79 protein-coding genes, 1 other RNA gene and 2 pseudogenes are annotated in these 85,820 nt (G+C 71.6%); 40 read left to right on the top strand and 42 right to left on the bottom strand.

Annotation, left to right across the window (positions count from 1 at the left end; translation table 11 throughout):
• Positions 1–103: 103 nt before the first annotated feature.
• A complete protein-coding gene (locus ABZY12_RS23520) occupies positions 104–1,546 on the top strand; it encodes an RNB domain-containing ribonuclease (RefSeq protein WP_356893392.1) in 1,443 nt (480 codons plus the stop codon).
• Here ABZY12_RS23520 and ABZY12_RS23515 read toward each other — a convergent pair.
• Positions 1,491–2,363, bottom strand: a complete 873-nt coding sequence (locus ABZY12_RS23515) for a hypothetical protein (RefSeq protein ID WP_356893390.1) — start codon at positions 2,361–2,363, stop codon at positions 1,491–1,493. The genes ABZY12_RS23520 and ABZY12_RS23515 overlap by 56 nt on opposite strands.
• Complete coding sequence (locus ABZY12_RS23510; RefSeq protein ID WP_356893388.1) at positions 2,360–3,124, bottom strand: MerR family transcriptional regulator; 765 nt, start codon at positions 3,122–3,124, stop codon at positions 2,360–2,362. The genes ABZY12_RS23515 and ABZY12_RS23510 overlap by 4 nt, the downstream gene beginning before the upstream one ends.
• An 88-nt stretch (positions 3,125–3,212) precedes the next feature.
• Here ABZY12_RS23510 and rnpB point away from each other — a divergent pair.
• An RNA gene (gene rnpB, locus ABZY12_RS23505) (RNase P RNA component class A) lies at positions 3,213–3,616 on the top strand.
• Positions 3,617–3,752: 136 nt separating this feature from the next.
• Here rnpB and ABZY12_RS23500 read toward each other — a convergent pair.
• The 10 genes from ABZY12_RS23500 to ABZY12_RS23455 all read right to left on the bottom strand — a co-directional run bounded on the left by ABZY12_RS23500 (position 3,753) and on the right by ABZY12_RS23455 (position 14,631).
• Positions 3,753–4,868 carry a transposase gene (locus ABZY12_RS23500; RefSeq protein ID WP_356893386.1) on the bottom strand — a complete coding sequence of 372 codons (1,116 nt, stop codon included), beginning with the start codon at positions 4,866–4,868 and terminating at the stop codon, positions 3,753–3,755.
• Positions 4,869–5,217: 349 nt separating this feature from the next.
• The gene (aroC, locus tag ABZY12_RS23495) at positions 5,218–6,402 is read right to left on the bottom strand and encodes a chorismate synthase (RefSeq protein WP_356893384.1); all 1,185 of its coding nucleotides are present in this window, start codon (positions 6,400–6,402) and stop codon (positions 5,218–5,220) included.
• Complete coding sequence (locus tag ABZY12_RS23490; protein WP_356893382.1) at positions 6,399–7,601, bottom strand: 3-hydroxybenzoate 6-monooxygenase; 1,203 nt, start codon at positions 7,599–7,601, stop codon at positions 6,399–6,401. The genes aroC and ABZY12_RS23490 overlap by 4 nt, the downstream gene beginning before the upstream one ends.
• A 44-nt stretch (positions 7,602–7,645) precedes the next feature.
• Entirely contained in the window at positions 7,646–8,941 is a 1,296-nt protein-coding gene (gene aroA / locus ABZY12_RS23485) for a 3-phosphoshikimate 1-carboxyvinyltransferase (RefSeq protein ID WP_356893380.1), read from the bottom strand.
• A 52-nt stretch (positions 8,942–8,993) separates the two neighbouring features.
• Positions 8,994–9,506: a shikimate kinase gene (locus ABZY12_RS23480; RefSeq protein ID WP_356893378.1), complete on the bottom strand. Its 513-nt coding sequence runs from the start codon at positions 9,504–9,506 to the stop codon at positions 8,994–8,996.
• A gap of 205 nt (positions 9,507–9,711) precedes the next feature.
• Positions 9,712–10,053, bottom strand: a complete 342-nt coding sequence (locus ABZY12_RS23475; protein ID WP_356893376.1) for a hypothetical protein — start codon at positions 10,051–10,053, stop codon at positions 9,712–9,714.
• The gene (locus ABZY12_RS23470) at positions 10,041–11,933 is read right to left on the bottom strand and encodes an anthranilate synthase family protein (RefSeq protein ID WP_356893375.1); all 1,893 of its coding nucleotides are present in this window, start codon (positions 11,931–11,933) and stop codon (positions 10,041–10,043) included. The genes ABZY12_RS23475 and ABZY12_RS23470 overlap by 13 nt, the downstream gene beginning before the upstream one ends.
• Before the next feature lie 25 nt (positions 11,934–11,958).
• On the bottom strand, positions 11,959–12,618 hold the full coding sequence (locus ABZY12_RS23465) for an isochorismatase family protein (RefSeq protein WP_356893373.1): 660 nt from the start codon (positions 12,616–12,618) through the stop codon (positions 11,959–11,961).
• A gap of 19 nt (positions 12,619–12,637) precedes the next feature.
• Positions 12,638–13,408 (bottom strand): 2,3-dihydro-2,3-dihydroxybenzoate dehydrogenase, encoded by a 771-nt coding sequence (locus ABZY12_RS23460; protein WP_356893371.1) that lies wholly within the window; start codon positions 13,406–13,408, stop codon positions 12,638–12,640.
• Between the two features lie 47 nt (positions 13,409–13,455).
• Positions 13,456–14,631 (bottom strand): 3-deoxy-7-phosphoheptulonate synthase, encoded by a 1,176-nt coding sequence (locus tag ABZY12_RS23455; RefSeq protein WP_356893369.1) that lies wholly within the window; start codon positions 14,629–14,631, stop codon positions 13,456–13,458.
• A gap of 418 nt (positions 14,632–15,049) precedes the next feature.
• Here ABZY12_RS23455 and wrbA point away from each other — a divergent pair, with 418 nt between their 5' ends.
• From wrbA to ABZY12_RS23420, 7 genes are all read left to right on the top strand, one after another.
• A complete protein-coding gene (gene wrbA / locus ABZY12_RS23450; RefSeq protein WP_356893367.1) occupies positions 15,050–15,664 on the top strand; it encodes an NAD(P)H:quinone oxidoreductase in 615 nt (204 codons plus the stop codon).
• Positions 15,665–15,952: 288 nt separating this feature from the next.
• The gene (locus ABZY12_RS23445) at positions 15,953–16,678 is read left to right on the top strand and encodes a DsbA family protein (protein WP_356893365.1); all 726 of its coding nucleotides are present in this window, start codon (positions 15,953–15,955) and stop codon (positions 16,676–16,678) included.
• Positions 16,679–16,731: 53 nt separating this feature from the next.
• The gene (locus tag ABZY12_RS23440) at positions 16,732–17,829 is read left to right on the top strand and encodes a phenazine antibiotic biosynthesis protein (RefSeq protein ID WP_356893363.1); all 1,098 of its coding nucleotides are present in this window, start codon (positions 16,732–16,734) and stop codon (positions 17,827–17,829) included.
• On the top strand, positions 17,829–19,226 hold the full coding sequence (locus ABZY12_RS23435; protein ID WP_356893361.1) for an aldehyde dehydrogenase family protein: 1,398 nt from the start codon (positions 17,829–17,831) through the stop codon (positions 19,224–19,226). Before ABZY12_RS23440 ends, ABZY12_RS23435 begins: the two co-directional genes overlap by 1 nt.
• A 51-nt stretch (positions 19,227–19,277) precedes the next feature.
• Entirely contained in the window at positions 19,278–20,240 is a 963-nt protein-coding gene (locus ABZY12_RS23430) for an oxidoreductase (protein WP_356893359.1), read from the top strand.
• Entirely contained in the window at positions 20,237–20,737 is a 501-nt protein-coding gene (locus tag ABZY12_RS23425; RefSeq protein WP_356893357.1) for a cupin domain-containing protein, read from the top strand. Before ABZY12_RS23430 ends, ABZY12_RS23425 begins: the two co-directional genes overlap by 4 nt.
• A 66-nt stretch (positions 20,738–20,803) precedes the next feature.
• Positions 20,804–22,477, top strand: a complete 1,674-nt coding sequence (locus ABZY12_RS23420) for an FAD-binding protein (protein WP_356893355.1) — start codon at positions 20,804–20,806, stop codon at positions 22,475–22,477.
• 60 nt (positions 22,478–22,537) lie between these two features.
• On the opposite strand, the gene ABZY12_RS23415 is transcribed toward ABZY12_RS23420, so the two are convergent.
• Entirely contained in the window at positions 22,538–22,852 is a 315-nt protein-coding gene (locus ABZY12_RS23415) for a helix-turn-helix domain-containing protein (RefSeq protein ID WP_356893353.1), read from the bottom strand.
• Positions 22,853–23,069: 217 nt separating this feature from the next.
• On the opposite strand from ABZY12_RS23415, the gene ABZY12_RS23410 reads away from it, so the two are divergent.
• Positions 23,070–24,596, top strand: a complete 1,527-nt coding sequence (locus tag ABZY12_RS23410) for an FAD-dependent monooxygenase (RefSeq protein ID WP_356893351.1) — start codon at positions 23,070–23,072, stop codon at positions 24,594–24,596.
• A gap of 91 nt (positions 24,597–24,687) precedes the next feature.
• Here ABZY12_RS23410 and ABZY12_RS23405 read toward each other — a convergent pair whose 3' ends face one another.
• A complete protein-coding gene (locus ABZY12_RS23405) occupies positions 24,688–25,293 on the bottom strand; it encodes a TetR/AcrR family transcriptional regulator (protein ID WP_356893349.1) in 606 nt (201 codons plus the stop codon).
• 93 nt (positions 25,294–25,386) lie between these two features.
• On the opposite strand from ABZY12_RS23405, the gene ABZY12_RS23400 reads away from it, so the two are divergent.
• A complete protein-coding gene (locus tag ABZY12_RS23400; RefSeq protein WP_356893347.1) occupies positions 25,387–26,589 on the top strand; it encodes an MFS transporter in 1,203 nt (400 codons plus the stop codon).
• 139 nt (positions 26,590–26,728) lie between these two features.
• On the opposite strand, the gene ABZY12_RS23395 is transcribed toward ABZY12_RS23400, so the two are convergent.
• Together ABZY12_RS23395 and ABZY12_RS23390 are read right to left on the bottom strand one after the other, a co-directional pair.
• On the bottom strand, positions 26,729–27,460 hold the full coding sequence (locus tag ABZY12_RS23395; RefSeq protein WP_356893345.1) for an HAD family hydrolase: 732 nt from the start codon (positions 27,458–27,460) through the stop codon (positions 26,729–26,731).
• A 197-nt stretch (positions 27,461–27,657) separates the two neighbouring features.
• Entirely contained in the window at positions 27,658–28,656 is a 999-nt protein-coding gene (locus tag ABZY12_RS23390; RefSeq protein ID WP_356893343.1) for a ScbA/BarX family gamma-butyrolactone biosynthesis protein, read from the bottom strand.
• Positions 28,657–28,777: 121 nt separating this feature from the next.
• Between ABZY12_RS23390 and ABZY12_RS23385 the strand changes: the two genes are divergently transcribed.
• Together ABZY12_RS23385 and ABZY12_RS23380 are read left to right on the top strand one after the other, a co-directional pair.
• Complete coding sequence (locus ABZY12_RS23385) at positions 28,778–29,407, top strand: ScbR family autoregulator-binding transcription factor (RefSeq protein ID WP_356893400.1); 630 nt, start codon at positions 28,778–28,780, stop codon at positions 29,405–29,407.
• A gap of 82 nt (positions 29,408–29,489) precedes the next feature.
• Entirely contained in the window at positions 29,490–30,278 is a 789-nt protein-coding gene (locus ABZY12_RS23380; protein WP_356893341.1) for a glucose 1-dehydrogenase, read from the top strand.
• A 66-nt stretch (positions 30,279–30,344) separates the two neighbouring features.
• Here the strand turns inward: ABZY12_RS23380 and ABZY12_RS23375 are convergent, their stop codons facing one another.
• Both ABZY12_RS23375 and ABZY12_RS23370 read right to left on the bottom strand, forming a co-directional pair.
• Positions 30,345–30,989 carry a TetR family transcriptional regulator gene (locus ABZY12_RS23375; RefSeq protein ID WP_356893339.1) on the bottom strand — a complete coding sequence of 215 codons (645 nt, stop codon included), beginning with the start codon at positions 30,987–30,989 and terminating at the stop codon, positions 30,345–30,347.
• 248 nt (positions 30,990–31,237) lie between these two features.
• Positions 31,238–31,552 (bottom strand): MazG-like family protein, encoded by a 315-nt coding sequence (locus ABZY12_RS23370; RefSeq protein ID WP_356893337.1) that lies wholly within the window; start codon positions 31,550–31,552, stop codon positions 31,238–31,240.
• A 236-nt stretch (positions 31,553–31,788) separates the two neighbouring features.
• Between ABZY12_RS23370 and ABZY12_RS23365 the strand changes: the two genes are divergently transcribed.
• Complete coding sequence (locus ABZY12_RS23365; protein ID WP_356893335.1) at positions 31,789–32,112, top strand: nuclear transport factor 2 family protein; 324 nt, start codon at positions 31,789–31,791, stop codon at positions 32,110–32,112.
• A 203-nt stretch (positions 32,113–32,315) separates the two neighbouring features.
• On the opposite strand, the gene ABZY12_RS23360 is transcribed toward ABZY12_RS23365, so the two are convergent.
• Positions 32,316–33,059: an SDR family oxidoreductase gene (locus ABZY12_RS23360; RefSeq protein ID WP_356893333.1), complete on the bottom strand. Its 744-nt coding sequence runs from the start codon at positions 33,057–33,059 to the stop codon at positions 32,316–32,318.
• A 135-nt stretch (positions 33,060–33,194) separates the two neighbouring features.
• Here ABZY12_RS23360 and ABZY12_RS23355 point away from each other — a divergent pair, with 135 nt between their 5' ends.
• Positions 33,195–34,826 carry an alkaline phosphatase D family protein gene (locus ABZY12_RS23355; RefSeq protein ID WP_356893331.1) on the top strand — a complete coding sequence of 544 codons (1,632 nt, stop codon included), beginning with the start codon at positions 33,195–33,197 and terminating at the stop codon, positions 34,824–34,826.
• Here ABZY12_RS23355 and ABZY12_RS23350 read toward each other — a convergent pair.
• Positions 34,813–35,829, bottom strand: coding sequence for a Gfo/Idh/MocA family oxidoreductase (locus ABZY12_RS23350; RefSeq protein WP_356893329.1), 1,017 nt, complete (start codon positions 35,827–35,829; stop codon positions 34,813–34,815). The genes ABZY12_RS23355 and ABZY12_RS23350 overlap by 14 nt on opposite strands.
• 79 nt (positions 35,830–35,908) lie before the next feature.
• On the opposite strand from ABZY12_RS23350, the gene ABZY12_RS23345 reads away from it, so the two are divergent.
• Complete coding sequence (locus ABZY12_RS23345; protein ID WP_356893327.1) at positions 35,909–37,174, top strand: Bcr/CflA family multidrug efflux MFS transporter; 1,266 nt, start codon at positions 35,909–35,911, stop codon at positions 37,172–37,174.
• 9 nt (positions 37,175–37,183) lie between these two features.
• Positions 37,184–38,158: a small ribosomal subunit Rsm22 family protein gene (locus ABZY12_RS23340; protein WP_356893325.1), complete on the top strand. Its 975-nt coding sequence runs from the start codon at positions 37,184–37,186 to the stop codon at positions 38,156–38,158.
• 24 nt (positions 38,159–38,182) lie between these two features.
• Here ABZY12_RS23340 and ddaH read toward each other — a convergent pair whose 3' ends face one another.
• Positions 38,183–39,007: a dimethylargininase gene (gene ddaH / locus ABZY12_RS23335; RefSeq protein ID WP_356893323.1), complete on the bottom strand. Its 825-nt coding sequence runs from the start codon at positions 39,005–39,007 to the stop codon at positions 38,183–38,185.
• 149 nt (positions 39,008–39,156) lie between these two features.
• Here ddaH and ABZY12_RS23330 point away from each other — a divergent pair, with 149 nt between their 5' ends.
• Positions 39,157–39,777 carry a TetR/AcrR family transcriptional regulator gene (locus ABZY12_RS23330; protein ID WP_356893321.1) on the top strand — a complete coding sequence of 207 codons (621 nt, stop codon included), beginning with the start codon at positions 39,157–39,159 and terminating at the stop codon, positions 39,775–39,777.
• A 113-nt stretch (positions 39,778–39,890) separates the two neighbouring features.
• The gene (locus ABZY12_RS23325) at positions 39,891–40,667 is read left to right on the top strand and encodes a bifunctional DNA primase/polymerase (RefSeq protein WP_356893319.1); all 777 of its coding nucleotides are present in this window, start codon (positions 39,891–39,893) and stop codon (positions 40,665–40,667) included.
• Between the two features lie 109 nt (positions 40,668–40,776).
• Here ABZY12_RS23325 and ABZY12_RS23320 read toward each other — a convergent pair whose 3' ends face one another.
• Positions 40,777–41,784, bottom strand: coding sequence for a hypothetical protein (locus tag ABZY12_RS23320; RefSeq protein ID WP_356893317.1), 1,008 nt, complete (start codon positions 41,782–41,784; stop codon positions 40,777–40,779).
• Positions 41,785–41,955: 171 nt separating this feature from the next.
• Here ABZY12_RS23320 and ABZY12_RS23315 point away from each other — a divergent pair, with 171 nt between their 5' ends.
• Positions 41,956–42,648 (top strand): PhzF family phenazine biosynthesis protein, encoded by a 693-nt coding sequence (locus ABZY12_RS23315; RefSeq protein WP_356893315.1) that lies wholly within the window; start codon positions 41,956–41,958, stop codon positions 42,646–42,648.
• An 18-nt stretch (positions 42,649–42,666) separates the two neighbouring features.
• Here ABZY12_RS23315 and ABZY12_RS23310 read toward each other — a convergent pair whose 3' ends face one another.
• Both ABZY12_RS23310 and map read right to left on the bottom strand, forming a co-directional pair.
• Complete coding sequence (locus ABZY12_RS23310; protein WP_356893313.1) at positions 42,667–43,317, bottom strand: biliverdin-producing heme oxygenase; 651 nt, start codon at positions 43,315–43,317, stop codon at positions 42,667–42,669.
• Positions 43,318–43,439: 122 nt separating this feature from the next.
• A complete protein-coding gene (gene map, locus ABZY12_RS23305; RefSeq protein ID WP_356893311.1) occupies positions 43,440–44,297 on the bottom strand; it encodes a type I methionyl aminopeptidase in 858 nt (285 codons plus the stop codon).
• 58 nt (positions 44,298–44,355) lie between these two features.
• On the opposite strand from map, the gene ABZY12_RS23300 reads away from it, so the two are divergent.
• Positions 44,356–44,586 carry a hypothetical protein gene (locus ABZY12_RS23300; protein WP_356893309.1) on the top strand — a complete coding sequence of 77 codons (231 nt, stop codon included), beginning with the start codon at positions 44,356–44,358 and terminating at the stop codon, positions 44,584–44,586.
• Between the two features lie 43 nt (positions 44,587–44,629).
• On the opposite strand, the gene ABZY12_RS23295 is transcribed toward ABZY12_RS23300, so the two are convergent.
• Positions 44,630–45,976 (bottom strand): MFS transporter, encoded by a 1,347-nt coding sequence (locus ABZY12_RS23295; protein ID WP_356893307.1) that lies wholly within the window; start codon positions 45,974–45,976, stop codon positions 44,630–44,632.
• Between the two features lie 66 nt (positions 45,977–46,042).
• The gene (locus tag ABZY12_RS23290) at positions 46,043–46,645 is read right to left on the bottom strand and encodes a hypothetical protein (RefSeq protein ID WP_356893305.1); all 603 of its coding nucleotides are present in this window, start codon (positions 46,643–46,645) and stop codon (positions 46,043–46,045) included.
• Positions 46,646–46,811: 166 nt separating this feature from the next.
• Here ABZY12_RS23290 and npdG point away from each other — a divergent pair, with 166 nt between their 5' ends.
• Positions 46,812–47,528: an NADPH-dependent F420 reductase gene (npdG, locus tag ABZY12_RS23285; protein WP_356893303.1), complete on the top strand. Its 717-nt coding sequence runs from the start codon at positions 46,812–46,814 to the stop codon at positions 47,526–47,528.
• A 29-nt stretch (positions 47,529–47,557) separates the two neighbouring features.
• A complete protein-coding gene (locus ABZY12_RS23280; RefSeq protein ID WP_356893301.1) occupies positions 47,558–47,782 on the top strand; it encodes a hypothetical protein in 225 nt (74 codons plus the stop codon).
• On the opposite strand, the gene ABZY12_RS23275 is transcribed toward ABZY12_RS23280, so the two are convergent.
• The gene (locus ABZY12_RS23275) at positions 47,779–48,573 is read right to left on the bottom strand and encodes a site-2 protease family protein (RefSeq protein ID WP_356893299.1); all 795 of its coding nucleotides are present in this window, start codon (positions 48,571–48,573) and stop codon (positions 47,779–47,781) included. The genes ABZY12_RS23280 and ABZY12_RS23275 overlap by 4 nt on opposite strands.
• 98 nt (positions 48,574–48,671) lie before the next feature.
• Between ABZY12_RS23275 and ABZY12_RS23270 the strand changes: the two are divergent.
• Together ABZY12_RS23270 and ABZY12_RS23265 are read left to right on the top strand one after the other, a co-directional pair.
• A pseudogene (locus ABZY12_RS23270) lies at positions 48,672–49,069 on the top strand (BTAD domain-containing putative transcriptional regulator); the annotation flags it as partial.
• Positions 49,057–49,494 (top strand): hypothetical protein, encoded by a 438-nt coding sequence (locus ABZY12_RS23265; protein ID WP_356893297.1) that lies wholly within the window; start codon positions 49,057–49,059, stop codon positions 49,492–49,494. The pseudogene ABZY12_RS23270 and the gene ABZY12_RS23265, both read left to right, overlap by 13 nt.
• Before the next feature lie 18 nt (positions 49,495–49,512).
• Here the strand turns inward: ABZY12_RS23265 and ABZY12_RS23260 are convergent, their stop codons facing one another.
• From ABZY12_RS23260 to panB, 3 genes are all read right to left on the bottom strand, one after another.
• Entirely contained in the window at positions 49,513–50,373 is an 861-nt protein-coding gene (locus tag ABZY12_RS23260) for an ABC transporter permease (RefSeq protein WP_356893295.1), read from the bottom strand.
• Entirely contained in the window at positions 50,370–51,362 is a 993-nt protein-coding gene (locus ABZY12_RS23255) for an ATP-binding cassette domain-containing protein (protein ID WP_356893293.1), read from the bottom strand. The genes ABZY12_RS23260 and ABZY12_RS23255 overlap by 4 nt, the downstream gene beginning before the upstream one ends.
• Before the next feature lie 304 nt (positions 51,363–51,666).
• Positions 51,667–52,530: a 3-methyl-2-oxobutanoate hydroxymethyltransferase gene (gene panB, locus ABZY12_RS23250; RefSeq protein WP_356893291.1), complete on the bottom strand. Its 864-nt coding sequence runs from the start codon at positions 52,528–52,530 to the stop codon at positions 51,667–51,669.
• A 312-nt stretch (positions 52,531–52,842) separates the two neighbouring features.
• On the opposite strand from panB, the gene ABZY12_RS23245 reads away from it, so the two are divergent.
• Positions 52,843–53,865 (top strand): endonuclease/exonuclease/phosphatase family protein, encoded by a 1,023-nt coding sequence (locus ABZY12_RS23245; protein ID WP_356893289.1) that lies wholly within the window; start codon positions 52,843–52,845, stop codon positions 53,863–53,865.
• A 166-nt stretch (positions 53,866–54,031) separates the two neighbouring features.
• Positions 54,032–55,264, top strand: a complete 1,233-nt coding sequence (locus ABZY12_RS23240) for an MFS transporter (RefSeq protein WP_356893287.1) — start codon at positions 54,032–54,034, stop codon at positions 55,262–55,264.
• On the opposite strand, the gene ABZY12_RS23235 is transcribed toward ABZY12_RS23240, so the two are convergent.
• Complete coding sequence (locus tag ABZY12_RS23235; RefSeq protein WP_356893285.1) at positions 55,230–56,990, bottom strand: NAD+ synthase; 1,761 nt, start codon at positions 56,988–56,990, stop codon at positions 55,230–55,232. The genes ABZY12_RS23240 and ABZY12_RS23235 overlap by 35 nt on opposite strands.
• Before the next feature lie 111 nt (positions 56,991–57,101).
• Positions 57,102–57,953 (bottom strand): DUF4190 domain-containing protein, encoded by an 852-nt coding sequence (locus tag ABZY12_RS23230; protein ID WP_356893283.1) that lies wholly within the window; start codon positions 57,951–57,953, stop codon positions 57,102–57,104.
• Between the two features lie 280 nt (positions 57,954–58,233).
• Here ABZY12_RS23230 and ABZY12_RS23225 point away from each other — a divergent pair, with 280 nt between their 5' ends.
• Positions 58,234–59,094, top strand: coding sequence for an alpha/beta hydrolase (locus tag ABZY12_RS23225; RefSeq protein WP_356893281.1), 861 nt, complete (start codon positions 58,234–58,236; stop codon positions 59,092–59,094).
• On the opposite strand, the gene ABZY12_RS23220 is transcribed toward ABZY12_RS23225, so the two are convergent.
• The 4 genes from ABZY12_RS23220 to ABZY12_RS23205 form a co-directional block, all read right to left on the bottom strand.
• A complete protein-coding gene (locus ABZY12_RS23220) occupies positions 59,079–59,498 on the bottom strand; it encodes a CBS domain-containing protein (protein WP_356893279.1) in 420 nt (139 codons plus the stop codon). The two genes, ABZY12_RS23225 and ABZY12_RS23220, sit on opposite strands and share 16 nt — an antisense overlap.
• Positions 59,499–59,621: 123 nt before the next feature.
• Positions 59,622–60,212: a DUF305 domain-containing protein gene (locus ABZY12_RS23215; protein ID WP_356893398.1), complete on the bottom strand. Its 591-nt coding sequence runs from the start codon at positions 60,210–60,212 to the stop codon at positions 59,622–59,624.
• A 56-nt stretch (positions 60,213–60,268) separates the two neighbouring features.
• Positions 60,269–60,916: a DUF3105 domain-containing protein gene (locus ABZY12_RS23210; protein WP_356893277.1), complete on the bottom strand. Its 648-nt coding sequence runs from the start codon at positions 60,914–60,916 to the stop codon at positions 60,269–60,271.
• Positions 60,917–60,995: 79 nt separating this feature from the next.
• Positions 60,996–61,334, bottom strand: coding sequence for a hypothetical protein (locus ABZY12_RS23205; RefSeq protein ID WP_356893275.1), 339 nt, complete (start codon positions 61,332–61,334; stop codon positions 60,996–60,998).
• A gap of 308 nt (positions 61,335–61,642) precedes the next feature.
• Between ABZY12_RS23205 and ABZY12_RS23200 the strand changes: the two genes are divergently transcribed.
• From ABZY12_RS23200 to ABZY12_RS23180, 5 genes and pseudogenes are all read left to right on the top strand, one after another.
• Entirely contained in the window at positions 61,643–63,004 is a 1,362-nt protein-coding gene (locus ABZY12_RS23200) for a glutamine synthetase family protein (protein WP_352188302.1), read from the top strand.
• 411 nt (positions 63,005–63,415) lie between these two features.
• Entirely contained in the window at positions 63,416–64,774 is a 1,359-nt protein-coding gene (locus ABZY12_RS23195) for a PQQ-binding-like beta-propeller repeat protein (protein WP_356893273.1), read from the top strand.
• Positions 64,775–64,879: 105 nt separating this feature from the next.
• Positions 64,880–65,839 (top strand): annotated as a pseudogene (locus tag ABZY12_RS23190) (IS5 family transposase).
• Between the two features lie 231 nt (positions 65,840–66,070).
• Positions 66,071–67,225, top strand: a complete 1,155-nt coding sequence (locus ABZY12_RS23185; protein WP_356893396.1) for an MFS transporter — start codon at positions 66,071–66,073, stop codon at positions 67,223–67,225.
• A 650-nt stretch (positions 67,226–67,875) separates the two neighbouring features.
• Positions 67,876–68,394: a GNAT family N-acetyltransferase gene (locus ABZY12_RS23180; protein WP_356893271.1), complete on the top strand. Its 519-nt coding sequence runs from the start codon at positions 67,876–67,878 to the stop codon at positions 68,392–68,394.
• A gap of 207 nt (positions 68,395–68,601) precedes the next feature.
• Here ABZY12_RS23180 and ABZY12_RS23175 read toward each other — a convergent pair whose 3' ends face one another.
• Positions 68,602–69,033, bottom strand: a complete 432-nt coding sequence (locus ABZY12_RS23175; protein WP_356893269.1) for a VOC family protein — start codon at positions 69,031–69,033, stop codon at positions 68,602–68,604.
• Between the two features lie 11 nt (positions 69,034–69,044).
• On the bottom strand, positions 69,045–69,557 hold the full coding sequence (locus tag ABZY12_RS23170) for a pyridoxamine 5'-phosphate oxidase family protein (RefSeq protein WP_356893267.1): 513 nt from the start codon (positions 69,555–69,557) through the stop codon (positions 69,045–69,047).
• 139 nt (positions 69,558–69,696) lie between these two features.
• Between ABZY12_RS23170 and ABZY12_RS23165 the strand changes: the two genes are divergently transcribed.
• On the top strand, positions 69,697–72,693 hold the full coding sequence (locus tag ABZY12_RS23165; protein WP_356893265.1) for a bifunctional [glutamine synthetase] adenylyltransferase/[glutamine synthetase]-adenylyl-L-tyrosine phosphorylase: 2,997 nt from the start codon (positions 69,697–69,699) through the stop codon (positions 72,691–72,693).
• A 120-nt stretch (positions 72,694–72,813) separates the two neighbouring features.
• On the opposite strand, the gene ABZY12_RS23160 is transcribed toward ABZY12_RS23165, so the two are convergent.
• Entirely contained in the window at positions 72,814–73,416 is a 603-nt protein-coding gene (locus ABZY12_RS23160; protein ID WP_356893263.1) for a TetR/AcrR family transcriptional regulator C-terminal domain-containing protein, read from the bottom strand.
• Between the two features lie 126 nt (positions 73,417–73,542).
• Here ABZY12_RS23160 and ABZY12_RS23155 point away from each other — a divergent pair, with 126 nt between their 5' ends.
• Positions 73,543–75,111, top strand: a complete 1,569-nt coding sequence (locus ABZY12_RS23155) for an APC family permease (protein WP_356893261.1) — start codon at positions 73,543–73,545, stop codon at positions 75,109–75,111.
• Positions 75,021–76,589 carry an amidohydrolase gene (locus ABZY12_RS23150; RefSeq protein ID WP_356893259.1) on the top strand — a complete coding sequence of 523 codons (1,569 nt, stop codon included), beginning with the start codon at positions 75,021–75,023 and terminating at the stop codon, positions 76,587–76,589. Before ABZY12_RS23155 ends, ABZY12_RS23150 begins: the two co-directional genes overlap by 91 nt.
• Here the strand turns inward: ABZY12_RS23150 and ABZY12_RS23145 are convergent.
• The 3 genes from ABZY12_RS23145 to ABZY12_RS23135 all read right to left on the bottom strand — a co-directional run bounded on the left by ABZY12_RS23145 (position 76,573) and on the right by ABZY12_RS23135 (position 80,467).
• The gene (locus ABZY12_RS23145) at positions 76,573–77,550 is read right to left on the bottom strand and encodes a phosphatase PAP2 family protein (protein ID WP_356893257.1); all 978 of its coding nucleotides are present in this window, start codon (positions 77,548–77,550) and stop codon (positions 76,573–76,575) included. The genes ABZY12_RS23150 and ABZY12_RS23145 overlap by 17 nt on opposite strands.
• Before the next feature lie 102 nt (positions 77,551–77,652).
• Entirely contained in the window at positions 77,653–78,681 is a 1,029-nt protein-coding gene (locus tag ABZY12_RS23140) for a LacI family DNA-binding transcriptional regulator (protein ID WP_356893255.1), read from the bottom strand.
• 25 nt (positions 78,682–78,706) lie between these two features.
• The gene (locus ABZY12_RS23135) at positions 78,707–80,467 is read right to left on the bottom strand and encodes an alpha-amylase family glycosyl hydrolase (RefSeq protein ID WP_356893253.1); all 1,761 of its coding nucleotides are present in this window, start codon (positions 80,465–80,467) and stop codon (positions 78,707–78,709) included.
• Positions 80,468–80,813: 346 nt separating this feature from the next.
• Between ABZY12_RS23135 and ABZY12_RS23130 the strand changes: the two genes are divergently transcribed.
• The 4 genes from ABZY12_RS23130 (at position 80,814) to ABZY12_RS23115 (ending at position 85,715) form a co-directional block, all read left to right on the top strand.
• Positions 80,814–82,088, top strand: a complete 1,275-nt coding sequence (locus ABZY12_RS23130; RefSeq protein ID WP_356893251.1) for an extracellular solute-binding protein — start codon at positions 80,814–80,816, stop codon at positions 82,086–82,088.
• Between the two features lie 20 nt (positions 82,089–82,108).
• Positions 82,109–83,122 carry a sugar ABC transporter permease gene (locus ABZY12_RS23125; RefSeq protein WP_356893249.1) on the top strand — a complete coding sequence of 338 codons (1,014 nt, stop codon included), beginning with the start codon at positions 82,109–82,111 and terminating at the stop codon, positions 83,120–83,122.
• Positions 83,116–83,985 carry a carbohydrate ABC transporter permease gene (locus tag ABZY12_RS23120; RefSeq protein WP_356893394.1) on the top strand — a complete coding sequence of 290 codons (870 nt, stop codon included), beginning with the start codon at positions 83,116–83,118 and terminating at the stop codon, positions 83,983–83,985. The genes ABZY12_RS23125 and ABZY12_RS23120 overlap by 7 nt, the downstream gene beginning before the upstream one ends.
• A 62-nt stretch (positions 83,986–84,047) precedes the next feature.
• Positions 84,048–85,715: a glycoside hydrolase family 13 protein gene (locus ABZY12_RS23115; RefSeq protein WP_356893247.1), complete on the top strand. Its 1,668-nt coding sequence runs from the start codon at positions 84,048–84,050 to the stop codon at positions 85,713–85,715.
• The last annotated feature ends 105 nt before the right edge of the window (positions 85,716–85,820 follow it).

Here is an 85,820-nt window from a genome sequence, read left to right as displayed (position 1 = left end):
GTCGACGCTCCGCGTGGACTCCCTCCTCCGCCTTGCGATCGCACGCACCAGACACCGCTCGCTGATCCGTCCTGATCGACGAGACACCCCCTAGGCTCGGTCCATGCCCCGCCGCCACATTCACGTGACCGGCGCAGCCGAGGCTCCGCTGCGGGCCGCCCTGCGCGCACTGCGTACCGAGCTCACGATCCCGCAAGCCTTCCCACCCGCCGTCCTCGCCGAGGCCGAGGCCGCGGCGAAGGCGCCGACACTTCCCGGCCACGACGCCACCGACATCCCCTTCTTCACCATCGACCCGCCCACCTCCACCGACCTCGACCAGGCCATGCACCTGGCCCGCCGGGCCGACGGCGGCTACCGCGTCCACTACGCCATCGCCGACGTCGCCGCCTTCGTCGCGCCCGGGTCCGCCCTCGACGCCGAGGCCCACCGCCGGGTCCTCACCCTCTACTTCCCCGACGGCAAGGTGCCCCTCCACCCCGCCGTCCTCTCCGAGGGCGCCGCCAGCCTGCTGCCCGGCGAGACCCGCCCCGCTCTGCTGTGGCGGATCGACCTCGACGCGGAGGGCCGCCGCGTCGCCACCGACGTACGCCGGGCCCTCGTCCGCAGCCGCGCCAAGCTGGACTACGCCGGCGTGCAGGAGCGGATCGACTCGGGAACGGCCAAGGAACCCCTCGCCCTGCTGCGCGAGATCGGGATGCTCCGTGAGGCCCTGGAGACCGAGCGCGGCGGGATCTCCCTCAACGTCCCCGAGCAGGAGATCGTCGACTGGGACCACTCGTACTCCCTCGCCTACCGCGCCCCGCTCCCCGCCGACGGCTGGAACGCCCAGATCTCCCTCCTGACCGGCATGGCCGCCGCCGACCTCATGACGGCCGCCGGCACCGGGATCCTCCGTACGCTGCCCACCGCCCCCGACGGGGCGGTGGCCCGGCTGCGCCGCTCCGCGCACGCCCTCGGGGTCGACTGGCCGCACCACGTCTCGTACGCGGACGTCGTCCGCTCCGTCGACCCCACCGACCCCCGCCACGCCGCCTTCCTCCAGGAGTGCACCACCCTGCTGCGCGGCGCGGGCTACACCGTCTTCACCGACGGCAGCGTCCCCTCGCCCGCCGTCCACGCCGCCGTCGCCGACGAGTACACGCACTGCACCGCCCCGCTGCGGCGGCTCGTCGACCGGTACGCGGGAGAGCTGTGCGTCGCGGCCGTGGCGGGGCAGGAGCCCCCGGAGTGGGTACGGGCGGCGCTCGACGCCCTCCCCCGGGAGATGGCGGAGGGCTCGCGGCGGGCGAACGGCGTCGAGCGCGAGACCGTGGACATCGTGGAGGCCGCCCTGATGAGCGGGCGGATCGGCGAGGTCTTCGACGCGTACGTGATCGATGTGAAGGAGCGCGATCCGGCCGTCGGCACCGTTCACCTGGAGGACCCCGCGGTCGTCGCCCGGATCGAGGGCGGCGAGACGCGGCTGCCGCTGGGCGAATGGCTGCGGGTCAGACTGACGCAGGCGGACCCTGGGCGGGCGAAGGTGCTGTTCGCGCCCGCGTGAGGGCCGGTACGAGCGCCTGGACGAGGGCCCGGGCGTCGTCCGCGTGACAGCGCACGGTGTGGACGGACCGGGTCCCGCCGAGGAGCCGGGCCACGTCGACCGGTTCGGTGAGTTCGATGGTGACGGAGGTCTGGGAGCCGACGGCGAGGTTCAGCACGCCCTCGGCCTTCTCGTGGGTGAAGAGCAGCTCGTGCCGGACGGCGGCGATCCCGCTCAACGGGACCGTCAGATCGACGTGAGCGGCCTGCCGCAGCCGGAGCGCGCCGGAGGCGAGGACGTGCGGGCGGGTGACGGAGGCGGCGTGCAGACCGAGCACGAACAGCACCGTGTACACGTCCAGGACGAGGACGACCGCGTGGACCGCCGGCAGGTCGGCGAGCAGATACGACATCCCGACGGTCTCGACGAGGCAGACGAACGCGAAGCCGTACATCAGGGCCGCCTGGTCGCGGGCGTGCGAGAACGCCCGCTCCCCGGCGCGCACCCCGTGCCGGCGCCGGGCCACCCACAGGCCCAGGCTCGCCATCAGCCGCAGTTCGTGCCCGACGAGCCGGCGGACGGGCTCCGGCACCAGCTCCGCGAGGACCTCGCGCCGGGAGAGCCCGCGCCGTCGCAGGCGCACGTACGCGGCCGTTTCGGCGACGAGGAGCAGGAGGACGGCGATCTCGGCGCAGACGAGCACGGGCCTAGGGATGCGCAGTCCGGCGACGAGACAGGTCAGGAGGACGATCTCGGCGGGAAGGAGGGCGTACGCGGTGGCGCGCAGCACCCGGGACCCGGCGGCGGGCGGGGCGGCGGGGGTGGAGGGGCCGGTCACCGGGCACGCTCCTGGACCAGCCGCAGGGCGCGGCGGACGGCGGCGGCCTGGGCGGGGGAGAGGTCGGCGAGGAACGCGTCCGTGAACCCGCCCTCCGGCAGCTCCCCGGCCTCCAGCGACGCGACGGCCTCGTCCGGCACACAGTCGGCGAGGGCCTCGGCCGCCGCCGCGACGCGGGGGTCGTCCGGCTCGGCCTCGGCGAGCGCGTCGAGCCGTGCGTACACGTCGCGGGCGCGCTCGAGCGCCTCCGGGGTCTCGGTCATGCTCCGCATGGCCTCCATCAGCCGCCCCCGCTCCTCCTTTGGGGCGACCGTGTCGAGCAGGGCGAGCAGCTCCCGGTCCTTGGCGGCCATGGGGGAGGCGGAGACCTCGCCGAGGCCCGCGAGCAGACCGGCCAGCTCGGCGGAGACGGGTCCCTCGGCGGTGATCCGGCCGGCCCGTGCCTCCCCGAGCAGCTCGGCGAGGCGCGTCCGGCGCTCCCGGATCACGGCCTCCTGCCGCCCGAGATCGGCGTCCAGCTCCTCCAGGACCTCGACCAGCTCCCGGCCCTCGTCGTCGGCCAGGACGTCCCGGACCTCGTCGAGCCCGAGGCCCAGCTCGGCCAGCCGCCGGACCCGCGCGAGCAGCACGGCGTCGCGGAGGCCGTACTCCCGGTATCCGTTGGCCCGCCGCACAGGCTCGGGCAGCAGCCCCAGACGGTGATAGTGCCGCACGGCCCGCGGGGTGACCCCGACGAGCGCGGCGATCTCGCCGATTCGCATGGGCCCAGTACAAACCCTGACGCTACGACAAGGTCAAGTGCGGCCGTTCTCCCTCCTTCGCGCCAGGTAGCATGGTCGACACGGCAGACGAGCCGGGCGGGCGGCCGCGTGGGGATCCTGGATCCTCCCGAGGAACGTCCGGGCTCCACAGGGCAGGGTGGTGGCTAACGGCCACCCGGGGTGACCCGCGGGACAGTGCCACAGAAAACAGACCGCCGGGGACCTCGGTCCTCGGTAAGGGTGAAACGGTGGTGTAAGAGACCACCAGCGCCTGAGGTGACTCAGGCGGCTAGGTAAACCCCACCCGGAGCAAGGTCAAGAGGGGCCGCTTGGCAACAGGCGGCTCTGCGCGAACGCTCGAGGGCTGCCCGCCCGAGTTCGCGGGTAGACCGCACGAGACCGGTGGCGACACCGGTCCTAGATGGATGGCCGTCACCCCGACGACCGCGAGGTCCCGGGGCACAGAACCCGGCGTACAGCCCGACTCGTCTGCCGCTCTTCGTTCGCTCTCGCGTACCGTCCGCCGCCTACGACCCGCCGAGGGACAGGCGGGTCGTATCGGGCGCCCTGTAGGTGTCTCGACGCCGCCTGGGAGCGGGTCTCCGGCTGAGCCGGCTCTTTGGGGGCCTCACTCGGCGGCTCCCAGGGCGATCGCCGTGTGCGCCACGGAGGCCAGCGTCATGTGGCGGTGCCAGCCTCGGAAGGAGCGCCCCACGAAGTCCCGGAGCCCGGCCCGGTCGCCGATGCGCGCGAAGTCCTCCTCCACCCGGCCGTTCAGCTTGGCGATCCGCAGCAGCGACCCGACCGGCAGATGCGTCATGCCGGTGACCCACAGCTGGGAGGGAGGCTGCGCCGGGTTGGTCCACTCGCCCAGCAGGAGCAGACGGCGGGGTCTGGCCCCGGCCGTGCCCGGCAGCGCGATGGGCACGGTCGCGGCCAGGGTCGTGCGCAGGGTGTTCCCGTGCGCCGCGTCCCGCCAGGCGATGGGGACCCGCATGCCCTTGACCAGTTCGAGTATCCGCGGGGCGGGCAGCGAACCGGTCCGGTAGCCGGGCAGCGACGGGTCGGCGACGGCCATCCGGCACAAGGGGCTGATCCGGGCGACGAAGGGCACGCCGCTCGCGGCCAGCCGGTCGGTCGCGGCGGAGATCCCGCCGCACCGCAGGTCGAGCAGGACCGGCCGCCGCGGAATGCTCCACCGCTGGACCATCCGCACGACGGCGGACACGGCGCACTCCTCCGTGCTCTCCGCCCCGAGCCCTTCGGGTACTTCGGCCTGCTCACGCCGCTCCGGGTCGTTGATCCACGGTTCCGGAAGGACCATCCGCCAGTTGACGGGCGCGCTCAGCTCGGTAGAGGCGAGCCAGACGCCGAGCGCCTGCTGGCCGCGGAAGACCTGACCCAGGTGAGGCGCGAAGTGCTGGTCCACGCCCACCGAGTGCTTGCCCGCCTTGGGTATGTGGATCGGCCGTATCACCCACGCCTGTGGTGCCGCGGTGTGCTCGAGGTATTCGGCCAGGGCGATGCGCAGCGGCCGCCAGTCCCAGGCGGAGCTGGAGATGAAGTGGTGCAGGCTCTGCTCCACGGACGCTCCGCCCAGATGGGCCGCGATGTTGCGGATGGACTTGCGGCCCGGCGTGGACAGCAGACCGCGCAGATACTGCTCCGCGCGCAGCCGGTGGTTTCTTCGGCTCAGAAGGGAGAACAGGACGGTGCACAGCTCGGCGACGATGTCGTCGGACACATCGGCACCGGAGGGAACGCCGCCCTGATGGGGCACTGCCGGCGTGTCGGCAGGGTCGTCTGTCCCGAGGATGAATGTGTTCACGATGCTCCAGCCGTGTGGGGGGCGGCCCTGTCGGGGTTGCCTGTTCACCATGGCTGGCACGGCCCTGATCTCACGAGGTGATCCGGACACCTGATTTCACGGCTCGATGCGCCGACGGTCACCTGCCGTCGGCGTACGTGAACCGCGTGTTTCCGTGTCTCCGCACGAACCTGTACGGCGTACCGCGCCGCCGGGACGGGTGGTGCCGGGACAACCGCGGATCAGGGGCCGGAGTGGGGCACGGCCACCCCGGCCCGCCGCGATCTCACCGGATCCGCAGGCCGCCGAGGTAGGACCGCACGTTACGGCGGGTCTCGGCCACGCTGTCGCCGCCGAACTTCTCCGCGACGGCGTCCGCGAGGACGAGCGCGACCATGGCCTCGGCGACGATCCCGGCTGCCGGGACCGCGCACACGTCGGAGCGCTGGTGGTGCGCCTCGGTCGGCTCGCCGGTGGCGACGTCGACGGTGGCCAGGGCGCGCGGGACGGTCGCGATCGGCTTCATCGCCGCCCGTACGCGGAGCAGTTCGCCGGTGGTCAGACCGCCCTCGGTGCCACCGGAGCGGCCGGTGGTGCGCTTGATGCCGTCCTCGGTCCTCATGATCTCGTCGTGCGCCTGCGAGCCGGGAACGCGGGCCAGCTCGAAGCCGTCGCCGACCTCGACGCCCTTGATGGCCTGGATGCCCATCAGCGCGGCGGCGAGGCGGGCGTCGAGGCGCCGGTCCCAGTGCACGTGCGAGCCGAGCCCGACGGGTACGCCGTAGGCGAGGACCTCGACGACACCGCCGAGGGTGTCACCGTCCTTGTGGGCCTGATCGATCTCCGCGACCATCGCCTTCGACGCGTCCGCGTCCAGACAGCGCACCGGATCGGCGTCCAGCTTCGCCACATCGGCGGGGGTCGGGTACACGCCGTAAGGGGCCTTCGCGGCGGCGAGTTCGACGACGTGCGAAACGATCTCGATGCCCGCGGTCTCCTTCAGGTACGACCGGGCCACCGCGCCCAGGGCCACCCTCGCCGCCGTCTCCCGGGCGCTGGCGCGCTCCAGAACCGGCCGGGCCTCGTCGAAGCCGTACTTCTGCATGCCCGCCAGGTCCGCGTGTCCGGGCCGCGGCCGGGTCAGCGGCGCGTTGCGGGCCAGCCCCGCCAGCACCTCCGGATCCACGGGATCGGCCGCCATCACCCGCTCCCACTTCGGCCACTCGGTGTTGCCCACCATGACCGCCACCGGGGAACCCAGGGTCAGCCCGTGCCGCACCCCGCCGAGGAACGTGACCTCGTCCCGCTCGAACTTCATCCGCGCACCGCGGCCATAGCCGAGGCGCCGCCGCGCGAGATGGTCCGCCACCACCTCCGTGGTGATCGGCACGCCGGCGGGAAGGCCCTCCAGCGTCGCGACGAGTGCGGGACCGTGGGACTCCCCCGCGGTCAGCCACCGCAGCCTGCTCAACGGGTCCCCCCGAGGCCGCTGTCGGTGAAGTCACGGTCACCGTGCAGCCAGGTCACCTTGTCGTACATCTCGCCCTGCGACAGCGCGGAGAGCATGGCGTTGCGCGCCTCGGCCTCCTCACCCGCCGGGTGGTACAGCTCGCTGCCCATGCGCCGGGCGATCAGCTGGGTGCGTCCCGCGCGTTCGCGGCGCACGGCGTTGAACTTCTCGAGGCGCTGCACGACGTCGTCCGCGCCCATGCCGTCGAGCAGGTCGCCGAGGACGACGGCGTCCTCCAGCGCCTGGCAGGCGCCCTGGGCCGCGTACTGGAGCATCGGGTGGGCGGCGTCACCGACCAGGACGGCCCGGCCGTCGGTCCACCGGTCGACGGGGTCACGGTCGCACAGCACCCACTCGCGCCATCCCTCGCCGAGTTCGAGCAGGCGGCGGGCGGTGGCGCCGATGCCGGGGAACTGGGCGAGGACATGGGCGCGTGCGGTCTCCCGCCCGGCCACGGGCACGGTCGCGCCGTCGTCGCGGGTGACCGCGAGGTTGAGGTACTTGCCGCCGCCGATGATGTAGTGCACGAAGTGCCACTTGGGGCCGGCCCACAGCGTGACGGTGTTCCAGCGCAGCTCCTCGGGCACCTTCTCGATCGGGATCACCGAGCGGTAGATCGTGTGACCCGACACACGGGGTTCACCGTCGCCCAGCATCGCCGCGCGCACGGTGGAGCGGATGCCGTCCGCGCCGATCAGCGCCGCACCGCGGAACGTCCGCCCGTCGACGGTCCGCACGGTGACGCCCCCGGCGTCCTGCTCGTAGCTCCGGACCGCGGCGTCGGCGACGAGTTCGACGCTGTCCAGCTCCTGGCAGGCGGTGAGCAGGGGCTGGTACAGGTCCCCGCGGTGCACCACCGCGTACGGGTTGCCGAACCGCTCGCGGTAGGCGCCGGTCAGTTCCATGGCGGCGACCTTCTCGTCGGTGGTGCCGTCCATGAAACGCAACTCATCGATGAACACGGCACGTTCGCGCACGCTCTCACCGGCGCCGAGGCGGTCGAGGGCGTGGAAGGCGTTGGGGCCGAGCTGGATACCGGCCCCGATCTCGGCGAAGGTGTCGCTGCGCTCCAGCACCGTCGCGCTGTGTCCCGTCCGGGCCAGCGACAGCGCCGTGGCGAGCCCGCCGATGCCGCCCCCGGCGATCACTATGTGTGCCATGGTCCGTCAAATCCCTTCAGAATCAGATGAATGGTGATCGTGAGTCAGTGCTGCGCACGCGCAGTGGAGGGCGGCAGCGGGTGCTGCGGGAAGAGCCGGTGCAGCTCCTCGTGGAAGCCGGGGAACGTCTTGGCGACGCAGCCGGGATCGTCGAGGGTGAGGTTCCCGGTGCGCAGGTTCAGTACGGAGAACGCCATGGCGATCCGGTGGTCGCCGTGGCAGGCGATGCGCGCGGGTGACGTGCTGCCCGGGTGCACGGTGATCCAGTCCGGGCCGGTCTCGACGCGCACGCCCGACGCCCGAAGATTCCGCGCGACCGCCTCGATCCGGTCCGACTCCTTCAGCCGCGCATGGGCGATGCCGCGCACGGTGATCGGGGCGTCGGCCAGGGGCGCGATCGCCGCCAGCGTCATGAAGGTGTCGGAGATCTCTCCCATGTCGACCGTGAAGCCGCCCCTGAACACGCCGGTCCCGGTGACCGTGGTCGCCCCCAGTCCGCGGCGCACCCGGGCCCCGGTGCGTTCGAGTACGTCGACGAAGCGCACGTCGCCCTGCAGGCTCTCCCGGCCGAGGCCGTCCACCGTCACAGCGCAACCGGTGACGGCCGCCGCGGCGAAGAAGTACGACGCGGTGGAGGCATCCGGCTCGATGCGCAGATCGGCGGCGCGGTAGCCGGTGGGACGGACGGTGAACTCATCCGGGGCGTCCTCGGTCACCTCGGCACCGAAGTGCCGCATCAGCGCGAGTGTCATGTCGATGTAGGGGCGGCTGACCAGCTCGCGCACCCGGACCAGCAGGGGGGTGCCGAGCAGGGGGCCCGCCATGAGCATCCCGCTGAGGAACTGGCTGCTGAGCCTGCCGTCCACGTCCAGTCCGCCGCCGTCGAGCCCTCGCGCCGCCACCCGCAGGGGCAGCGTCCCGCCGGGAGCGGTGGTGACCTCGGCACCCAGCCGGCGCAGTGCGTCGGCGAGCGGGGCCACGGGGCGGGCGGTGAGCTGGGCGCTGCCCTCGAACACGAAATCGCCGTGGCCCGTGGCCGCCAGCGGCGGCAGGAAGCGCGCGGCCGTGCCCGCGTCCGCGCACCAGATCCGGCCGGCGCCGACCGGGCCGCCGCCCAGGCCGGTGACCCGCCAGGCGTCGCCGTCGGCCGACGGCTCGACACGGGCGCCCAGTCGGGTCAGCGCGTCGCGGAAGGCCAGGGTGTCGTCGCTGACCAGCGGAGCGGTGAGAACGCTGGTCGCGTCGGCCGCGGCGGCGAGCAGCAGGGCTCGGTTGGTGAGTGACTTCGAGCCGGGGATACGGGCGTCGAACGCCCGGGGTGGCGCGATGGCGGTGATCATTGCTGTCCTTCGTCGAGGGGTGGCCGCCACGTGTGTCACGGGAAGCCGGGCGTCAGGTGGCCGTGGCGAGCGCCGCGGCGATCTCCTCCGCGATCTCGCGTGGCGCACGGTGTTCGGCGCATACCGACACCGCCGCCAGCTGCCGGTACAGGGGCAGCCGGGTCCGCGTCAGCCGCGCGAGCCGGTGCCTGGGGTCGCCCTCCAGCAGGGGGCGGCTGTCGTCGTCGCCGATCCGCTGGGCGAGCGTGTCGAGGCCGGCCCACAGGTGCACCACGCGGCACCCGGCCAGCCGTACGCGCGTGTCCGCGTGGAGCACGGCGCCGCCGCCCAGCGAGAGGACACCGGTGTGTCCGGCCAGTGCGGCGACGACCGCCTGATGCTCCAGCAGCCGGAAGGCCGCCTCGCCCCGCTCCCTCAGCACATCCGGCGTGGGCCGCCCGGCCAGGCGTGCCACATCGTCGTCGGTGTCGCGGAAGGGGACGCCGAGCAGATCGGCCAGCGCCAGGCCGACGGTGGTCTTGCCTGCTCCGGGCATGCCGATGAGGACGGCCGCGGGTCCGGTCATGCGTCTGCCTTTCGCGTCGGGAGAAGGCGCGTGCGGGGTCCGGGTACCGCCGCGCCAGTGCCGAGCCGGGCCGCCCGAGTGCGCTGACATCGCGCATCCGGTGCCGTACGCCGGCCGACCGGGGGAACCGATCGGCGGACCGGAGGGAATCCGATCGGCGTACAGCGATGAGGCGTCCGGCCGGCCGCATGGCGTGGCGGTGGGTTCAGGAACCGGCCGGTTCCAGCGCCAGGCCGCGCCCGGCGAGCGCGGCCAGGGCGAACTCGCCCTCCACGGTGGCCTCCACGTCGAAGGCGTGGCGTTCGGTCGGCGCGTAGCCGATCAGCGGGGCGGCCAGATTGGGCAGAACGACCTGCGCCGCCTGCCGCGACTCCCACAGCAGTACCGCTCCCCACCGGTCGGTGGCCGCGTCGGAGATCCAGAACTTCAGCCGCAGGCCGGGCACGTGGGAGAAGCGCTCCACCGCCTCGTCGCGGAGAAAACCGCGCAGAGACTCGATGGTCTGCCGCGAGTCCGCCAGATCCCACCAGACGATCACCGCGTGCACGTGCCGGACACCTCCTGGAGCAGCGAGCCGATGATGCTCGGCCCGTCCACGGTCAGCACGGACTCGGCGTGGAACTGCATCGACGCGAACCCCGCCGCCCGCAGCGCGTGCACCTCACCCGTCGCCGGGTTCCGGCTCACCTCGACCCTGCCGTGCACCGGGTGCTCGAAGGAGTCCGCGTCCCACTGGGCGGCGAAGGTGTTGTAGAAGCCCACCCGCGCCGTCCTGCCGAACAGGTCGATCTCGTGCTGCGCGCCCTGGTTGGGCACCGGGCGGCGTACCAGGTCCAGGCCGAGCAGCGTGCTCAGTACCTGATGGCTCAGGCAGACGGCGAGGAACGGCCTGCGCTCCTCCAGGAGCTGGGACACCGCCGAGCGCAGATGAGCGATCTTCGGGTGGGACGTCTCCCGCGGGTCGCCCGGCCCCGGGCCCATGACCACCAGGTCGTGCGCGCCGAAGTCGTACGACTCGTCGAAGCGGCGCACGTTCACCTCGCAGCCCAGCGAGCGGATCTGGTGGGCGATCATCTCGGTGAACGTGTCCTCGGCGTCGACCACCAGAACCCTGCGTCCCGCCAGCGGGCCGGTGGGCCGGGCGGGAACGGCGGTGTCCCGCAACCAGAACCGGGCGATGTCGTCGTTGCGCGAGTCGAGCGCCTCGCGCACCGCCGGATGCGATCCGAACCGGGTGGGTTCGGCCCCGCCGAGCGCCGCCAGCAGCCCCGCGGCCTTGGCGCGGGTCTCCTGCACCTCCGAGGCCGGGTCGGAGTGGCGCACCAGCGTGGCACCCACGCCGATCCGCATCACTCCGGTGGTGTCGATGTCGGCGGTGCGGATCAGGATCGAGGAGTCCAGGGTGCGCCCGCCCGCGGCGTCACGTCCGATGAGGGCGGCCACACCGCTGTAGTAGCCGCGCCCCGCCGGCTCGTAGCGGCTGATGACGCGTGCGGCGCTCTCCAGCGGGGAGCCCGTCACCGTCGGCGCGAACAGCGTCTCGCGCAGGATGTCGCGCACATCGCGGTCGGTCCGGCCCTCGATGAAGTACTCGGTGTGCGCGAGGCGCGCCATCTCCTTCAGGTACGGCCCCACCACGCGGCCGCCCCCGGGGCAGATCCGGCCCATCATCTTCAGTTCCTCGTCGACGACCATGTACAGCTCGTCGGCTTCCTTCGTGTCGGCGAGGAAGGCGAGAACTCCGTCCAGGTCGGGGCCGGTCGCGGGGTAGCGGTAGGTGCCGCTGATGGGGTTCATCACCGCCCGGCCGTCCCGGACGCTGATGTGCCGCTCGGGGGTGGCTCCGACGAAGGTCCGCTCGCCGGTGTGGATGAGGAACGTCCAGTACGCGCCCGCCTCCCGTTCGACGAGGCGGCGGAAGAACGACAACGCGGCCGGCACGCCGAAGTCCGGCAGCTGAGCGGTGAAGGACCGCTTCATCACGAAGTTGGCGCCCTCACCCGTACCGATCTCGTCGGCGACGACGCGGCGTACCGTCTCGGCGTACGAGTCGTCGTCGATGTCGAAGTGACCCCCGGTCACCTTCACCGGATCGTTGGGCAGCAGTCCCAGGTTCTCGCGCAGCGAGAGGGATGCCTGTTCGCGCACCCGCATCGCCAGCAGCGGACTGCCGTCGTCCGGGGCCGCGAAGCCGCGTTCGGCCAGCTGCCGATAGGGGATGAGCACCAGCAGTTCCTGGCCGGCGCCGGCGTCCTGCGTCTCGTCGAATTCGAGGTCGGCGAGCGTGCCGACCCGCGCCATCTCACCGGTCAGCACCTCGAGGGTGTCGTCTCCCGCCGCCTCCGGGCGATGCAGCAGGGCGAACGCCTCCGTCGAGCCGTCCAGGATGCGCGACAGCAGCGCCAGCGCGCCGTCCTGCCTTGTCATGGGGATCCTTTCGCCGGGGGCACGCTCAGTGCGCTGCCACGGTCGCCGCGTCGAGCTCGGTCAGTGCCGCTTCGGCCGTCACGACCTTCGCGGCACGCTCGGCGGCATAGGTGAGTGCCAGCCGGTGGTAGTCGGCGGAGAAGTCGGCCACCGCGTCGGCCACCAGGAACGGCTGGATGTCGTTCGTGTACGCCTCCACCGCGGTCATCAGTACGCCCACGTGCGCGTACACCCCGCAGATGATCAGCTGGTCGCGGCCCCGCGCGCGCATCCGGGCCAGCAGGTCGGTCTTGAAGAAGGCGCTGTACCGCCACTTGGTGAACGTCCAGTCGCCGTCTTCCGGCTCCAGCGGGGAGACCACCTTGCGGTGTTCGGGCGTGGCCCGCATGCCCGGACCCCAGAAGTCCTTGAGGAGCCCGCGCTGTTCCGGCGTCATGCTGCCGGGCTGGGCGGTGTAGGCGACGGGAATGTCCAGTGCCCTGGCCTGCGCGCGCAGCCGCGCCGTGTTGTCCACCAGGGCCCGGCCGAGGTCGGTGGTGCGCGGGAACGGCCTGAGGAAGTACTCCTGCATGTCGTGCAGGAGCAGCACCGCGCGCCGGGGGGAGAGCTGCCAGTCGACCGTGTTCTCGGGGAGTTGCTCCGCGGTGGGCAGGGGGTAGGACTCCACCGGGGGGATGCCGGGCATGGGGCGTTTCCTTTCGTTCTCAGACACCGAGGGTGGCTCCGCCGTCCACGGTCAGTTCGTGCATCGTGATGTGCCCGGCGTCCTCCGACAGCAGGAAGGCGACGGTCCGGGCGACGTCCTCGGGACGGGCGACCTTGCCCAGCGGAATGCCGACTCGGTACTGCTCCGGTTTGCCGGCGATCGACGCCTTGGCGGCGGTGTCGGCGGTGTGCATGCCGCGCAGCATCGGGGTGTCGGTGGAGCCGGGGGCCACCACGTTGCAGCGGATGCCGGTGTGCGCCACTTCGAGGCCCAGGCACTTGGTGAACGCGGTCGCGGCGGCCTTGGACGCCGCATAGGCCGCCATCTCCGCGCGCGCGGTGCCCGCGGCGTTCGACGCGACGGTGACGATCCCGCCGGCGCCACGGGGGATCATGCGGTTGACCACGGCCCGCGACACATGGAACACGCCGGTGGCGTTCACCGCGAACGTGGCGTTCCAGTCCTGGTCGGACAGGGCGCGCGCCTGGCCGAGACGCAGCACACCGGCGGCGTTCACCAGGTGCCGCACCGGGCCGAGCCGGGTCTCGACGTCGTCGACGAGCTGCTCCACGGCCGAACTCGACGTGACGTCGGCGGCGAAGCCGGTCACCTCCAGGCCGTCCGCGCGGAGCTTGGCGGCCGTGGCGGCGATCCGTTCGGCGTCCAGGTCGACGGCGGCCACCCGTGCTCCGCGCTCGGCCAGCACCCGGGCGACGGCCTCTCCTATACCGCCGGCCGCCCCGGTGACCAGGGCGAGTGTTCCTTGCACGTCTCCAACCTCCTTGTGTCGTCGGCGATTCGAGTGACGCGTGCGGGTCAGCCCCGCCAGGCCGAGGTCACCTCGACGGCCTGCTGCGGGTTCAGCCGCGGGTCGCAGAAGCTCAGGTACTTGTCGCCGATGCGGTCCAGCGCGACCGCGTCCGAGACGCACTCGGTGACCGCTTCGGGAGTCGTCTCCAGGTGCAGGCCGGCCGCGACGCCGCCGCCGGCGCACACCGCGTCCTGGAACGCCTGGATCTCGCACACCACGGTCTCGACCAGGCGGGTCTTGAGCCCCTCGGGGCCGGACACGGTGTTGCCGTGCATCGGGTCCGACAGCCACAGGACCGGATGGCCGGCCGCGGTGACGGCCTCCACCAGGGCGGGCAGCTTGCGCGGGGCGTTCTCCGCACCCATCCGGGCGATCAGGGTGAGCCGGCCGGGGCTGCGCTCGGGGTCCAGCCGCTCGCACAGCGCGAGCAGCTCCTGGGGCGTCATGCCCGGCCCGACCTTGACGGCGACCGGGTTGGACACGGCGGCGAGCAGGGCGATGTGGGCGCCGTCCGGCTGCCGGGTGCGCTCGCCCACCCAAGGCCAGTGGGTGGAGGCCAGCAGCAGCGAGCCGTCGGGTTCGCGGCGCAGCATGGGCAGTTCGTAGTCGAGCAGCAGTGCCTCGTGGCTGGTCCACACCGGCACGCCGAACTCCGAACGGCGGCCTGCGGTGCCGCGCCAGCCCAGGTAGTGCATGGTGTCGCTGGCGGCCCGGTAGCCAGAGAGCAGATGGTCGGGGTCGGGGCGGCGCAGCTCGGCATCGGGCTCGGGCCGGTTGACCAGGTGGCCCCGGTAGACGGGCAGTTCGACGCCGTTCACGGTCTCGGTGGGGCGCGAGCGGGGCTTGCCGAACTGTCCGGCGAGGCGGCCCACCCGCAGCACAGGCCTTCCGGACGCGAGCTTCATCGTCCCGGCGAGCACGTCGAGCAGCGCCGTCTTGCGGGCGACGTCCTCGGGGGTCGCCTCGGCCGGGTCCTCGGCGCAGTCGCCGGCCTGGACGATCTGCAGGTGGCCGGCCGCGGCCTCGCTCAGCAGGGACCTGAGGCGGTGCACCGCCTCGATGTCCACGAGGGCGGGCATGCGTCGCAGGTGGGCGCGGGCCGTGTCCAGACGGGGGTGGTGAGCCCAGTCGGGCTGTTGGAGAGCGGGCAGGGAGCGAAGGTAGGACTCAATGTCGGTCATCGAATTCCCTCGGCGGGGGCATGCCGGAGCAAACTCCGGCTGGTGGCGGGCATGGCCGTGTGTGAAGCGGGCACGGTCGTACGTGCGCGCCGGCAGGGTCTCTGCCCGGTGGGGCCGCGGCTGCGGGCATCCCGGCGTGCGTCCTCCAGCGGGTTCGCATCCGGGCCTGGCCGGGCGGACACCACTGTGGAAGCGGGGCGTCCCGAGCGGCAACGCACCGGCGCGTAGTCCGTCGAGACGGCGCTCAGTCCGTCGCCAAAGCGCCTAATCCGTCAACTCGACGCGGCACGGGGGCGGGACATCTGACGAAGTAACGCGGCCGCGATTGCCGCTCCTCCACCGTTCCGGAAGGCTCCGCTGCCGTCATGAGCCGCGATTTCGGCCACCGGACACCGACAACGCAGAAGGAATGTCCGTCATGACGAACGTCGCCATCATCTATTACTCCTCCACCGGCCACGTCCACACGCTCGCCCAGGCCGCGGCCGACGCCGCGAGGAAGGCCGACGCCGAGGTGCGGCTGCGCAGGGTGGCCGAGCTGGCCGACCGGGCCGCCATCGAATCCAACCCGGCGTGGGCCGCGCACCATGAGCAGACGAAGGACATCCAGGTCGCCGACGTGGGAGACCTGGAGTGGGCCGACGTCGTCCTCTTCGGTACGCCGACCCGTTTCGGCCTGCCCGCCTCGCAGCTCAAGCAGTTCATCGACACCGCGGGCGGCCTGTGGGCCCAGGGAGGCCTGGCGAACAAGGTCGTCTCCTCGTTCACCTCCACGACGCAGACGCACGGGGGCCAGGAGAGCACGCTGCTCGCGCTGAACAACACCTTCTACCACTGGGGCGCGATCATCGTCCCGCCCGGCTACACGGACCCGGTCCAGTTCCACGTCAGGAACGGCAATCCGTACGGCACCGGCCATGTCTCGTACGACAAGGGCGCCGTCGACGAGGCCACCCTCGCCGCGATCGAGTATCAGACGCGCCGCACGGTCGAGGTCGCGGCGGCGCTCGAGCGGGGCTACGCGGCGGCCTGACGCGCGACGCCGCCGGGACTCCCGACCGGTCACCACCCCGAGCGAGGAAGGGCCGGACACCGAACGGTGTCCGGCCCTTCCCCGTACGCGGTGCGTCATGATCCGCCGGCCGCCGGCCGGGTGTCGACCGGCGGCGGCCGACTTCGTCACCTTGCCCGAGCGCTTCTGACGAAGTCTGCGGCGTGTGACAGAGTCCGCGGCCGCCCCGTGCGGCGGCGACCGCCCCTGTGACCAGAATGCTGGCCGTCCGACCCGCCCGTTGCGCCGATCAGCAGGAGCGTTCCCGCCATGACCATCCAGGCCGACACCGCCGCGCTCCACGCGACCGACGAGGCCGTCGTGACCGTCTGGTCGGACATCGGCTGCCCGTGGGCGACGCTGGCGCTGGCCACGTTGCACACCGCCGCCGCCCGGCGCGGCCAGGAACTCCTGGTCGACCACAGGGCCTTTCCCCTGGAACTGTTCAACTCCGAACCCACACCCAAGCCCATCATCGACGCCGAGACGGTGGCGATCGGCGCGCTGGTGCCCACGCTCGGCTGGCGCCTGTGGCCCGGCCCGGACTGGCGCTATCCGGTGACGACGCTGCCGGCGCTGGAAGCCGTACAGGCCGCGAAGGCACCGGCCGTCGGCGGGCTGCCCGCGAGCGATCAGCTGGACACCGCCCTGCGCCACGCCTTCTACGGGCAGGGCCGCTGCATCAGTCTCACCTCCGAGATCCTCGCCGTGGCCGCCACGTGCCCGCTCGTGGACGAGGCGGCGCTCGCCGACGCCCTGGCACAGGGCACGGCCCGCGCGGCGATCCACCGTGACTTCGCCGTGGCAAGCGGCCCCCGGGTGCAGGGCAGCCCGCACCTCTTCACCGCCTCCGGCACCGACGCGCACAACCCCGGTGCCGACTTCGTGTGGACGGGCGACCCGTACGACGGCGGATTCCCCCACTTCCGTTCCTACACGCGCGACTGGGCCGACGAACTCCTCGACCGAATCGCAAAGGCACCGCAGGCCGACTGAACCCGGGGCCGTGACACGCCCCCCGCCGGACCTGGCCGAAAGGAAGCTCTCCGATGTCTGCTGCAGACCCCCTTCTCGAACTGCCCTACGGCACCACGCCCGACCCCGACGAATTCCTCCGCGCCGCGATCCGCTGGCACTTCTCGAAGGAGACCGGCGCGCCGTTCTGGCTCGACCGCCTCGGCCGGCTGGACTTCGACCCCGTCGAGGACATCCGCACCTTCGACGACCTGAAGCTCTTCCCGAACTTCGCCAACGACCTGCGGGACGTGCGTGCCGAGGACCTGATCCCGCGTGGGTACGGCGGCCGCCCCGAGATCGTCGGCGTCTTCGACAGCGGCGGCACCACCGGCGCGCCCAAGCGCGTCGTCATGCTCCAGGAGTGGCTGGACATGCTGCTGGCCCACAGCAACGCCCAGCTGGACGCGCACGGCGTGCCGCGCGACGTGAACTGGCTGCTGGCCATCCCGTCCGGGCCGCACATGGTCGGCGCCTCCTTCCAGCAGCTGGTGGCCCAGCGCGGCGGCCTGTCCTTCGCCGTCGACGTCGACCCGCGATGGGTGAAGAAGATCATCGCGCGGGGCGACCAGGCCGAGTCCGACCAGTACACCGAGCACCTCATCGACCAGCTCCAGCATCCGCTGCGCTCCCAGGACATCGGCGTGCTCATGCTGACGCCGCCCGTGCTGGAGCGTCTGTGCCGCCGCGACGAACTCGTCGACCTCGTCCGCGAGAAGGTCAGGGCAATCATGTGGGTGGGCACCCAGCTCGACCCCGACACGCGGCACCTGTACCGCACCGAACTGTTCCCCGACACCGTGCTGTGCAGCGGCTTCGGCAACACCATGACGCTCGGTCACGTCACCGAGCGCCCGGGCCTGGGCGACGACGACCCCTGCGTCTACGACCCGTTCTCGCCGTACATGACCTACAACGTGGTCGACCTGGAGAAGCGCCGGCCGGTCGAGTACGGCGAGCGCGGCCGCGTGGTGATGCACTACGTCGGCAAGAGCCTGTTCCTGCCCAACAACGTGGAGCGGGACGTCGCCACCCGCGTCCGCCCCCTGCCGGGCCAGGTCGGCGACTCGGTCGCGGACATCGCCCCGGTGCGGGAGTTCGATGACCAGCAGGTCATCGAGGGGGTCTACTGATGCCCACCTCCGAGCCGTACCCGCTGGACGCGCTGGGTCCCGGCGGCCCGTACCGCGCGCGCAACCGCGAGACCGTCACCGACACGGCCGGGACGGCGGTCGCCGAACTCAGCCTGGTGCCGCGGCTGTTCGTCAGCCGGGCTCTCACCGCCCTGCACAAGGCGACGCCTCTGCCGCGCGAGCGGCGACTGGCGGCCCTCGCCCGTGCGGCCCGCGTCTTCCGTGAGGACGAGGTGCACGGGCTGACGTACGACGCGTACGAGCGCACCGTGGCCCGGGTCTCCGGGATCCCGCTGCCCGCCGTCCGCTCCGCCGCCGACGAGATCGCCGACTCGGCGCGCCGCGCCCTGGCCGGGGCCTACGGCGCGCTGCCCGGCGGCGCCGTGCTGGACTGGCAGGACGCGCGCACCCGCACCGGCAGCGCGGTGTGGACGCGGCGCGGCGAGGTGCTCGCCGTGAACGCGGCGGGCAACCACCCGGCGCCGCACGCGCTGTGGCTGGAGGCGCTCGCGCTGGGCTTCCGCGTCGCGATCCGGCCCTCCCGCCGGGAGCCGTTCACCCCGCACCGGCTGGTCGCCGCGCTGCGCACGGCCGGGTTCGGCGACGACCACGTGGTGCTGCTGCCCACCGACCACGCGGTGGCCGGCGAGCTGCTCACCGGCGCCGACCTGGCGCTGGTGTACGGCGGTGACGACGTCGTCCGCAAGTACGCCGACGACCCCGACGTGCTGGTACAGGGGCCTGGCCGGGCGAAGATCCTGGTCACGGCCGAGTCGGACTGGCGCGCGCACCTGGACACGATGGTGGACTCCATCGCGCACCACGGCGGCATGAAATGCGTCAACGCGACCGCTGTCTTCGTCGAGGGCGATCCGGCGCCGGTGGCCCGTGCGCTGGCCGAGCGTCTCGGCGCGCTGCCCAGCCTGCCGGCCGAGGACGAGAAGGCGGGGCTGCCCGTGCAGCCGCTCGACCGGGCGCGGGCCCTGGAGCGGCATCTGCTGGACCGCGCCAAGGGAACCACCGCACACCTCGGCGGCGACGGCGTCGTGGACGAACTCGTCGACGGCGGCGCGGTGTTGCGCCCCGCGGTGTTCGAGGCGCCCGACCTCGAGGGCGGCTGGCACACCGCCGAACTGCCCTTCCCCTGTGTGTGGGTGGTGCCCTGGAACCGCGCCGACGGCGCCGCCGTCCTGGGCGACTCACTCGTCGTCGGTGTGCTGGCCGACGACGAGGTCACGCCGTCGGACGAGGAGCTGATCGACGAGCTGGTCGCCGACCGGACGATCGCCAACGTGTACGTCGGTGACCACCCCACCCACTGGATGGACCGCGGCGTGCCGCACGACGGCTATCTCGGCGAGTTCCTGATGCGCAGCAAGACCGTCATCCGCGGCTGACCGGTGCCACCCGGGCACAGCCGACACCATCACCTCTTCAAGGAGCAGATCATGTCCACCAGTCACGCCATCTCCGGTACCGAGCCCGCGGCGGCGGCGGGGGAGTTCGCCCTGGCCGGTGAACTCGTCATCCGCAGGATGGGTTTCGGCGCCATGCAGCTTCCCGGCCCCGGCGTCTGGGGCCCGCCGAAGGACCGTGCCCGAGCGGTGGCGGTGGTCCGGCGCGCGGTGGAGCTGGGCGTCAACCACATCGACACCAGCGACTACTACGGCCCGTACGTCGCCAACGAGGTCATCCGTGAGGCCCTCCACCCGTACGACGACGACCTGGTCATCGTGACGAAGGTGGGCGCCTTCCGCACACCGGACCAGGCCTGGCCGTCGGCGCTGAAGCCGGAACAGCTGCGCCGGGCCGTGTACGACAACCTCCGTGGCCTGGGCCGCGACCATCTCGACGTGGTGAACCTGCGGATCGTGGAGGAGGCCGGCGGTCTCGGCCCCGACGACTCGATCGCCGAACCCTTCGGCGCGCTCGCCGAACTGCGCGAGCAGGGCCTCATCCGGCACCTCGGGGTCAGCAACGTCACCGCCGGGCAGCTCGCCGAGGCCCGGGAGATCGCCCCGGTCGTCTGCGTGCAGAACGAGTACAACGTCGTGCGCCGCCTCCACGAGGACCTCGTGCGGACCTGCGCCGAGGCGGGCATCGCCTTCATGCCGTTCTTCCCGCTGGGCACGTTCACCCTCCAGCACGAGAAGGACACGGCGACGGACACGAAGGTGCCGCAGCACGTGCCGCTGGACGCCCAGGTCATCCACGCCGTGGCGCGGCGCCTGGAGGCCACCCCCTACCAGGTGGCCCTCGCCTGGCTGCTGCAGCACTCGCCGAACATCTGCTGCATCCCCGGCACCTCCAGCCCGGACCACCTGGAGGAGAACATCGCGGCGGCCGGCCTGCGCCTGTCGGAGACCGACGTCAAGGAGCTGGACGCGCTGTACGGAGGCGAGGGCCGGTGAGCCTGGGTTTCTTCGCGGGTCAGAACAAGAACGAGGTCGTCATCGTCCCGCCGGGCGAAGGGCCGAGCCGGTGGGCGTTCGGCGACCGGTACACCGTGAAGTCCGGTGAACACAACACGGGAAAGACGCTCACCCTCATCGAGGCGCTCGTCCCGGAGGGCGGCGGTCCGCCGCTGCACGTCCACCACTGGGAGGAGGAGGCCTTCTACGTCCTGGAGGGCACCGTCGAATTCCGGGACAAGAACGGCAAGCACGAAGCCCCGGCGGGGACCTTCATCTATGTCCCGCGAGGCACGGAGCACGCCTTCAAGAACGTCACCGCGGAGCCCGCGAAGATGCTCTTCATGACCCTTCCCGGAGGGAAGGACAGGTTCTTCCTGAACGTCGGCGTCCCCGCGGACGGGGACACGCCGCCGCCCTCGGAGGAACAGCGCCTCAAGGATGTGGCCTACGGCTATGAGGTAGGCCCCGAATTCGGCGACGAGTACCTGGAGTAGTCCGCGGCGCGAAGTGATGTACAGGCGCGCGCACGGTCTGTCCCACCCTTGATCTCGGGAGTTCTCATGTCACGCAACGGAAAACAGCCCACCCGCCGTTCCGTCCTCGCCGCCGCGGGCGGGGCGGCCGGCGTCTCCGCACTCGGCTTCGCCCCGCCGGCCCTGGCCGCCTCCAGCGGTACGACGACGGAGGTGCCCCCCTTCGCCGCCACCGCGATCCAGCCCGGCGACCCCCGCTACGCGGACCTCACGGTCGGCCTGAACCAGCGCTGGACGTCGTCGCCGGACAGCGTCCACCTGGTGTCCACCACCGAGCAGGTCGTCGCCGTCGTCGCGCAGGCCGCGGCGGCGAAGAGACGAGTGACGGTCCGCAGCGGCGGCCACTGCTACGAGGAGTTCGTCTACAACTCCGACGTCGATGTGATCGTCGACATGTCGGAGATGAACCGCGTGTACTTCGACGCGGAGAAGAACGCGTTCGCGGTCGAGCCGGGTGCCAATCTCGGTGACGTCTACGACCGTCTGTACCGCGGCTGGGGCGTGACCGTTCCCGGAGGCATGTGCTACTCGGTGGGTGCGGGCGGACATGTCGCCGGAGGCGGCTGGGGGCTGCTGTGCCGCCGCGACGGCCTGATCGTGGACCACCTGTACGCGGTCGAGGTCGTGACGGTGGACAGCTTCGGGAAGGCCAGGGCTGTGGTCGCCACCCGCGACGACACCGGTCACCTCCACGACCTGTGGTGGGCGCACACCGGTGGCGGCGGCGGAACCTTCGGAATCGTCACCCGCTACTGGTTCCGCTCCCCGAACGCCACGGGGACCGATCCCTCCGCTCTCCTGCCGAAGCCGCCGACCGAGGTCCTCGTCAGCGCCCTCGCCTGGCCCTGGGCGAAGATGACGCAGGCGGACTTCACCACGCTGGTGCGCAACTTCGGCACCTGGCACGAGCTACACGCCGAACCGGGCGACACGCCGGGCCTGGTCTCCCTGCTCAACCTGAACCACATATCCGGCGGGGAGATCGGGCTGCTCACGCACATCACCGGAGACACCCCGAACGCCGACACCGTGCTCAGGGACTTCCTCGCCTACGTCACCCGGGGCATGTCCATCGCCCCCGTGCGGCCCTCGGAGAACTCGAGCGACCACGGCCCGCTGGCCAACTTCTTCGTGCCGCGGCGCTGGAGCTGGCTCAAGGCCACGCACTACCTCGGCACCAGCAACCAGGTGATGACCAACCCCACGCTGCGCGGCGACCAGAAGTCCGCCTATCACCGGCGCGGCTTCACCACGGCACAGATCGCCACCCTCTACAAGCACCTGCGGGCCGGGCAGCTGGACAACCCGATGGCGCAGGTGGTGGTGAGTTCCTACGGCGCGCAGGTGAACGCGCTGGCGTCCGGGGACACCGCGCAGGCGCACCGTGACTCCACGTTCAAGGTGCTGTACCAGACCAACTGGACCGAGGCGGAGGACGACGCGGTCAACCTGGCCTGGCTGCGCGGCCTGTACCGGGAGACGTACGCCGACAAGGGCGGCGTACCGGTTCCGGACCAGCAGACCTCGGGCTGCTTCGTGAACTACTGCGACATCGACCTCAGCGACGCGCGGTACAACACCTCTTCGGTGCCCTGGCACGACCTCTACTGGGACGGCAACTACGCCCGCCTCCAGCAGGCCAAGGCGTACTGGGATCCGACCGACTTCTTCCGGCACGGCCAGTCGGTCCGCCTGCCCTGACACATCCACACCGCGGATGCCCCGGGTTCAGCCGAGCCCGGGGCATCCGCGGTGTTCGGCTCACCGCGGCGCCGGGACGCGGGCGGCCCGCAGCACGGCCGGCAGGAGCCCGGGAAAGCGCTGTTCGAGGTCGTCGCCGCGCAGCGTCAGGGTGTACTCGCGGCCCACGGCCTCCTGCCAGATGAGGCCGCCCTCGCGCAGGACCCGCCAGTGGTGGGTGAGCGTGGACTTGGGGACGCCGTCGAGCAGGCTTCCGCACGAGGTCGGGCCGGACTCGGCGAGCGCGCGCACGACCTTGAGGCGCATCGGGTTGCTCAAGGCGGTGAACACGTCTTCGAGTCGGATCTCATCGGTCTTCGGGTGACGGAGTGCCATGACAGCCATAGTACGAAGATACTCGGACCTTAGGGGTTGGTCATGCGATTCACCTTGCGGCGCACGCGCATACGATGGTACGAGTAGATGCGTACCAAGCTCCACCGCCGTCCGGGTGCGGTAAAACCCCCAGCCGGCACCCGGCGATCAGAGGTGGGTGCGGGCGTGGCTTCCGCGCCCGCACCCACCCGCTCGGCACGAAGGTGAGGAAAGCACAGTGAAGCAACCGTCAGCCGCCTCCGCGGACGAGCCGGTCACGTGTGACGTGGTGATCGTGGGCGGTGGTCCCGTCGGGATGTTGCTCGCCCATGAGCTGGCGCTGCAGGGCGTCCAGCCCCTGGTGCTGGAGAGACTCCCGGTGCCCTCCGGAGTGTCGAAGGCCGGGACGCTGCACGCCCGGACGGTGGAGAGCCTGCACCGCCGCGGGTTACGCGAGGCGGTCCAGCCGCGTCCGGCGGGCGGCGGACGGACCAGCGTCCCCTTCCACTTCGCGGGGATGTTCGACCTCGACCTCGCCGACGTGAGCGCGGAGGGCCCGGTCATCGTCGGCAGCCCCCAGGCCTACGCCGAGCACGTCTTCGCCGAGCGGGCCGAAAACCTGGGCGCGAGGATCCTGCGCGGCCAGGAGTGCACCGGCGTCCAGGACGAGGGCGACCGCGTCCGCGTGGACCTCCAGGGCGCGGACGGGACCCGGAACCACGTCACCGCACGGTGGGTGGTCGGCTGCGACGGAGTGCGCAGCGTCGTCCGCCAGTCCGCCGGGATCCCCTTCACCGGTACGCCCGCCACCGTGTCGGCGCTGATGGGGGAGGTGCGCCTGCTCGACCCCTGGACCGCTCCGGCGGGCTGGCAGCGCACACCGCGGGGCTGGACCCTGGTGTGGCTGAACCCCGGCGGACACAGCCGGGTGTGCACGTACGACTTCCGGGGCCCCGCGCCGGACCGACAGGCGCCGGTGACCTTCGAGGAGTTGCGGGAGGAGATGGAGCGCATCGCGGGCCGCCCCGTGCCGATGGCGGAGCCCCGCGACCTCACCCGGTTCAGCGACGCCGCCCTCCAGGCCGAGCAGTACCGCAGCGGCCGCGTGCTGCTGGCCGGCGACGCCGCCCATGCCCACTTCCCCATGGGCGGACAGGGTCTGAACACGGGCCTTCAGGACGCCCTCAACCTGGGCTGGAAGCTCGCCGCCGAGGTCAAGGGATGGGCGCCGACCGGCCTGCTCGACACCTACCACGCCGAGCGGCATCCCGTGGCGGCGCGCGTCCTGTACAACGTACGGGCCCAGGTGGCGCTCATGCACCCGGGGGTGCTCACGGACTCGCTGCGGGAGCTGTTCCGCGAGGCGATGCACCTGCCGCAGATGAACACGTTCCTCACCGGAATGCTCAGCGGCACCGACATCCGCTACGACGTCCAAGTGCCCGGCGACCCCCTGGCCGGCACCTTCGCCCCGGACGCCCGGCTGAAGACCGCCCAGGGCCTGACGAGCCTCGCCGCCCTGCTGCACGACGGACGTCCGCTGCTGATCCACACGGCCCAGGCGTCCGGCCAGGCCGACCTGGTCGCGCCCTGGTCCGACCGGCTGTCCATCGTCGAGGTGGTACCGGAGTCGGCCTCCGCGATGCCGGCCCCGGCGGTCCTGATCCGCCCCGACGGCTATGTGCTCTGGAGCGGGCAGTCGCGAGGGGCGGGGGCACCGGGCCTGGTCGAGGTGGCCACCGCGTGGCTCGGCGCGCCGGCCTAGGTCGTGTCTCGCCGATCCGACCCCGGTATCGGACGGCCGCTCGCTGATCCGGCCTGATCGGCGAGGCACCCCCCGGCAGGTTCCGCTGCCGTCAGGCGGGTTCCGCGGGCGTGGGCCCCAGGGCGCGGATCGCGAGATCGATCGCGGTGGTCAGACGCTCGATGTCGTGGCCGGCGCGTTCCCGCACCCGCAGGCCGAGCACCGTGGTGAACAGCAGCTCCACGGCGCCGTCGATGTCGAGACCGGCGGACAGTTCGCCACGGTCACGGCCCACGGCCAGCGCGGAGCGCAGGGCCTGCCGGGTGACCTCGAAGGCGGCCTCGGTCCGCTGACGGACCTTCTCGTCGGTGGTGCCGAGCTCGGTGGCGGTGTTGACCACGAAGCACCCGCGGCCGGACTTGCCGTCGGCCGGGCAGGTGACCAGCCACCGCATCCATTCCCTCAGCACCTCCCGCACGGGGCGGTCCGCCGTGTCCAGCCGCTGCCGGGCCTGCGCCGACTCGGTGGACCGGTAGTGGTCGAGCGCGCGCAGGAACAGCGTGTGCTTGTCCGTGAACGTCCGGTACAGGCTGCTGGGCGTGAGCTTCAGCTCGTCGCCCAGGTCGCGTACCGAGGTGGCGTGGTATCCGCGCCGCCAGAACAGCTCGGTCGCCGACGTGACCGCGTTCTTCTCGTCGAATTGCCGGGGGCGTGCCATGTGTTCACCTTACCCAACTTGTGGAGCGACCGCTCCCATACTAATGTCGACGGTATGGGAGCGAGCGCTCCCGAATCATTGAAGGAGACTCCGTTGACGACCGCAGAACAGACCCCCGCCCAGACGCTGGAACCAGAGGCCCCGGAGAAGAGTCGCTGGATGGCGGTCTCCGCGGTGGCTCTGGGTACCTTCCTGCTGGTGACCGCCGAGCAACTGCCGATCGGTCTGCTGACCTCCGTGGGGTCCGCGCTGTCGGTCTCCGAGGGGACGGCGGGGCTGATGGTGACGGTGCCCAGCATCGTCGCCGCGTTCGCGGCACCGCTGGTCCCGATGCTCGTCGGGGCGATGGACCGGCGCATCCTGCTGCTCGGACTCATGGCCCTGATGACCGTCTCCAACCTGGCCACGGCCCTGGCGCCCAACTTCGCCGTCCTGGTGGGCTCCCGGGTGCTGGTCGGTATCGCGATCGGCGGCTTCTGGGCCGTCGCCAGCGGCCTGGCCGTCCGGCTCGTCGCCCCCGCGGACGTGCCGCGAGCCACCGCGGTCATCTTCGGCGGCGTCGGAGCCGCGAACGTGTTCGGTGTCCCGCTCGGCACCCTGGTCGGTGACCTCACCGGCTGGCGCATCGCCTTCTCCTCGCTGAGCGCCCTGGCGCTCGTCACGCTCATCGCCCTGCTGGCGGTGCTGCCGGGGCTGGCCGCCTCGCAGGCCATCCGGCCGAAGCTGCTGATGGAGCAGTTCCGCAACCCGGGCGTGCGCGTCGGCATCATCGCGACGGTGCTCATCGTGTTCGGTCACTTCGCCGCTTACACGTTCGTGAGCCCGGCACTGCAGAAGCTGTCGGGGATCGACGAGCGCTACGTCGGTCCGCTGCTGTTCGGGTTCGGTGTGGCCGGCATGATCGGCAACTTCGCCGCCGGCTCGGCGCTCTCCCGCCGGATGCACCGGAGCGTGCTGATCATCTCCGTGGCCCTCGCGGTCGCGATGCCGCTCTTCCTGCTGCTGGGCCAGACCGCGGTCGGCGGCATCATCCTGCTGATCGTCTGGGGTCTGGCGTACGGCGGTGTGTCCGTGGGCCTTCAGACGTGGATGATCAAGGCCGCCCCGAGGGCGGTGGAAGCGGCTTCCTCGCTGTGGGTGGCGGTGTTCAACCTGTCCATCGGCCTCGGCGCGCTGGTCGGCGGCGTCATCGTCGACATGCTCAGCCTCCAGGGTGTGCTGTGGCTCGGCGGCGCCTGCGCCCTGCTCGCCGCCCTGGCGATCTGGTCTGCGCGCAACAACGAGGCCCTTCGCTGACCGAGCCCTTCACAGGGCCCCGGGGACGCGTAGCCACACGGCGCCGACCGGCGCGCTGCCGCCATACTGCGGCGGCGCGCCGGCCGGCGCCGCATCGTGTCGGGCTCCAGGCGTGGCCCAGCGGCTTTCCGAGGCCCGGTCAGGCGTTCGTGCGTGAGAGGCGGTCGGGGAGTTCGGTGAGCCGTTCGATGCGGAGCACTGTCTCGTCCGCCGTCGGCGATGGTCCACCGGTGACGAAGTCGATGCCGCGGTCCAGCCAGATGCCCGTGAGCCCGGCGAGGGCGGCTGCCTTCACATCGCTTTCCAGCATGTCGCCCACGTTGACCGCCCCTGCGGGGTCCGTCCGCATCCGCCGGCAGGCGGCGGCGTAGGCGACGGGCTTGGCCACACCGAGCTCGGTCGGGGTCAGGACGGCTTCGAAGTATTCGAGGAGGCCGAAGCGGTCGAGCTTGGCGCGCTGCTGCTCAGGGTCCCCGTTGGTGAGAACAGCCAGCCGCGGTCCTCGGGGAAGCCGTTTCAAGGTCTCCAGGGCCGGTTGGACATCGGGATAGCACCGCCAGGACTGCTCGAACACGGTGAGGTAGCGCTCGGCGATCCAGGCGTCCAGGCGGGCGGGACTCTCGGGAACCGGCTCGCCGAGCATCGGCAGGAAGGATCGGAGCCTGCGTCGGTGGTGCTCGGCGAAGGAGCACTGACCGGCCAGGTATTCCCGCATGTGGCGGGCCTCCAGCGTCCACCACAAGGTCACCAGTTCCGCCGACGGAGCCGTCGCGTTCGGCGCGGCCCGGACGATCTGGCCGATCGTTTCCAGGACCGCGCTTCGGTGATCGACCAGGGTGCCGTCCAGATCGAAGAAGATCACATCTGCCACGGGTTGATCATCCCGTGGTGCCCGTCCCGGACACCAGAAGGCGGGCACCGCGACCTTCCCTTCGGGATGGCTGTTCCCGGTGGTCGCGACTTCCCCCCTCCCTCGGCACCCGGCCGGTCGCCGGGTGCCCCCGTCGGAGTCGCTGTCGCTCCACCTCTCCCTCGTACGCCTGCCTCAGGCGAGAGCGTGGCCTGGTCCTACCGTGCCTCGGTGATGGAGAGACCGTCCGCGACGACGCTGGTGACCTGAGCGGCGAAGACGGTCTCCCCGTCCTGGATTCCGCTGACGAGCTGGCGCCGGAGCCCCGAATCGTCGCTCTCGGCCTCGTCCGCGACGACGGCGCACGGCAGGTCGAACTCGACGTAGCGGTAGAACGTGGTGTCGAGCGCGATCGGGACGACGCGCCGCGGTGCCGCGTCGGCCTGGACGGCCTGGCTCGCCGCCTCCAGCAGGACCATGCCGGGTATGTGGTCGTGGGGGTGGTCGAAGAGGACGGAGTGGGTGGTGTCGGCCCGCAGCGCCCACCGTCGCCGCGCGCCGTCCACGCCCTGCGAGGTGTCGGGGGCGAGCGTCACGTCGCGTGCGTGGGTACGGCCCACCAGCGCGGGATCGAGCGCGGGCCCCGGCGGCAGGGCGCGGGCGAAGGCCTCCTTGGCGTTGGCGTGAGAGCCGCGCAGCCGGTCGTACAGCGACGGCGGATACGCGGTGTACTGCACCCGCGCGGTCCCCAGGCGCATGCCGTCCCGGGTGGCCCGCACCTGGGCGGTCAGCCGGACCAGGCCCGACCTGCGGCGGGCGACGGTCTCATGGGTGACGGTCAACTCCACGACGGCCGGGCCGGTTCCGGTGCCCAAGGCGTCCGGGGCCACCGCGCAGGACAGCGTCTCCCAGCCCATCCGGTGGCCCAGGGGTATGTCGAGACCCGCGTGGCTGGCCACGGCCAGGGCCTGACGGACGCTCTCGGTGAACAGCATGAGGCCGTAGCCGTGCGGCGCGGGCGCGTAGAAGGAGTGGTGACGCGGCCAATGAACCGTCACCGAGTCTGTCAGGTCGTCCAGTCGGCGCCATCCGGTGACGAGCACCTCGGCGAGGTCGACCTTGCCCACGTACCGCGCGACGTCGGGGACAGGGGCCGGCGCAGGGGCAGCAGAGCGGGGATCGAGATCGACGATTCTGTGCAGGGTGCGCGGAGCCATCCGATTCCTCCGTAAGGATGTTGACGTGACGTCAGGACGACCGAAGGTCGTCGGCGTCATGACCATAAGAGAGATTATTCTTTTTCTCGAGTGAAAGAAGGAGCCGTCCATGGTCGACCTGATGGGCAAGCGGGAGATCAAGCAGGAGCGCGCCGCTCGTACGAGGGCGGTCATCGCCCGTGCCGCCGCCGAGGTGTTCGCGGAACTCGGGTTCTCCGGCGCGAGTGTCACGAAGATCACCCAGCGGGCCGGCCTGACGCTCGGGGCGATGTACTTCCACTTCGAGAGCAAGGAAGCCCTGGCTCGCGAGATCGTGCGGGACCAGCCCGCCCGGGTGACGCCGCCCCACCCGTCCCACGGGCTCCAGCACGCGATCGACATCACGCTGACCTGGGCGCACCGGCTCCTCGACGATCCCTTCCTGTTGGCTGGGGCCCGTCTCGTCATGGAGCAGGACTCCTTCGTCGGCCCCGCGGAGAACTCGCATCAGCAGTGGACCGAGGTGATGGCCCAGGACCTCGCCGTCGCGAAACGCGAGCGCGAGGTGCGCGCGAACGTCGATGTGGTCCCGGTGGCACGGCTCGTCGTCAACGCCTGTACGGGCGCGCAGATGCACGCCCATCTGGAGAGCGGCCGTGAGGACCTGCCCGAGCGCGTGAGAGAGATGTGGCATGTGTTGTTGCCCACCATCGCCACACCCAGCGCGATGAGGCGTCTCGAACTCGACGACTCGCGGGGCAAGCCCGAGTGACTCCCGCCCCCGCCCGCATGGGCCGCGGACCGCGCCGGACTCTTCGGCCGAACTCCGGTGGTCCGCACCGGTACCGAGAGGGATGGTTTTCCGAAGTGAAGGGAGAGGATGCGCAGTGCTGAAGGACAGGACCGTCATGATCACGGGGGCGTCGAGCGGTATCGGCGCCGCCACCGCCCGGTACGTCGCGGCGCGGGGCGCGGCGGTGGTGCTGATGGCGCGCCGCGAGGACAAGCTGAAGGCGCTGGCCGGTGAGATAACCGCCGCGGGAGGGCGGGCCCTGGCCTGCCCCGGTGACGTGACATCGGCGGAGGACGTCCGGGGAGTGGTCGCGGCCGCCGTCGACTCCTTCGGCTCCCTGGACGCCGCGTTCAACAACGCGGGTTGGGGGACGGCGGGCGCCAGGCTGCACGAGCTGTCCGAGGACGTCTACGACCGGATCATGGACGTCAACGTACGGGGCACGTGGAACTGCCTGCGTCAGCAGATTCCGGTGATGCTGGCCGGGAACGGCGGTGGTGCCATCGTCAACACCTCCAGCATCGCGGGGCAGTTCGCCACCGGTGCCGCGGCCCCCTACGTCGCGGCCAAGCACGCCGTGATCGGTATGACGAAGGCGGCCGCGGCCGAGTACGGCGAGCAGGGCATCCGGGTCAACGCGCTCGTGGTGGGCACCACGCGTACGGAGCTGATGGAGGGGGTCATCGAGCAGTACCCCGAGGTGGAGAAGCAGGCGGTCGCCCGCACCGTTCAGCGGCGCATGGCCGAGCCTCTGGAGATCGCCCGGGCCGCCGCCTGGCTGCTGAGCGACGACTCGTCCTTCGTCACCGGCGCGGCGGTTCCGGTGGACGGTGGCTGCAGCGCGGTCTGACCCCGCGCGCGGTCGGTGGCGGCCGCGGACGCCCAGGGGCCCGGGTGCGGTCAGTGCCTCCGTACCTCAGTACGCTCTGTCTCGCGTCCGCGGCCTTCTCCGGCCGGCTCCGGTGGCCCCCGACAGCACCACGTCCCAGACCTCGCTCAATGTGCGCAGATGGCTCGAACAGCCGCCGGTGGGCTGTGCCGACGCCTCCAGGCCCGAGACCAGATAGCGCGTCAGCAGCGCCACGATCTTGGGGTCCACGCCGGCCCGCAACTCCTTCTTCTCGTCCGCCCGCTCCAGCAGTTCGTCGACACAGGGCAGCCAGGAGTCGTTCCAGTCGACCTGCCCCAGCGTCCGCTCCCGGCTGAGGCGGCCGGCCGCCCGGACGGTCGCCTCCTCGTGGAGCAGGCGGGCCAGGGCGTGGGTGACGCCGATGACCCGCTGGAGCACGGGGCTGTTGTCGTGGTCGCTGTCGGTGGTGTCGGCGTGGGCCGCCGCGACGTGCTCCACCGCCGCCCGCGTGAGGGCGGACCCATGGGCGTGCACGGCCCCCGCCAGGTCGATCTTGGTGGGGAAGTGGAAGGTCAGCGCCCCCATGGTGACCCCCGCGGCGCTGCTGATCCGCTGGAGCGACGTGCCGCCGTACCCATGCTGCGCGAACTCTGTGGCAGCCGCCTGGAGCAGACGCTGCCGCGTCCGCTCGGCACGCTCCTGACTGACCATGACTCCTGGCCTCCGCACGTTCGATGGGCGCGGAACCCGCTGACCCCGCATAAGAAAGATAGCGCTCGCGATCATTTATCGGGTGCCGATGGCCGCCGGTGCAACCCCGGCATGCCGATCACGGCGCGAATTCGGCGCGAAACGGCTGCTCCCGCGTCGCAGCCACCACCTGACCCAAGGTCAGGCTCCGGTACCGGCCACGGACATGGCGGCGGGGACCGCTCACCGTTCCAGCGACCGCTCACCGCTCACCGCTCCAGCGACCGCTCCGCCACCCGCCGCACATGCCCCGCGAAGACCTCCGCCGCCTCCGGTGTCAGCGTCCGCAGCGCCACCATCGCCGTGATGATCACGTCGCACAGTTCGGCCTCGACGTCCTGCCAGGTGTGGGTGGTGCCCTTGCGGGGGTTCTGGCCCGTCACTCCTATGACGGCCTGGGCCACCTCGCCGACCTCCTCGGAGAGTTTCAGGACGCGCAACAGCACGTCCTGCTGCGGCGGAAGGTCGTGATGCGCGGCGATCCACGCGCACAGGCGGTCGACGGTGTCCCAGGTGTCGGTCATGGGGTTCAGCGTGCCAGGTGGGGTGCGCGCCGCGTGATGTCGGACGCGGGCGGTCGCGGGACCGCCGTAGGGGACTGGTCCTTCGACCTCGTCGGTGCGACGGACGGTGAGTGGACCTGGAACGAGGCCGAGGCGGACGCTCTGCTCGCCCAGGTGGCCGAGTCCGTCCACTGGCGCGCGCCACATTTCCGGCCGGGGTCCACGGGGATCGCGGTCGCCCGGTGTACGGGTAGCCCATGACCATCCCCGTGGACAAGCTCAGCGACCCCGCCGTGCGCGCTTTCGTGAGCGCGCTCAACGCCAACGACCGCGACGCCTTCATGGCCACCCTGGCCCCCGGCGCCACCATGTCCGACGACGGCTCCGACCGCGACCTCGACGAGTGGACCGAGAAGGAGATCTTCGCCTCGCGCGGCCAGATGGAGATCGAGTCCGTGAAGGACGACGGGCACGTCCTCGTCGCCCGTTTCCGCAACGACACATGGGGCGAGATGCGTACCCGCTGGCGCTTCGTCGTCGAGGGCGGGAAGGTGGCCCGCTTCGAGACGGGCCAGGCATAGCCCGCGAGTGGACGGCGGGGCGACGGCCGAAGGAATCGGCCGAGGGGACCGGCGGAACGGATCGGCGGAACAGGTCGGCGCGACGGACGGCCGGACCTGCGGAACGGACCGGCGCGACGGACGGCCGGACCTGCGGAACGGACCGCCGGACCGGGCGCGGCCGTGGCCCCGCCGTGCCCGACACCGGCCGCCCGTCCGGGCCTCTAACCCCGCCCGATGTACGGCATCGCCGTCGCCATGACCGTCGCGAACTGCACGTTCGCCTCCAGCGGCAGCCCCGCCATGTGCACCACCGTCGCCGCCACGTCCGCCGCGTCCATCACCGGCTCGACCGCCAGTTCGCCGTTGGCCTGGAGGATCCCTGTCCGCATGCGCGCCGTCATCTCCGTCGCCGCGTTGCCGATGTCGATCTGCCCGCAGGCGATCCGATACGGCCGCCCGTCGAGCGACAGCGACTTCGTCATCCCCGTCACGGCGTGCTTCGTCGCCGTGTACGCGATCGAGTGCGGGCGCGGCACATGGGCGGAGATCGAGCCGTTGTTGATGATCCGGCCGCCCTGCGGGTCCTGTTCCTTCATCGCCCGGAAGGCTGCCTGGGCGCACAGGAACGCGCCCGTCAGGTTCACGTCCACGACCGAGCGCCAGGTCGCGTACTCCAGCTCCTCGACCGGGACCCCGCCGCCCGCGAACGTCCCCGCGTTGTTGAAGAGGAGGTCGACCCGCCCGAACCGGTCCCGTACCGCGTCGAACAGCGCCGTCACCTCGTCGGGTGACGTCACGTCGGTGGGGACGCACAGGGCGTCTCCGGACGAGACGGACGCGGCCGTCTCCTCCAGGGCCGACACTCGCCGGCCCGCGAGCGCCACCGACCAGCCCGCCTCCGCGAGGGCCAGCGCCACGCTCCGACCGATGCCCGAACCTGCTCCCGTCACCACAGCGATGCTCATGGGCGGGCAGCGTACGGGAGATCGGTGCACAGGGAACTCATCTGTCCGACACGCGGATGTTCTGTACCCGACAACCCGGGGCCTTTCCGCCCCGCTCCAATGCCGGGGGGACAACATCCGTCTGGGGAGGGGTACATGATCACGACACCGCAGCACGCACCCGAACTCCGCGCCGCGGCCCGGCACTTCGGCCGCCGCCGGTTCCTCACCGGCACGGCGGCCGCCGCCGCCCTCGCCTTCTCCGTCAACCTGCCGGCCACCGGCGTGGCGAGCGCCGCCGAGCTGCGCGGCCGCCGGATCACCGAGAATCCGTTCACCCTCGGGGTGGCATCCGGCGACCCGCTGCCCGGCTCCGTCGTCCTCTGGACCCGACTCGCGCCCAAACCCTTCGAGACCGGCGGCGGACTGCCCCCCGAGAGGGTCCTCGTCCAGTGGGAGCTCGCCCACGACGCGGGGTTCACCCAGATCGTCAAACGCGGCATCGCCACCGCCCACCCCGAGTACAACCACAGTCTGCACGTCGAGATCGGCCTTCTCGCCTCCGACCGGGTGTACTTCTACCGCTTCCGCACCGGCGACTGGATCAGCCCCGTCGGCCGCACCCGCACCGCACCCGCCGCCGGCACCCTGACGTCCGAACTCAAGATCGCCGCCGTCTCCTGCCAGGCGTACCACGACGGCTACTTCACCGCCTACGGCCACCTCGCCAAGGAGGACGTCGACGTCGTCTTCCACCTCGGCGACTACCTCTACGAGTACGCCGTCAACGCCACCGGCGGCGCCCGCAACTACACCGACCGACAACTGCCCGCCGTCTTCAACCGGGAGACCCTCACCCTGGAGGACTACCGGCTGCGCTACGCCCTCTACAAGTCGGACCCCGACCTGATGGCCGCGCACGCCGCGCACCCCTTCGTCGTCACCTGGGACGACCACGAGACCGAGAACAACTACGCCGACGACATCCCCGAGAACGGCGTGCCGCCGGAGGAGTTCCTGCTTCGCCGCGCCGCCGCCTACCGCGCCTACTGGGAGAACCAGCCGCTGCGGGCACCGCAGCAGCCCCAGGGCCCCGACATGCAGCTCTACCGCCGCCTGAGCTTCGGCCGGCTCGCCCAGTTCGACATCCTCGACACCCGCCAGTACCGCTCCGACCAGGCGTACGGCGACGGCTGGCGGCCGCCCGGCCCCGAGTCCCAGGACCCGAGCCGCACCCTCACCGGCGCGACCCAGGAGCGCTGGCTGCTCGACGGCTGGAGCGCCTCGGACGCGGTGTGGAACGTCGTCCCCCAGCAGGTCGTCTTCTCCGAGCGCCGCAGCAACCCGACCGCCGGCTACACCGTCTCCATGGACACCTGGGACGGCTACCCGGCCTCCCGGCAGCGCGTCCTCGACGGGGCGGCCGCCGCCGGCGTCGAGAACCTGATGGTGCTCACCGGCGACGTGCACGTCGGCTACGGCCTCGACATCAAGGCCGACTTCCGCGACCCGGCGTCCCGGACCGTCGGCACCGAGATCGTCGCCACCTCCATCAGCAGCGGCAGGGACGGTACCGACCGGCCCCCCAACTACGACGACCTCACCACGGCCAACCCGCACATGAGGTTCTACAACGGGCGGCGCGGCTATGTGACGGTCGCGCTCGGCCAGGAGAGCGCCCGCGCCGACTTCCGTACGGTCTCGGCGGTGACGACCCCGGGCGCCCCGGTCACCACCGCCGGGTCCTACGTGACCGAGGCGGGCAACCCGGGCCTCACGCCCGCGTAGCCGCCAGTTCGGCGGGGTAGCGGACGCCGACGCGGTCCCGTACCGCGTCGAGCGTCCGCATCACCGCCAGCGAACCGTCCAGCGGCACCAGCGGCGACTCCGTCTCGCCCGCCCGCAGACACCGCATGACCTCCGCCGCCTCGTACCGGAAGGAGTACCGCTCGGCGGCGCCGTCGCCCTCGATCACGTACTCCTGCGGGTCTCGGCCGTCCCTGTGCAGCGTGAAGCGCTCCGGGTGGAAGAAGCCGCGCGGGAAGTCGATCCGCCCGCGCGTGCCCGTCACCGAGGCCGTCATCGGAGTGTCCGCGACGATCGAGCAGGACAGCAGCGCGGACGCCCCCGAGTCCGACCAGCCGAGCAGCATGGCCGTGTTCAGGTCCACTCCCTCCGGCGAGAGCAGGGCGTGCGCCTGGACGGAGTCGGGCTCGCCGAGCAGCAGGTGCGCGAACGAGACGGGGTAGACCCCGAGGTCGAGGAGGGCCCCGCCGCCCACCGCAGGGTCGCGCAGCCGGTGGTCCGGCGCGAACGGGCCGGCCAGCCCGAAGTCCGCCTGGACGGTGCGGACCTCACCGATCGCCCCGTCCGCGACCAGCTCCCTCATCCGCCGGATCAGGGGATTGCAGTACATCCACATGGCCTCCATGAGGAAGAGTCCACGGTCCCGGGAGAGCCGGACCAGCTCCTCCGCCTCGCCCGCGTGGAGCGTGAAGGCCTTCTCGCACAGGACCGCCTTTCCCGCCTCCAGGGCGAGCCCGGCCGCCGCCCGGTGCGCGTGGTGCGGCGTCGCCACGTACACCACGTCCACGTCCGGGTCGGCGACCAGCCCGGCCCACGAGCCGTACGCCCGGGGAATCCCCAAGCGGTCGGCGAAAGCCCGCGCCGACGCCTCCGTCCGGGACGCCACGGCCACGACCTCCGCGTCCTCCACCGCCAGGAGATCGGTGGTGAACCGCTCCGCGATCCCACCCGTCGCCAGCACGCCCCACCGCACGGTTCCGTTCATGCCCCACCCCAAAAAGGTCTCGACCACTCCGGACGAGCTGAGAGCATAGGCAAGGATTCAACGAAAGGGAGAGCAGTCGATGCCGGAGAGCGGCCAGACCACGACGCAAGGACACATAACCACCACCCCGGTCGCCGCCGCTCGGCGCGCCGGGCTGCTCGTCACTCTCGTGCTCGGCGGTCTGACGGCCCTGCCGCCGCTCTCCATGGACATGTACCTCCCCGCGCTGCCGGAGGTCACCGAGTCGCTGGCCTCGCCCGCCGCGACCGTCCAGCTCACCCTCACCGCCTGCCTCGCCGGCATGGCGCTCGGCCAGCTCGTCGTCGGCCCCATGAGCGACCGGTGGGGACGCCGCCGCCCGCTGCTCATCGGCATGATCGTGTACGTCGCCGCCACCGCGGTCTGCGCGCTCGCGCCCTCCGCCGAGCTGCTGATCGCCTTCCGTCTGCTCCAGGGCCTGGCCGGCGCGGCCGGCATCGTGATCGCCCGGGCCGTCGTCCGTGATCTGTACGACGGCGTCGAGATGGCCCGGTTCTTCTCCACCCTGATGCTGATCTCCGGCGTCGCCCCGATCATCGCGCCCCTCATCGGCGGACAGATCCTGCGGATGACCGACTGGCGGGGCGTCTTCCACGTCCTCACCGCCATCGGGATCCTGCTCACCCTGGTGGTGTGGAGGTTCCTCGGCGAGACGCTGCCGCCCGAGCGGCGGCACGCGGGCGGCGTCGGCGAGGCGCTGCGGACCATGCGCGGCCTGCTCGCCGACCGGATCTTCACCGGCTACATGCTGTCCGGCGGGCTCGCCTTCGCCGCGCTCTTCGCGTACATCTCCGCCTCGCCGTTCGTCGTCCAGGAGATCTACGGCGCCTCGCCGCAGACCTTCAGCCTCCTCTTCGGGCTGAACTCCATCGGGCTCGTCGCCGTCGGCCAGATCAACGGCAAGCTGCTCGTCGGACGGGTCAGCCTGGACAAGGCGCTGGGACTCGGTCTCGGCGTGATCCTGCTGGCCGCGGTCGCGCTGGTGCTGATGACCAGCGGTGTGTTCGGCGAGCCGGGCCTGGTGGCGGTCGCGGCCGGTCTGTTCGTGCTGATGTCGGCGATGGGCCTCGCCCTGCCCAACACCAACGCGCAGGCGCTGATGCGCACCCCGCACGCGGCCGGCTCGGCCTCCGCGCTGCTCGGCACCTCCTCCTTCCTGGTCGGGGCGGTCGCCTCGCCGCTCGTGGGGATCGCGGGGGAGGCGACGGCGGTGCCGATGGCGGTGGTGCAGCTGGTGTGCGCGGTCCTGGCCCTCGCCTGCTTCCTGGGGATGTGCCGTCCGTGGCGGGCTCGGGACGCCGCCTAAAATATCGTGGTGAACGCCACCTCCCTCCCCTCCGCCGACGCGCTGCGCGCCGCCCTCGCCGGGCTCCTCGACGGGCTGCCGCCGCGCCAGGCCGCCCAGGCCGTCGAGCGGCTGATCGCCAACTACCGGGGGACCACCCCGACCGACGCCCCGGTCCTGCGCGACCGCTCCGACGTCGCCGCGTACGCCGCCTACCGGATGCCGGCGACGTTCGAGGCGGTACGGGCCGCGCTCGGCGCCCTGCGGGACGCGGCGCCCGACTGGGAACCGGCCACGCACACCGACATCGGCGGCGGCACCGGCGCGGCGAGCTGGGCGGTCGCGGAGGCCTGGGACGGAGCGGCGCGCACCACGGTGCTGGACTGGGCGGAGCCGGCGCTCGTCCTGGGGCGGGAGCTGGCGGACGGCGTCTTCGACGCGGAGTGGCGGCGGGCCAGGATCAGCGGCGCGCTGAAGCTCGACGACACGGACCTGGTGACGGTGTCGTACGTCCTGAAGGAGCTGACCGAGGCCGACCGCGGGTCGGTCGTGGCCGAGGCGGCACGGGTGGCGCGGGCGGTCGTGATCGTGGAGCCGGGCACGCCCGACGGCTACGAACGGATCATCGCGGCGCGCACGCTGCTCGTCGAGGCGGGACTGACCGTGGCGGCGCCCTGCCCGCACAGCGGGGCCTGTCCGATCGAGCCGGGGACCGACTGGTGCCACTTCGCGGCGCGGGTGAGCAGGTCGTCGCTGCACCGGCAGGTGAAGGGCGGATCGCTGCCGTACGAGGACGAGAAGTTCAGCTACGTCGCGGCGACCAGGTTCCCGGTGGCCCCTGCGGTCTCCCGGATCACCCGCAAGCCCCAGATCCGCAAGGGCCAGGTCCTCCTGGACCTCTGCGGTCCCGACGGTCTCGCGAAGGAGACGGTCACCAAGCGGCACGGGGCCCTGTACAAGGCGGCGCGGGACGCGGAGTGGGGCGACGCCTGGCCCCCGGAGTGAGGCCAGCGCGCCGCCGTCGCGGTGTCAGGAGCGCAGCTCCTGCGTACAGCACTTGACGCTGCCGCCGCCCTTGAGGAGTTCCGACAGGTCGATGCCCAGAGGCTCGAAGCCCCGCTCCCGCAGCGGGGCGAAGAGTCCCACCGCCGCCTGCGGCAGCAGCACGTGCCGCCCGTCACTCACCGAGTTCAGGCCCAGGGCGGCCGCGTCCTCGTCCGTCGCGAGCAGCGCGTCGGGGAAGAGGCGGGACAGCACGGCCCGGCTGCCGGGGGAGAAGGCGCCGGGGTAGTACATGATCTCGTCGTGCGCGGCGTCCAGGACGCACAGGGCGGTGTCCAGGTGGTAGTAGCGCGGGTCCACCAGCTCCAGGCCGATCACGGGGCGGCCGAAGAACTCCTGCGCCTCGTCGTGCGAGAGCGGACTGGAGCGGAAGCCGCGGCCGGCCAGGATCCACGACGAGGTCACCGCGAAGTCGCCCTCGCCCTCGTTCACGTGCTCGGGCACCCGCACCCGCGTGTAGCCGTTCGCACGGAACCAGTCCAGGTGCGCCGCCGCCTCGTCCGTACGTTCCGGATGGGCGAACCTGGCGCCGAGCACCCGCCCGTCCACCACGGTCGCGCCGTTGGCGGCGAAGACCATGTCCGGCAGACCGGGACGCGGGTCGAGCAGTTCGACGGTGTGGCCGAGCGAGCGGTAGCGGTCCAGCAGGTCCTCCCACTGCGCCAGGGCGAGCGCCGGGTCGACCGGTTTGGTGGGGTCCATCCACGGGTTGATGGAGTACGTCACCTCGAAGTGCGTGGGTGGGCACATCAGATAGCGGCGGGGCGAAGCCTCGCGCGGAGTTGGGCGCAATGAGGGCTCCTCACGGACGTGGGTCAGGTGGACCCCATGGTCCGCCCTCTCCGGCGTCCGCGCAGTGAGCCGTTCGGGTGGTTCCATCGGCGGGGGCACCTCGCCGCATACGCGAGACGTGGCGTCTCGTCGACTGCTAGATTGGCTCCATGTCCGACACCAAGGCCCCCGACGCCTCCCGCCGCAGCGAGCGCTCCCGCCGCGCCATCTTCGACGCCGCCCTCGCCCTCGTCTCCGAGACCGGCTACGCCAGGACCACCATCGAGGGCATCGCCGCCCGCGCCGGCGTCGGCAAGCAGACCATCTACCGCTGGTGGCCCTCCAAGGCCGCCGTCCTCCTCGACGCCTTCCTCGACCTCGCGGCCCAGGCCAACGAGGCAATGGGAGGCGATGCCGACAGTGAGATCCCCGACACCGGCGACCTCGCCGCCGACCTCAAGTACGTGCTGCGCGCCACCGTCGACGAGCTGAACGACCCGGCCTACGACGCGCCCTCCCGCGCCCTGGCCGCCGAGGGCATCGTCAACGCCGAACTCGGCACCCAGTTCGTCGAGCGCCTCCTCGAACCCCAGCTCCGCTACTACGTACGCCGGATCGAGGCCGCCCAGGCCGCCGGGGACATCGACCCGGCCGTCGACCCGCGGATCGCCCTCGAACTCCTCGTCGGTCCGCTGAACCACCGCTGGCTGCACCGCACGCTTCCGCTGACCCACGCCTACGCCGACACCGTCGTCGACTACGCGCTGCGCGGGCTCGCGCCCCGAGGCTGACCCCGGATCCGCCCCCGGAAACGCCCCCGGTTGCGGAGTCCGGTCACCCGGAGCGCAGGATGGTGGGACCATGGGCAGAGCCGAACGGGCGAGCATGAGGTGTGAGGGGATAGATGGGCGACGGTATCGGCCGCTACCGCGGCACGGAGAGCAAACTCGCACAGTGGCTGCGCAGGCGCCCCAAACGCACGGCGGCCGCCGACGACGAGAACCACCGCGAGACGCTCCTCCTGGCCACCGCCGCCGCCGGACTGCCCCTCGCCCCCGCCGCGTACCCCGTCGGGTACCGCTGCTCCTGTGAACGCATCGGCTGTCCCACCCCCGCCCGGCACCCTGTCTCCTTCGCCTGGCAGACCCAGTCGACCACCGACCGCGCCCAGATCCAGCGCTGGGCCGACGCGGAGCCCGAGGCGAACTTCATCACCGCCACCGGCATGGTCCACGACGTCCTCGACGTCCCCCTGGAGGCGGGCCGCGCCGCGCTGGAGCGGCTCCTCTCCGAGGGCGTCGAGGTCGGCCCGGTCGCCGAGGCCGCGGAGAGCGCCGGCGACGGCGGGCGGATGCTCTTCTTCACCGCCACCCGCGGCACCCCCGAGGACGAGGACGAGTGGTGGCCCTGCGAGCTGGACTGCCATCCCGAGACCATGGACGAGCACCCGGGGCTGCGCTGGCACTGCCGCGGCAGCTATGTGCTCGTACCGCCGGCGCGACTCCTCGGTGACGAGGACGCACAGCCGGCCGTCGGCTGGGTCCGGGGCCCCGAGCACGGCCTGCCCGACCCGCTGAACCTGCTGGAAGCCCTCACCGACGCCTGTGCCCGCCACGCGGCCGTCCAGGCCGAGGAGGAGCGCCGCTCCGAGGAAGAGACGGCCTGGCCCCTGAGCCGCTGAGCCGCCCGATCGGTGAGCACCCCCGGCCCCGGCTCCCGGGCCGCGGCCGGCCTCCCCGACGACCGGGCCTGCCCGGGCCCTGTCCGCCCGGGCAGGCCCGAGACGCCCCCTAGGAGCCCACCGCCGCCGTCACGCCCTGGAGCCGGCCCGCGATCGTGACCCCGTCGCGCTCCGCGCCCGCCGGCTTCACCAGGACCGCCTGGCTCGACACCCACTCCTTGGTGACCGTGTTCTTCACCTCGCCGGTCATCAGGGCCTTCACCTCCGGCCCGACCTTCGGACGGTAGCCCTGCGCGGCCGTCTGCCGCTCGAAGTACCGCGTCGCGAAGAACACCAGCGCCCCGCCGTCCCGCGTGGCGAGCGCCAGCGGCGCGAAGTCCCCGGAGTTCTCGGCCCGGTCGACGTACTGCGTCGCCAGACCCACCCGCTTCGCCGACCGCTGCCGCTGCTCGCGCCACACGGTCGTGTGCGGGCCCGAGGCGAACTGCCCCTGCTCCCCGCCCTGTTCCCCGCCCGCGAGGAAGGCGACGTACTTCTCGCCCAGGTCCTTCGGCGCGACCGCGAGCTGTTCGGAGTCCGCGGCGACCGGCACCGCGTACCCGCTGCCGTCCATCGTGAAGGCGGGGATCTCGTCCGGCGTCAGGATCGCCAGATAGGCGGCCTCCCACAGCTGGTCGGCGCCGTTGCGCACGAAGACCAGCAGCCAGCGGTTGTCCCCCCGGCCCTGGTCGGTGTCCTGGTTGGAGTCGGTGTCCGCCAGGAACCAGCGCGGCCAGCCCGCCTTCTTGGGCAGGACGAACTTCGCGTCCGTCAGCTCCAGCGGACGGTGCCGGGCGTTGTCGCCCGGACTGATGACCGAACGGGACTTCAGGCCCGCCTGGTTGATCTCGCCGAGCGGACCGGTGACGCGGCCCGCGGAGAGGGCGGGGTCGTTGGTCTTGTCCGCCTTGTTGTAGGCGACCGTGAAGTCCGCGAGCGCCTGCTCGGCCTCGGCTCTCGTCGCCGCCGGCAGCAGCTCCAGCTCGCCGTGCACCGTCACGCAGCCGCTCGCCGTCAGTGCCAGCACCGTCGCCGCCACGACCGCCGTCAGCGGTCGCCGCCGCCCCAGCCTTCTCATCGGTTGTCTTCTGCCCCTCGACCCGCTCGCCCTGCACGGACGACCCGACCCTACCGGGGCCGCGAACAGCGCGGGCGCCGGGACCGGACAGTGCGCCCACACCGTGACCTCGAGACGGCCGATTCCGGGCGGAGCCGACGAGGGGGACGCCTCGGATGCTTGAATTCCGCCATGAACACGACCGCCCATGACCGCGCCGCCACCACCCACATCGACGTCCTGCGCGTCTTCTGCGCGGGCGACGGCCGGTACGGCAACGCTCTCGGTGTCGTACGCGACGGTCGGGCCCACCCCGACGAGGCGTCCCGGCAGGCGCTCGCCAAGGAACTCGGCTTCAGCGAGACCGTGTTCGTGGACGACCCCGAGCGCGGGAGCGTCGACATCTACACGCCGGGCGTGCGGCTGCCGTTCGCCGGGTACCCCCTGGTCGGTACGGCCTGGCTGCTCGACCTAGAGGTCGTCCGCCCGCCGGCGGGCGAGGTGTGGGTGCGCGGTGACGGTGAGTTCACCTGGATCGAGGCCCGCGCCGAGTGGGCCCCGCCGCGCGTCCTGCGGCGTTACGGTTCCGCCGCCGAGGTCGACGCGCTGGACGTGCCCGAGCCGGGCACGTGGATCTACGCCTGGGCCTGGGAGGACGAGGCGGCCGGCCGCGTCAGGGCGCGGGCGTTCCCGGGGCGCGGGGACGGCGTCGACGAGGACGAGGCCACGGGCGCGGCGGCGATCCTGCTGACGGCCGAGCTGGGCCGGGCGCTGAACATCACCCAGGGCCGGGGATCGCAGATCCTGACGGCCCCCGGTCCCGACGGCGTGATCGAACTCGGAGGCCGGGTCCGCCTGGAGCGCACTCTCACCCTCACGGGCTGAACCGGCCCGCGAGTCCGCTCACGCGGTCAGCGGGAACTCGCCGCCGAGCTCCCTGAACACCGAGCCGTTGAAGTCGAACGCGCGCTTGCACTCGTCGATGATCCGCTGCTTCTCCAGGTCGTCGGCGTTCACCCGGTCCAGCAGCTCGCGGTACTCCCGCTTGAAGGCCGCCGGATTGGCGATCTCCTCGAAGACGTAGAAACGGACACCGTCGCCCTTGCGCGCGAAGCCCCAGGTCCGCTCCGCCTTGTCGCGGATGATCTGGCCGCCGGAGAGGTCGCCCAGATACCGGGTGTAGTGGTGCGCCACATACCCGGCCGGCCACTCGTGCGCGCACTCCGCCACCCGCTCGGCGTAGGCGGCCGTCGCGGGCAGCGGGGAGAGCCCGGCGCGCCAGTGCGTGCCCCGCAGATGGGCGAGGTCCTGCTCCAGGGCGGCGGTGCGGAACAGCTCCGGCCGGATGAAGGGCCCGGCGACCGGGTCGTCCTTCAGCGCCTCGGCGCCGTGCTCCAGGGCGCGGTAGACGAACCAGAGCTGCTCCGTGTAGCGCGCGTAGGCGTCCACGGCCAGCCGTCCGCCGAGGAGGTCGCTCATGAAGGTCGACGTCTCGGCCTCGGTGTGCTGCTCGTGCGAGGCCGTGCGGATGAGCGTCGAGAAGGGCGTGTCCAAGGCGTGCCTCCGGGACCGATGACCGATGGGGACGGGAACCTTGCTCGGATCCTGCTACTTAGGCATACCTAAGTCAATGGTTCCCGACTGCCTGTCGGTAAAAACGCTACCCCGCGAACGCGTCAGGGCAACGTGAGGATCTCGGCCCCGCTCTCCGTCACGACGAGCGTGTGCTCGAACTGCGCGGTCCGCTTCCGGTCCTTGGTCACCACCGTCCAGCCGTCGTCCCACATGTCGTACTCGTGGGTGCCGAGCGTCAGCATCGGCTCGATGGTGAACGTCATGCCGGGCTGGATGACGGTGGTGGCGTGCGGGGAGTCGTAGTGCGGAATGATCAGCCCGGAGTGGAAGGACGAGTTGATGCCGTGCCCGGTGAAGTCGCGCACGACGCCGTACCCGAAGCGCTTGGCGTACGACTCGATGACCCGGCCGATGATGTTGATCTGACGGCCCGGCTTGACGGCCTTGATCGCGCGGTTCAGGGACTCCCGGGTCCGCTCCACCAGCAGCCGCGACTCCTCGTCCACGTCACCGCAGAGGTAGGTGGCGTTGTTGTCGCCGTGGACGCCGTGGATGTACGCGGTGACGTCGAGGTTCACGATGTCGCCGTCCCGCAGGACGGTCGAGTCGGGGATGCCGTGGCAGATGACCTCGTTGACCGAGGAGCACAGCGACTTCGGGAAGCCGCGGTAGCCGAGCGTGGACGGGTACGCCCCGTGGTCGCACATGAACTCGTGCGCGACCCGGTCCAGTTCGTCCGTGGTCACACCGGGCGCGATGTGCTTGGCGGCCTCCTCCATCGCCTGGGCGGCGATGCGGCCGGCGATCCGCATCCGCTCGATGGTGTCGGAATCCTGCACCTCGGGCCCCTGGTACGGGGCGGGCGCCGGCTTTCCGACGTACTCGGGACGGCGGATGGCTCCCGGAACGGAGCGGTGGGGGGAGAGTTCCCCGGGTACGAGAAGCGACTGGCCAGACATGTCAGCGAGTCTAACGACCGCGTCTGGGGCAGCATGGCGTCAGAGGAAGGAGCCGACGATGGCCCTGTTCAAGAAGCGCGCGGTGGGCAAACCGGGCGAGTGGTACTACTGCCTGGAGCACAAGAAGGTCGAGGAGGGCCCCGAGTGCCCGGCCAAGAACCGCTTCGGCCCGTACGCAAGCCGCGAGGAGGCGTCCCACGCGATGGAGACCGCGCGGGAACGCAACCTGGAGTGGGAGAACGACCCGAACTGGCACGACGCCCCGAAGCCGGACGCGGGCCGGGAGTAGGGGACCGGCTCCGGGAGAGGGGGGATGAGCCGGGAGCCGGGGGTCACGCCGGGGCCTCCCTCCCGGCCCCGGCCCGCTCCTCGCCCCGGGCCTGCTGACGGGCCTTGTGGCGCAGCGCGTCCTCGTCCTTCTCGGCGTCGTACGTGAGGAGCTTCGGCAGGGCCAGACAGAGCAGGCCCACCGAGGCGACGCAGGCCACACCTCCCGTCCAGACCGCCGCGCGGGTGCCCGTCCAGCCCGCCATGGCACCCGCCCTGACCTGCCCGAGCTGGGGTCCGACGCTGTACGAGAGGACCTCGATGCCGGCCAGTCGGCCGCGCAGCTCCTCAGGGATCGTCTGGTTCCAGATCGTGGCGCGGCCCAGACCGCTCAGCATGTCGCCGGCGCCCGCGAAGCCCAGGCAGAGCAGGACCAGCCACACGTTCGAGAACCAGCCCGCCGCGGCGATCGCCAGACCCCAGCCGGCCGCGCCGCACACCACGAGGAGCCCGTGCCTGCGGACCCTCGACGTCCAGCCGCTGGTGAGACCGAGCACGAGCGAGCCGACCGAGCCCGCGGCGTACATCAGCCCCAGCGACCACTCCGCGTCCAGCTCGTCCGCGAGGAACGGGAAGATCGTGTTCGGGAAGGCGAAGAACATCGCCGCGAGGTCGATGGCGTACGTGCCGAGCAGCACCGGCCGCGACCACGCGTAGCGCGCGCCCTCCGCGATGCCGCGCAGGGAGGGCTTCTCGGCGTCGTGCGCGGGCGGCGCGGGGGACAGCCGGCGGCACAGCAGGACGGAGACGGCGAAGCCGACGAGCGTCACCCCGTACGCCGTCGCGTGTCCGGCATACGTCACCACGAGCCCGGCGAGCGCCGGGCCGGCGATCGCGCCCATCTGCCAGCGCAACGAGTTCAGCGCCGCCGCGGCCGTCTGCTGCTCGTGCGGCACGATCCGCGCCAGGAGCGAGTCGAGGGCCGGCCGCTGGAGCCCCGCCAGAGCGGACACACCGGCCGCGACGACGTACAGCGGCCAGAGCATGGGGGACGGCAGCACCGCGTTGAGCAGCAGGATCAGGGCCAGCACCCCCAGCCCCGCCTCGGTCGCGACGATCACCTTGCGCCGGTCGACCGCGTCGGCGAGCGCGCCGCCGTACAGGCCGCACACGACCAGCGGCACCAGCTCGACGGCACCCATCGCCCCCACGGCCAACGGTGAACCGGTCAGCTCCTTCACCTGCAGCGGCAGCGCGATCAGCGCCATGAAGCTGCTGAAGTACGTCACCAGGCCCTGGACCCACAGCAGCCGGAAGTCGGCCGACGACCGCCACGGAGCGGGATCGGGCAGCACGGAGGAGAGCTTCGTGAAGAGCTTCGAGGCGGGTTTCGGGGAGGGCTTCGAGGTCACGAAGGGCCATGCTCGGGCGGCGCCTCGGCGGTGGCAATCGAATTACGGGGCCCGCCGGGGACCGGCCTACCAGCGGGACGGCGGCGGGGCCGTCAGATGGTCCGCCAGACGGGAGAGACGGTCCCGGAAGCGGCGGCGGCCACGGGACGAGGGCAGGCTGTTCTCGCCGGCCGCGGCGCTCACCAGGTGCTGGACCGTGTCCAGGTCGACCTCCGCCGCCTCGTCCACCGTCAGCGCCTCGTGCGCCAGGCCGTGCACCTCCGGGTCGCCGTCGTCCAGGGACAGGACCGTCGCCCCGGCCCGGCGGGCGTGGTGGACGCGTTCCAGGACCCGGGCGCCCGGCCGCTCCGGCGCCACCATCAGCAGCGTCGCCCCGCGCCCCGCCGACTCCAGCCGCCCGAGCCCCACCGCCAGGTGCGGCGGGTCCCCCGGCCGCACCCGGTGGCGTACCAGCGTCGGCGCCAGCTCCGGCTGCCCCGACCAGGCGGCCTCGTCCACCAGATGCGCCGCCAGATGCCACGGCTCGTACTCCTCCGTGCCCACCAGCAGCAGCCCGCCGCCGTGCGACACCACGGAGGACCGCAGCGACCCCGCGAACCGCCGGGCCGCCCTCGGCCACTCGGTCCCGGCGAGCACTTCCCGCAGCAACGCGACGCGAACGGCATCCATGGGTCCGCATCCTGCCGCAGCCGGGCCTCGTTCGCGGGCGGTTGCCGAGGGTTCCCCCGTACGGGACACGGGACACGGGACCGGAAAGGAACACGGACCCGAAAGGGAACACGGACCGGAACCACCGGCCGGTCCTCCACGACGACCGGCCAGTAATGTCGAGGCCATGACTTCCTCGACTTCCTCGAACGGCACCACCGCGCCCGCCACGCCCAAGGACCCGTGGGACCTCCCCGACGTGTCGGGACTCGTCGTCGGCGTCCTCGGCGGCACCGGCGACCAGGGCCGCGGCCTCGCCTACCGGCTCGCCAAGGCCGGCCAGAAGGTGATCATCGGCTCTCGCGCGGCCGACCGCGCCCGGGCCGCCGCCGGCGAGCTCGGTCTCGGCATCGAGGGCGCCGACAACGCCGAGTGCGCCCGCCGCAGCGACATCGTGATCGTCGCCGTGCCGTGGGACGGGCACGCCAAGACCCTGGAGGCGCTGCGGGACGAACTCGCCGGCAAGCTCGTCGTCGACTGCGTCAACCCGCTCGGCTTCGACAAGAAGGGCGCCTACGCCCTCAAGCCCGAGGAGGGCTCCGCCGCCGAGCAGGCCGCCGCGCTGCTGCCCGGCTCCCGGGTCGCCGCCGCCTTCCACCACCTCTCCGCCGTCCTGCTCCAGGACGCCTCGATCGACGAGATCGACACGGATGTGATGGTCCTCGGCGAGGAGCGCGCCGACGTCGAGATCGTCCAGGCGCTCGCCGGCCGCATCCCCGGCATGCGGGGCGTCTTCGCCGGCCGGCTGCGCAACGCGCACCAGGTCGAGTCGCTCGTCGCCAACCTGATCTCCGTCAACCGGCGGTACAAGGCCCACGCGGGCCTGCGCGTCACCGACGTCTGAGCGACGTGGACGTACGAGCGGTTCCCGGCATGGGGGACACTGGACGGGCACGATCAGCCGTACCCGGACAGGAGCCGACCCCCATGCCCCGCCTCGCTCTGTACGCCCTCGCCGTCTGCGCCCTCTCCGTGGCCGCGGCCGTCGTCTCCTTCGTCGCGGGGAGCTGGCTCGGGATCGTCTGGGTGCTCCTGGCCGGCCTCTCCTCCAACATGGCCTGGTACTACATCCGCCGAGCGCGCGCGGCGAACGCCTAGACCTGGCAGATCTCCGGCGTCTCCTGCCAGAAGCGGTAGAGGTTGGAGCCGCAGTAGCGGGAGATCTCCGGCACACCGAGCGCCCGCATCAGCGCGTCGATCGTGTCGAAGAACGCGCCGTTGATCGCCGGCACGAAGAGCAGCGCGATCACGACGAAGAAGCCGTAGGGCGCGTACGGCTCGATCTGCCGCTTCAGCTTGTACGAGAGCCAGGGCTCGATCACCCCGTAGCCGTCCAGCCCCGGCACCGGCAGGAAGTTCAGGAGCGCGGCGGTCACCTGGAGGAACGCCAGGAAGGCGAGCGCGTAACGGAACGCGGGCGGGACGCCGTCGAGCGCGTCCAGCCAGAACGGCGCCGTGCACACGATCGCGAACAGGACGTTGGTGAGCGGGCCCGCCGCCGAGATCAGACTGTGCTTCCAGCGGCCCCGGACGCGGCCCTGCTCGATGAAGACCGCGCCGCCCGGCAGACCGATACCGCCCATGATCACGAAGAGCACGGGCAGGATGATGCTGAGCACGGCATGGGTGTACGCGAGCGGGTTGAGCGTGAGGTAGCCCTTCGCGCCGACCGTGATGTCCCCGCCGTGCAGGGCGGTGCGGGCGTGCGCGTACTCGTGGAGACAGAGCGAGACGATCCACGCCGAGGTCACGAAGAGGAAGATCGCGAGCCCGGGTGAGGCCGCGAAGTCGGTCCACACGGCCCAGCCGGTGACCGCCATGACGGCGAGGATCGCCAGGAAGACCGGGCTGATCCTGCGCTCGTGGCTGCGGGTGGTGGCCGTGGACATCGGTGGGACTCCCTGAGGCGCGGCGGGTGTGTGCGGGGAACGTGCCGGGGCGGGGGTGAGTTCCTGCGCTGATCCCCGGCTCACGGAGAATAGAGCCTGTGCGCTATTCCGTCCTCGGCCCGGTCCGGGTCCACACCGCCGACGGCACGTCCGTCGCGGTCGGCGGGCCCCGGCTGCGGGCCCTGCTGACCGTACTGGCGCTGCGCGCGGGCCGGACCGTCCCGGTCGCCGTACTCGTCGACGAGGTCTGGGACGGCGAACCGCCGACCGACGGTACCGCGGCGCTCCAGGCCCTGGTGGGGCGGCTGCGCCGGGCGCTCGGCAGGGAGGCCGTGATCTCGGCGGAGGGCGGCTACCGGCTGGCCGCGGGCCCGGACGACGTGGACGCGCACCGCTTCGAACGGCTGGTGACGGAGGGCGTACGGTCGCTCGACACGGGCGACCCGGGCCGGGCGGCGGCCTCCTCGACGAGGCGCTCGGGCTGTGGCGGGGGCCCTCTTCGAGGGCTTCACCCTCGGCAGCCTGGGGTGGCTCGACAACCTCGACGGCGCGTACGCGTCCGCGCTGACGCGCTCCCGGGAGGCCCTGGAGCGGTCCAGGGGCACGCTGTCGATGATGGTGGCCCCGCAGATGCCGGCCATCCATCTGGTGACCGCGGCCTGGGCCCTGACCTGCCTCGGCGGACGGCACGCGACGATCGGAGCCCGAATCCTGGGCGCTTCCCGGAATCTCCTGCCCTCGGGACACCTGCTCGCGCCGTTGGAGCGGGAGAACCTGGAGCGCGCGACGGAGTTCGCCCGCTCCGTGCTCGGCGACGCGGCCTTCGAAGCGGCGTACGCCGAGGGCGGCGGCCTCACCCTCGGGGAGGCCACCGCCCTGCTCGACGGCGCCGACGCGATCAGAAGGCGTGCCGAGTCCTGAAACCCCCGTCCGTACGGCTCAGGTCTTCTTGCGGAACTTGGCGACCGCGAGCGGCGCCGTGACGACCGTGATCAGCAGCGCCCAGCCGAGGGTCATCCACACCGACTCGGCCACCGGACCGCCGTTGATCAGGTTCCGCGCCGCGTCGGCGAGGTTCGACAGCGGGTTGTAGTCGGTGAAGGTCTCCAGCCAGCCGGGCATCGACGTCGGCGGGGCGAAGATCGACGAGCCGAACTGCAGCGGCATCAGTACGAGCATGGCCACTCCCTGGACGGCCTGCGCCGTCTTCATGGTGAGACCGAGCAGCATGAAGATCCACATCAGCGAGGCGCCGAACACCACGGACAGACCGATCGCGGCGAAGAGGTCCAGGACCGAGGTCTTGATCTCCAGGCCGAGGAGGAAGCCCATCCCGAGCAGGATCGCGGTGGCGATCAGCATGCGGCCGATCTCCACGACGATCTTCGCGATGAGGACGGAGGACCGGGCGATCGGCATCGTGCGGAACCGGTCCATGACCCCCTTCTTGAAGTCGTCGTTGATGCCCACGCCGACGGCCATGGAGATGTTCATGCCCATCATCGCCATCAGGCCGGGCACGACGTAGTTCACGTACGCCTCGTTGTTGCCCTTGCCGGAGATCGCGCCGCCGAAGACGTACACGAACAGCAGGACGAAGATGATCGGCATCAGGACGGCGTCGAACATCGACTCCGGGTCCTGCTTGATCTGCAGCGCGTTGCGGCGGACCAGGGCGCCGATGTGGCGGAGGTTGGCCCGCGGGCCGATCCGGCCCTCGTCGGCGGGAGCGCCGCGCACCGGCGCCGGGCCCGGGGTGTCGACGGGGGACTTGGTGAGCTGTGTGGTCGTGGTGCTCATGCGGCGACCTCCTCGGGAATCGGGTCGGACACGGTCGCCTTCTGGCCGGTGATGGCCAGGAACACCTCGTCCAGACTGGGCAGATGGGTTCCGATGTGGGTGATGCCGTAGCCGCGCGCGCCCAGCAGGCCGACGACCGCGGTCAGTTGCTCGTCGCTGAGGATCGGGACGTACAGCACGCCCTCGTCGGGGACGACGGTCGAGCCGGCGATGCCGTCGAGACCGGACTCGCGCAGCGCGCCGGCCATCGCGGGCAGGTCGTCCGGGTCCACCGGACGGATCTTCAGGGTGCGGCCGCCGACCCGGGCCTTGAGCTCGTCGACCTTGCCGTTGGCGATGACCCGGCCGCGGTCGATGACGGTCAGCTCGCTCGCGAGCTGTTCGGCCTCTTCCATGTACTGGGTGGTGAGCAGGACGGTCACGCCCTCCGACACCATCCGCTGGACCTCGTCCCAGACTTCGTTGCGGGTCCGCGGGTCGAGGCCGGTGGTGGGCTCGTCCAGGTAGAGGACGGCCGGCTGCCCGATCATCGAGGCGGCCAGATCGAGCCTGCGGCGCATTCCGCCGGAGTAGTTCATCGCGGGCCGCTTGGCGGCCTCGGTGAGCGAAAAGCGCTCCAGCATCTCGTCGGCGCGGCGCCGGGCGTCCTTGCGGGAGAGGTCGAGCAGCCGCCCGATCATGTAGAGGTTCTCCCAGCCGGAGAGCTTCTCGTCGACCGAGGCGTACTGGCCGGTGAGCCCTATGGTGCGGCGGAGCTGGCGGGGCTGCCTCACCACGTCGTAGCCGGCGACGGTGGCGGTCCCGGAGTCCGGGACGATCAGGGTGGACAGGCAGCGGACGAGGGTGGTCTTGCCGGCGCCGTTCGGGCCGAGGACCCCCAGGACCGTGCCCTCCCGTACATCGAGATCGACCCCGTCGAGGGCCTTCGTCTCGCCGTAGTGCTTCACGAGGCCCCGTACCTCGACGGCGTTGGTGTGTGATCGCGTCATGCCCCTAGTGGACCAGCCGCCACCGACAACGCCCCGACAGCCGACCGACAGCCCGCCGATGGGGGATGTCGGCGGGCTGTCGGTCGTACCGCGGTGGCTGCTGTGGCCAGGGACTGTCCGGCGGATCAGGGCCGGACAGGCCCTAGGGCGTGTCTTTCGGATCTTGCCGGGCTCGCGGCGTCCGGCACGCACGCTCGCCGCGTTGTCGTCGGTCGCCAACGCTCCGCGTTGTCTCCCTCCTCCGCCTTGCGATCGCACGCACCGGACGCCGCTCCCTGATCCGGCCTGATCCAAAAGACACGCCCTAGTGGAAGGTGTGCTCCTCGGCGGGGAACGCCCCGCCGGTCACGTCCTCCGCGAAGGCGCGGGCGGCGCCGCCGAGCGTCTGTCGCAGGTCGGCGTACTGCTTGGTGAAGCGCGGCACCTTGCCGCCGGTCAGACCGGCCATGTCGGTCCAGACGAGGACCTGGGCGTCGGTGTCGGGTCCGGCGCCGATGCCGATGGTCGGGATGTGCAGGGAACGGGTGACCTCGGCGGCCAGTTCGGCCGGTACGAGCTCCAGGACGACCGCGAACGCGCCCGCGTCCTGCGCCGCCTTGGCGTCGCTGAGCAGCCGGTGCGCGGCCTCGTCGCCGCGGCCCTGTACGCGGTAGCCCATGGTGTTGACGGACTGCGGGGTCAGGCCCAGGTGGGACATGACCGGGATCCCGGCCTGGACGAGCAGCTCGGTCTGCGGCAGCGAACGCTCGCCGCCCTCCAGCTTGACCGCGTTGACTCCCGCGTCCTTGACGAGGCGGGTGGCGTTGCGCAGGGCCTGCACGGGCCCTTCCTGGTACGAACCGAAGGGGAGGTCGCCGACGACCAGGGCGCGCTTGGTGCCCCGTACGACGGCGGCGGACAGCATCGTCATCTCGTCCATCGTGACGGGCACGGTGGTGTCGTAGCCGAGATGGCAGTTGCCCATGGAGTCGCCGACCAGGACGACCGGGATGCCGGCCTCGTCGAAGACGGACGCGGTCATCGCGTCGTAGGCGGTGAGCATGGGCCACTTCTCGCCCCGGGTCTTGGCGGCTGCGATGTCGTGGACGGTGATGCGGCGCGTGCCCTTGCCTCCGTACAGCGCCTTGGCGCTGTCGGGGGACTGCTTCTGGGCAGCCTGAAGCGTCATGGTGAACGGCTCCTTCGTCATCTCGAGGCGCCCTGACGGCGTCCCCGGACCACGTCCATGGTGGCACTCCGCGCCGGGGAGGGGGAAGTGGGCCGGAGTGGTGCTCTTCACACCGCCGGGAAAACGCACGAATGTGCGCGTTCTGTCACAGCCGCGCCACCCGCGCCGCCGACCGGAACCCGCCGCGCCGCCCTGTCGTCCCTCGTGGCAGTACGACCCGTCCGTCATCACCTAGTGTCGACCTCGGGTCGCGGAGCAAGAACGAGAAGCAGAGCAAGACAGCACGGCGGCAAGGCAGTGAGGACAGCGGAGATGGCGCGGGTGGACATGGCGGATACCGAGAACGGCGGCGCACGGGACGAGCGCTCCGGATCCCGGATCCGATCGGCGTTCGACCGCCTGCGGGGCGACCGGGGCATCTGGCGCCGCGGGATCCTGCTGGCCGCCTGCGCGGTCCTGCTCACCTTCCTGATGGTCTTCCACGCCGAGATCCCCAACCGGGTCGGCAACCTGGGCAGCCTGACCGAGACCTTCCTGCCCTGGGTGGGCCTCTTCGTGCCGGTCCTGCTCGTCCTGGCCCTGCTGCGGCGCTCCGCGACCGCGCTGATCGCCCTGCTGCTCCCGGCCGTGGTCTGGCTCAACCTCTTCGGCGGCCTGGTCACCGACAAGTCCACCGCCGGCGGCGACCTGACCGTCGCCACCCACAACGTGAACGCCGACAACCCCGACCCCGAGGGCACGGCCCGCCAGATCGCCGCGTCCGGCGCCGACGTGGTCGCCCTGGAGGAGCTCAAGGGCGAGATGGTCCCGGTCTACGAGCGGGGGCTGGCCGACACGTACAAGTACCACTCCGTGCAGGGCACCGTCGGGCTGTGGAGCAAGTACCCGATGAGCGAGACGCGCGACGTCGACATCCAGATGGGCTGGACGCGCGCCATGCGCTCCACCGTCACCACCCCCAAGGGCGAGGTGGCCGTGTACGTCGCCCACCTGCCGTCCGTACGGGTCAGGCTCGACGCGGGCTTCACCGCCAATCAGCGCGACAACAGCGCCAACGCGCTGGGTGAGGCCATCGCCGCCGACCCGCACGAGCGGATCGTGCTGCTCGGCGACCTCAACGGCACCATGAACGACCGCTCGCTCAACGCCGTCACCTCCCAGATGCGCTCCACCCAGGGCGCCTCCGGCGACGGCTTCGGCTTCAGCTGGCCGGCGTCGTTCCCGATGGCGCGGATCGACCAGATCATGGTCAAGAACGTCGAGCCGGTCTCCTCCTGGGCGCTTCCGGAGACGAAGAGCGACCATCTGCCGATCGCGGCCCGCGTCCGGCTCTGACGGATTCCCGGGCGTCCACACCGGCATCCCGCGGCCTCCCCCGGCATTCCCGGCATCCTCCTGCATCTGTCCGAAACCTCCCCTTCATCCGACGGAAGCCCGCGGGAACATTTCACCTGAGAGCATTTGTTCCGTAGAAGAACTAACTTCTGGAAAGGCTCTCCCCATGCCCCTGGCGCTGCTCGCGCTCGCCGTCTCCGCCTTCGGCATCGGCACCACCGAATTCGTCATGATGGGCCTGCTGCCCAACGTCGCCGACGACCTCGGCACCTCCGTCCCCACCGCGGGCCACCTCGTCTCCGCCTACGCGATCGGCGTCGTCATCGGCGCCCCGCTGCTCACCGCCCTCGGCTCCCGCGTCCCGCGCAAGCGGATGCTGCTCCTGCTGATGGCCCTGTTCACCGTCGGCAACCTGGCCTCCGCGTTCGCGCCCGGCTTCGGCTGGCTGATCGGGGGCCGGGTCCTCGCCGGGCTGCCGCACGGCGCGTTCTTCGGCGTCGGCGCCGTCGTCGCCGCGCGCCTGGTACGCGAGGACCGGCAGGCACGGGCCGTCGCCACGATGTTCCTCGGCCTGACGGTCGCCAACATCCTCGGCGTACCCGCGGCGACCCTGCTCGGCCAGCACCTCGGCTGGCGCGCCACCTTCCTCGTCGTCGGCGCCATCGGCCTGCTCGCCATGGCGGCGCTGGCCCGTCTGGTCCCGTACGTCCCCGTGGAGGCGCACCAGAGCCTCGGGCGGGAGCTGCGCGCGCTGCGCCGTCCCCAGGTGCTGCTCGGACTGCTCACCGCCGTCTTCGGCTTCGCCGGCGTCTTCGCCGTCTACTCCTACCTCGCCTCGATGACCACCGAGGTGATGGGCTTCGGCGCGTCCTCCGTCACCGTCGTCCTCGCCCTCTTCGGCATCGGCATGACCGCCGGGGCGCTCGCCGCCGGCCCGCTGACCGACCGGGCGCTGCGACCGACCCTGTACGGCTCCCTCGGCGCGCTCGCCCTCGTCCTGGTCGCCTTCCGGTTCACCGTCCACGTGCCGTGGCTGGCGCTCGTGACGGTCGTCGTCCTCGGCGCGGTCGGCTTCATGACCACCACCCCGCTCCAGATGCTGGTCATGAACCAGGCCAAGGACGCGCCCACCCTGGCCTCCGCCTCGAACCACTCCGCCTTCAACCTGGCCAACGCGGGCGGGGCCTGGGCCGGCGGCGCGGCCGTCGCCGCGGGCTGGGGCTGGACCTCCCCGACACTCGTGGGCGCGGGCCTCGCGGTGGTGGGCCTGGCCATCGCCGCCGTGGCGGGACTGCTCGACCGTACGGCGAAGGGGACCTCCCGCGTCGTCGCGGGAAGCCCCCTGGCGGCCGTGGACGAGCGGGTCAGTGGGTCGTCGTCTCGCGCCAACGGTTCGTGATCGGCAGGCGGCGGTCCTTGCCGAAGCCCTTCGCCGAGATCTTGGTGCCCGGCGGGTACTGGCGCCGCTTGTACTCCGCCGTGTCCACCATCCGCAGCGTCCTGGTCACCAGCTCCTCGTCGAAACCGGCCGCGACGATCGCGTCCTTGCCCCGGTCGCGGTCGATGTACAGCGCGAGGAGCCGGTCCAGGACGTCGTAGTCGGGCAGCGAGTCCGTGTCGACCTGGCCCGGCCGCAGCTCGGCGCTCGGCGGCTTGCTGATCGAGCTCTCCGGGATCGGCGGGGTCTGGCCGCGCTCCTCGGCCGCCCGGTTGCGCCAGCGCGCGAGACGGAACACGGCCGACTTGTACACGTCCTTGATGGGGCCGTAGGCGCCGACCGAGTCGCCGTACAGGGTCGAATACCCCACCGCCAGCTCGGACTTGTTGCCCGGCGCGAGGACGATGTGGCCCTCCTGGTTGGAGATCGCCATCAGCATCGTCCCGCGCAGCCGTGACTGGAGGTTCTCCTCCGCGAGGCCGGTGAGGCCGAGGGAGCCCATGTACGCGTCGAACATCGGCTCGATCGAGACCGTACGGAAGTTGAGCCCGGTGCGCCGGGCCAGTTCGGCGGCGTCGCCACGGGAGTGGTCCGAGGAGTACTTCGACGGCATCGAGACGCCGTACACGTGCTGCGCGCCGACCGCGTCGCAGGCGATCGCGGCGACGAGCGCCGAGTCGATGCCGCCGGACAGGCCGACGAGAACGGAACGGAAGCCGTTCTTGGCGACGTACGCCCGCAGACCCACGACCAGCGCCGAGTACACCTCCTCGTCGTCGTCGAGCCGGTCCGCGTACCCCCCGGTCAGCTCCGGCTCGTACGCGGGCACCGGGTCCTCGGACAGGATCACGCGGTCGATCCGCAGCCCGTCGTCGACGACGCCCGTCGGGGCGACGGCCGCGGCGGCCGGCAGATCGAGGTCGAGGATCACGCTGCCCTCGGAGAACTGCGGCGCGCGCGCGACGACTTCGCCGTTCGCGTCGACGACGATCGAGTCGCCGTCGAAGACGAGGTCGTCCTGGCCGCCGATCATCGCGACGTAGGCGGTGGTGCAGCCGGCCTCCTGGGCGCGCTTGCGGACCAGTTCGAGCCGGGTGTCGTCCTTGTTCTGCTCGTACGGCGAGGCGTTGATCGAGACGAGCAGCCCGGCGTTCGCGCTGCGGGCCGCCGGGACCCGGCCGCCGTCCTGCCAGAGGTCCTCGCAGATGGCGAGGGCGACGTCGACGCCGTGGACCCGGACGACGGGCATGGTGTCGCCGGGCACGAAATAGCGGAACTCGTCGAAGACGCCGTAGTTCGGGAGGTGGTGCTTGGCGAAGGACAGCGCGACCCCGCCCCGGTGCAGCACCGCCGCCGCGTTCTGCGGCGCGCCGGCGGGCTGGCCGTACCTCGGCTGCGCCCGCTCGGAACGGTCGAGATAGCCGACGATCACCGGGAGCTCCCCGAACCCCTCGTCGTCGAGCCGCCGCGCGAGCGCCCGCAGGGCGGACCGGGAAGCCTCGACGAAGGACGACCGCAGCGCCAGGTCCTCGACGGGGTAGCCGGTCAGCACCATCTCCGGGAACGCGACCAGGTGCGCGCCCTGCGCGGCGGAGTGCCGGGTCCAGTGGACGATCGCCTCGGCGTTCGCGGCGAGATCGCCGACGGTCGAGTCGATCTGATTCAGAGCGAGGCGTAGTTGAGGCACCCGCCCAGTGTAATCGTCAGAGCGACGCGATGTCCTGGGATACGCCGGGGATCCGGCCGCGCGGGGCACTCGGCGTCCCTCCGGGTGCCCCGCACGGCAGGGGGCGTGTCCTTACGAGGCAGGGCCGGTCCAGATGGCGTTGTCGTACTTCAGGACCGTCGGACCCACCTCCAGCTGGATCTCGCCGGTCGCGTCGGCGGGCAGCGAGAAGGCGAAGTTCGCCTTCGCCTGCCTGCCCGGCAGCAGCGTGCCCTGGAACGGCTCGGACGCCCGGCTGCCGTCGAAGATCTGGCTCGCCCGCGCGCCCTGGCCGTCCCGCACGTCCGGCAGCGCGGTCGTGATGTCGATGGCCTTCTTGCCGCCGTTGACGATGGTGATGGTCAGCTGGACCGCCTTGTTGCCCTTGGTGTGACCGGCGGCGAACTGGTCCGGCCGGTACGCGCGCGGCTTGGAGACCGTCACCTTCACACCGTCCTCGTACGTGTGCGTCCCCCCGAACGCCAGCGTCGCCGGGCCGGTCTCGGTGGGCTCGGGCTCCGGGGCGCCCGCCCCCGGCTCGGCGGGAGCGGTGCTCGCGCCCTCCGGCCGGCGCTCCTCCCGCTCGATGTCGTCGCGGACGTCCTTCACCGCCGTGATGATGACGATCAGCCAGACGAGCGCGGCGGCGATCGCGACCGAGCCGAGGACGATGCCGGCCACCGCCGCGCCCTTGTCCGTCGCCTCGCCCTTGCCGGCGCGGGCGTGACCGACGATGCCGAGGACGAGGGCCACGACGCCGAGGATGCCGCCCAGCCAGAACAGGAACGGGATGATCCCGAAGAACAGCCCCACGCCGCCCACGACCAGCGCGCCGATCCCGAGGCCGTTGCGGACCTGGTGCGGCGGCGGCATCGGCGGGCCGGGCAGCACGGTCGGCGGCGGCCCCCAGGGGGACTGGTCGGGGGCGTTCGGGGGCACGGTCATGCGGCATCCTTCGAGCGAGTAGGGGGCTCAGGGGGGGCTTCGTCCGTCATGGACGCATCACACCGGCCCTGGTGATCAAGACGTTAGGCCAGCCGAATGTGTACAGGCCAGGGATTTTGTGGACGAGACGTGTTCGTGACCCGCCCGCCGCGGAACGCGGTCGCCGTCGATCCCGGTCGCCGCGGGTTCGCGGTCGCCGGGGCCCGGTCGAGGGGCGGGTGTCGACCTCGTGAAAGTCTGGCTCGCACCACTCGTCGTCTCCGTCGGCCAGGGAGCCTTCTTGAGCGTGTTCGTACGGATCGGGGGCGTGGCCCACCACGTCGTCGTCGAGGGCTCGGGGCCCGTCTGCGTCCTGAGCGCCGGGCTCGCCATGAGCTGGTTCGACTGGGACCCGGTCGTCCCGCTGCTCACCCCGCACCGCACGGTGGTCCGCTTCGACCGGCCGGGCCACGGGCTCTCCGCACCCGCCGCCGTACCGCCCAGCGCGACGGGCGAGGCCCACCGGATCGCGGGGCTCCTGGACGCGCTCGGCCTGCCGGGCCCCGCCACCGTCGTGGGGCACTCCATCGCCGGCTTCCACGCGGAGGCCTTCGCCCGGCTGCACCCGGACCGTACCGCCGGGATCGTCCTCGTCGACTCCTCCGTCGAGGAGCACGCCCGTACCCCCGCGGCCCCCGTCCTGCGCACCGCCGCCGCCCACGGCCTCGGGACCCTGCTCGGCGCCGTCGGCGCCCCCGCCGCGGCCGGCCCGGCCGTCCGCCGCGCCACCGTCCGCATGTCCCGCGCCCGGCGCGGCGCCGACCCGGCGCCCGCCGCACTCGTCCGCCGCGTCTACGCCACCTCACGGGCCCTGCGCGGCGCGCTCCTGGAGAACACCCACTACCGCGCGGTCGCCGCCGAACTCCTCACCCTCCGCGGGCGCTTCCCGCTGCCACCCGACCGGCCCGTCACCGTCCTCGCGGCCCCCGACGGCTCGGCCCGCTGGGCGGGCCGCCAACGCGCACTGGCCCGAGCGCTCGGCGCCCGCTACGAGGCGGTCGAGCCCTCGGGCCATCTGGTGATGCTGGACCGCCCGGAAGCCGTGGCACGGGCGGTACTGGAGCAGGATCAGGATCGGGGTCGGGATCAGGACGTGGCGTAGACGCGCGTGCAGAACTCCTTGATCTGCTCGTCGTCCAGGTGCTGCGCCAGATCGGCCTCGCTGATCATGCCCACGAGCCGCTTGTTCTCGATGACGGGAAGCCGCTTGATCTGGTGGCCCGTCATCTCGTCGAGGACCTCGCTCACGTCCGAACCCGCGTCGATCCAGCGCGGGGTGCCCTGCGCCATCTCGCCGCAGGTGACCTTCGCCGGGTCATGACCCTCGGCCACACAGCCGACCACGATGTCACGGTCCGTGATGATGCCGCAGAGCCGTTCGTTCTCGTCGGCGATCGGCAGCGCGCCGACATTCAGGTCGCGCATCAGCTGCGCCGCGCGGTCGAGCGTCTCGTGCCGGGGGATCCAACGGGCCCCGGGATGCATGATGTCCTTCGCCGTGGTCATGGGGTGCGTACCTCCGTAGAACGTCGTCGTACCTACGTCCCCGAGCGTCACCCATTGTCCGCGTGCGGCGCGGCCCCCGCGACCGGTGCGGGTCGCGGGGGCCGCTCTCGGCTCCGAGGGGCGTCAGGCGCGCGGCTTCGCGCCCCGCTGCTTCAGCAGCTCCGCCATCAGGCCCATCTCGGACTCCTGGGCGTCGACCATGCCCTGCGCGAGATTCCGCTCGACGTCCACGGAGCACTTGTCCACACAGCCCTGGGCCATGTGGACCCCGCCCTTGTGGTGGTCGGTCATCAGCTGGAGGTAGAGGATCTCCGCCTCCTCGCCACTGGCCTTCCGCAGCCGCTCCAGCTCCGTCTTCGTCGCCATGCCGGGCATCAGCGCCCCGTCGACGGGCCCGCTGCCGCCGTGCCCGCCCATGCCCATCCAGGCCATGGGCTCGGTTCCGGACTCGACCTTCGGCAGGCCCCACAGGTCCAGCCAGCCCAGCATCATGCCGCGCTGGTTGGCCTGGGTGTTGGCGATGTCGTACGCCAGCCGGCGCACGTCCTCGTCCGTCGTCCGGTCGCGGACGATGAACGACATCTCGACGGCCTGCTGATGGTGGACCGACATGTCACGGGCGAAGCCCGCGTCCGCCGAGCCCGACACGGGGGTCGCCGGCGCCTCCTCGCGCTCCGCGGAGGCGACCGTGACGGCGCCCCCGGCGAACAGCATCGCCAGGGCGACGGCGGAGATCGCCGCCCACTGCGTACGGTTCGGCCGCTTGCGGCTCACTGGCCGATCCCGCCGGTGCAGGCCGCGCCCGGCTCAGGGGTCTGCGGACCCTGCACGTACTTGGTGAAGAAGGCGTCGACGCGCGGGTCGGTCGCGCTGTCCACCGTCACCTGCTTGCCCCAGGCGCTCAGCATGATCGCGCCCGCCTGGTCGTCGACCGGGCTCATCAGCGAGTACGGCGTCTTGCCGACCTTCTCCGCCAGCTTCTTCACCTCGGCCTCGGGGGCCTTCTTGTTGTACGTGACCCACACGGCGCCGTGCTCCAGCGAGTGCACGGCGTTCACCTCGGCGACCGGCGCCTTGTAGACGTCGCCGTCACAGTTCTGCCAGACCTGGTGGTGGTCGCCGCCGACCGGGGGCTTCATCTCGTACGTCACGGCGGTGGTGACGTGGTTGCGGCCGAGCTTCTTGGCGTCCCAGGACTTCTCGTCCTTGATGGGGGCCTTGGCGACGGCCTCCTTCTGTTCCTTCTTCTCGGACTCCTTGTTGAGCACGTAGCCGCCGAAGCCGACGAGGCTGAGGACGACGACGGCGGAGACGCCGATCGTGAGGAAGCGGTTGCGGCGCTCGCGGGCCTGCTCGGCGCGGCGCATCTCCTCTATTCGGGCGCGGCGGTCGGCGGTGGCGGAGCGGTTGGCGGCCATGGTGATGTCGTCCTTCTTCGGTGAGGGGTGTCATGACGTGACGTCGCGTGCGGGATGAGCGGTGAGGCAGACCCGGCCGCTACGTCCGCAGAACTTGAAGGACGTGCAGGTCCGGCGCGCGGGGCCGCGCGTCGGAGCGGGGCGCCGGGCCGGTGTGGTGCGGCGTGTCGAGGCGCGGGAGCCGGCCCTCCGCCTGGGGCGGGGGGTCGAGCGGCGGCGCGGTGAGCACCGCCGGGCTGAGCGAGGGGAAGAGGGAGCAGTCGCCGCGGTCGTACGGGCAGACGTATTCCTCGGCTTCCTCGGCCACGAGGGCGAGCGTCATCCGTGGCTCGGCGGGACGGTGCGCCGCGGCGTCGGTGGTGCCCGCGCAGACGAAGAGCGCGGCGAGCAGCGTCGCCACGGCACTCACCAGTGCCATGGGACGCGCGTGCTGCGACAGGCGTGTGCGCCGCGGGGCCCCCATGGGCGCAGATCGTAGTGGGAGATGGCGTCGGATGGGCCGAACGGGGTACCGATCGGTTCCGGCCGAGGGCGAGCGGAGGGCGAGCCGAGGGGAACAGGCGCCCGGAATCGGCCCGTCCCCCGTTACCTGTGTCACAGCCGAGCAGGCACTATGGGTGTGCAACGTGCGCGAAACCAAGTGGTGGGATGCTCAGGTGCCCTCCGATGTGCCCGAGGCGGTGGGAACAGGCGGCCTGACCAGCAACGATGGGTAGGAACGTAAACATGGACAAGCAGCAGGAATTCGTGCTCCGGACGCTCGAGGAGCGTGACATCCGGTTCGTGCGGCTGTGGTTCACCGACGTGCTCGGCTTCCTGAAGTCGGTGGCGGTGGCGCCCGCCGAGCTTGAGCAGGCGTTCGACGAGGGCATCGGCTTCGACGGCTCCGCCATCGAGGGCTTCGCCCGCGTCTACGAATCGGACATGATCGCCAAGCCGGATCCGAGCACCTTCCAGATCCTGCCGTGGCGCGCCGAGGCCCCGGGCACGGCGCGGATGTTCTGCGACATCCTCATGCCCGACGGCTCGCCGTCCTTCGCCGACCCGCGTTTCGTCCTCAAGCGCATCCTCGCCAAGACCTCGGACCTGGGGTTCACCTTCTACACCCATCCCGAGATCGAGTTCTTCCTCCTGAAGGACAAGCCGCTCGACGGCACGAAGCCGACACCGGCCGACAACTCCGGCTACTTCGACCACACCCCGCAGAACGTCGGCATGGACTTCCGCCGCCAGGCGATCACCATGCTGGAGTCGATGGGCATCTCGGTGGAGTTCTCCCACCACGAGGGCGCCCCGGGCCAGCAGGAGATCGACCTGCGCTACGCCGACGCGCTGTCCACGGCCGACAACATCATGACCTTCCGCCTGGTCATGAAGCAGGTCGCGCTGGAGCAGGGCGTGCAGGCGACGTTCATGCCGAAGCCGTTCTCGGAGTACCCGGGCTCGGGCATGCACACCCACCTCTCCCTCTTCGAGGGCGACCGGAACGCCTTCTACGAGTCCGGCGCGGAGTACCAGCTCTCCAAGGTGGGACGGTCCTTCATCGCCGGCCTGCTCAAGCACGCCGCAGAGATCTCGGCCGTCACCAACCAGTGGGTCAACTCCTACAAGCGCATCTGGGGCGGCTCGGCCCGCAGCGCGGGCGCGGGCGGCGAGGCCCCTTCGTACATCTGCTGGGGCCACAACAACCGCTCGGCCCTGATCCGCGTGCCGATGTACAAGCCGGGCAAGACGGGCTCCTCCCGCGTCGAGGTCCGCTCCATCGACTCGGGCGCCAACCCCTACCTGACCTACGCGGTCCTCCTCGCGGCGGGCCTCAAGGGCATCGAGGAGGGCTACGAACTCCCGGCCGGCGCCGACGACGACGTCTGGGCCCTCTCGGACGCGGAGCGCCGCGCGATGGGCATCGAGCCGCTGCCGCAGAACCTGGGCGAGGCGATCGCCCTGATGGAGAAGAGCGAGCTGGTCGCGGAGACGCTGGGCGAGCACGTCTTCGACTTCTTCCTGCGCAACAAGAAGCAGGAGTGGGAGGAGTACCGCTCCGAGGTCACGGCCTTCGAGCTGCGCAAGAACCTGCCGGTGCTGTAACCGCAGGTCAGAAGTAGCACAACCCTGACGCGAGGGTTTGGGCCGACGGCGGACTGCCGGCGGCCCAGCCCCGTTCCGGTCGCCCCGGGCCGTCTGTGGGCCGTCCGACGTCGCGGGAGGCCCTGTGTACGCCCTCGACGGCCCGCCGAGCGCGCCTCCGCAGGTTCCCGCGGAGCTATTCGAATCTGCCCGCGCCGGACGTCGGAGGGGCCCGTCCCGCCGACTGCCGCGCCACCGGCGGCGTTCGCAACTCGCCCTCGGCCGGCACGTCCTCCACCCGCGCCGGATCGGCATGGACCGCTGGGAGGCCCTGCCCTTAGCCTGACCGTGGTTCGAAGATCAACGTGTCGGGCGGGTCTCCGGAACGCCGCTCGCAGGGGGGTATGCCATGCACGGTAGGGGGAGCGCGTGATGTCAGGCAGAGCAGGGCTCATGAAGGCGCTGGTGGTGATCGGGCTCGTGCTGGGGGTGATCGGGTCCATCACCGCCTGGTTCCTGTCGTTCGAGGGCTATCTGCCTGGCGACGCCATGGTGCGGACCTGGGCCACCGCGAAAGACCGGCCCAGCGACAATAAGGCCAACGACAGTTGGGTCGTCGGGGACGTCGCCGTCCGCGGCCGGTTCGATGCGGTGACCGGCTTCGGCATCGCCGACGGGCAGGACGGGAAGAAGCTCTGGGAGTTCGTACCGCCCGGCCGCGCCCAGATCTGCGGAAGCGCGCCTCGCGCGGACGAGGGGGTCCTCCTCGTCGCGTACGGCACGGAGAACCGTGCCACCAGCGACGGGAGCGGCAAGCCCGCCGCGCCGGGCAAGGGCAAGGGCTGCTCGACCGTCCTCGCCTTCGACACGAAGGACGGGCGAGAGCTGTGGAGCGTCCCGCGGACCGTCTCGGACGGCCGCTTCCCCGGGGACGAGTTTTTGGAAGCGGGGGGCGGCCTGGCCCTGGTCGAACACGAGCGGACCGAGCAGGAGGCGCGGACGCCGGGTGGCAACCGTTCCCTGCGCGCCCTCGACCTCCGCACAGGCAAGGCCCGTTGGACGGCGGCCGTTCCCGGCACGTGCGGGGTGTGGGACACGTTCGTGGGCAAGGAACAGGTCCACGCCGTCCTGGCCTGCGGCGGGGAGGACGCGGACGACCCGAACTCCGACAGCGGCGAGGATGTCGAGCTGATGGCGGCGGCCTTCGATCGCGGCACCGGCGCCCTGAAGTGGAACGTTCCCATCGATGCCCGTCGCCCCGTGTCGACGGACTCCAGCGTGGTCATCGAGTCGGCCGACCCCTTGGTGCTGAGGGTCGTACGGTCCTCGAACAGTAACTCGGGCGAGGCGACGGGCACGTTCGTCTCCTTCGGCCAGGACGGGCGCCCTCGGCTGGGCATCGAGCTCAGCGGCGACTACGGCCAGATCGACGCGGCGGAGGTCGTCGGCGAGCGGATGTACGCGCTGGCATGGACCTATTCCAAGGGACGGCACTACCGGCTGATCGCCTTCGACCTGAAGACCGGCGAAGAGGTGTGGAACAACGAGTTGGACGAGCCCGCCGCCGGGCTGGCCGTGCGGGGCGACCGGGTCACCGTGCTGTGCGAGTGGTCGACCCAGGCCAGCGCCATCACCGAGCTGCTCGTGTACGACGCCGGCAACGGTGAGGAACTCGACGAGCGTCATTTCCGTGAGGAAGCGCCCAGCGGCTACTTCTTCGAGCACGACGGGCGGATCATCGTCGCCGGGGCGGCCGGCGACCATGCCTTCACCGCGTTCGAGCGCTGGTGAGCCGACGGCTGTTTTCCTGCGGCAAGGCAGGCCGCCAGCCGAGGCGCGGGTAGTCGACCTCGAAGAGGACGACTACCGCTGAACTACAGCTGCCCGGCCGATCATGTGACTACTCCCTTCCCGGGTCGTTGCTGTGGGCATGGGGCGGGTGATCTGACGGATGCCGAGTGGGAACGGCTGCGGCCGTTCCTGCCGGTCAGCAACGGCCGTTGTGGCCGGTGGCGGGACCACCGGCAGGTGATCGACGGGATTTCTGCACCGGGTCCGGACCGGGGTGCAGTGGCGTGATCTGCCCGAACGGTTCGGACCTTGGAAGACCGTGTACGAACGGCACCGTCTGTGGTCGGCCGACGGCACCTGGGATCGTCTGCTCCAGCAGGTCCAGGCCGCAGCGGATGCGGCGGGTGAGATCGACTGGGACATCTCGGTCGACTCCACCATCGTCCGCGCGCATCAGCATGCGGCCGGCGCCCGCACCGATCCGCCTCCGGCCCCGGGTTCAAAGGGGGCCGCAGGGGTGAAACATCAGGACGAGACGCCGTGGCAGAGCCCGGTCGCCCGCCTGGTGGAGGTGGTGCGGGAGGTGAGGGCCTGGGCCGCTCGCGCGGCGGGTTCACCAGCAAGCTCCACCTGAGCGCGGACGGCCGATGCCGCCCGCTGTCCCTGATCGTCACGCCAGGGCAGCAGGCGGACTGCACCCAGTTCAAGCCCGTGCTGGAGAAGATCCGCGTCCCCCGCACCGGACTGGGCCGCCCCCGCAAGAAGCCCGACAGCCTCGCCGTGGACAAGGCCTACAGCAACGGGCCCTGCCGCGATTACCTGCGGCGCCGGGGCATCCGGCACACCATTCCGGAGACCGACAGTCAGGCCGCCCGCCTGCGCAAAGGCTCACGCGGCGGACGCCCACCAGGCTTCGACGAAGAGCGGTACAAGAAGCGGAACACCGTCGAACGGGTCATCAACAGGCTCAAGCACGCCCGAGCAGTGGCCACGCGGTACGACAAGCGCGGCTACGTCTTCCTCGGCACCGCGACCGCAGCCGCCCTCATCTGGCTCCGAACATGATCGGCCGGACCAGCCCTAGGGCCAAGGCACCTCACTGCGTTGGCCGTTGATAGCCGGAATGCGACATCACCCGTGAAGGGCAAGGGTGCAGTCGCAGATCTGCCAGCCACCTCTCGATGAGACCTGCTGAGCTGATCACGAAACGCGCTGCCTTTCACAGGACGGAACGCCATGCCGGCAACCACCGCAGCTTCAGTCAACGGCAAACTCTTACCCCCTCGGTCCCCGCTGATGGGGTGGCTGGCCGTGGTCTCGGTGATGCTGGGGATCTTCGCCATCGTCACCACAGAGATCCTGCCGATCGGTCTGCTGACCTCGATCGGATCCAGTTTCACCGTCTCGGACGGGATGGCTGGACTGGTGATGACCATGCCGGGCCTTCTGGCGGCGATCGCCGCTCCACTGGTCACCGTGGCCACGGCACGCTTCGATCGCCGACTGATGCTGTGCGTCTTCATGCTCTTGCTGGCACTGGCGAACTTTCTTGCCGCCGCGGCACCCGACTACTGGCTCGTACTGACCTCCCGGATCATGGTCGGGATCACGATTGGCGGCTTCTGGTCGATCGGAGCCGGGTTGGCGGAACGACTGGTGCCGCCGGCCTCGGTCGGCAGGGCAACTGCTGTGATCTTCTCTGCCGTCCCGCTGGGATCCGTCCTCGGCGTGCCGGCGGGCACGCTCATCGGAGATCTCGCTGGATGGCGAACGGCCTTCACCGTCATGGGAGCTCTGACGGTCGGCGTACTGATCATGCTGCTCTTGTTCGTCCCACCGCTGCCTCCGGTCCGGGCCACACGGCTGGGCGTCCTGGGCGGCATGCTCCGCAGCGTCGACACTCGCTTCGCACTCCTGCTGACGTTCCTTGTTGTGCTGGCTCACTTCGGCACCTACACCTACGTGACACCATTTTTGGAACAGGTCACCCACGCCAGCGGTGGTCTGATCACTGCATTCTTGCTGCTCTATGGTGCCGCTGGCATCCTCGGCAACTTCCTGGGCGGCGCCTGGGTGGCCCGGTATCCGCGGAGCGTCTTCGGGCTCGCGGCCGCCCTGATCGCCACGGTGACTCTCCTGCTTCCAGCGTTGGGCCGCTGGGAGACCGGCGCAGTGATGCTGCTGATCGTGTGGGGCATCGCGTATGGCGCCGTACCAGTCGCGTCGCAGACCTGGTTCTCCAAGGCGGCACCGCACGCTCCGGAAGCGGCATCGGTCTTGTTCACGGCTTCTTTTCAGGCAACGATCTCGATTGGTGCACTCGTAGGGGGAGTCATCCTGGACCGCACCTCTCCGTCCGCGGTCATGCTGCTAGGCGGTTGCACCGCAGTGCTTATGGTCCTGGCAGTGGGGGCACGCCTCGTCGGGCCGGACTGCAACGAGCGGTCCTGAACACATAGAGATTCGCCCACAGGCTTCAGTCGAACACTTAGCGCATGGCCGTCGACCTGGCTCCCGCTCGGTCAGCCACTGACCACTTGGCTCATTGTGTTAGCCGTTGTAAGTGACCAGCCGGGCAGACGCGCGGGTCGTCAGGCTCTTCACCTGCATCGAGCGGGTGGCTGAGTTGACTGCGGTCTATCCGTGGACGCCAGGTGGACCATCGGGCTTTGAGGAGCCCCTGACCTGCTGGAATGCGTGCGATGCACGCGCCCTCCGGAGTCGTGTGTCGTTTGTGCTTCCGGCCGCGTCGCTTCGTGGGCCGCAGGCTGCCGGGGGCCGGGCCGTCTGCGGGCCGTCCGAGAGCCGCCACAGGCCGCCGATGCCCACCACTGGTCACCGGTTGGGCAGCGCTCTCACCTGCAGCTCTCTGGATCGTTCCAAGTGGCGGGGCGCGGACTCACTTCCTGCGCAACAAGAAGCAGGAGTGGGAGGAGTACCGCTCCGAGGTCACGGCCTTCGAGCTGCGGAAGAACCCTCCGGTGCTGTAAGCGCGTTCGAGGGGCTACGGCCCACCGGAACGACGGCCCGGCACAGCGGATGACGTCCGCTGTGCCGGGTTCCTCGTTGACGGGTGCCCCGGCCGGTTCGAGACTGCTGCGGTGAAGATCGACGACGGCCCCGTGCCCCTGTCCACCGAGCGGCTCCTGCTGCATCCGCTCACCGTCGGCGAGGCGCAGCGGATCGTCGCGCAGGTGCCCGGTGGGGAGGACCGGTGGGGGGACGGGTATCCGACCGGGGCCGATGTCGCCGGGGCGCGGGGGTTCCTCAACGGGTGGGCCCTGCGCGGGAGTCCGGGGCCGTTCGGGGCGTACGAGATACGGCGGCGGGCCGACGGGGTCGCCGTCGGGGGGATCGGGTTCCACGGGCCGCCGGACGCGGAGCGCTGGGTGACCGTCGGGTACGGGCTCGTGCCGAGCGTACGCGGACTGGGGTACGCCACCGAGGCGCTCCGGGCGTTGCTCGCATGCGCGCGGGCCCAGGGGGCCGCCGGGGCCAAGGGCGACGCCGACCTCGCCAACGTCGCCTCGCAACGGGTGATGGAGGCGGCCGGGATGCGGTACGCGGGGGAGGACGAGCGGGTCAGGTACTACCGGGTGGAGTTCCCCCCGACGGCCTGACCGCCGCGTCCGAGTCCGGGCCCGCCCCGCGCCGGTGTCGTCCCGTGTCAGCGCCCCGCGTCCGCGCCTCGCGCCCCGCGCCGCGTCCGAGTCCGGGCCCGCCCCGCGCCCGTGTCCGTCCCGTGTCAGCGCCCCGCGCCCCGCGTCCGCACCCGCACCCCGCGCCCCGCATCCGCGCCTCGCGCCCCGCGCCCGCGCCCGTGTGCCTCAGCGTTCCGACAGCTCCGACGGGGCCTCCTGGACCACCCAGCCGTTGCCGTCCGGGTCCTCGAAGGACATGAACGAGTTCCAGGTGTCGCCCTTGCCGTCCTCCCAGCCCGACGCGCCGACGTGGCGGATCGGGGTGACGTCCACACCCCGGTCGACCAGTTCCCGGCGGGCCGCCTCGATGTCCGTCACGCAGAGCTGGAGGCCGTGGAGGGAGCCCGGCGTCATCTCCTTCGTACCCGGCATCGTCGGCATGCCGCTGAGCATCGCGATCGAACAGCGCGAGCCGGGCGGGGTCGCCTGGATGATCCGCATCCCCGGCGCCACCTCGTCGTCGAGATCGATCTTGAAGCCGCACTTGTCGCCGTAGAACTTCTTCGCCCGGTCCAGGTCGGTGACAGGCACGGGAACGACTTCGAGTGTCCAGTTCATGGAGGTTCTCCTCAGAAACGCCAGCGGGTCTGGCCGAACGGCTCGCCCTTGGCGAAGCCGAAGGCCGTTCGGGGCGCGACGGCGAACACCAGGGCGAGTCCACCGTCGCCCACGAAGGCGCCGTCGCGCACGTCGAAACGCCAATCCGGGCCGTACTTGTCGACATAGGCGCCGGCCAGGGCGCGCAGCCGCGCCTCGTCCGTCACCCGGACGGCCTCGCCCTCGATCACGACGTCGAAGCCCTCGGAGAGGGTGTTCGTGCCGGTGGTGAGGGCCACCCGCGCGTTGGCCGACAGGTTGCGGGCCTTGCGTTCGTCCGGTCCGGTGCAGAAGTGCAGCGCCCCCTCCGACCAGACCGCGATCAGCGGCGTGACGTGCGGGCGGCCGTCCGGGCGGACCGAGGTCAGCCAGAAGACCTCCGCCCCGGTGAGCCGGGCGACGGCCTCCGACCAGGCGGCGGCCCGCGCCTCCGGGGCGCTGTAGCGGGGGTCCAGTGAAGTCTCGGTGGGCATGGCGGGGGGCATGGCGCGGTCCTTTCGACGAGTGCCGTCACCAGGGCAGACCGCGCCCGGGCCACGAACTCATCGGTCCTCCGGTCCTGGGGCGACCCCGCTCCGCGCTCCGGATAGGCTCGAATCCTTGAACGGCGGAGGGAGCGGCGGAATGACGGTGCCGGGACGCAGGAGCAGTATCTTCACGCGACTGCTGCGGCACGGGTTCACCGATCCGTCCGGCGCCGAGCGGCTGCTCGACGTTCCCGAGCTCGCCGCCCTGCGCGGCGACTCCGTGCTGCTCGACGCGCTCGGCGCCACCGCCGACCCCGACCTGGCGCTGCGCGGGCTGGTCCGCCTGGTCGAGGCGCAGCCCGAGGAGGAGCGCCAGACCCTCACCTCCACGCTGCTGTCCGCCAAGCCGTTCCGCGACCGGCTCCTCGGCGTGCTCGGCGCCTCGGAGGCGCTCGGCGACCACCTGGCCCGCCACCCCCGTGACTGGCACGCGCTGGTCACGTACGAGGCGGCCGATCTGCACCCGGGCGTCGCCGAGTTCGAGCGCGGCCTCGCCGACGCCACCGACCCCGTCTCCCTGCGGGTCTCCTACCGCCGCTGCCTCCTCGCGATCGCCGCCCGGGACGTCTGCGGCACCACCGACGTCGCCCAGACCGCCGCCGAGCTGGCCGACCTCGCCACCGCGACGCTGCGCGCCGCCCTCGCCCTCGCCCGGACCGCCGCCCCCGAGGACGCGGCGCGCTGCCGGCTCGCCGTCATCGCGATGGGCAAGTGCGGCGGCCACGAGCTCAACTACGTCTCCGACGTGGACGTGATCTTCGTCGGCGAGCCCGTCGAGGGCACGTCCGGCACGGAGGAGGCGAAGGCGCTCCAGGCCGCGACCCGCCTGGCCTCCCACCTCATGCGGATCTGTTCCGAGGCCACCGTCGAGGGCACCATCTGGCCCGTCGACGCCAACCTCCGCCCGGAGGGCCGCAACGGACCCCTCGTGCGCACCCTCTCCTCCCACCTCGCCTACTACCAGCGCTGGGCCAAGACCTGGGAGTTCCAGGCCCTGTTGAAGGCCCGTCCCGTGGCGGGCGATCCGGAGCTCGGCGCCGACTACATCGAAGCCGTCTCCCCGCTCGTCTGGCAGGCCGCCGAGCGCGAGAACTTCGTCCCCGACGTGCAGAAGATGCGCCGCCGCGTCGTCGAGAACATCCCGGCCGCCCAGGTGGAACGCGAGCTGAAGCTCGGCCCCGGCGGCTTGCGCGACGTCGAATTCGCCGTTCAGCTGCTGCAGTTGGTGCACGGCCGCAGCGACGCCACCCTGCGCGGCGGCAGCACCCTGGACGCCCTGAAGTCGCTCGCCGCCGGCGGCTACGTCGGCCGCGCCGACGCGGCGCAGCTCGACGCGGCCTACCGCTTCCTGCGCGCCATGGAGCACCGCATCCAGCTCCACCGGCTGCGCCGCACCCATCTCGTACCCGAGGACGAGACGGATCTGCGCCGTCTCGGGCGCTCGCTCGGACTGCGCACCGACCCGGTCGCGGAGCTGAACCGGGAATGGAAGCGGCACGCCGCCGTCGTCCGCCGGCTGCACGAGAAGATCTTCTACCGGCCGCTGCTCGACGCGGTCGCCCAGCTCACCCCCGGCGAGACCCGGCTCAGCCCCAAGGCCGCCGGCCAGCGGCTCGAAGCGCTCGGTTACGCCGATCCCGTGGCCGCCCTGCGCCACCTGGAGGCGCTCGCCTCCGGCGTCACCCGCAAGGCGGCGATCCAGCGTACGCTGCTGCCGGTCCTGCTCGGCTGGTTCGCGGACTCCGCCGACCCGGACGCCGGGCTCCTCGGTTTCCGCAAGGTCTCCGACGCGCTCGGCAAGACGCCCTGGTACCTCCGGCTGCTGCGCGACGAGGGCGCGGCGGCCGAGAACCTCGCCCGGGTGCTCTCCGCCGGGCGGCTCGCCCCCGACCTGCTGCTGCGCGCCCCCGAGGCGGTGGCCATCCTCGGCGACCCGGAGGGGCTGACACCGCGCGGCCGCGACCACCTCGACCAGGAGGTGCTGGCGGCCGTCGGCCGCGCCGACAGCGCCGAGCAGGCGGTCGCGGCGGCCCGTGGCGTACGCCGCCGCGAGCTGTTCCGCACGGCAGCGGCCGATCTCATCGGCTCGTACGGTACGGAGGACAGCCCGCGCGAGCACGACCCGGGCGCGCTGGTCGACCGGGTCGGTCAGGCGGTGACCGACCTCAACGCGGCGACGATCGCGGGGGCGCTGCGCGCCGCGGTGCGCGCCGAGTGGGGGGACCGGCTGCCGACGCGGTTCGCGGTCATCGGCATGGGCCGCTTCGGTGGGCACGAGCTCGGGTACGGCTCCGACGCCGATGTCCTGTTCGTGCACGAGCCGCGCGAGGGCGTGCCCGAGCACGAGGCGGCGCGGGCCGCGAACCGGGTCGTCACGGAGATGCGCAGGCTTCTCCAACTCCCGACCGCCGACCCGCCGTTGCTGATCGACGCCGATCTTCGTCCGGAGGGCAAGAGCGGTCCGCTGGTCCGTACGCTGAAGTCGTACGAGGCCTACTACCGCCGCTGGTCCCTCGTCTGGGAGAGCCAGGCCCTGCTGCGCGCCGAACCGATGGCGGGCGACCCGGAGCTGGGGAAGCGTTTCATCGAGCTGATCGATCCGCTGCGCTATCCGGCGGAGGGTCTCGGCGAGGACGCGGTGCGCGAGATCCGCCGCCTCAAGGCCCGGATGGAGACCGAGCGTCTGCCGCGCGGAGCGGATCCGACGCTCCACGCGAAGCTGGGCCGGGGCGGACTGAGCGACGTCGAATGGACGGTCCAGCTGCTCCAGATGCGCCACGGCTGGGCCGAGCCCGGTCTGCGCACCACCCGGACCCGCGAGGCCCTGGCGGCCGCCCGGGCGGCGGAGCTGATCCCGACGGACGAGGCGCAGATCCTGGACGAGGCGTGGGTGCTGGCGAGCCGCGTCCGGAACGCCGTGATGCTGGTCCGCGGCCGGCCCGGGGACACCTTCCCGTCGGACGGCCGCGAACTGGCGGCGGTGGGGCGCTACCTCGGCTACGGCCCCGGGCACGTCGGCGAGATGGTCGACGACTACCGCCGGATCACGCGACGGGCCAGGGCCGTGGTCGAGGAGCTGTTCTACGGAGCCTGACCCGCGGACCCCCTGGCAGCCGCGCTCCGTCGTGGGCCGGGCGACACGCGCCGGCATCCCGCAGGGGCCTGTCCGGCCAGGACCGCAGGACTGGACACATCGGCTCTGCCGGGCGAGGCCTTACGGACACATCCCCCGGCAGTGCGCCAGGAACGCCTCGAGCGCCAGCTCGAACGCCGCGTTCGCGCGCTCCGAGGCCACCGCCGCCAGGGCCTCGGCCAGGCGCGGCGTGGCCGTGTCGTCGGGCAGCTCCCACATGCTCTGCGGGGCCGCCAGGTCGAGCGCCGAGCCGAGGACGAGGTTCTCCAGGGCCACGATCACGGTCATGACGTCGGCGTTCGTGAATCCGGCGGTCAGCAGGCGGCCGACGGCGCGCTCGTACTGGGCGAGGACCTTCGGGGCGCGGACCGGTGAGGTCATCAGCATCGGGATGACCCGGGGGTGGGCCGCGAAGGCCGAGCGGTAGGAGCGCGCCCATGCGGCCATCGCCGCGTCCCACGGCTCCAGGTCGAGCGTCCCGCCGTCGATCGCGTCGCAGACCCGCTCACGCATCAGCTCGACGACCCCGCTCCGGCCGTCCACGTGGTGATACAGCGACCCGGTCTGCACCCCGAGCGCCCTGGCGATCTGCGGGACGCTGAAATCCCCCTGCTCGTCGACGAGTTGGAGCGCCGTCGTGGTGATGCGCTCCCGGTCAAGCAAGGGTGTCCGCGGCCGTCCCATGTTCCCGCTCTCTCGGTGAGGTCTTCCCGTAGGTCGTCTCGGAGGCTACATTGCCGCAACCGAAAGCCTTTAGGTTTTTGGTCACGCAGCCTCCTTCCCCGCCGTAGCAGAAGGGCTCCCCCTTCCATGCCCGCACCCACCTCCCCCGACAAGCCCGAGGGGCTGAGAACCGGCACGCTCTCCACCGCCGACATCTCCTTCTTCGTCATCTCCGCCGCCGCCCCGCTCACCGTGATGGCCGGTGTCGCCCCCATCGCCATCGTCCTCGGCGGCATCGGCGCCCCCGCCGGCTATCTCCTCGCCGGCATCACCCTCGCGGTCTTCGCCGTCGGATTCACCACGATGACCCGCCACGTCAAGAGCGGCGGCGCCTTCTACGCGTACATCACCCGGGGCCTCGGCAAACCCGTCGGCATCGCCGCCGCCCTCCTCGCCATGCTCGGCTACAACGGAATGGAGATCGGCGTCTACGGCCTGCTCGGCACCGCCACCGCCGACACCGCCCACGCCCTGTGGGGCATCGATATCCCCTGGCTCCCCGTCTCGATCGCCGGGCTGGTGCTCATCTGGTACGGCGGCTTCCGCTCGATCGACTTCGGCGCCAAGGTCCTCGGCGTCCTGCTCGTGGCCGAGACCGGGATCCTCGTCCTGCTCGCCGGCGGCGTGCTGCTCGAAGGCGGCGCGGACGGACTCTCGCTCGCCTCCTTCACCCCCGGCAACGTCCTGGTCCCCGGCAGCGCGGCCGTCCTCGCCTTCGCGTTCACCGCCTTCACCGGCTTCGAGTCGACCGTGATCTACCGGCGCGAGGCCCGGAACCCCGCCCGCACCATTCCGCGCGCGACCTACATCGCCGTCTGCTTCCTGGGCCTCTTCTACGCCTTCATCGTCTGGACCGTCATCCAGGCCTTCGGCGACGACAAGGTCGTCGAGGCCGCCGCGGGCGACACCGGCGGGCTCTTCTTCGCCGCGATCACCACCTACGTCGGCGGCTGGGCCGCGGACCTGATGCACGTCTTCATCGTCACCAGCGTCCTCGCCTCCCTCCTCGCCTTCCACAACGCGATCAACCGCTACGGCCTCGCGCTCGCCGAGGAGGGCGTGCTGCCGCAGGTCCTCGGCAGGGTCCACCCCCGCCACCGCTCCCCGTACGTCGCGGGCATCGCGCAGACCGTCCTCGGCCTGGCCGTCGTCCTCGGCTTCGCGGCCGCCGACGCCGATCCGTACACCCAGCTCCTGCTCTGGGTGAACACCCCCGGCGGCATCGGTCTCATGGCCCTCCAGCTCCTCGCCGCCCTCGCCGTCCCGCTCTACTTCCGCCGCGTCCGCCACGACGAAGGCCTCCTGCGCACCGTCGTCGCCCCGGTCGTCGCGGCCGTCCTGCTCACCGGGGCGATCGCCCTGGTCGTCTCCAAGATCGACGTGTTCACCGGGGCCTCCGCCACCGTCAACACGGTCCTCGTCGCGCTCGTCCCCGGCGTCTTCCTCCTCGGGCTGCTCCTGGCCTACCGGCTGCGCCGCACCCGCCCCGAGGTCTACGCGAACTTCGCCGCCGAACCCGCGGAACCCGCTTCCGACCCCACCGCCGAGCAAGGAGAAGAACCGTCGTGTCCGCACCCGACCTCGTCCTCGTCAACGCCCGAGTCCGCACCCCCGAACTCACCGGCCACACCGCTGTCGCCGTCCGCGACGGACTGATCACCGCCGTCGGCGACGACACCGACGCCCGCGACTGGAGCGGCCCCGGCACCGAGACGATCGACCTGGCGGGAGCCACCCTCACCCCCGGCCTCACCGACGCGCACAGCCACCCCGTGTGGGGCCTGGAGATGTTCACCGGCACGGACCTCTCCACCGTCCGCGACCTCGACGAGCTGCGGTCCGTGCTCGCCGGCGCCGAGCGCCGGGACGGCTGGGTGATCGGCGTCGGCCTCGACCACAACGTCTTCGGCGGTCGCCCGATCCACTACGACCTCATCGAGGACGTCCTCGGCGGCGCCCCCGCCCACCTGCGGCTCTACGACGGGCACTCCACCCTCGTCAGCGCCACGGCGCTCGAGGCCGCCGGCATCGACGGGCCCCGCGGTTTCGCCCAGCGCTCCGAGGTCGTCTGCGACGCCGAGGGGCGGCCCACCGGCCATCTGGTCGAGCACGCCGCCATGGATCTGATGACGCCGCTGCTGCCCGCCCAGCCCTACGCCGAGCGGCGCGACCGGCTCGTCGGGCTGCTGAGCTCCATGGCCGCCACCGGTCTGACCGGCGCCCACGTCATGGACCTCGGCGGACACGACGTCCCCGGGCTGCTGGCCGCCCTGGAGGAGGACGGCGACCTGCCGCTCCGGCTGCGGCTCGCACCCTGGTGCATGCCCGGCGCCGACCGGGAGGAGCTGGAGGACCTGGTACGGCTCCAGAAGCGGGCCGGGCGCCTGTGGCGGGTCGGCGGCGTGAAGTTCTTCATGGACGGCACCGTCGAGGGCGGCACCGCCTGGCTGGAGCACGCCGACTGCCACGGCCAGGGCACGGACGCCTTCTGGCCCGACCCGGCCGCCTACTCCGCCGCCGTACGCCACCTCCACGAGGCCGGGGTCGGTACCGCGACGCACGCCATCGGGGACGCGGCCGTCCGCCACGTCCTCGACACCGTGGAAACCCTCGGCCCCGGTGGCCCCCGGCACCGCGTCGAGCACATCGAGACCGTGCCCGACGATCAGCTCGGCCGGTTCGCGGCGCTCGGCGTGGTGGCCTCGATGCAGCCCCCGCACACCGCGTACACCCGCGCCGACCGCAGTGACGAGTGGTCGAAGCGGCTCGGGGAGGAGCGGGCCGGCCGCGCCTGGCGCTGCCGGGACCTGCGGGACGCCGGAGCGTACCTCGCGCTCGGCTCCGACTGGCCCATCGCCCACTACGACGCCCGTCAGATCCTCGCCACCGCCCAGGCCCCGCGCGGCGCGGCGTCGGCGCGGCACGGGCTGACCGGTCTCATGGCCTTGGAGGGCCTGACCACGCACGCGGCGGTCGCGGCCGGGGAGGAGGCGTTCGCCGGGCGGATCGCGCCGGGCTACCGGGCGGATCTCACCGCGTTCACCGTGGACCCGGTGACGGCCCCGGCCGACGAGACAGAGCAGGCGCCCGTCCGGCTCACCGTGGCCGGAGGTCGCGTCACCTTCCGGAGCTGACCGGGGCCTGGTCGGGATCCTGGGCGGAGCTCGCCGCGGCGCCCTGCCGCGCGGGCTCCGCGTCCAGGTCGCGGTGAGTCGCGTCCAGGTCGCGGTCGGTCGCGTCCGCCGCGGGCACTCCGCCACGCGCCACCGGCTCCGACGGCCCGACCAGGCGGGGCAGCCGCTGCGGCAGCGAGCCGTACCAGACGTACGAGACGGTGAAGCCGAAGGCCAGGCAGATCATGCCGCCCACGGCGTCCAGCCAGAAGTGGTTGGCCGTGGCCACGATGACGACCAGCGTCACCGTCGGGTAGAGCAGCCCCAGGATGCGCGCCCACGGCGCCTTGGCCAGGGCGAAGATGGTCAGACCGCACCAGAGCGACCAGCCGATGTGCATCGACGGCATCGCCGCGTACTGGTTGGACATGTGCTTGAGGTTGCCGGAGGCCATCGAGCCCCAGGTGTGGTGCACCAGGACGGTGTCGATGAAGCTCTGGCCGTTCATCAACCGGGGCGGCGCGAGCGGATACAGGTAGTAACCGACCAGGGCCACACCGGTGGTGGCGAACAGGACCGTGCGGAAACCGGCGTAACGGCCCGGCTGCCATCGGTACAGCCACACCAGCACACCGATCGTCACGACGAAGTGCAGCGTGGCGTAGTAGTAGTTCATCGAGACGATCAGCCATGTCACCGAGTTCACGGCATGGTTGACGGTCTGCTCGAAAGCGAGGCCGAGCGACTGCTCGGCCTGCCAGATCCAGTCGGCGTTCCGCAGCGCCTGGGCCTTCTGTTCCGGCACCGCGTTGCGAATGAGCGAGTACGTCCAGTAACTGACCGCGATGAGCAGGATCTCGAACCAGATCCGCGGGCGTCGTGGCGCGCGAGCGCGCAGACGGGCGAACCTGCCGTCGGCCACGATGGGTGACGGGGTGGCCGCCGTCCGGCGTTCCAAACTCTTCACGGTCGTTTCACCCATAGGGAGAGAGTCTGCCAGATCCACGCCCCTCGACCGATCATCCTCCGGTCGGGCGAGCGGCGCATGTGCTCCGCCCCGAGGATGAGGGGGAGCGCGCTGGGATCAGGGGTTCCTCGGGGTCGGGGCGGAAGCGGTTGAACCGCGAACCACCAGTTCGGGCATGAAGACGAACTCACTGTGCGGGGCGGGGGTCCCCCCGACCTCTTCGAGCAGTGCGCGGACCGCAGCCTGCCCCATCGCCTGCACGGGCTGGCGGATGGTGGTCAGCGGCGGATCGGTGAACGCTATGAGCGGCGAGTCGTCGAAGCCGACCACCGAGACGTCCTTGGGTACGCGCAGCCCCCGCTGCCGGGCGGCGCGGATGGCGCCCAGCGCCATCATGTCGCTGGCGCAGACGACGGCGGTGCAGCCGGCGGAGATCAGGGCGCCCGCGGCGGCCTGACCGCCCTCCAGGGTGTAGAGGGAGTGCTGGATCAGTTCCTCGGACTCCTCGGCGGAGAGGCCGAGCCGGTCCCGCATGCCGAGCTGGAACCCCTCGATCTTGCGCAGCACCGGCACGAACCGCTTGGGCCCGACCGCGAGGCCGATCCGGGTGTGTCCGAGCGAGGCCAGATGCGTCACGGCCAGCTGCATCGCGGCCCGGTCGTCGGGCGAGACGAAGGGGGCCTGGACCTTGGGGGAGAAGCCGTTGATCAGGACGTACGGGACACCCTTGCCGCGCAGCTGGTCGTAGCGCGTCATGTCGGCGGTGGTGTCGGCGTGCAGTCCCGAGACGAAGATGATGCCGGAGACCCCGCGCTCGACCAGCATGTCGGTGAGCTCGTCCTCGGTGGACCCGCCGGGGGTCTGGGTGGCGAGGACGGGGGTGTAGCCCTGCCGGGTCAGGGCCTGCCCGATGACCTGCGCGAGCGCGGGGAAGATCGGGTTGTCCAGTTCGGGGGTTATCAGCCCCACGAGTCCGGCGCTGCGCTGACGCAGCCGCACGGGACGCTCGTATCCGAGGACGTCGAGTGCGGCAAGCACGGATTCACGGGTGGCCGCGGCCACACCGGGCTTGCCGTTGAGCACGCGGCTGACTGTGGCTTCACTGACCCCCGCCTGGGCTGCGATGTCGGCAAGCCGCGCGGTCATGGGATTGGACTGTACCGGTCGCACGTCAGATTGCCCACCAGACGCAGGACTCGGCGGGAACCCGGACCGTGCGCGCCTGGGGCCCGGTGGTGGCGACCGGTGTCAACTCGCGAGTGGGGGAGGGGAGTACGGGATCGGCTTCGGCGCCCGCTCCGGTCCCGTCGACCCCGGCGCTGCTCAGCAGGAGCGAGGCGGGGACGGTCTCGGCCGGGGACTCGGCCAGGGTCTCCTTCACGGCGATGTCGGCGGAGCGGGCCGTCGTGTTCAGGGCCACCAGCACGTCACCGCCGGCCGAGCGGCGCCGGAAGGCCAGGACGCCGTCGGGAGCCTCCAGCCACTCCACCGCGTCGCCCGCGCCGAGCGCGGGGTGCTCACGGCGCAGCCGGAGGGCCGCGCGGTACAGCTCCAGGGTGGAGCCGGGGTCGCCGCTCTGGGCCGCGACGCTCAGGGGGGCCCAGTCGGGAGGCTGGGGGAGCCAGGAGCCGGCCGGGCCGAAACCGAAGGAGGGGCCCTCGGCCGTCCACGGCAGCGGGACCCGGCAGCCGTCGCGCAGCCCGTCCTGGCCCTCCCCGCGCAGGAACGCCGGATCCTGCCGGAGCCGGTCCGGGAGGTCGGTGACCTCCGGCAGGCCCAGCTCCTCGCCCTGGTAGAGGTAGACGGAGCCGGGCAGCCCCAGCATCAGCAGCGCCGCCGCGCGGCCCCGCCGCAGGCCCGTGACCGGGTCGCCCGCGCCGTACCGCGTGGTGTGCCGGACCACGTCGTGATTGGAGAGCACCCAGGTCGTGGGCGCGCCGACCGAGGCCGTGGCCCGCAACGACTCCTCGACGACCGACCGCAGCGCCGTCGCGTCCCAGGGGCAGTTGAGGAACTGGAAGTTGAACGCCTGGTGCAGTTCGTCCGGGCGTACGTAGAGGGCGAGCCGTTCGGGGCTCGGTGCCCACGCCTCGGCGACCCCGATGCGATCGGGGCCGTACGACTCCAGAAGGCGCCGCCACCCGCGGTGGATCTCGTGGACCCCGTCCTGGTCGAAGAAGGGCAGCCGCTGGGTGCCGATCAGCCTCGCCTGCCGGCCGTGCCCGATGTCGGGCAGGCCCTCCGCCTTGACCATGCCGTGGGCGACGTCGATCCGGAAACCGTCCACGCCCAGGTCCAGCCAGAAGCGGAAGACGGAGTCGAACTCGGCCCGCACCTCCGCGTTCTCCCAGTTGAGGTCCGGCTGCTCGGGTGCGAAGAGGTGCAGGTACCAGGACCCGTCCGCGACCCTCGTCCACGCGGGGCCGCCGAACACCGACTCCCAGTCGTTGGGCGGCTCGGCGCCGTCCACGCCGCGGCCCGGCCGGAAGATGTAGCGGTCCCGCTCCGGGCCCGCCCCGGCCCGCGCCGCCGTGAACCAGGGGTGCCGCTCCGAGGTGTGGTTCGGGACGATGTCCACGATGACCCTCAGGCCCAGTTCGTGCGCGGTCCGCACCAGGTCGTCGGCGTCCGCCAGATCCCCGAAGATCGGGTCGACCGCGCGGTAGTCCGCCACGTCGTAGCCGCCGTCCGCCTGCGGGGAGGCGTAGAACGGCGTGAGCCACACCGCGTCCGCGCCCAGCCGGGCCAGATGCGGCAACCGCTCGCGGGCCCCGCGCAGATCGCCGATCCCGTCGCCGTCGCTGTCCGCGAAGGAGCGGACGTACACCTGGTAGATGACGGCATCCCGCCACCATTCGGAACGGCGGTCGCCTTGTTCGCAAGGGCTTGCAAGGTCCGACAGCGTCGACGGTGAGGTGAGCTCGTGGGCCATGTGGGGTGTCCCTCTCGCGTGTTCCAGGGCCGAGGATCGTACGGGTGTCGTCCTGACAACGAGGTCAGGCCGGTCATGAAACGGTCCTGCAAGGAATGCCGAAAAGGCTTGCAGGGTGCTGAGGGCTCCGCAAGAGTGCCTCTCTCCGCACTGTCAACCGATCCGGCGGCAACCTTCGGGACACGCGGATGTAACGATCCCCCGTCCTTGCAGAAATTTCTCGCAAGGTCTTTCGGCTCGTTTTCATCCCTGTTACGTTCCTGGCAACCCGGCGCGCCGCGAGGGAGCGGTCGCATGAGGAAGGTCTTCGCCCCTCGTTCATCCGGGATCGTTTGAAGGAGTTCACATGCGGCGTGGCATAGCGGCCACCGCGCTGGTCGCTGCCCTGGGCGTGACCCTGGCGGCGTGCGGAAGCGACGACGGCGGCACCGGCACCCCGAAGGGCTCGGGCGAGCTCTCCGGCACCGTCACCTGGTGGGACACGTCGAACGTCGGCAGCGAGGACAAGGTCTTCAAGAAGCTGGCCGAGGGCTTCACCAAGAAGCACCCGAAGGTCTCCGTCAAGTACGTCAACGTGCCGTTCGGCGAGGCGCAGAACAAGTTCAAGAACGCCGCCCAGTCCGGCTCCGGCGCCCCCGACGTCATCCGCTCCGAGGTCGCCTGGACCCCCGAGTTCGCGGACCTGGGCTACCTCGCCCCGCTCGACGGAACCGCCGCCCTGAAGAACGAGGGCGACTTCCTGGAGCAGGCCGCCGCCTCCACCAAGTACAACGGCAAGACCTACGCCGTTCCGCAGGTCATCGACTCCATGGGCATCTTCTACAACAAGAAGATCTTCAAGGACGCCGGTGTCGAGGCGCCGAAGACCATCGACGAGCTGAAGACCGTCGCCACCAAGATCAAGGAGAAGACCGGCAAGACCGGTCTCTACCTCCGCGGTGACGACGCCTACTGGTTCCTCTCCTTCCTCTACGGCGAGGGCGGTGACATGGTCAACGCCGAGCAGAAGAAGGTCACCATCGACGGTGCCGCCGGCGTGAAGGCCATGAAGGTCGTCAAGGACCTGGTCGACTCCAAGGCCGCCATCACCGACGCCAGCAACGGCTGGGACAACATGCAGGCCGCCTTCAAGGACGGCAAGGTGGCGATGATGATCAACGGCCCGTGGGCCGTGACCGACACCTACGCCGGCAAGGAGTTCGCCGACAAGGCGAACCTCGGCATCGCCCCCGTCCCGGCCGGCTCCGCCGGTCAGGGCGCCCCGCAGGGCGGTCACAACCTCGCCGTCTACGCCGGCTCCAAGAACCTCGAGGCGTCGTACGCCTTCGCCGAGTACATGACCTCCGTCGAGGCGCAGACCACCGCCGCCAAGGAGCTCAGCCTGCTCCCGACCCGCGAGTCGGTCTACATCAAGCCCGAGGTCGCGAGCAACGAGATGATCGGCTTCTTCAAGCCGGTCGTCGAGAAGGCCGTCGAGCGCCCCTGGGTCCCCGAGGGCGGCAGCCTCTTCGCCCCCCTGCAGGTCGAGTACACCAAGGTCCTCACCGGCCAGACCAGCCCGGAGCAGGGAGCCAAGGCGACGGGTGACGCCTACCGCAAGCTCCTGAAGGACTGGAAGTAACAAGGAAGGCAGGCCGGCTGATGGCTGTGGACACCAGCAGCCAGTCGGTGGCGAAGGCCGCGGGCGACAGCGTCGCCCGCGGCCGGAGCCGCGGTACTGGCACCCCCGAGGGGAAGCTCCGGCGCTCCCTCTCCACCCACTGGTACGCCTGGGCGATGGTCGCCCCGGTGACCGTGGTGATCGGCGTGATCATCGGATATCCGCTGTTCCGGGGTATCTACCTCTCCCTCACCGACGCGAACGAGCGGAACGTCGCCCGGAGCATCGGCGTCAACGAGATCCCGGCCACCTACGAATTCGTCGGCCTGGACAACTACGCCGACGCGCTCACCGGCAGCCAGTTCCTCGGCACGCTCGGCTGGACGCTGGTGTGGACGGTGTCCTGCGTGTCGGTGACCTTCGTCCTCGGCCTCGGCCTCGCCAACATGCTCAACCGCAGGATCGCCGGCCGCTCCGTCTACCGGATGCTGCTGATCCTGCCCTGGGCCGTGCCCGGCTTCGTCTCCGTCTTCGCCTGGCGCTTCCTCTACGACGAGCGCCGCGGCATGCTCAACCAGATCCTGGCGGGCGGCGGCCTCGACGCCCTGCCGTGGCTCAACGACCCGACCTGGGCCAAGTTCTCGGTCATCGCCGTCAACGTCTGGCTCGGCGTCCCCTTCATGATGGTCGCCCTGCTCGGCGGCCTGCAGTCCATCCCCGGTGAGCTCTACGAGGCCGCCGAGATGGACGGCGCGAACGCCTGGCAGCGCTTCCGCCACATCACCCTGCCCGGCCTGCGCTCGGTGTCCACCACCGTGATCCTGCTGAGCACCATCTGGACCTTCAACATGTTCCCGGTGATCTTCCTGCTCACCCGGGGCGGGCCCGGCGAGGCCACCCAGATCCTCGTCACCCAGGCGTACAAGTTCTCCTTCGAGATCAGCCCGCGCGACTTCGCCCAGTCGTCCACCTGGGGCGTACTGATCCTGGTCCTCCTGATGATCTTCGCCGCGGTCTACCGGCGAGTCCTCCGCAAGCAGGGAGAAGTCTGGTGACCACCGACGCACTCAACGGGACCGGCGACTCCCCGCTCCGCGGACGCCGTTCGCCGCTCGCCTCGATCGGGCTGCACGCCACCCTGGCCGTGGCCTCCGTGATCGCCGTCTTCCCGGTGCTGTGGGTCTTCCTGACCTCCATCAAGCCGGCGAAGTACGCCACCACCACGGACTTCTTCAAAGAGACGACGTTCGCGAACTACACCGACCTGCTGGAGAACACCGAGTTCCTCAGCTGGTTCGGCAACTCGCTGCTCGTCGCCGGCCTGACCACGCTCCTCGGCGTCTTCATCTCCTCCACCACCGGCTACGCCATCAGCCGCTTCCGCTTCCCCGGCAAGCGCGGACTGATGTGGACGCTGCTGATCACCCAGATGTTCCCGGTCGCCGTCCTGATCGTGCCGATCTACAACATCATGTCGTCGATGGGGCTGCTCAACCAGCCGGCCGGCCTGGTCATCACGTACCTCACCATCGCCGTGCCGTTCTGCGCCTGGATGATGAAGGGCTTCTTCGACACCATCCCGCGGGAGATCGACGAGTCGGGCCAGGTCGACGGACTCACCCCGTTCGGCACCTTCTGGCGGCTGATCCTGCCGCTCGCCAAGCCGGGCATCGCCGTGACCGCGTTCTACTCCTTCATCACCGCCTGGGGCGAGGTCGCCTACGCCTCCGCCTTCATGGTCGGCGACGAGAACCTCACCCTGGCCGGCGGACTGCAGAAGTTCGTCAACCAGTACGGCGCCCAGTGGGGCCCGATGACCGCGGCCTCCGTGCTCATCGCCATCCCGGCGGCGCTGGTCTTCCTCGTCGCCCAGCGGCACCTCGTGACCGGCATGTCCGCCGGCGCCGTCAAGGGCTGAGCGCCCACGTGGCGGCCCACCCGCCCGTACATGTACGCAACTCCTTACCTCCCAGGGAAGTCATGACCCAGCACCTCGCTGCCCCCGCCGCCGCCCCGACCACCGGCACGCACACGGGCTGGTGGAGAGACGCGGTGATCTACCAGGTCTATCCGCGCAGCTTCGCCGACGGAAACGGCGACGGCATGGGCGACCTGGAGGGCATACGCAGCCGGCTGCCGTACCTGAGGGAGCTCGGCGTCGACGCCGTCTGGCTCTCCCCCTTCTACGCCTCTCCGCAGGCCGACGCCGGTTACGACGTCGCCGACTACCGGGCCATCGACCCGATGTTCGGCAGCCTCCTCGACGCCGACGCGCTGATCCGCGAGGCGCACGAGCTGGGCCTGCGGATCATCGTCGACCTGGTCCCCAACCACTCCTCCGACCAGCACGAGTGGTTCCAGCGCGCCCTGCGCGAGGGCCCCGGATCACCGCTGCGCGAGCGCTACCACTTCCGCGTCGGCAAGGGCGCGGACGGCGAACTGCCGCCCAACGACTGGGAGTCCATCTTCGGCGGTCCGGCGTGGACGCGGGTCACCGAGCCGGACGGCACGCCGGGGGAGTGGTACCTGCACCTCTTCGCGCCCGAGCAGCCGGACTTCAACTGGGAACACCCGGCGGTCCGCGACGAGTTCCGTTCCATCCTGCGCTTCTGGCTCGACATGGGCGTCGACGGCTTCCGCGTCGACGTCGCCCACGGCCTGGTCAAGGCCGAGGGCCTGCCCGACATCGGCGCCCATGACCAGCTCAAGCTGCTCGGCAACGACGTCATGCCCTTCTTCGACCAGGACGGCGTCCACGAGATCTACCGCTCCTGGCGGCAGGTGCTCAGCGAGTACGACGGCGAGCGCGTCCTCGTCGCCGAGGCGTGGACCCCCACCGTCGAGCGCACCGCGAACTACGTGCGCCCCGACGAGATGCACCAGGCGTTCAACTTCCAGTACCTCGGCACCCATTGGGACGCGGCCGAGCTGCGCCGGGTCATCGACGCCTCGCTCTCCGCGATGCGCCCGGTCGGCGCCCCCACCACCTGGGTGCTGTCCAACCACGACGTGACCCGGCACGCGACCCGGTTCGCCAACCCGGCGGGCCTCGGCACCCAGCTGCGCGAGCCCGGCGACCGCGAACTCGGGCTGCGCCGGGCACGGGCCGCGACCCTGCTGATGCTGGCGCTGCCCGGCTCTGCCTACGTCTACCAGGGCGAGGAGCTCGGCCTGCCGGACGTCACCGACCTGCCCGACGAGGTCCGCCAGGACCCTTCGTTCTTCCGGGCCACCGGGCAGGACGGCTTCCGCGACGGCTGCCGGGTACCCATCCCCTGGACCGTCGAGGGTCCTTCGTACGGCTTCGGCAGCGGCGGCAGCTGGCTGCCGCAGCCGGCCACCTGGGGCGGGCTCAGCGTCGAGGCCCAGGCCGGGGACCCCGGCTCCACCCTGGAGCTGTACCGCAGCGCGCTCGCCGTGCGCCGCGAACAGCCCGGACTCGGTGCGGGCGAGGGTGTCGAGTGGATGGAGGCGCCCGAGGGCGTCCTCGCCTTCCGCCGCGACGGCTTCGTCTGCACCGCCAATACCACCGGCCGGGCCATCTCCGTCCCGCTGCCCGGCCGGTTCCTGCTCGCCAACGAGCCTGTCTCCCACGGGGAAGGCGTCGTGGAGCTGCCCGCCGACACCACCGTCTGGTGGGCGGTGTGACGATCCCCCTGCCGCGGGGGGGGGGGGCCGGCGGACCCCCCCCGCCGCGCCAAGCGCCCCCCCCGGGGGCGCCCGACGGGCACCTAAGATGGCAGGTACAAAGGA

It is taken from the genome of Streptomyces sp. NPDC006551, from assembly GCF_040611675.1.
Taxonomy (GTDB): Bacteria; Actinomycetota; Actinomycetes; order Streptomycetales; family Streptomycetaceae; genus Streptomyces.
The sequence above is the reverse complement of the archived record's forward strand: the minus strand, read 5'-3'. Positions and strand labels throughout refer to the sequence as shown.

Bases quoted from the DNA above. Each gene is read 5' to 3' on its own strand.
- ABZY12_RS23430 (WP_356893359.1), top strand. From the start codon at position 19,278: ATGTCCACCAGTCACGCCATCTCCGGTACCGAGCCCGCGGCGGCGGCG.
- ABZY12_RS23215 (WP_356893398.1), bottom strand. From the start codon at position 60,212: ATGCTGTTCGCCGGGGGCGCCGTCACGGTCGCCTCCGCGGAGCGCGAG.
- ABZY12_RS23380 (WP_356893341.1), top strand. From the start codon at position 29,490: ATGGTTTTCCGAAGTGAAGGGAGAGGATGCGCAGTGCTGAAGGACAGG.
- ABZY12_RS23210 (WP_356893277.1), bottom strand. From the start codon at position 60,916: ATGGCCGCCAACCGCTCCGCCACCGCCGACCGCCGCGCCCGAATAGAG.
- ABZY12_RS23355 (WP_356893331.1), top strand. From the start codon at position 33,195: ATGATCACGACACCGCAGCACGCACCCGAACTCCGCGCCGCGGCCCGG.
- npdG (WP_356893303.1), top strand. From the start codon at position 46,812: ATGACTTCCTCGACTTCCTCGAACGGCACCACCGCGCCCGCCACGCCC.
- ABZY12_RS23245 (WP_356893289.1), top strand. From the start codon at position 52,843: ATGGCGCGGGTGGACATGGCGGATACCGAGAACGGCGGCGCACGGGAC.
- ABZY12_RS23195 (WP_356893273.1), top strand. From the start codon at position 63,416: ATGTCAGGCAGAGCAGGGCTCATGAAGGCGCTGGTGGTGATCGGGCTC.
- aroA (WP_356893380.1), bottom strand. From the start codon at position 8,941: ATGATCACCGCCATCGCGCCACCCCGGGCGTTCGACGCCCGTATCCCC.
- ABZY12_RS23135 (WP_356893253.1), bottom strand. From the start codon at position 80,467: ATGGCCCACGAGCTCACCTCACCGTCGACGCTGTCGGACCTTGCAAGC.
- ABZY12_RS23490 (WP_356893382.1), bottom strand. From the start codon at position 7,601: ATGGCACACATAGTGATCGCCGGGGGCGGCATCGGCGGGCTCGCCACG.
- map (WP_356893311.1), bottom strand. From the start codon at position 44,297: ATGTCTGGCCAGTCGCTTCTCGTACCCGGGGAACTCTCCCCCCACCGC.
- ABZY12_RS23365 (WP_356893335.1), top strand. From the start codon at position 31,789: ATGACCATCCCCGTGGACAAGCTCAGCGACCCCGCCGTGCGCGCTTTC.
- ABZY12_RS23240 (WP_356893287.1), top strand. From the start codon at position 54,032: ATGCCCCTGGCGCTGCTCGCGCTCGCCGTCTCCGCCTTCGGCATCGGC.
- ABZY12_RS23130 (WP_356893251.1), top strand. From the start codon at position 80,814: ATGCGGCGTGGCATAGCGGCCACCGCGCTGGTCGCTGCCCTGGGCGTG.
- ABZY12_RS23115 (WP_356893247.1), top strand. From the start codon at position 84,048: ATGACCCAGCACCTCGCTGCCCCCGCCGCCGCCCCGACCACCGGCACG.
- ABZY12_RS23200 (WP_352188302.1), top strand. From the start codon at position 61,643: ATGGACAAGCAGCAGGAATTCGTGCTCCGGACGCTCGAGGAGCGTGAC.
- ABZY12_RS23255 (WP_356893293.1), bottom strand. From the start codon at position 51,362: ATGACGCGATCACACACCAACGCCGTCGAGGTACGGGGCCTCGTGAAG.
- panB (WP_356893291.1), bottom strand. From the start codon at position 52,530: ATGACGCTTCAGGCTGCCCAGAAGCAGTCCCCCGACAGCGCCAAGGCG.
- ABZY12_RS23275 (WP_356893299.1), bottom strand. From the start codon at position 48,573: ATGTCCACGGCCACCACCCGCAGCCACGAGCGCAGGATCAGCCCGGTC.
- ABZY12_RS23390 (WP_356893343.1), bottom strand. From the start codon at position 28,656: ATGGCTCCGCGCACCCTGCACAGAATCGTCGATCTCGATCCCCGCTCT.
- ABZY12_RS23455 (WP_356893369.1), bottom strand. From the start codon at position 14,631: ATGACCGACATTGAGTCCTACCTTCGCTCCCTGCCCGCTCTCCAACAG.
- ABZY12_RS23280 (WP_356893301.1), top strand. From the start codon at position 47,558: ATGGGGGACACTGGACGGGCACGATCAGCCGTACCCGGACAGGAGCCG.
- ABZY12_RS23415 (WP_356893353.1), bottom strand. From the start codon at position 22,852: ATGGCACTCCGTCACCCGAAGACCGATGAGATCCGACTCGAAGACGTG.
- ABZY12_RS23440 (WP_356893363.1), top strand. From the start codon at position 16,732: ATGTCTGCTGCAGACCCCCTTCTCGAACTGCCCTACGGCACCACGCCC.
- wrbA (WP_356893367.1), top strand. From the start codon at position 15,050: ATGACGAACGTCGCCATCATCTATTACTCCTCCACCGGCCACGTCCAC.
- ABZY12_RS23160 (WP_356893263.1), bottom strand. From the start codon at position 73,416: ATGGGACGGCCGCGGACACCCTTGCTTGACCGGGAGCGCATCACCACG.
- ABZY12_RS23345 (WP_356893327.1), top strand. From the start codon at position 35,909: ATGCCGGAGAGCGGCCAGACCACGACGCAAGGACACATAACCACCACC.
- ABZY12_RS23205 (WP_356893275.1), bottom strand. From the start codon at position 61,334: ATGGCACTGGTGAGTGCCGTGGCGACGCTGCTCGCCGCGCTCTTCGTC.
- ABZY12_RS23220 (WP_356893279.1), bottom strand. From the start codon at position 59,498: ATGACCACGGCGAAGGACATCATGCATCCCGGGGCCCGTTGGATCCCC.
- ABZY12_RS23350 (WP_356893329.1), bottom strand. From the start codon at position 35,829: ATGAACGGAACCGTGCGGTGGGGCGTGCTGGCGACGGGTGGGATCGCG.
- ABZY12_RS23330 (WP_356893321.1), top strand. From the start codon at position 39,157: ATGTCCGACACCAAGGCCCCCGACGCCTCCCGCCGCAGCGAGCGCTCC.
- ABZY12_RS23445 (WP_356893365.1), top strand. From the start codon at position 15,953: ATGACCATCCAGGCCGACACCGCCGCGCTCCACGCGACCGACGAGGCC.
- ABZY12_RS23470 (WP_356893375.1), bottom strand. From the start codon at position 11,933: ATGACAAGGCAGGACGGCGCGCTGGCGCTGCTGTCGCGCATCCTGGAC.
- ABZY12_RS23420 (WP_356893355.1), top strand. From the start codon at position 20,804: ATGTCACGCAACGGAAAACAGCCCACCCGCCGTTCCGTCCTCGCCGCC.
- ABZY12_RS23385 (WP_356893400.1), top strand. From the start codon at position 28,778: ATGGGCAAGCGGGAGATCAAGCAGGAGCGCGCCGCTCGTACGAGGGCG.
- ABZY12_RS23315 (WP_356893315.1), top strand. From the start codon at position 41,956: ATGAACACGACCGCCCATGACCGCGCCGCCACCACCCACATCGACGTC.
- ABZY12_RS23290 (WP_356893305.1), bottom strand. From the start codon at position 46,645: ATGGATGCCGTTCGCGTCGCGTTGCTGCGGGAAGTGCTCGCCGGGACC.
- ABZY12_RS23140 (WP_356893255.1), bottom strand. From the start codon at position 78,681: ATGACCGCGCGGCTTGCCGACATCGCAGCCCAGGCGGGGGTCAGTGAA.
- ABZY12_RS23170 (WP_356893267.1), bottom strand. From the start codon at position 69,557: ATGCCCCCCGCCATGCCCACCGAGACTTCACTGGACCCCCGCTACAGC.
- ABZY12_RS23165 (WP_356893265.1), top strand. From the start codon at position 69,697: ATGACGGTGCCGGGACGCAGGAGCAGTATCTTCACGCGACTGCTGCGG.
- ABZY12_RS23375 (WP_356893339.1), bottom strand. From the start codon at position 30,989: ATGGTCAGTCAGGAGCGTGCCGAGCGGACGCGGCAGCGTCTGCTCCAG.
- ABZY12_RS23155 (WP_356893261.1), top strand. From the start codon at position 73,543: ATGCCCGCACCCACCTCCCCCGACAAGCCCGAGGGGCTGAGAACCGGC.
- ABZY12_RS23145 (WP_356893257.1), bottom strand. From the start codon at position 77,550: ATGGGTGAAACGACCGTGAAGAGTTTGGAACGCCGGACGGCGGCCACC.
- ABZY12_RS23175 (WP_356893269.1), bottom strand. From the start codon at position 69,033: ATGAACTGGACACTCGAAGTCGTTCCCGTGCCTGTCACCGACCTGGAC.
- ABZY12_RS23300 (WP_356893309.1), top strand. From the start codon at position 44,356: ATGGCCCTGTTCAAGAAGCGCGCGGTGGGCAAACCGGGCGAGTGGTAC.
- ABZY12_RS23465 (WP_356893373.1), bottom strand. From the start codon at position 12,618: ATGCCCGGCATCCCCCCGGTGGAGTCCTACCCCCTGCCCACCGCGGAG.
- ABZY12_RS23520 (WP_356893392.1), top strand. From the start codon at position 104: ATGCCCCGCCGCCACATTCACGTGACCGGCGCAGCCGAGGCTCCGCTG.
- ABZY12_RS23435 (WP_356893361.1), top strand. From the start codon at position 17,829: ATGCCCACCTCCGAGCCGTACCCGCTGGACGCGCTGGGTCCCGGCGGC.
- ABZY12_RS23325 (WP_356893319.1), top strand. From the start codon at position 39,891: ATGGGCGACGGTATCGGCCGCTACCGCGGCACGGAGAGCAAACTCGCA.
- ABZY12_RS23370 (WP_356893337.1), bottom strand. From the start codon at position 31,552: ATGACCGACACCTGGGACACCGTCGACCGCCTGTGCGCGTGGATCGCC.
- ABZY12_RS23405 (WP_356893349.1), bottom strand. From the start codon at position 25,293: ATGGCACGCCCCCGGCAATTCGACGAGAAGAACGCGGTCACGTCGGCG.
- ABZY12_RS23125 (WP_356893249.1), top strand. From the start codon at position 82,109: ATGGCTGTGGACACCAGCAGCCAGTCGGTGGCGAAGGCCGCGGGCGAC.
- ABZY12_RS23260 (WP_356893295.1), bottom strand. From the start codon at position 50,373: ATGAGCACCACGACCACACAGCTCACCAAGTCCCCCGTCGACACCCCG.
- ABZY12_RS23510 (WP_356893388.1), bottom strand. From the start codon at position 3,124: ATGCGAATCGGCGAGATCGCCGCGCTCGTCGGGGTCACCCCGCGGGCC.
- ABZY12_RS23230 (WP_356893283.1), bottom strand. From the start codon at position 57,953: ATGACCGTGCCCCCGAACGCCCCCGACCAGTCCCCCTGGGGGCCGCCG.
- ABZY12_RS23360 (WP_356893333.1), bottom strand. From the start codon at position 33,059: ATGAGCATCGCTGTGGTGACGGGAGCAGGTTCGGGCATCGGTCGGAGC.
- ABZY12_RS23480 (WP_356893378.1), bottom strand. From the start codon at position 9,506: ATGACCGGACCCGCGGCCGTCCTCATCGGCATGCCCGGAGCAGGCAAG.
- ABZY12_RS23185 (WP_356893396.1), top strand. From the start codon at position 66,071: ATGGGGTGGCTGGCCGTGGTCTCGGTGATGCTGGGGATCTTCGCCATC.
- ABZY12_RS23320 (WP_356893317.1), bottom strand. From the start codon at position 41,784: ATGAGAAGGCTGGGGCGGCGGCGACCGCTGACGGCGGTCGTGGCGGCG.